Source organism: Pseudomonas sp. NPDC086112 (genome assembly GCF_044746425.1).
In the GTDB taxonomy this organism is placed as follows: domain Bacteria; phylum Pseudomonadota; class Gammaproteobacteria; order Pseudomonadales; family Pseudomonadaceae; genus Aquipseudomonas.
Map to the genome: position 1 here is coordinate 57,672 of NZ_JBIVCD010000002.1, position 115,343 is coordinate 173,014.

89 protein-coding genes, 1 tRNA gene and 6 pseudogenes (2 of these 96 cut by a window edge) are annotated in these 115,343 nt (G+C 58.3%); 59 read left to right on the forward strand and 37 right to left on the reverse strand.

Annotation, left to right across the window (positions count from 1 at the left end):
• The 16 genes and pseudogenes from ACIPLA_RS02250 to ACIPLA_RS02325 form a co-directional block, all read left to right on the forward strand.
• Positions 1–509: the 3' portion of a hydrolase gene (locus tag ACIPLA_RS02250; protein ID WP_008075462.1), read on the forward strand. The gene continues 145 nt to the left of window position 1, outside the view; 509 of the gene's 654 nt are visible here — the last part of the coding sequence; its start codon lies off the left edge, out of view; the stop codon is at positions 507–509.
• Between the two features lie 71 nt (positions 510–580).
• Positions 581–1,585, forward strand: coding sequence for an MBL fold metallo-hydrolase (locus ACIPLA_RS02255; RefSeq protein ID WP_401171066.1), 1,005 nt, complete (start codon positions 581–583; stop codon positions 1,583–1,585).
• Positions 1,586–1,720: 135 nt separating this feature from the next.
• A complete protein-coding gene (locus ACIPLA_RS02260; protein WP_401171069.1) occupies positions 1,721–3,010 on the forward strand; it encodes an OprD family porin in 1,290 nt (429 codons plus the stop codon).
• A 20-nt stretch (positions 3,011–3,030) separates the two neighbouring features.
• Positions 3,031–3,255 (forward strand): annotated as a pseudogene (locus ACIPLA_RS02265) (Rhs family protein); the annotation flags it as partial.
• Positions 3,256–3,289: 34 nt separating this feature from the next.
• On the forward strand, positions 3,290–3,634 hold the full coding sequence (locus ACIPLA_RS02270; protein ID WP_401171072.1) for a cupin domain-containing protein: 345 nt from the start codon (positions 3,290–3,292) through the stop codon (positions 3,632–3,634).
• Positions 3,635–3,922: 288 nt separating this feature from the next.
• A complete protein-coding gene (locus ACIPLA_RS02275; RefSeq protein WP_401171075.1) occupies positions 3,923–5,299 on the forward strand; it encodes a nodulation protein NfeD in 1,377 nt (458 codons plus the stop codon).
• A gap of 318 nt (positions 5,300–5,617) precedes the next feature.
• Positions 5,618–5,808: pseudogene (locus ACIPLA_RS02280) on the forward strand (hypothetical protein); the annotation flags it as partial.
• Positions 5,809–6,210: 402 nt separating this feature from the next.
• Entirely contained in the window at positions 6,211–7,200 is a 990-nt protein-coding gene (locus tag ACIPLA_RS02285) for a transporter (RefSeq protein ID WP_218395102.1), read from the forward strand.
• 59 nt (positions 7,201–7,259) lie between these two features.
• Entirely contained in the window at positions 7,260–8,486 is a 1,227-nt protein-coding gene (locus tag ACIPLA_RS02290; protein WP_401171078.1) for an MFS transporter, read from the forward strand.
• 31 nt (positions 8,487–8,517) lie between these two features.
• Complete coding sequence (locus ACIPLA_RS02295; RefSeq protein WP_401171374.1) at positions 8,518–9,978, forward strand: carotenoid oxygenase family protein; 1,461 nt, start codon at positions 8,518–8,520, stop codon at positions 9,976–9,978.
• Between the two features lie 316 nt (positions 9,979–10,294).
• The gene (locus tag ACIPLA_RS02300; RefSeq protein ID WP_401171081.1) at positions 10,295–11,146 is read left to right on the forward strand and encodes a fumarylacetoacetate hydrolase family protein; all 852 of its coding nucleotides are present in this window, start codon (positions 10,295–10,297) and stop codon (positions 11,144–11,146) included.
• 3 nt (positions 11,147–11,149) lie between these two features.
• On the forward strand, positions 11,150–11,971 hold the full coding sequence (locus ACIPLA_RS02305) for an IclR family transcriptional regulator (RefSeq protein WP_218395105.1): 822 nt from the start codon (positions 11,150–11,152) through the stop codon (positions 11,969–11,971).
• 21 nt (positions 11,972–11,992) lie between these two features.
• Complete coding sequence (locus tag ACIPLA_RS02310) at positions 11,993–13,645, forward strand: bifunctional 3-(3-hydroxy-phenyl)propionate/3-hydroxycinnamic acid hydroxylase (protein WP_218395106.1); 1,653 nt, start codon at positions 11,993–11,995, stop codon at positions 13,643–13,645.
• Positions 13,646–13,661: 16 nt separating this feature from the next.
• Entirely contained in the window at positions 13,662–14,510 is an 849-nt protein-coding gene (locus ACIPLA_RS02315) for a VOC family protein (RefSeq protein WP_218395107.1), read from the forward strand.
• A 76-nt stretch (positions 14,511–14,586) separates the two neighbouring features.
• Entirely contained in the window at positions 14,587–16,065 is a 1,479-nt protein-coding gene (locus ACIPLA_RS02320) for an aldehyde dehydrogenase family protein (RefSeq protein ID WP_218395108.1), read from the forward strand.
• A gap of 83 nt (positions 16,066–16,148) precedes the next feature.
• On the forward strand, positions 16,149–17,147 hold the full coding sequence (locus ACIPLA_RS02325; protein ID WP_401171086.1) for a helix-turn-helix domain-containing protein: 999 nt from the start codon (positions 16,149–16,151) through the stop codon (positions 17,145–17,147).
• A gap of 66 nt (positions 17,148–17,213) precedes the next feature.
• Here ACIPLA_RS02325 and ACIPLA_RS02330 read toward each other — a convergent pair whose 3' ends face one another.
• From ACIPLA_RS02330 to ACIPLA_RS02340, 3 genes are read right to left on the reverse strand one after another with little or no spacing between them, the layout of a single operon-like run.
• Complete coding sequence (locus tag ACIPLA_RS02330) at positions 17,214–18,611, reverse strand: efflux transporter outer membrane subunit (RefSeq protein ID WP_218395110.1); 1,398 nt, start codon at positions 18,609–18,611, stop codon at positions 17,214–17,216.
• Entirely contained in the window at positions 18,608–21,754 is a 3,147-nt protein-coding gene (locus tag ACIPLA_RS02335; RefSeq protein ID WP_401171090.1) for an efflux RND transporter permease subunit, read from the reverse strand. The genes ACIPLA_RS02330 and ACIPLA_RS02335 overlap by 4 nt, the downstream gene beginning before the upstream one ends.
• A gap of 2 nt (positions 21,755–21,756) precedes the next feature.
• The gene (locus ACIPLA_RS02340; protein ID WP_218395112.1) at positions 21,757–22,953 is read right to left on the reverse strand and encodes an efflux RND transporter periplasmic adaptor subunit; all 1,197 of its coding nucleotides are present in this window, start codon (positions 22,951–22,953) and stop codon (positions 21,757–21,759) included.
• 113 nt (positions 22,954–23,066) lie between these two features.
• On the opposite strand from ACIPLA_RS02340, the gene baeS reads away from it, so the two are divergent.
• On the forward strand, positions 23,067–24,485 hold the full coding sequence (baeS, locus tag ACIPLA_RS02345) for a sensor histidine kinase efflux regulator BaeS (RefSeq protein WP_401171095.1): 1,419 nt from the start codon (positions 23,067–23,069) through the stop codon (positions 24,483–24,485).
• Between the two features lie 3 nt (positions 24,486–24,488).
• Positions 24,489–25,172: a response regulator gene (locus ACIPLA_RS02350; RefSeq protein ID WP_218395114.1), complete on the forward strand. Its 684-nt coding sequence runs from the start codon at positions 24,489–24,491 to the stop codon at positions 25,170–25,172.
• 18 nt (positions 25,173–25,190) lie between these two features.
• Here the strand turns inward: ACIPLA_RS02350 and ACIPLA_RS02355 are convergent, their stop codons facing one another.
• From ACIPLA_RS02355 to ACIPLA_RS02365, 3 genes are all read right to left on the reverse strand, one after another.
• Positions 25,191–25,640, reverse strand: a complete 450-nt coding sequence (locus tag ACIPLA_RS02355) for a hypothetical protein (RefSeq protein ID WP_401171098.1) — start codon at positions 25,638–25,640, stop codon at positions 25,191–25,193.
• Positions 25,641–25,747: 107 nt separating this feature from the next.
• Positions 25,748–27,010 carry an ATP-binding protein gene (locus ACIPLA_RS02360; protein ID WP_401171100.1) on the reverse strand — a complete coding sequence of 421 codons (1,263 nt, stop codon included), beginning with the start codon at positions 27,008–27,010 and terminating at the stop codon, positions 25,748–25,750.
• Positions 27,007–27,690, reverse strand: coding sequence for a response regulator (locus ACIPLA_RS02365; RefSeq protein WP_401171103.1), 684 nt, complete (start codon positions 27,688–27,690; stop codon positions 27,007–27,009). The genes ACIPLA_RS02360 and ACIPLA_RS02365 overlap by 4 nt, the downstream gene beginning before the upstream one ends.
• A 222-nt stretch (positions 27,691–27,912) precedes the next feature.
• On the opposite strand from ACIPLA_RS02365, the gene bamA reads away from it, so the two are divergent.
• The 14 genes from bamA to ACIPLA_RS02435 all read left to right on the forward strand — a co-directional run bounded on the left by bamA (position 27,913) and on the right by ACIPLA_RS02435 (position 51,154).
• Positions 27,913–30,279: an outer membrane protein assembly factor BamA gene (gene bamA / locus ACIPLA_RS02370; protein ID WP_401171105.1), complete on the forward strand. Its 2,367-nt coding sequence runs from the start codon at positions 27,913–27,915 to the stop codon at positions 30,277–30,279.
• A 746-nt stretch (positions 30,280–31,025) separates the two neighbouring features.
• Positions 31,026–32,156: a cellulose biosynthesis protein BcsQ gene (gene bcsQ / locus ACIPLA_RS02375; protein ID WP_401171108.1), complete on the forward strand. Its 1,131-nt coding sequence runs from the start codon at positions 31,026–31,028 to the stop codon at positions 32,154–32,156.
• A complete protein-coding gene (gene bcsA / locus ACIPLA_RS02380; protein ID WP_401171111.1) occupies positions 32,153–34,384 on the forward strand; it encodes a UDP-forming cellulose synthase catalytic subunit in 2,232 nt (743 codons plus the stop codon). Before bcsQ ends, bcsA begins: the two co-directional genes overlap by 4 nt.
• Positions 34,381–36,684 carry a cellulose biosynthesis cyclic di-GMP-binding regulatory protein BcsB gene (gene bcsB, locus ACIPLA_RS02385; RefSeq protein ID WP_401171114.1) on the forward strand — a complete coding sequence of 768 codons (2,304 nt, stop codon included), beginning with the start codon at positions 34,381–34,383 and terminating at the stop codon, positions 36,682–36,684. The genes bcsA and bcsB overlap by 4 nt, the downstream gene beginning before the upstream one ends.
• A 7-nt stretch (positions 36,685–36,691) precedes the next feature.
• Positions 36,692–37,933 carry a cellulose synthase complex periplasmic endoglucanase BcsZ gene (gene bcsZ, locus ACIPLA_RS02390; RefSeq protein WP_401171116.1) on the forward strand — a complete coding sequence of 414 codons (1,242 nt, stop codon included), beginning with the start codon at positions 36,692–36,694 and terminating at the stop codon, positions 37,931–37,933.
• On the forward strand, positions 37,909–41,769 hold the full coding sequence (locus tag ACIPLA_RS02395; RefSeq protein WP_401171119.1) for a cellulose synthase subunit BcsC-related outer membrane protein: 3,861 nt from the start codon (positions 37,909–37,911) through the stop codon (positions 41,767–41,769). Before bcsZ ends, ACIPLA_RS02395 begins: the two co-directional genes overlap by 25 nt.
• A 17-nt stretch (positions 41,770–41,786) precedes the next feature.
• Positions 41,787–42,455, forward strand: a complete 669-nt coding sequence (locus ACIPLA_RS02400; RefSeq protein WP_401171122.1) for an SGNH/GDSL hydrolase family protein — start codon at positions 41,787–41,789, stop codon at positions 42,453–42,455.
• Positions 42,452–43,126: an alginate O-acetyltransferase AlgF gene (locus ACIPLA_RS02405; protein ID WP_401171125.1), complete on the forward strand. Its 675-nt coding sequence runs from the start codon at positions 42,452–42,454 to the stop codon at positions 43,124–43,126. The genes ACIPLA_RS02400 and ACIPLA_RS02405 overlap by 4 nt, the downstream gene beginning before the upstream one ends.
• 18 nt (positions 43,127–43,144) lie before the next feature.
• Positions 43,145–44,554: an MBOAT family O-acyltransferase gene (locus ACIPLA_RS02410; protein ID WP_401171128.1), complete on the forward strand. Its 1,410-nt coding sequence runs from the start codon at positions 43,145–43,147 to the stop codon at positions 44,552–44,554.
• Positions 44,554–45,714 carry a cell division protein FtsQ gene (locus ACIPLA_RS02415; RefSeq protein ID WP_401171131.1) on the forward strand — a complete coding sequence of 387 codons (1,161 nt, stop codon included), beginning with the start codon at positions 44,554–44,556 and terminating at the stop codon, positions 45,712–45,714. Before ACIPLA_RS02410 ends, ACIPLA_RS02415 begins: the two co-directional genes overlap by 1 nt.
• Before the next feature lie 138 nt (positions 45,715–45,852).
• Positions 45,853–46,869, forward strand: coding sequence for an AraC family transcriptional regulator (locus ACIPLA_RS02420; RefSeq protein WP_401171134.1), 1,017 nt, complete (start codon positions 45,853–45,855; stop codon positions 46,867–46,869).
• 365 nt (positions 46,870–47,234) lie between these two features.
• Positions 47,235–48,581, forward strand: coding sequence for an MFS transporter (locus ACIPLA_RS02425; RefSeq protein WP_401171137.1), 1,347 nt, complete (start codon positions 47,235–47,237; stop codon positions 48,579–48,581).
• A gap of 63 nt (positions 48,582–48,644) precedes the next feature.
• Complete coding sequence (locus ACIPLA_RS02430; RefSeq protein ID WP_401171140.1) at positions 48,645–49,385, forward strand: nitroreductase; 741 nt, start codon at positions 48,645–48,647, stop codon at positions 49,383–49,385.
• A complete protein-coding gene (locus ACIPLA_RS02435) occupies positions 49,382–51,154 on the forward strand; it encodes an AMP-binding protein (protein ID WP_401171143.1) in 1,773 nt (590 codons plus the stop codon). The genes ACIPLA_RS02430 and ACIPLA_RS02435 overlap by 4 nt, the downstream gene beginning before the upstream one ends.
• 185 nt (positions 51,155–51,339) lie before the next feature.
• Here ACIPLA_RS02435 and ACIPLA_RS02440 read toward each other — a convergent pair whose 3' ends face one another.
• The gene (locus ACIPLA_RS02440; RefSeq protein ID WP_401171146.1) at positions 51,340–52,317 is read right to left on the reverse strand and encodes a lipase family protein; all 978 of its coding nucleotides are present in this window, start codon (positions 52,315–52,317) and stop codon (positions 51,340–51,342) included.
• Positions 52,318–52,979: 662 nt separating this feature from the next.
• Complete coding sequence (locus tag ACIPLA_RS02445; protein WP_401171149.1) at positions 52,980–54,098, reverse strand: NADH:flavin oxidoreductase; 1,119 nt, start codon at positions 54,096–54,098, stop codon at positions 52,980–52,982.
• Positions 54,099–54,200: 102 nt separating this feature from the next.
• Here ACIPLA_RS02445 and ACIPLA_RS02450 point away from each other — a divergent pair, with 102 nt between their 5' ends.
• Positions 54,201–54,575, forward strand: a complete 375-nt coding sequence (locus ACIPLA_RS02450) for a helix-turn-helix domain-containing protein (protein WP_008074797.1) — start codon at positions 54,201–54,203, stop codon at positions 54,573–54,575.
• A 58-nt stretch (positions 54,576–54,633) separates the two neighbouring features.
• Here the strand turns inward: ACIPLA_RS02450 and ACIPLA_RS02455 are convergent.
• Positions 54,634–54,840: pseudogene (locus ACIPLA_RS02455) on the reverse strand (OprD family outer membrane porin); the annotation flags it as partial.
• A gap of 123 nt (positions 54,841–54,963) precedes the next feature.
• On the opposite strand from ACIPLA_RS02455, the pseudogene ACIPLA_RS02460 reads away from it, so the two are divergent.
• Positions 54,964–55,159: pseudogene (locus ACIPLA_RS02460) on the forward strand (beta-propeller fold lactonase family protein); the annotation flags it as partial.
• Between the two features lie 3 nt (positions 55,160–55,162).
• Here ACIPLA_RS02460 and ACIPLA_RS02465 read toward each other — a convergent pair.
• Entirely contained in the window at positions 55,163–56,200 is a 1,038-nt protein-coding gene (locus ACIPLA_RS02465; protein WP_401171153.1) for a polysaccharide deacetylase family protein, read from the reverse strand.
• Between the two features lie 13 nt (positions 56,201–56,213).
• A complete protein-coding gene (locus ACIPLA_RS02470) occupies positions 56,214–56,774 on the reverse strand; it encodes an ester cyclase (RefSeq protein ID WP_401171156.1) in 561 nt (186 codons plus the stop codon).
• Between the two features lie 271 nt (positions 56,775–57,045).
• On the opposite strand from ACIPLA_RS02470, the gene ACIPLA_RS02475 reads away from it, so the two are divergent.
• Positions 57,046–57,969 carry a LysR family transcriptional regulator gene (locus ACIPLA_RS02475; protein WP_123494966.1) on the forward strand — a complete coding sequence of 308 codons (924 nt, stop codon included), beginning with the start codon at positions 57,046–57,048 and terminating at the stop codon, positions 57,967–57,969.
• A 327-nt stretch (positions 57,970–58,296) separates the two neighbouring features.
• On the opposite strand, the gene ACIPLA_RS02480 is transcribed toward ACIPLA_RS02475, so the two are convergent.
• The 3 genes from ACIPLA_RS02480 to ACIPLA_RS02490 all read right to left on the reverse strand — a co-directional run bounded on the left by ACIPLA_RS02480 (position 58,297) and on the right by ACIPLA_RS02490 (position 62,843).
• Positions 58,297–59,523: a maltoporin gene (locus ACIPLA_RS02480; RefSeq protein ID WP_401171159.1), complete on the reverse strand. Its 1,227-nt coding sequence runs from the start codon at positions 59,521–59,523 to the stop codon at positions 58,297–58,299.
• Positions 59,524–59,753: 230 nt separating this feature from the next.
• Positions 59,754–61,418, reverse strand: a complete 1,665-nt coding sequence (gene pgi, locus ACIPLA_RS02485; protein WP_134104548.1) for a glucose-6-phosphate isomerase — start codon at positions 61,416–61,418, stop codon at positions 59,754–59,756.
• A gap of 414 nt (positions 61,419–61,832) precedes the next feature.
• On the reverse strand, positions 61,833–62,843 hold the full coding sequence (locus tag ACIPLA_RS02490; RefSeq protein WP_008073818.1) for a LacI family DNA-binding transcriptional regulator: 1,011 nt from the start codon (positions 62,841–62,843) through the stop codon (positions 61,833–61,835).
• Positions 62,844–63,360: 517 nt separating this feature from the next.
• Here ACIPLA_RS02490 and ACIPLA_RS02495 point away from each other — a divergent pair.
• From ACIPLA_RS02495 to ACIPLA_RS02515, 5 genes are all read left to right on the forward strand, one after another.
• Positions 63,361–64,920, forward strand: a complete 1,560-nt coding sequence (locus tag ACIPLA_RS02495) for a sugar ABC transporter ATP-binding protein (protein ID WP_401171164.1) — start codon at positions 63,361–63,363, stop codon at positions 64,918–64,920.
• Positions 64,917–65,939 (forward strand): ribose ABC transporter permease, encoded by a 1,023-nt coding sequence (locus ACIPLA_RS02500; protein WP_401171167.1) that lies wholly within the window; start codon positions 64,917–64,919, stop codon positions 65,937–65,939. Before ACIPLA_RS02495 ends, ACIPLA_RS02500 begins: the two co-directional genes overlap by 4 nt.
• 43 nt (positions 65,940–65,982) lie before the next feature.
• Positions 65,983–66,909, forward strand: a complete 927-nt coding sequence (locus ACIPLA_RS02505) for an ABC transporter substrate-binding protein (RefSeq protein WP_008073813.1) — start codon at positions 65,983–65,985, stop codon at positions 66,907–66,909.
• Between the two features lie 149 nt (positions 66,910–67,058).
• Positions 67,059–67,697 carry a nucleoside/nucleotide kinase family protein gene (locus ACIPLA_RS02510; protein ID WP_401171170.1) on the forward strand — a complete coding sequence of 213 codons (639 nt, stop codon included), beginning with the start codon at positions 67,059–67,061 and terminating at the stop codon, positions 67,695–67,697.
• 131 nt (positions 67,698–67,828) lie between these two features.
• Complete coding sequence (locus ACIPLA_RS02515; RefSeq protein WP_401171173.1) at positions 67,829–68,767, forward strand: carbohydrate kinase; 939 nt, start codon at positions 67,829–67,831, stop codon at positions 68,765–68,767.
• Positions 68,768–69,040: 273 nt separating this feature from the next.
• Here the strand turns inward: ACIPLA_RS02515 and ACIPLA_RS02520 are convergent, their stop codons facing one another.
• The gene (locus ACIPLA_RS02520) at positions 69,041–69,868 is read right to left on the reverse strand and encodes a helix-turn-helix domain-containing protein (protein WP_401171176.1); all 828 of its coding nucleotides are present in this window, start codon (positions 69,866–69,868) and stop codon (positions 69,041–69,043) included.
• 116 nt (positions 69,869–69,984) lie between these two features.
• Here ACIPLA_RS02520 and ACIPLA_RS02525 point away from each other — a divergent pair, with 116 nt between their 5' ends.
• The 4 genes and pseudogenes from ACIPLA_RS02525 to ACIPLA_RS02540 all read left to right on the forward strand — a co-directional run bounded on the left by ACIPLA_RS02525 (position 69,985) and on the right by ACIPLA_RS02540 (position 73,406).
• Entirely contained in the window at positions 69,985–70,866 is an 882-nt protein-coding gene (locus ACIPLA_RS02525) for an EamA family transporter (RefSeq protein ID WP_401171179.1), read from the forward strand.
• Positions 70,867–70,998: 132 nt separating this feature from the next.
• Positions 70,999–71,214, forward strand: coding sequence for a hypothetical protein (locus ACIPLA_RS02530; protein WP_123494975.1), 216 nt, complete (start codon positions 70,999–71,001; stop codon positions 71,212–71,214).
• Positions 71,215–71,222: 8 nt separating this feature from the next.
• A pseudogene (locus tag ACIPLA_RS02535) lies at positions 71,223–71,801 on the forward strand (TonB-dependent receptor domain-containing protein); the annotation flags it as partial.
• A gap of 222 nt (positions 71,802–72,023) precedes the next feature.
• On the forward strand, positions 72,024–73,406 hold the full coding sequence (locus ACIPLA_RS02540) for an LLM class flavin-dependent oxidoreductase (RefSeq protein WP_401171182.1): 1,383 nt from the start codon (positions 72,024–72,026) through the stop codon (positions 73,404–73,406).
• Between the two features lie 229 nt (positions 73,407–73,635).
• Here ACIPLA_RS02540 and ACIPLA_RS02545 read toward each other — a convergent pair.
• From ACIPLA_RS02545 to ACIPLA_RS02555, 3 genes and pseudogenes are all read right to left on the reverse strand, one after another.
• Positions 73,636–73,939: pseudogene (locus ACIPLA_RS02545) on the reverse strand (beta-ketoacyl synthase N-terminal-like domain-containing protein); the annotation flags it as partial.
• A gap of 54 nt (positions 73,940–73,993) precedes the next feature.
• Positions 73,994–77,074 (reverse strand): efflux RND transporter permease subunit, encoded by a 3,081-nt coding sequence (locus ACIPLA_RS02550; protein WP_401171185.1) that lies wholly within the window; start codon positions 77,072–77,074, stop codon positions 73,994–73,996.
• Entirely contained in the window at positions 77,071–78,180 is a 1,110-nt protein-coding gene (locus ACIPLA_RS02555; RefSeq protein WP_192343770.1) for an efflux RND transporter periplasmic adaptor subunit, read from the reverse strand. Before ACIPLA_RS02555 ends, ACIPLA_RS02550 begins: the two co-directional genes overlap by 4 nt.
• 219 nt (positions 78,181–78,399) lie before the next feature.
• Here ACIPLA_RS02555 and ACIPLA_RS02560 point away from each other — a divergent pair, with 219 nt between their 5' ends.
• Together ACIPLA_RS02560 and ACIPLA_RS02565 are read left to right on the forward strand one after the other, a co-directional pair.
• Positions 78,400–79,863, forward strand: a complete 1,464-nt coding sequence (locus tag ACIPLA_RS02560) for an efflux transporter outer membrane subunit (protein ID WP_401171377.1) — start codon at positions 78,400–78,402, stop codon at positions 79,861–79,863.
• A 74-nt stretch (positions 79,864–79,937) separates the two neighbouring features.
• Positions 79,938–80,723 carry an SDR family NAD(P)-dependent oxidoreductase gene (locus ACIPLA_RS02565; protein ID WP_401171189.1) on the forward strand — a complete coding sequence of 262 codons (786 nt, stop codon included), beginning with the start codon at positions 79,938–79,940 and terminating at the stop codon, positions 80,721–80,723.
• 57 nt (positions 80,724–80,780) lie between these two features.
• Here the strand turns inward: ACIPLA_RS02565 and ACIPLA_RS02570 are convergent, their stop codons facing one another.
• The 9 genes from ACIPLA_RS02570 to ACIPLA_RS02610 all read right to left on the reverse strand — a co-directional run bounded on the left by ACIPLA_RS02570 (position 80,781) and on the right by ACIPLA_RS02610 (position 88,740).
• Positions 80,781–82,052: an OmpP1/FadL family transporter gene (locus ACIPLA_RS02570; protein WP_401171192.1), complete on the reverse strand. Its 1,272-nt coding sequence runs from the start codon at positions 82,050–82,052 to the stop codon at positions 80,781–80,783.
• Positions 82,053–82,104: 52 nt separating this feature from the next.
• Positions 82,105–82,884 carry a thioesterase family protein gene (locus ACIPLA_RS02575; RefSeq protein ID WP_401171194.1) on the reverse strand — a complete coding sequence of 260 codons (780 nt, stop codon included), beginning with the start codon at positions 82,882–82,884 and terminating at the stop codon, positions 82,105–82,107.
• 244 nt (positions 82,885–83,128) lie between these two features.
• The gene (locus tag ACIPLA_RS02580; RefSeq protein WP_123494982.1) at positions 83,129–83,749 is read right to left on the reverse strand and encodes a TetR/AcrR family transcriptional regulator; all 621 of its coding nucleotides are present in this window, start codon (positions 83,747–83,749) and stop codon (positions 83,129–83,131) included.
• Positions 83,750–84,209: 460 nt separating this feature from the next.
• Positions 84,210–84,285 (reverse strand) — tRNA-Gly (locus ACIPLA_RS02585).
• Positions 84,286–84,348: 63 nt separating this feature from the next.
• Positions 84,349–84,909, reverse strand: coding sequence for a CDP-diacylglycerol--glycerol-3-phosphate 3-phosphatidyltransferase (pgsA, locus tag ACIPLA_RS02590; RefSeq protein ID WP_008066866.1), 561 nt, complete (start codon positions 84,907–84,909; stop codon positions 84,349–84,351).
• Between the two features lie 33 nt (positions 84,910–84,942).
• The gene (gene uvrC, locus ACIPLA_RS02595) at positions 84,943–86,766 is read right to left on the reverse strand and encodes an excinuclease ABC subunit UvrC (RefSeq protein WP_038982984.1); all 1,824 of its coding nucleotides are present in this window, start codon (positions 86,764–86,766) and stop codon (positions 84,943–84,945) included.
• 2 nt (positions 86,767–86,768) lie between these two features.
• Complete coding sequence (uvrY, locus tag ACIPLA_RS02600; protein ID WP_008015884.1) at positions 86,769–87,410, reverse strand: UvrY/SirA/GacA family response regulator transcription factor; 642 nt, start codon at positions 87,408–87,410, stop codon at positions 86,769–86,771.
• Positions 87,411–87,537: 127 nt separating this feature from the next.
• The gene (locus tag ACIPLA_RS02605; protein ID WP_218395913.1) at positions 87,538–87,981 is read right to left on the reverse strand and encodes an N-acetyltransferase; all 444 of its coding nucleotides are present in this window, start codon (positions 87,979–87,981) and stop codon (positions 87,538–87,540) included.
• A complete protein-coding gene (locus ACIPLA_RS02610) occupies positions 87,982–88,740 on the reverse strand; it encodes a carbon-nitrogen hydrolase family protein (protein WP_401171201.1) in 759 nt (252 codons plus the stop codon). It lies immediately after the preceding gene.
• A 629-nt stretch (positions 88,741–89,369) separates the two neighbouring features.
• On the opposite strand from ACIPLA_RS02610, the gene ACIPLA_RS02615 reads away from it, so the two are divergent.
• Positions 89,370–90,458 (forward strand): 3-deoxy-7-phosphoheptulonate synthase, encoded by a 1,089-nt coding sequence (locus ACIPLA_RS02615; RefSeq protein WP_218395917.1) that lies wholly within the window; start codon positions 89,370–89,372, stop codon positions 90,456–90,458.
• Between the two features lie 57 nt (positions 90,459–90,515).
• Here ACIPLA_RS02615 and ACIPLA_RS02620 read toward each other — a convergent pair whose 3' ends face one another.
• Positions 90,516–91,568 (reverse strand): hypothetical protein, encoded by a 1,053-nt coding sequence (locus ACIPLA_RS02620; RefSeq protein WP_401171205.1) that lies wholly within the window; start codon positions 91,566–91,568, stop codon positions 90,516–90,518.
• 340 nt (positions 91,569–91,908) lie between these two features.
• On the opposite strand from ACIPLA_RS02620, the gene ACIPLA_RS02625 reads away from it, so the two are divergent.
• From ACIPLA_RS02625 to ACIPLA_RS02670, 10 genes are all read left to right on the forward strand, one after another.
• Positions 91,909–92,790, forward strand: a complete 882-nt coding sequence (locus tag ACIPLA_RS02625) for an esterase/lipase family protein (protein ID WP_401171208.1) — start codon at positions 91,909–91,911, stop codon at positions 92,788–92,790.
• 97 nt (positions 92,791–92,887) lie between these two features.
• Entirely contained in the window at positions 92,888–93,169 is a 282-nt protein-coding gene (locus ACIPLA_RS02630; protein WP_007898306.1) for a peptidylprolyl isomerase, read from the forward strand.
• 136 nt (positions 93,170–93,305) lie between these two features.
• Entirely contained in the window at positions 93,306–95,174 is a 1,869-nt protein-coding gene (locus ACIPLA_RS02635) for an extracellular solute-binding protein (protein ID WP_401171211.1), read from the forward strand.
• The gene (locus ACIPLA_RS02640) at positions 95,174–96,235 is read left to right on the forward strand and encodes a microcin C ABC transporter permease YejB (protein WP_401171214.1); all 1,062 of its coding nucleotides are present in this window, start codon (positions 95,174–95,176) and stop codon (positions 96,233–96,235) included. The genes ACIPLA_RS02635 and ACIPLA_RS02640 overlap by 1 nt, the downstream gene beginning before the upstream one ends.
• The gene (locus ACIPLA_RS02645; RefSeq protein ID WP_401171217.1) at positions 96,235–97,257 is read left to right on the forward strand and encodes an ABC transporter permease; all 1,023 of its coding nucleotides are present in this window, start codon (positions 96,235–96,237) and stop codon (positions 97,255–97,257) included. The genes ACIPLA_RS02640 and ACIPLA_RS02645 overlap by 1 nt, the downstream gene beginning before the upstream one ends.
• A 14-nt stretch (positions 97,258–97,271) precedes the next feature.
• Positions 97,272–98,852 (forward strand): ABC transporter ATP-binding protein, encoded by a 1,581-nt coding sequence (locus ACIPLA_RS02650; protein WP_218395926.1) that lies wholly within the window; start codon positions 97,272–97,274, stop codon positions 98,850–98,852.
• Positions 98,853–98,989: 137 nt separating this feature from the next.
• Positions 98,990–100,405 (forward strand): sigma-54-dependent Fis family transcriptional regulator, encoded by a 1,416-nt coding sequence (locus ACIPLA_RS02655; RefSeq protein ID WP_218395927.1) that lies wholly within the window; start codon positions 98,990–98,992, stop codon positions 100,403–100,405.
• A gap of 285 nt (positions 100,406–100,690) precedes the next feature.
• Entirely contained in the window at positions 100,691–102,082 is a 1,392-nt protein-coding gene (locus tag ACIPLA_RS02660; protein ID WP_192343757.1) for a GntP family permease, read from the forward strand.
• A 7-nt stretch (positions 102,083–102,089) separates the two neighbouring features.
• Positions 102,090–102,875: a 3-hydroxybutyrate dehydrogenase gene (locus tag ACIPLA_RS02665; protein WP_218395929.1), complete on the forward strand. Its 786-nt coding sequence runs from the start codon at positions 102,090–102,092 to the stop codon at positions 102,873–102,875.
• 131 nt (positions 102,876–103,006) lie between these two features.
• Positions 103,007–104,962 carry an acetoacetate--CoA ligase gene (locus ACIPLA_RS02670; protein WP_401171222.1) on the forward strand — a complete coding sequence of 652 codons (1,956 nt, stop codon included), beginning with the start codon at positions 103,007–103,009 and terminating at the stop codon, positions 104,960–104,962.
• Between the two features lie 123 nt (positions 104,963–105,085).
• Here ACIPLA_RS02670 and ACIPLA_RS02675 read toward each other — a convergent pair whose 3' ends face one another.
• Positions 105,086–106,195, reverse strand: a complete 1,110-nt coding sequence (locus ACIPLA_RS02675; RefSeq protein ID WP_218396726.1) for a PilT/PilU family type 4a pilus ATPase — start codon at positions 106,193–106,195, stop codon at positions 105,086–105,088.
• Positions 106,196–106,312: 117 nt separating this feature from the next.
• On the opposite strand from ACIPLA_RS02675, the gene ACIPLA_RS02680 reads away from it, so the two are divergent.
• Together ACIPLA_RS02680 and ACIPLA_RS02685 are read left to right on the forward strand one after the other, a co-directional pair.
• Positions 106,313–108,850 carry a PAS domain S-box protein gene (locus ACIPLA_RS02680; protein ID WP_123495013.1) on the forward strand — a complete coding sequence of 846 codons (2,538 nt, stop codon included), beginning with the start codon at positions 106,313–106,315 and terminating at the stop codon, positions 108,848–108,850.
• Positions 108,851–108,916: 66 nt separating this feature from the next.
• Positions 108,917–109,192 (forward strand): peptidylprolyl isomerase, encoded by a 276-nt coding sequence (locus ACIPLA_RS02685; protein WP_007898282.1) that lies wholly within the window; start codon positions 108,917–108,919, stop codon positions 109,190–109,192.
• 143 nt (positions 109,193–109,335) lie between these two features.
• Here the strand turns inward: ACIPLA_RS02685 and ACIPLA_RS02690 are convergent, their stop codons facing one another.
• The 8 genes from ACIPLA_RS02690 to ACIPLA_RS02725 form a co-directional block, all read right to left on the reverse strand.
• Positions 109,336–110,268 carry a sugar kinase gene (locus tag ACIPLA_RS02690; protein ID WP_218395935.1) on the reverse strand — a complete coding sequence of 311 codons (933 nt, stop codon included), beginning with the start codon at positions 110,266–110,268 and terminating at the stop codon, positions 109,336–109,338.
• Between the two features lie 142 nt (positions 110,269–110,410).
• The gene (locus tag ACIPLA_RS02695; protein ID WP_401171227.1) at positions 110,411–111,628 is read right to left on the reverse strand and encodes an amino acid deaminase; all 1,218 of its coding nucleotides are present in this window, start codon (positions 111,626–111,628) and stop codon (positions 110,411–110,413) included.
• 39 nt (positions 111,629–111,667) lie between these two features.
• Positions 111,668–112,432 (reverse strand): IclR family transcriptional regulator, encoded by a 765-nt coding sequence (locus tag ACIPLA_RS02700; RefSeq protein WP_218395939.1) that lies wholly within the window; start codon positions 112,430–112,432, stop codon positions 111,668–111,670.
• Between the two features lie 141 nt (positions 112,433–112,573).
• The gene (locus ACIPLA_RS02705; protein WP_007898265.1) at positions 112,574–112,963 is read right to left on the reverse strand and encodes a RidA family protein; all 390 of its coding nucleotides are present in this window, start codon (positions 112,961–112,963) and stop codon (positions 112,574–112,576) included.
• 24 nt (positions 112,964–112,987) lie between these two features.
• The gene (locus tag ACIPLA_RS02710; RefSeq protein ID WP_063340152.1) at positions 112,988–113,779 is read right to left on the reverse strand and encodes an amino acid ABC transporter ATP-binding protein; all 792 of its coding nucleotides are present in this window, start codon (positions 113,777–113,779) and stop codon (positions 112,988–112,990) included.
• The gene (locus ACIPLA_RS02715; protein ID WP_218395941.1) at positions 113,776–114,438 is read right to left on the reverse strand and encodes an amino acid ABC transporter permease; all 663 of its coding nucleotides are present in this window, start codon (positions 114,436–114,438) and stop codon (positions 113,776–113,778) included. Before ACIPLA_RS02715 ends, ACIPLA_RS02710 begins: the two co-directional genes overlap by 4 nt.
• Positions 114,439–114,446: 8 nt before the next feature.
• Positions 114,447–115,109, reverse strand: coding sequence for an amino acid ABC transporter permease (locus ACIPLA_RS02720; protein WP_105341167.1), 663 nt, complete (start codon positions 115,107–115,109; stop codon positions 114,447–114,449).
• 52 nt (positions 115,110–115,161) lie between these two features.
• Positions 115,162–115,343, reverse strand: the 3' end of a protein-coding gene (locus ACIPLA_RS02725; RefSeq protein WP_218395943.1) for a transporter substrate-binding domain-containing protein. Its footprint extends 667 nt past the window's final position; the window shows 182 of its 849 coding nt (coding positions 668–849); its start codon lies beyond the right edge, outside the window — the gene reads right to left on this strand; it ends in the stop codon at positions 115,162–115,164.

The following is a 115,343-nucleotide window of genomic DNA, read 5'->3' on the forward strand; positions in this document are numbered from 1 at the left end:
CCAAGGCCGCCCGGGGCTTCGAAGTGTCGACCATCCTCACCACCGTTGCCGAAAAAAGCTTTTCCGGCCCGATCTTCGACGAGATCAAGTCAGTGTTTCCGGACCACAAAGTGATCGACCGCACCAGCATGAACACCTGGGAAGACGAACGCATCGCCGTTGAAGTCAACGCCTTCGGAAAACAGAAAATCGTCCTCGCCGGTCTGTGGACCTCCGTGTGCATCGTCGGCCCGGCGCTGTCAGCTATCGATCAAGGCTTTGAGGTGTACTTCATCGCCGATGCCTGTGGCGATGTCTCCATTGAAGCCCATGAAATGGCCGTGCAACGCATGATCCAAATCGGCGCCCGCCCAATGACAGCACTGCAATATCTGCTGGAGCTGCAACGTGACTGGGCTCGCAGCGAAACCTACGAGGAAACCGTCAAGACTTCGATCGCCAATGGCGGCGCCTACGGCCTGGGGCTGATCTACGCCAAAACCATGTTCCAGGCCTCTGAAGGCCATTGAGCAATGACAGCGGCTGCGCGCAGGCGTAGCCGCTTTTTCACGCCTTTCTCATTGCAACCAGGACGCAAGCCATGAGTCTTCTCAAGCACCTCCCCTCCTGCTTCAAGGGCTCACTGATGACCCTGGGTCTCACGATTGCAGGCAATCAAGCCCAGGCGGCGCCACCGCCGCCACTGCAAACCCAGGCCCCCGGCTATCAGCGCCTGGCGGTGGGTGAATACGAAGTTACCGCGTTGTTCGATGGCTACAGCGACCTTGGGCCGACGCTGCTCAAAGGCCTTTCGCAGAAAGACATTCGCGCCATGCTCGAACGCAAGTTCATTTTTACCCCCGGCATGCCGACCGCGTTCAACGCATTCCTGATCAACACCGGTAAAAACCTGGTGCTGGTGGATGCCGGTGCCGGTGCTTGTTTCGGCGGAACCGCGGGCTGGCTGCCCGACAACATCCGCGCTGCCGGTTACCAACCTGAGCAAGTGGATACCGTGTTGCTCACCCACATGCATGTCGATCATGTCTGCGGCCTGATCAATACCAAGGACGAACCGGTGTTCGCCAACGCCACCGTGTATGCAGCGAAACCGGAGGCCGATTACTGGCTCAGCCAGGAAAACCTGGACAAGGCCCCAAAAGACGCCCGTGGCTTCTTCGAGGTCGCCCGTAAATCGGTGGCCCCCTATGTCGCCGTCCACCGGTTCAAAACCTTCACCCCCGAGCAGTCGCTGATGCCCGGCGTGAGCGCGGTCAGCCTGCCCGGCCATACACCCGGCAGCAGTGGTTACACGTTCAGCTCCAACGGCCAGAGCATTCTGTTCATGGGTGACCTGGTCCACAGCTTCGCCGTGCAGTTCCAGCATCCAGAAGTGAGCATCGGCTTCGATGTCCAGGGTAAACAGGCCGTCGTGACGCGTGAAAAACTGTTCAAACAGGTCGCTCATGACCGTACCTGGGTTGCTGGTGCTCACTTGCCCTTCCCTGGTATCGGGCATATCAGCGGTCGCGAAAAAGCCTTCGCCTGGGTGCCCGTCGAATACGGTCCTTACCAGCGACCGAAAAATGTTCCGCTGATCCAGTGATCCCCCCTGGACATAATCCGACTTCACCGCGGGAGTTCCCACTCCCGCCCTGCATATAAAGGTCCGTGTGCAGTGCAGATATATGCATCCGAAAATCTCAACGCGACCGGCCCCTGGGCGCCCTTATGGTTGGGCATGTTGCTCACCAGTACAGCCGGAACCGCGATAGCCGCTGAGCCCGCACACACCGCACAAGGTTTGCTGGCAGGGTCGACGCTTGAGGTGCTCAGCCGAAACTTTTACCTCAACAATGACTATCGATCGCCCTCGCCGGCAGACAAGAGTTACAAACAGGAATGGGCTCAGGGTTTCATCACCTCGTTCGAATCCGGGTTCACCCCTGGCATGATTGGAGTGGGTATCGACGCCCATGGATTTCTCGGCTTGAAACTGGACGGCGGCAAGGGGCATTCCGGAACGGGATTGTTGCCTCTGGATCATGACGGACGCAGCGAAGACAACTACTCCAGTGGTGGTGGAGCCCTGAAGTTGCGAGTCTCTCGCACCATCCTGGCGTTCGGTGAAATGACTGTGGAAACTCCGGTGTTCGATACGGCAGACAAACGCTTGCAACCGGAATACGCCACGGGCTTGTTGATCGACAGCCGTGAAATCGATGATGTGCATCTGGTGGCCGGTCACTTCACTGCTTTCAAGAATCTGGATGCGTCCACCAGCAAGGGCGACTTTTCCGGCTACGGTGTGAGCACCGGTACGGGCGGCATCGATTTTATCGGGGCCAGCCTGTTCGAAGATCGCCCAGTGGGCGGTGCCTTTTATGCATCGCAACTGAGCGACACCTGGCGTCAGTACTACGCCAACCTGCACCTGAAACAGTCCGGTTTTTTCCTCGACGGCAATCTTTACCACACTCAGGACTATGGCGAGGCCGTGGCAGGAGCGATCGATAACAGCGCCTACAGCCTGTCGGGCAAATACACCACCGGAGCCCAAGCCTTCACCCTCGCCTATCAAAAAATCAACGGCGACACACCCTTCGACTTCGTCGGTGGTGATTCCATCTACCTGGCCAACTCGATCAAGTACGCTGATTTCAACGGCCCCCATGAATGCTCCTGGCAGGTGCGCTACGACTTCGACCTCGGTACTTTCGGCCTGCCCGGCTTGAAATTCATGGCCCGCTACGTGACCGGGCGTGGCATCGACGGTACCCAGGCACCCAAGGGCGGCGCTTATAACCCGTTCGACCCGCGCACCGGCGATTACCAACCTCAACAAGGGGATGGCGGCCGGCATTGGGAACGCGATATAGACCTGCGCTACATCGTGCAGTCAGGCCCGGCCAAGGACTTGTCCGTGCAGCTGTCCCATGTGACGCATCGAGCAAATAACGCTCAGGCCGGCGATGACATCGATCGGGTTTATGTGGTTATTGAGTACCCGCTCAAGCTGGGATCGCTTTGAGCCTTCAAGGTATTAGCCCCCAGCGCCGCTATACTTACGACGCCAACGGCAACCTTGCCGGTATCGACGACAGCCGCAAAGGCAACCGCAGCTATCAGTACGATCCGCTCGACCGCCTGATCAACGTCCGTGGCGCCCCCCCGGAAAGCTTCGTCCATGGCCCGGCAGGCAACCTCCTCGGCCAAGGCGAACAACCAACCGCGAACCTGGCCAACGTCAAAGGCAACCGATTACACCTTTTAGGATGTGTACTTCTAGTCAGGCAGAGAGGAGAGCACGATGAGCAACGAACAGGAGGCACCTGAGACCAAAGGTGTTGCGGTGAAGTTACTTGCAATGGTAGACCTCGGCCCTGAGATCGAGGGCATGGCAGGGCGCCAACTTAGAATGCGTATGGTGACCATCGAGCCTGGAGGCGTCTTCGGACCGATTCACAACCATAAAGACAGACCCGGCACCGTCTACATACTGCAAGGAACGATCACTGACCATCGAAATGGAGTCGCCACGGACTATGGGCCTGGCGTGGGCTGGCCCGAGGACAGGAACACCACACACTGGCTTGAGAACAGAGGCACGATTGCGGCGGTGGAGATCTCGGTCGATATTGTCAGGCAACCGTAAGCTCAGGCCCGACAACACGGTCGAGCCTGATACGCGGCTCAACGCCAAACTGATGCGCCAATGGGCCGGGATCACCGACATGACCCGGGATTCTGACGGTTCACCAGCAACCTGATCACTCTGATTGACCTGCCAACCAATGACGACAGGGCATGTCGTTCGAAATGTTCAGAATCGTCCCTATCTCCATAGGCAATGGACTAACCTCCGCGCCCGCATCACCCATGACTGACTCAACTACGCTTTGAGTGAGGGTTGTAGGCTGTCATATCCGCAACTGGAGGTCCCGTGAACAGTCACTGGTGGTGCCGCCTGCTCTTGCTAATCATACTGATCGGGTTACCGACGGGTTCGACGATGGCGGCAGGCAGTGTCGTAGTACTGACCGTCAACGATGCTATCGGTCCGGCCAGTGCCGACTACGTGGAGCGCGGCTTGGCGCGTGCGGTGACCGAGGGCGCGCAGTTGGTGGTCATCCGCCTCGACACCCCCGGCGGGCTGGATACCTCGATGCGCTTGATTATTAAGGCGATTCTGGCCAGCCCCTTGCCAGTGGCAAGTTTCGTCGCCCCCAGTGGCGCACGTGCGGCCAGCGCCGGCACCTATATTTTGTATGCCAGCCACATTGCCGCGATGACCCCCGGCACCAACCTGGGCGCTGCTACACCGGTGCAGATCGGCGGCCTGCCCGGGACCGCGCCCGAATCGCCGGGTTCACCCACCACCGACAAGGATTCTGCGCGTGAACCGCAAGATGCCTTGACTCGAAAACAGATCAACGATGCGGCGGCTTACATCCGTGGCCTTGCGCAACTACGCGGACGCAATGCCGACTGGGCCGAACAAGCGGTACGTGAGTCGCTCAGCCTGTCGGCCCACGAAGCGCTCAAACTCAAGGTGGTCGATTATGTGGCCAATGACGTGGCAGACCTGCTCAAGCAACTGGACGGCAAGAGCCTGAATGTCTCTGGTCAAATGTTGAAGCTGAACACCGCCGGGGCTGCACTCATCGACCATGCGCCTGATTGGCGCACACAACTGCTGGCGGTGATCACTAACCCCAGCGTAGCGTTGCTGCTGATCATGTTCGGGGTCTATGGCTTGATCTTCGAATTCATGAACCCAGGGTCGGGTGTTGGTGGGGTGCTCGGTGGCATCTGCCTGTTGCTGGGGCTGTATGCCCTGCAATTGCTGCCCGTGAATTACGCCGGGGTCGGACTGATCCTGCTAGGGATCGCCTTCATGATCGCCGAGGCGTTTCTACCGAGTTTCGGTGTAATCGGCTTCGGTGGGGTGGTTGCTTTTGTAGTGGGCGCAGTGATTTTGATGGACACCGATGTACCGGGCTTCGGCATTCCATTGACGCTGATCATCGGCATGGCACTGATCAGCGCCCTGTTGCTGATGACGCTGGTCGGCGTGGCGCTCAAGGCCAGACGCCGTGCCTTGGTCAGCGGCGATGCGGGCTTGGTCGGCAGCCAAGCCACGGTGACGGGACTGCTGCCGGGTCTGCCGATGAGCGGCTGGGTGCAATTGCAGGGCGAAAGATGGCAAGTACAGAGCAGCTCGCCCCTGCATCTGGGCCAGCAGGTCCGGGTGGTGGCGCGCACGGGCGTGATGCTGGAGGTCGTTGCGCTGGAGGAAACGCCATCGCGAGGAGATTGATGCGAGTTCGTGCTGCCAGTCCTGCCGTCCGAAGGCCCGCCTTATACGGGCTTTTACCCGCGTTTTCGTATCCGCCCTGTCATGCCTTCGTCACACCCACTATGCACAATGCGGTCAGCCAAAAGGATTTGGCCCCATCGACAGAGAGCCTGGCCAAGTGCCGGTTTTTTTCGTTCCAGCGACATGCTTTTCACGAAGTGCTCACATTACGGAGCGCAGATTGAACGGACAAAAGGATTTGACCCCATACAGAGAGCCCGCCATGCGCGGGCTTTTTGTTGTCAGCCATTCCTGCGGCTAAGTTCCCCACTCTCTCGAATGGAGTCGAAGCGATGCCCTCCCCTGAATACTCTCTCCCTGATGCAGTTCGGCGATCAAGCACACCAGCACTACCAGGCGCTGATCCTCGCGGCACTGCAAGCTATCGCCGGCATTCCCTATCGTATTGGCAGCCACGACCACGATGAGCTTGCACCGGCCTTCGCTGCTATCACCTCATTTACTCACGCCCAATTGAGGCCGGAGGTTCTGGGTCCGACCGGACTATCGAGACGCACGACCATAAACACGATGTTCAACTTTGCGTGCCACTTTCAATGCTGAACGACCGCTTCTTAGGCGTTTTCCGAGGCCAGGCGCCTGGCATTACGCTCCAACTGCCGATGGACGCGCGGATCGATGCCCCTAGCGTCAGCTCGCCGACGACTGATGCGTCGTCCGGGCTAAGGATGATCACCGCCCCCTCTGCCGTTCAGACGGACCCGAGCGATGAACCATGTCGCCCCTCCTGCATCATGGCGCGCTCAGTCAATTCTGGCCGTTGTGCTCAAGCATCACAAACACCTAAGAATTAAAGTCGAAGCGCCAGGGGTAGCTACCCCGCTCACAATTCCAAGAATAGAGCCACTCCGATGAGCCTGACAAAATCTCTGCCAGCATGCCTGGCACTCAGCTTCGCATCGTTTGCCACCTATGCAGCAGATGGTCCACCACCTTCGGTGAATGAGCCAAGCGGTATCAACCTGGGCGGCACCAGCTTTTACGACGGTTTCGCGGGGCCACCCGGCTTATCACATCTGACCTATCTAAAATTCAGCACCGCACGCAGCATCAAGGACAACGCTGGCAAGGATAATGGCGCCTTCGATAACCCCAAGATCAACATCATCACGCTGATCAATCAGTTGAGCTATTACTCACCTGACTCCATCGGAGGCGGTGCGCACCTGGGCTGGAGTCTGTTGGTGCCAATCGTATCCCTGGACGGTGACTTTGGTGACGACGGCCCCAAGCTCCAGGATAACGGCACCGGCCTTGGTGATATCGTGGTGGGGCCTCAGATCCAGTTCGATCCAATCGTAAACGCCCACGGCAGGCCCGTCTTTGTGCAGCGCCTGGCCTTCGATACCATCCTTCCAACCGGTAAATACGACAAACATAAAGACCTGAACCCAGGCTCCAACTTCTTCTCTCTGAACCCTTACTGGGCAGCGACCTGGATGCCAGCTCCTCGTTGGGAGGTGAGCTGGCGGCTGCACTACCTGTACAACTTCAAGAACAACGACCCCGCTAGTAGTTCAGCGCAATTCTTCGAAGGACAGCCTGTACGCGACACCCAGGCAGGACAGTCGGCGTGGGCCAACTTCACAGCCTCGTATGAAGTGGTCCCCAACGTATCGGTCGGCATCAACGGGTACTACTTCAGGCAACTATCAGATGACGATGTCAACGGGAGTCGGCTGAGCGACTCTCGGGAAAAGGTTTTGGGCGTCGGCCCGGGCCTGTTCTGGAAAATCAGCGATGGCCAAGGCTTTTGGCTGAACACCTATAAAGAAACCGGCGTCGAGAACCGCGCCCGAACGGATTATGCCGTCCAGATTCGTTACGCCCACAAGTTCTGACTGACGTGTGCGCCCGCCCATGCATGAGGAGCGGGCCCCTTTACCCGAGGTGATGCTTCATGAACGCGCTCGAATCCATCGACAGCAAAAAATCATTGGCCGCTGTTTGCCTGATGATGGTCATATCTCTAGGAACGCTACAGATCCAGCCTATCCTGGGCGGAGCTTTTATCGACCAACTCGACTTGCCTCTTAATGCAATAGGCGCCATTTTCGCAGCAGAACTTATTGCAATGGCGGTCGCTTGCGGCGTTTGCGCCATGTTGATGGTGAACGTCGACCGGCGCCGCTTCGCCTTGGTTGCCTTGCTGATCCTGGCATTAGGTAATCTAGCCAGCACTCAGCTCCACAGCCAGACTTCGTTACTCATTTCCAGAATGATCTGTGGCGCAAGCGGTGGCGCTGTTATGGCGGTTGTCTACGCCACAGCAGCCCTGCGCACATCTAAAGATGCCACTTTCGCGGTCATCAATATCGGCAACCTCCTCTGGGGCATGCTGCTCGTGACCTCCATGCCTATGATCCTGAAATCATACGGCGTGAATGGCGCGTTTTCCCTATTGGCTATCACCAGCGTGCTCGCGGCGCTGGGTTGCTTGAGAGTGCCCAAGCGGTACCCTGAAACACGTCGCTTGGCGATCGGTTCGGTCCAGCCATTTGGTCTCACATCCATCCTGTTAATCATGCTTTTTGTGCTTCTGTTTTTTGGGCATTCCGCTCTGTGGGTTTACCAAGAGCGCATCGGCAAAAGCATTGGCCTGGAACCGCAGCAGATTGGGGGGATTCTGGGGGGCAGCATCCTTGCCGGAGCCCTTGGGGCAGGTCTTGCCGGGCTGATCGGACGGCGCCTGGGTTTGCTGTTTCCGCAGCTATTAAGCTTCGGTACAGCATTGTTGGCGACGCTGGTCATGGTCTATGGCAATAGTCCCATTGCTTTTGTCGCCACTGCCTGCCTGATCCATATGGTGTGGTTTTTCAGCCTGCCTTACCTGCTTTCCATGGCGGCCGAACTGGACCCTTCCGGCCGATTGGCCGGACTAGGTAACGCCGCCATTTTTATCGGCCAAGGGCTCGGCCCATTTGGTGCAGCACTAGTCGTCGGTGAGGGACATTTCCGGGCAGTCGGATGGCTGGCTGCCTCAGCCTATTTGATAGCCCTGGTTATCTCGTGTCTGGTCGTTGCGCGCTTTCGTCGAGGCGTGAAGCCTTCCGGACCAGCAATCCCCTCTGTCAGCCTGAAATCCCCCAGGAGGATGGTGGCTGCTGATGACCCATCCCATCAATGAACAAAAATGCCCATCATTAGAGGTTGTCCTGATGACCAGCCAATTTCCCCAAACCCCTGAATTTTCCGGCGCTCTTTATACGCCCAGCCGCGTGGAAGCAGAGGTGTTCGACCTCGAGATTGAAGGCGCCCTTCCCGCCTCGATCCGAGGGACTTTTTATCAGGTCGCGCCAGACCCGCAGTACCCGCCCTTGCTGGGCAACGATATCTTTTTCAACGGTGACGGGATGGTCAGCGGCTTCTACTTCGCCGACGGCAGGGTCTCGATGCGACGCCGCTACGTGAAGACTGATCGTTTGATGGCTCAGCGCCGTGAAGGTCGTTCGCTCAATGGCATCTATCGAAACGTCTACACCAATGACCCGCTCGCGGCGAAGAACAACACGACTGCGAACACAACCGTGGTGCCGCACAATGGCGTCCTGCTTGCGCTCAAAGAAGATGCCATGCCCTGGGCAATGGATCTCGAAACGCTGGAGACCCTTGGCGAATGGAATTTTGACGACCAGGTCAAATCAGCGACATTCACAGCCCATCCCAAGCTCGACCCGGCAACAGGAAACCTCTTGGCATTCAGCTATGAAGCCAAAGGGGACGGCACGCCTGACCTGGCCTATTTCGAAATCTCGCCGGACGGGAAACTACTGCATGAGATCTGGTTCCAGGCACCTTATGCGGCCATGGTTCATGATTTTGCGGTGACCGAACGCTACGTAGTGTTCCCGCTGATTCCATTGACGGTGGACGTCGAACGCATGAGAAACGGCGGGCCGCATTTTCAATGGCAACCCCATCTACCTCAGCTTTTCGCCGTGGTGCCACGGAATGGACGCGCGGAAGATGTTCGTTGGTTTAAGGGCCCGAAGGACGGCTTCCAAGGCCATACGCTCAATGCGTTCGATGACAATGGCAAGGTTTATGTAGACATGCCGGTTACCGGCGGGAACATCTTCTACTTCTTTCCACAGGCGGACGGTCATGTCCCGCCACCCGAAACGCTGGCGGCCTGCCTGATGCGCTGGACCTTCGACCTGACCGGTACGCGGGATGACATTCAACCGCAGCCATTGACTGACTATCCCTGCGAGTTTCCAAGGTGTGATGACCGCTACATCGGTAGAAAGTACGAACACGGCTTCATACTCGCCTTTGATCCAGAGCGCCCATACAACCCTGCGAATGGACCGATGCCGTTTCAATTCTTCAACCTGCTGGCTCATGTGAACCTGAAAACAGGAACCACCGACGCCTGGTTCCCCGGTGACAGCGGATGCTTCCAGGAGCCCATTTTCATTCCGCGCTCCCCTGATGCGGGGGAAGCAGATGGCTATGTCGTTGCCCTTCTCAATCTCATCGCAGAAGGTCGTAGTGAGCTCGTGGTTCTGGATTCTCGCGACATGGAGAGCGGCCCCATTGCACGAATCAAAATCCCATTCCGGATGCGCATGTCGTTGCACGGTTGCTGGGCGCCAAGCAAAAAAATGAAGCAATGAACTGTCCGCTGAAATGACCAGAAGTCTGTGATGAACCCAGCCGGAATGCGGCTTCTATCCTTCTGAGTCCCACAGCATCGCCGACTGCATGACATTTCTAACGTCACTGTCCCGTATTGCCTGTTCCTGAGGGTCGGCAAAGAGCTGTCCACAACACACAAAAACGCACTATTTCTGTATTGCGGGATTTATTAAAATTCCCACTTTACAGGATTAAATCACACAACTAGATTAAACCTCAGCCGCCGCGCTTACCCACGGCCATGCCTTTTTGCACCCCGTGCGCATGCACTGATCCTCTATCAAGGAGCACTCAATGAAACTCGCGAGCTTTATTGTTCAAGGCCGTAGCACTTACGGTGTTGTCGACGGCGATCAGGTTATTGACCTGGAATCGCTCAAACTCACCTTCGGCACCGATCTCAAGCAAGCCATTGCCAACAACCGTCTGGCCGATCTGACCAGCGTCGTTCTGGCGAGCCTGCCGCGCATCCCGCTGGCTGAAGTGACCTTTCTGCCCGTTATCCCGAACCCGGGCAAAGTGCTGTGCATTGGCATCAACTACGCCACTCATGTGCGTGAAACCGGTCGTGAGATGCCGACCTACCCGATGATTTTTACACGCTTCGCCGACAGCCAGAACGCCCACCTGCAACCCATCGTTCGGCCCAAAGCCTCGCACAAGCTTGATTTTGAAGGCGAGTTGGCGGTGGTGATCGGTAAACCGGCGCGTCACGTCAAACAGGCCGACGCGCTGGACTATGTAGCCGGTTACGCCTGCTACAACGATGGCAGCGTCCGCGACTGGCAGAAGCACACCATTCAGTTCATACCGGGCAAGAACTTCCCGAACACCGGCGGCTTTGGCCCTTGGCTGATTACCAGCGACGAGATCGGTGATCCGCAGGACTTGGAGCTGACCACCCGCCTGAATGGCGAAGTGATGCAGCACACCAGCACCAGCGACATGATTTTCGATGTCCGCAAGCTGATCGAATACTGCTCCACCTTCACCGAACTGGCTCCCGGCGACGTGATAGTCAGTGGTACCACCGGTGGCGTCGGCGCTTTCCGTGAGCCGCCGGTATGGATGAAGCCGGGCGATGAAGTCGAGATCGAGATTTCACGAATCGGCATCCTGCGCAACAGCATCGTCGACGAGCACTAAGCAATGGACAGACTATCTGAATCACAACAACTGCCAGATCAGGATACCGACACCAAAGGATCGAGCCTGGAACGCATGCTGCGGGTACTCGATCTGTTCACCGAAAAGAGTCCGATCTGGGCTGTCGACGACATGGTCTGCGCATTGGGGTTTACCCGCTCTACCGTCTACCGCTATGTGCGTGAACTGGCCGAGGCGAACTTGTTGTTCCAGGTCGAAGCCGGGCGTTACGCGCTGGGTGCCCGGATCATTACCTGGGACCGCCAGTTGCGGCTGAGCGATCCGCTGGTGCGCGCGGCGCAATCGCTGGAGCCGGGCTTCCCACGCTGGAGCGAGCAGCAAGTCTGGCTGATCTGCCGACTGTTCAAAGACCAAGTGGTCTGTATTCACCAGCACGGTGATTTGTTCAGCGAGGTCAGCTATTCACGCGGTTCACCGAGGCCGTTGTTCCTGGGCGCGACCTCCAAGGCAATCCTCGCCAACATGAACGCGCGCCAGCACAGTCAGCTATTTCTTGAAAACCCCGATGAGGTGCGCGCCAGCAACCTTGGCCAGACCTGGGAACAGTTCCGCCGTTCGCTGCAGCAATTACGTCGTCAGGGATATGTTGCCAGCGCAGGCGAGGTCGACCCGGGCGTCTACGGGTTGGCCGCCCCCATATTCGATGGCGACGGCAAAGTCGTCGGCAGCATCAGCTGCGTTCGCCCGATTCAAGAACGCGACAGAGCTCAGGAAGAAGGACAGGGACAGCAAATCCTTGCCTTGGCGCAGAAGCTGTCGCAGCTCATGGTGGCACTCGCCAACCGTCCCAAGCAATTGGACTGAGCCATCCGTAAGGGAATAACAATGACAACCCTCAACAGTATCAACACCGACGTGCTGATCATCGGCGCCGGTCCTACAGGACTGACCCTGGCTAACCTGCTTGGCCAGGCAGGTGTGAACACATTGATCATCGATCGCAAGCCCGGGACCGTGACCGAACCTCGTGCCGTCTCGATCGATGATGAATCCCTGCGCACCATGCAGGCCGTCGGGCTGGATGAAGCCGTATTGCGTGATGTGGTGCCTGGCTACGGCGTGCACTATTTCACTCGGCCCGGTGGCCGCTGCTTCGGCAAAGTCGAGCCTACTGGCAAGTTGTATGGGTTCCCCAAGCGCAATGCCTTTCGCCAGCCACTGTTCGAGGGCACCCTGAAGAAAGGCCTCGAACGCTTTGCCAGCCTGACGGCGCGGTTCAGCCACGAGCTGCTGGAATTCAGTCAAGACCACCATGGCGTGCGCGCGCTGATTCGTGACGCCGATGGCGAGATGATGGAAGTCAACGCTGCCTATCTGGTCGCCTGCGACGGCGGCCGTAGCCCGGTGCGCAAGCAACTCGGAATCGAGATGGTTGGCTCGAGCTTCTCCTCGCGCTGGCTGGTGGTCGACACCGATCAAGATGACGATCCATTCTGGCAAACACGCGTGTACTGCGATGCACGCCGCCCTGTCGTAGAAGTGCCCGGTCCCCACCGTACCCGCCGCTTCGAGTTTCTGCTCAAGCCGCACGAAACGGATGAACAGGTGCTCAGCGACACTCGCCTGCAAGCGTTGCTTCAGCCCTTCAAGGGCAACACCCCGGCATCCATCGTGCGCAAAACCGTTTACACCTTCCACGCCCGGGTTGCCGAGCGGTGGCAAGTAGACCGTGTGTTTCTCGCCGGCGATGCCGCCCATCTGACCCCGCCTTATGCCGGACAAGGCATGAACAGCGGTGTTCGCGATGCCCATAACCTGGCCTGGAAACTGATTGGCGTGCTGAAGGGCAAAATGGCTGATACGGCTCTGCTGTCTTACGAAAGCGAGCGTCGCGATCACGCCTGGGCACTGATCAGACTGGCCTTGAACCTCGGCGTGGTCATGGCGCCGGCAACCGTCTTGCGCGCTCGCTTGATCAGCGGTGCATTCGCGTTGATCGGCCTGCTGCCACCGTTGCGGGACTATTTCCTGCAAATGCGCTTCAAGCCTAAACCCCGATTCACCAAAGGACTGGTACTGACCGAAGGTGAAGCCGGAAAACTCTCCTGCGGGCACATGTTCCCTCAACCGATGCTCACCGATGCCCAGGGCCAGGCATCTCTGCTCGATGACTCGATCGGCGCCGGCTTCGCCTTGATTCAGTACGGCGACCACACCCGCCAACGCATCGATGAACTCCAGCATGGCTTCTGGTTCCACCTTGAAGCCAAACGCATTCTGATCCTTCCCGAGCATGTCAAAACAATGCCTTCGATACCTGGCTGCACGGTGCTTCATGACCGCCAGGGGTTGCTCAAAGAAATACTGGGCGATTCAAACAAGTTTTTGCTGCTGCGCCCGGATCGCTATATCGCCGCCATCTTCGACAAGGCCGGCGAAACAAAGGCTGCCGAGTCGTTGCAGTCGTTGTTCGGCGTCGCCTCGGCGATACCCCGAAGCCGAGACCCGCATCACGCCAGTCTTTCATTGACCCCTTAAAGTCACGGAGGTGTTTATGCAAACCCTACAGACCTGCACCCCTGCGCGCCTGTGCTACCTGCACCTGGCGAGCAAAGAGCCGCAACGACAAATCGATTTCTATCGGCGGATGCTGGACATGGACGGCCTGGCGCAACCCGATGGCAGCTGGATACTCAGTGGCCCACAACGCGCCATGCTCGTGTCGCCCGCCGATCACAGTGGCCTGCTCGCGGCGGCCTATGACCTGGGCGATCAGGCTCGGCTGGGAGAACTGCGCGCTCGCCTGATCGAGCACGACTGTGCTGTCGAAGACATCGACTCACCGTTGCTCGAACCGGGTGCCTTTCTGATTCGTGACCCTCAGGGCCGGCAAACGATATTTGGCGTATCTCGCACTGATTCCGGTGTCGACCGACAAGGCATGCCGGGCCGCCTGCAGCACGTGGTATTCCAAACCACTGAGCTGGAAGCCATGATCGATTTCTACGTCAATACGGTCGGGTTTACCGTCTCGGACAATGTCGTCGATGAGCAGACCGGCCAGCTCATGGTGTGCTTCCTGCGCTCGGATGATGAGCATCACTCGCTGGCGTTTTTCCGCGGTTCGAACAACGAATGGGATCACCACTGTTACGAAACCAACGAATGGAATGACATCCGCGACTGGGGTGATCGCTTCGCCAAGGAACGTATCACCATCTTCTTCGGCCCCGGCCGACATGGGCCGGGCAACAATCTGTTTTTCATGGTGGTCGATGCCGATCGCAACCGCCTGGAGTTCTCGGCCGAACTGGAAATGACCGATGCCGCCCGCCAACCCGGTGTCTGGCCGCAAGGGGAATACACGCTCAACTCCTGGGGACGCGCCTGGATCAGGAGCTGAGCACTTTTTTACAGACAAGGTTTTGCATCATCAACTTCCTTAATCGACGCGGCCACCTGCCTCCAAAGGTAAGACTATGACGACTCGACATTTCACCCCCTACTCCATCAACGGCGACCAATACATCGACGGCACCTGGCGTGCCGGTCGCTCCTCACGACGCCTGGATGACCGCAATCCCTTCAATGGCGAACAACTGCTGGAGATGCCGCTGGCGTCGATTGCCGATCTCGATGATGCCTATCAGGCTGCACATCGTGCGCAAACGGCATGGGCACAGCTGCATCCAACACAGCGCAGCGCCCAACTGGAAAAACTGGCTCAGGTCATCCAGAGCCGCCGCGACGAAATCATCGACTGGCTGATTCGGGAGTCCGGCAGTACACGTATCAAAGCGAGCATGGAATGGCAATTCACCCTGAGCCTTGTTCGTGAGTGCGCAACGTTGCCGATGCAGGTTGAAGGACGGATTCTGACCAGCTACAAGCCTGGCGAACAGAGCTTTGTCTTTCGTGAACCACTGGGTGTGGTCGGTGTTATCAGTCCGTGGAATTTTCCTTTGTATCTGAGCATGCGTTCGGTGGTACCGGCTCTCGCGCTCGGCAATACCATAGTGCTCAAGCCCGCCAGCGACACGGCGGTGACCGGAGGCCTGCTGATTGCCCACCTGTTCGAAGAAGCAGGCTTCCCGAATGGATCGCTCAATGTCGTGGTAGGCGCAGGTTCGGAGATTGGCGATGCCTTCGTCGAACACCCGGTACCGAGCCTGATCTCTTTCACCGGCTCAACGGATGTGGGTCGCAATGTCGGCCGTATCGCAACCGGTGGCAAACACATCAAACGCGTTGCGCTGGAGCTGGGCGGCAACGCTCCGCTGGTGGTCCTGGATGATGCGGATATTGAAATCGCGGCGCACGCCGCGGTGGTTGGGCGCTTCCTGCATCAAGGCCAGATCTGCATGAGCGTCAACCGGGTGATCGTCGACCGCTCGCTGTATGCAGACTTCACGGCGCTGGTCGTGGAGCGAGTGCGCAATCTCAAGACCGGCGACCCGGCCAACGCAGACACGGTGATTGGACCCGTGGTCAATCAGAACCAGCTCGATGGCCTGCTCCGTAAAATCGATGCCGCCGAAAACGCGGGCCTCAAACGGCTCTGTGGAGGCCCGGCATCTGGGCTGGTGCTGCCTGCCCATGTCTTCGGTGAGGTGGGGGCCGATCAGGAACTGGCGCGCGATGAAACCTTCGGGCCCTTGCTGCCGCTGCTGATCGCCGAAAACGAAGCCCATGCCCTGGAACTGGCTAACGCCAGCGAGTATGGCCTGTCCAGCGCGGTGTTCACCCGGGACATGGCCCGCGGCTTGAACTTTGCCCGTGGCATCGTGGCGGGCATGACCCATATCAACGACATCACCGTCGATGATCAGCCCAATGCGCCCTTCGGTGGTGAAAAAAACTCAGGCCTCGGACGCTTCAATGGTCACTATGCCCTGGATGAGTTCACCCGTGCCCATTGGGTCACCTGGCAGCCCGGAGGCCATAACTACCCCTTCTGATTATTTGCCAATACTGACTCGGCCAGGATTGGGCAAGCTCCTTTGCCCAATCGACAAAAAACAATAAAAAATAGAGGCGAAAAATGAGCAATTTAGCCTGTGTGTCCACCGATCAAATCGTTCACTCCGACCGGCTGATGAAGTGGAAAGAGTTCATGAGTGATCACCTGGGCCGCACTCCGGACTATATCAAGCGCCTGGAATCTACGTTCATCGACCCGTTGCATAACAACAACTTTCAGGGGCGGCTGGAATATGGAGACCTGGGTCAGCTGCGTTTCTGTCGAATGACCGCCAGTGCCCATCGATACTCACGCCATCTGAGCAAAGCGGTCGACTCGCTCGACACCCCGCGCATGTTGATACTGCAGATTGCCGGTGTCAGTCATTTCGAGCAAGGTCGACACAGCAGCGCGTTAGCGCCTGACGAGATGCTACTGGTCGACAGCGGCCAGCCTTTCAGCGTCACCAGTACTCAAGGCTGCGAACATTTCATCCTGCTTTTCCAGGGGAGGAGCGAACTGCTCACGCAAGCGGGCGATGTTCATCTTAACGGTCGCAATGGGCTGGGCCGAATGCTGATGCATCTCGTCAGTGATGCTTACAACCAATATCCCTTGCTCAACAATAACTCGGCAGGGCTGATCGGCGACAGTATCGTGGGGCTTCTGGATAACGTTCTGAAGAATAAACAGGAAGAAAAGCAACTCGAACACGACTTCCGCTTCTTCAAGCAGAACCGCCTCAAGGCCTATATCGAGCGCCACCTGGCCGACCGCGACCTGACCATCGAGCGCATCGCCAACGCAGAGCAATGCTCGGTGCGCAGCTTGCACCGAGCGTTTCAGGAGGAGCTTGGCTGCAGCATCAGCGAATACATCTGGCAGCGGCGTTTGTCGCGTTGCGCCGAAGATCTGCGCAACCGGGAACATGCCCATCGCTCACTCACCGAGATTGCCTTTGCCTGGGGCTATGGCAGCAGTGCTCACTTCAGCAGACAGTTCAAATCGGCGTTCGGCATTTCGCCTCGGCTGTTCCGTGATACCGCGAGCGACATCAGAGTGGAATCGACCGCTGCATAAGTCTGTTTGCAAATTGGGTGCAGACTGGTGAAATGGACAAAACGACTGGCCCTCGACCTTCTGCCATTAATTCCAGCCGCCGCCCAACACCTTGTACAACGTCACCCGGTTGCTCTGTTCGGTCAGGCGCAGGGTGATCAGGTCCTGCTGTGCGCTGTACAGCGAGCGTTGGGCGTCCAAGGCTTCGAGATAGCTTTGCGAACCGCCACGGTATAAGGCGTCGGACAGTTCGAAGCTTTTGCGGCTGGCGTCAGTCAACGCTTGCTGAGCCGTAATGCGGCGATCCAGCGTGCTGCGTACCGCCAGGGCATCGGCCACTTCCTTGAACGCGCTCTGCACCGTCTGCTGATAGGTCTGCACCTGTATTTCGCGTTCGACCTTGGCCGAATCCAGCGTCGCGCGGTTACTACCGGCATCGAAGATCGGCAGGCTTATGCTTGGGGCAAACGTCCAGGCGCCACTGCCGGACTTGAACAGTCCGGACAAGGCCGAGCTTGAAGACCCCGCACTGGCCGTCAGGCTGATACTCGGAAAGAACGCCGCACGGGCCGCGCCGATGTCGATATTGGCCGACTTGAGCGTGTGTTCGGCAGCCAACACATCCGGGCGTCGTTGCAACAGGCTGGACGGAAGCTCCGCCGGCACTTGAACCAGCGCCGCAGCCGATTCCAGGTTCGCGCCTGGCAACAGCTCCTCGGGAATATCGCTGCCAACCAGCAGACGCAACGCATTGCGGTCCTGGAGAATCTGGCTTTCATAGACCGCCGCGTCGCCTCGAGCCGACTCCACAGTGGTTTGCGCCTGCGCCACAGACAGACCGGAAGAACCACCCAATGCGTGGCTACGCTGAGTCAATTCGTAGGTCGCCTGCTGACTGCGCAAGGTCTCCTGGGCCAAGTGCAACCGCTCGTTGTCCGCCGCCAGGGTCAACCAGGCCGTGGCCACTTCGGCCACCAGACTGATCTGCGTGCTGCGCCGGGTTTCGGTCAGCGCGAGATAGTCTTCCAGCGCTTCGTCCTGAAGGTTCTGTACCCGCCCGAACACGTCCACTTCATAACTGCTCAGGCCCAGTTGCGCACTGTAGTCATGAGTGGTGGCCGCCGAGCCACTGCTGGACAACGAACCGGGCGTGCGACTGTGAGTGCCACTGACGCCGGCATCGATCGAAGGCAAGGCCTCGGCTCGCTGGATGCGGTACTGAGCCTGCGCCTTTTCGATGTTCAGGCTGGCCAGGCGCAGGTCGCGATTGTTGACCAGGGCCAGGGACTGCAAGCGCGCCAGACGGCTGTCAGTGAAGAACTGCTGCCACTCGATATCGGCGCCTGCCTCCCCCTTGGGCGTGCTGGCGGGCGGCAGCCATTGTTCGGAGACAGGCGCTTCAGGGCGCTCGTACTGCGGCGCCAGATTGATACAGCCACCGAGCAGCACGAGGACGGCCAGCAGTGGCCAGCGAAACTTGATCATGTGTCACCTGTCTGGGCGGATTGGACGGAGGTCGAAGCCGTGGAAACGCGGCCAAAGCGACGGCGAATCTGCACGAAGAACAACGGTACGAAGAAGATCCCCAGCACCGTGGCGGTGAACATCCCGCCCAGCACGCCAGTGCCGATGGCTTGGCGCCCGGCGGAACCGGCGCCGGAACTCAAGGCCAGAGGCAGCACGCCGAACATGAACGCCAGGGACGTCATGAGAATGGGCCGCAGGCGTTGCCGCACGGCGATCAGCGTCGCCTCCCGCAAGCTGTTGCCCTGCTCTTGCAGATGCTTGGCGAATTCGACGATCAGAATCGCGTTCTTGGCCGCCAACCCCACGGTGGTCAACAGCCCGACCTGGAAGTACACGTCGTTGCTCAAACCACTGAAACGGGTGGCCAGCACCGCACCAACCACACCCAACGGGACCACCAGCATCACCGAGAATGGCACCGACCAACTCTCGTAAAGCGCGGCCAGGCAGAGGAACACGAACAGCACTGATATCCCGTAAAGCAAGGGTGCTTGCGAACCGGAAAGGCGCAGCTGATAGGACTGCCCGGTCCACTCATAACCGATGCCTTCCGGCAATTGCTTGATAATCGCTTCCACAGCATCCATGGCGACCCCGGAACTGACCCCCGGCGCAGGATCGCCGACCACCTCCAGCGAAGCGTTGCCGTTGTAGCGTTCCAGCAACGGTGAGCCATAGCTCCACGAACTGCTGGCGAACGAGGAAAAGGGCACCATCTCATTGTTGCTGTTGCGCACGAACCAATGCTCCAGGTCGACTGCCTGCATCCGCGACGAAGCCTCGCCCTGAACGTAGACCTTCTTCACACGGCCCTGGTTGAGGAAGTCATTGACGTAAGTGCCGCCCAACGCCGTGGATAAAGTGGTATTGATGTCGCTGGTGCTCAGGTTCAAGGCCCCGGCCTTGCGATCGTCGATGCTGACCTTGAGCTGCGGTGAGTCATCCAGGCCATTGCTGCGTACCCCCAGCAGGCGAGGGTCTTTGCTGGCCAGGTCGATAAACTTCTCCCGCGCCGCCACCAGAGCATCATGCCCCAGGCCACCAAGATCCTTGAGTTGCACATCAAAACCCGAACTCTGCCCCAGGCCCCGCACAGCCGGGGGTTGCATCACGAACACATTGGCATCACCAATGCTCGACAGTGTTATGGTCGCCCGCTGGGCGATGGACGCCGAATCCTGCCCTGCCCCCGACCGCTCGCTCCAGTCCTTGAGCCGGATAAAGGCGCGGGCGGCGTTCTGGCTGTTACCGTTCATGCCCAAGCCAGAGATGCTGATCAGCGCCTCGACTTCCGGTTGTTCGAGGATGTAGCTTTCGAATTGCTTCACCACGGCTTGAGTACGGCTGTCCGTGGCTCCCACCGGCAACTGCACCTGAGCCATGAGAATGCCCTGGTCTTCATCCGGCAGGAACGAAGTCGGCAAGCTGAAATAACCGGCCGCCATCGCCAGCACCACCAACCCATACACCAGCAGACTTGCACGTCCACGCTGAAAAATTGCCCCCACCCATCCTTTATAGGCCTCGGCGCCGCGTTCGAAGGTGCGGTTGAACCAGCCGAAGAACCCGCGTTGAGCACCATGGCCCTGGGCATCGGACGGCTTGAGCAGGGTAGCGCATAACGCCGGCGTCAGCGTCATGGCCACCAGCACCGAGAGCACCATGGCCGAAACGATGGTCACCGAAAACTGCCGGTAGATGATCCCCGTAGAGCCGCCAAAAAACGCCATCGGAATGAACACGGCGCTGAGGACCAGGGCAATGCCGACCAGGGCGCTGGTGATTTCATCCATCGACTGGCGCGTGGCGGCCAGGGCCGACAGCCCCTGTTCGCCCATCACCCGTTCGACGTTCTCCACCACCACAATCGCGTCGTCCACCAACAGGCCGATAGCCAGGACCATGGCGAACATGGTCAGGGTGTTGATCGAATAGCCGAACAGCGCCAGTACGCCGAACGTGCCGAGCAGAACCACCGGCACGGTGATCGCCGGGATCAGCGTGGCCCGCAGGTTTTGCAAGAAGAGGAACATGATCAGCACCACCAGGACGATGGCTTCGCCCAAGGACTTGACCACCTCCTCGATGGACAGGCTGACAAAGGGCGTGGTGTCGTAGGCAATCACATTTTTCAGCTGCATTTCCGTCGGATAGAACGGCTCCAACGCCTTGAGTTTGGCCTTCACCGCTTCGCCGACTTCAAGCGCATTGGCGCCAGCGGCCAACTGCACGCCCATGGCGGCGGCGGGCTTGCCGTTGAGGGCTGAACTGATGTCGTAGCTTTCACTGCCCAGCTCGACTCGCGCCACATCCCCCAGCAGCACCACGGCTCCATCGCTAGTGGACTTGACCACGACATTGCGAAACTCTTCGGCGGTTTGCAGTTTGCTGCGGGCACTGATGGTGGCATTCAGTTGCTGCCCGGCCACCGCTGGCAATGCACCGAGCTGGCCGGCGGAGACTTCGGTGTTCTGCGCCTCCAGGGCGCTACTGATGTCCGAGGGCATCAACGCGTACTTTTCCAGCAGGGCCGGGTCCAGCCAGATGCGCATGGCGTAGCCCGAACCGAGAGTCTGCACATCGCCGACGCCATCAATACGGCTGATCTGGTCCAGCAAGGTGCTGGAAATGTAATCGCCGATCTGGGTGCCGGTCACGCTTTCGTTGTCAGAAGCCAGGGCGGCAATCATCAGGAAGTCCGACCCGCCCTTGGTCACGGTCAGGCCTTCGCTCTGTACCGACTGCGGCAGTCTCGACTCAGCCTGTTGCAGCTTGTTCTGCACCTGCATCTGCGCCACATCCGGGTTCGTGCCCGCGGTGAACGTCAGGTTGATACTGGCACTGCCCGCCGAGCTGCTGGAGGCCGACATGTAGGTCAGGTTATCCAGGCCTTTCATCTGCTGTTCGATGACCTGGGTCACCGAGTCTTCCACGGTCTTGGCCGAGGCGCCGGTGTAGGTGGCGGAAATACGAACCGTCGGCGGCGCGATGTCCGGGTACTGTTCCAGGGGCAACTGACTGATCGACAAGGCCCCGGCAAGCATGATGACGATGGCGATGACCCAGGCAAAAATCGGCCGATCGATAAAGAAACGCGCCATGCTCAACCCTCCTGCGCAATGGCAACAGGCGCCGATTTCAACGTGCGGCTGCGAGTACCGGGGTTCTGTGCCACCACTGATTCACCGACTCGGACTTTCTGCCCGCCCTCGACAATCACCTGGTCACCCGCCTTCAGACCAGCCGTGACCCACCACTGATTGCCCACGGCGCGGTCGATGGTCAGCACGCGCTGTTCGACCTTGCCATTGACCACCACCAGCACCGAGGTCACGCCACTGGCACTGCGGTTCACCGCCTGTTGTGGAATCAATATCGCCTGGTCGTCCCGAGCCTGTTCCAGCACCGCCCGCACATACATACCCGGCAGCAATAGCCGGTCAGGATTGGCGATTTCTGCCCGCAAGGTCACCGTGCCAGTGCCCTCATTGACACTGACCCCACTGAACTTCAAGCGACCTTCATGGGCGTAGGTGCTGCCGTCGTCGAGCTTGAGGCTGATCCGCGCCTCGCCCTCGCCGTTGCTTTGCAGCGCGCCGCTGGCCAAGTCATGCTTGAGGCGCAACAACTCGGTGGTCGATTGGGTGACATCAACGTAGATCGGGTCCAACTGCTGCACCGTGGTCAGTGCGCTGTCCTGATTGGCCACCACCAGCGCGCCAGGGGTGACCGTCGAGGTTTCGATGCGTCCGCTGACGGGCGAGCTAATGCGGGTATAGGCCAGGTTGATGCGCGCGGTATCCACCCCGGCCTGCGCCACTTGCAGCTCAGCCTCGGCGGTCAGCAGACTGGCCTGGGCATCCTCGTTGTCCTGCTGGCTGATGGCATCGATCTTTGCCAACTGTGCGTCACGCCTGGCAGTGGCCTGGGCCGACTTCAACGTGGCGCGAGCCTTGGCCAGGGTCGCCTGTGCTTCAGCCAACGCGGCCTTGTAAGAGGACGCGTCCAGTTGATACAGCGCCTGCCCGGCCTTGACCTCGGCACCTTCGACAAACAACCGCTGCTGAACGATACCGCCAACCTGCGGCCGAATCTCGGCGACCATGAACGCTTGAGTGCGCCCGGCCAGTTCCGTGGTCAACGCCTGGCTTTTGGGCTGCACGGTGATCACTGAAACCTTGGGCGGTTCGATAACCGGCGCGGATTCGCCGGGGGAGCATCCGCTCAACACGAGCAGGACGATCAAGGAAAGTAGAATGGCGGCGGTCACCAAGGATTTGGCGAAAAGTTTGGTCGACATAAATGCCTCTGCAAGACGGGATGGCTGAAGCCAGGCGCCATACTGCGAGGCAAATGTGCAGGAAAATTGAAGATTGCCCCGCGAGCTTGAATCTTCGTCGCGCCGGGGCCTAAATGGGCGGGCCATTCACCGACCTGCCCGAGCCCATGAAACTGAGTATCTCCACCAAGCTGTTTGTTGCGGTACTGGCCAGCGTGCTGTTTGTCATCCTGAGCATGGGGGTGGCCAACGGCTGGAGCTTCGGCAAGGGCTTTCTTGATTACCTCAACGAACAGGCCTTGCTGCGCATGACCCCGGTACTGCCGCGCCTGGCCGGCGCCTATGAGCACGAAGGCAGCTGGGAATTCCTGCGCAACCAGCCGGATCGCTGGTTCGAACTCATGCGGCCGGAGCCGGGCGTAGATTTCACCGACCCGCACCGACCGAACCCGCCCACTTCCGACCTGACTGGCGCGGTATTTCGCATTGCCCTGCTGGACCAGCAAAAGCAACTCGTCATCGGCTACTCGGCGATTGCCGACGACGCCCTGATGCGCCCTATCGAGGTTGCCGGTAAAACCGTCGGCTGGCTGGCGGTAACGCCGTTTCAGAACGTGACCGAAGCCGGTGGCGAACGATTTCGCCTGTACCTGTTGCGCACCAGCCTGGGCATGGGCGTAATCTCGTTGCTGCTAGCAATGCTGATCGCCTGGTGGATTGCCCGCACCCTGCTTGACCCGGTCAAGCGAGTGGCCGCTGCCACGCACCGACTGGCCGCAGGGGAATACAGCAACCGGGTGGCAGTGTCTTCCAATGACGAAGTCGGTCAGCTGGCTCGCGACTTCAATCAGCTTGCGTATACGCTGGAGCGCAACGAAAAAATGCGCAGGGAGTTCATGGCCGATGTTTCCCATGAGCTGCGGACCCCACTGTCGGTGTTGCGTGGTGAACTGGAAGCCATTGAGGACGGTGTGCGCACCCTCGATCAATCCTCGATGAAATCGCTGCAAGGCGAAGTCGGCATGCTCAGCAAACTGGTGGATGACCTGTACGAACTGTCTCTGGCCGATGTGGGCGCACTGACTTACCGCAAGAGCGAATGTGATATCAACGAGTTGCTGGACAGTTGCGTGGCGATGTTCCAGGAACGTTGCAATGCCCGGCATTTACGCCTGGAGCTGGAGCTACCGACCTCGCCGCTGCGGTTGGAGGCCGACCCCAAGCGCTTGCAGCAACTGTTCGGCAATCTGCTGGAAAACACCGTCCGTTATACCGATGAGGGTGGTGTGCTGCGCATTCGCGCAGCCAGCGATGGCGACGTCGTACGCATCGATTTCCTTGATTCCGGCCCCGGAGTCGACGCGGATCAGTTGCCGCGGCTGTTTGAACGTTTTTACCGCGGCGAAGCCTCACGCAATCGCGCCAGTGGTGGCGCCGGTCTGGGGCTCGCTATTTGTCACAGCATCGCCCAGGCCCATGGCGGCAGCCTCAGTGCCGATCACTCTCCTTTGGGTGGCCTTTGGCTGACCCTGCGCCTGCCACGGAACGCCTGAACAATGGTCAACGACAACCCGATTCTCATCGTCGAAGACGAACCCAAACTGGCCGCGTTGATGCGCGACTATTTGATCGCCGCAGGCTATGCGACCCAGTGCCTGGACAACGGGCTGGAGGTGGTACCGGCGGTACGTGCCCGCGAGCCGCGGCTGATCCTGCTCGACCTGATGCTGCCTGGACGTGACGGTCTGCAAGTATGCAAGGAACTGCGCAACTTCAGTGCCGTGCCTATCATTATGATCACCGCCCGCGTCGAGGAAGTGGATCGCCTGCTCGGGCTGGACCTGGGCGCCGACGACTACATCTGCAAACCCTTCAGTCCTCGCGAAGTGGTCGCCAGGGTCAAAGCCATCCTGCGACGCAGCCCGCATCTTTTGACCTCAGCAGCACCGCGTCTACAGATTGACGAAGCACAGTACCAAGCCTCCCTCGACGGTGTGGCACTGGACCTGACGCCTCTGGAACTGCGCTTGCTCAATACCCTCGCCCGCTCTCCTGGACGAGTGTTTTCTCGGGATCAGTTGCTCGACAGGATCTACTCCGATCACCGGGTGGTCACCGACCGCACGATCGACAGCCATATCCGTAATCTGCGACGCAAGCTCGAACAGGCCTGCCCGGGAGAGCATCCGATCGAGTCGTTGTATGGGGTAGGTTATCGGTTTCAGCTCACCGACGCCTGAGCGTCGTCGAGATTGCCATTATTGATCCGCCGCATAGATGATGGTTTGCGCACTGTTGGATGTAGCAAGGCGGTGAGTGAAGTAGGTGTCGCCTTCATCTGTCTGGATCTCGTAGTCGACCTTGCTGGCGACACGGCCCGATGCACCGCAATGCTTGATGATTTTCAGCACCCGCTGAAACTTCACGCCCTGAGTACCGTTCTGGGCAGGGCCAGTGAGTACATTGACCGTTTGAAACCAGCCTTCATTCTTCTTGTTCGACACGAGGGTGCCGGTCAGTGCCTCAAAGCGCTCCAGACGGGTAAACCCCCAGAGTGTCTGTTCCTCGACCGCTTTGCCTTGGGCGGTGGAGCCAGTGAATACAAACAGATTAATGGCCGGATTGTCTTCGCAAAAGAAGTCATAGGGCACAAGTCCGTCGACCATTTTCTTACCGGGAACGAAACCTTTTTTATGAACCAGAAACATGACCACCTCCACTCTAAAACATCAGCAAACGCTGAGTAAGTTTGAGCGGGAAGTCTACTGAGGCGGGGCGTACAGAGCCGTCAAGCCAATGTAATATCGTGTAAAGATCACGCCCTATGGGGCAAGCTGATTTCCACGGTTAACCCACTGGACGACTCATTGCGCGCCATGATCGTGCCGCCGTGTATTTCTACAGCCCTTGAAGCGATCGCCAGGCCCAGCCCGAAACCGGCACTGGCCTCGTTCAGGCCGCGCTCGAACGGGTGGAAAATGTCCTGCAATCGCTCGCTTTCAACACCCGGCCCCCGATCGGTAATCTGCACCGTCAGGTAGTCTGCGTCGAGATTGATCTGAGCCACTACAACAACAGCCGTGTTCGGCTTGGTATAGCGCACCGCGTTTCGAATGACGTTCTCGAAACACCGATACAGCAGTTCGCCGCTGACACGACTGACAAAGGCCGGACACGCTTGCAGGCTTACCCGGCAACCTTTCATTTGCGCCTCGAATTGAGCGTCCTCGACGATCACCGACAGCATCTCGACGATATCAATTGGCTCGCGCTCGATACTCTCGGGCCGACCCTGCATACGCGCCAGGGTCAACAACGCCTCGATCAGCGTATCCATACGCACCGATTCGCGCTCGATGCGCTCCACCATTTCCAGGCGTGCAGGATCTTGCTGCAGCAGCCCGATAGCCGCTTGCATGCGTGTCAACGGTGAACGCAGTTCGTGAGAGATGTCGTGCAACAGATGTTGCTGAGCCTCCACCAGCAGTTTCAGCTGATTGGCCATTCGGTCGCAGTCCTCGGCCAGATCGACGATTTCATCGCGACGCCCACCCATCATCGGCTTGACCCGTGTTTCGAAGCGCCCCTGGGCCACGTCGCTCATTGCCCGCCGAAGATAGGCCAACGGCCATGCCAGGTAGTACGCCAGATACCCGCTGAACAGCGCACTCATCACCGTGCCGATGATCAACGGAGTCCAGTGACTAGGCCCTCTGTCACCTTTTTTACCAGGGGAATGTGTAGACCTGAGCGACAGCGCAACACCCTCCTTGCTGATGATTGACTGCTCATAGGCTGGTTGCGGAACCGGCGCCCCCGCCAGCAGTTGGCCGGCACTGTTATACACGCCAATGGCCTGGTCATCGGGATGATCCCACACTGTCAGTAGCTGACGACCCGGCTCGACACCAAACTGTCGCAGCAGCTGTTCTTCGCTGGCCAGGATCGTTTCCAGATGAGGATCTCCGGGTCTGGAACTGCCCAGCACCAGAAGGCCTAACCCGACCAAAAACGTCAGGCTAGTGGCCAGCCAAAACGCCAGGAACAGCTTCCAGAACAGCCGGCTGGGCTTCATCATTCGGCGATCAACAGGTAACCGAGGCCACGCACGCTCTGAATCCAGGCTTTGGTGTCGGGCCGCGGCCCCAGCTTCTGGCGAATGCTGCTGATATGCACGTCGATACGCCGGTCGTAGCGAGTCAAGGGACACCCCAAGGCATTGAGCGACAGATCCTGCTTGCTCACCACCTGCCCGGCACAACGGGCCAGCTCTTCGAGCAAGCTGAACTCGGTACTGGTCACCCCCAGCTCGCGCCCCTGCCAGAGGGCCTGGCGCTTGCCGGGCCACAAGACCAGAGGGCCAGTCCTGATCACTTCGGTGGTTGGCTGATCCACCGGCTGCACCCTGCGCATGATTGCCCGTAAACGTGCCACCAATTCCCCCGGAGAACTGGGCTTGGGCACATAATCATCGGCGCCCAGTTCCAGGCCGGTGATCTTGTCTATGTTGTCGCCTCGGGCGGTGAGCAACACTACCGGCACCTGGCTTGCAGCCCGAATGCGCCTGAGCACCTCGATACCCGACAGCCGCGGCAGCATCACGTCCAGCACCACGATGCTGTAGCGGCCAGACAGCGCTTGGACCTCACCCTCCTCGCCCGTGTGCACCGCGGTCACCTCAAAGCCTTCACGCTCCAGGTATTGGCTGAGCATTCCAGTCAGTTCCTGGTCATCGTCGACTAGCAATACGGAGATCATGGGGAGCTCTTGAGTGTGTGTCCGTGCATTATCGCCCTTGCACTGAACACCGTCATCGTCCCGGGCCAACCTTTACCTAACTTGACACTTGGTTAACCGCACCAAACGCACCGAGCTTTTATGCTTCACCTCCACCAGCCTGCTCGCTCCGCGGACTCGTCTTGCTGCGAGATATCCGCGCCCGCCTACGCTGCTTGTCGATGTGTTCTGGATAAGATCTTGATGAATTTTTCGCGCCTGCTCTGCTCGGCTGCACTGCTACTCAATGCCACACTTGTGCATGCTCAAGGCTTCAAAATTTCCGATATTCGCATCAACGGCCTTCAGCGGGTTTCCGCAGGGAGTGTGTTCGGTGCTTTGCCGCTGAACGTCGGTGATGACGCGGATGAGCGCCGCTTGGTGGAGTCCACCCGCGCGCTGTTCAAGACCGGTTTCTTTCAGGATATCCAACTGGGGCACGATGGTAACGTCCTGGTCATCACGGTGGTCGAGCGTCCTTCGGTCGCCAGTATCGAGATCGAAGGCAACAAGGCGATCTCCACTGAAGACCTGATGAAGGGCCTCAAGCAATCCGGTCTGGCCGAAGGCGAGATCTTCCAGCGCGCCACCCTCGAAGGTGTGCGTAACGAGCTGCAGCGTCAATACGTCGCTCAGGGCCGCTATTCGGCGTCAGTTGATGCCGAGGTGATCGCGCAACCGCGCAACCGCGTGGGCCTGAAAATCAAGATAGACGAAGGCACCGTTGCGGCCATCCAGCACATCAACGTGGTGGGCAATACCGTCTTCACCGAAGAGCAATTGACCGATCAATTCACCCTCAAGACCAGCAACTGGTTGTCGTTCTTCAAGAACGATGACAAGTACGCCCGTGAAAAACTCTCCGGTGACCTGGAGCGTCTGCGCTCCTACTATCTGGATCGCGGCTATATCAATATGGATATCGCTTCGACCCAGGTGTCCATCACCCCGGACAAGAAACACGTCTATATCACCGTCAACATCAACGAAGGCGAGAAGTACACCGTTCGTGACGTCAAGCTCAGCGGCGACCTGAAAGTGCCTGAAGACCAGGTCAAGTCCCTGCTGCTGATTCAGAAAGGCCAGGTGTTCTCGCGCAAGCTGATGACCACCACGTCCGAACTGATCACCCGTCGTCTGGGTAACGAAGGCTATACCTTCGCCAACGTCAACGGCGTGCCGACCCCGCACAATGACGACCACACCGTCGACATCACGTTCGCTGTCGATCCGGGCAAGCGTGCCTACGTGAACCGCATCAACTTCCGGGGCAACACCAAGACCGACGACAAAGTACTGCGCCGTGAGATGCGTCAGATGGAAGGTGGCTGGGCTTCGACTTACCTGATCGATCAATCCAAGACACGTCTGGAGCGTCTGGGCTTCTTCAAGGAAGTCAACGTCGAAACCCCAGCGGTAGCGGGTTTGGATGACCAGGTAGACGTGAACTACAGCGTTGAAGAGCAGGCGTCCGGCTCAATCACCGCCAGCGTCGGTTTCTCCCAGAGCTCCGGTCTGATCCTCGGTGGTTCAATCACCCAAAACAACTTTCTCGGCACCGGCAACTATGCCAGCCTGGGCCTGACTCGCTCGTCTTACCAAAGCAAGTACAACATCGGCTTCACCGACCCCTACTTCACGCCGGACGGCGTGAGCCTAGGCTACAACCTGTTCTACAACGCCACTGACTACAACGAATATTACGATGACGATTATTCGTACTATTCCATCAATAGCTATGGCGCCGGAACAACAGTCGGCTACCCGATCAATGAAACCTCACGGCTGAGCTTCGGCGTGACAGTGCAACATGACAGCATCGAACCAGGCACCTACAGCGCCGATGAGATCTATGACTTCATCGAACGTGAAGGCAAAGAATTCAACAACCTCAAGGCTAACCTCGGTTGGTCGGAGTCGACCCTGAACCGCAGCGTACTGGCCACCCGCGGCCATTCGCAAAACCTGAACCTGATGATGACAGTGCCCGGCAGCGACCTGAATTTCTACAAGCTCGACTACACCGGGCAAGCCTTCTTCTCGGTCACCGACGCCACCTCGCTGCGGTTCCATACCAAGCTCGGCTACGGCAACAGCTACGGCTCGACAGACGGCCTGCCGTTCTATGAAAACTACACCGCCGGAGGCGAAGGTTCGGTGCGCGGCTTCGAAAGCGGCACCCTCGGCCCACGCAACACTCCGGCCACTGGCACCTATGCCAGCGCCGGGCAGGCGTATTATTCGGACCGGGACACCGAATCGCTGGGCGGCAACATCCTCATCACCGGCGGCGTTGAATACCTGTTTCCGATGCCCTTCATCAAAGACAACAAATCCGTGCGCACTTCGGTGTTCTGGGACGTTGGCAGCGTCTACTCCAACAAATGCCACCTTAGTACCACCCAGGGGTGCGACGGGGTCGACCTCGACCAGATGGCCAGTTCGGTAGGGGTTGGGGTTACTTGGTATAGCCCGTTGGGGCCATTGAGCGCTAACGTGGCATTCCCGGTGCGCACACCCGAAAATGCTGATACACAGGTGTTTCAGTTTTCCTTGGGACAGACGTTTTGAGCTGAGCAATGCAGGCGTGGGTGGATGCATCTCAACGCATGCAGTTGAGGTATGGCTGTCGGGGTTCCATTTTGCGTAGGTGCGACGCTGGTCCTCCACTTCAAATGTGAAGTCACCATTTATTTGAACGAAAAATTGGAGCGTGGGGTGTGCCTCCACCAGCACCTCCAACAAGGCCGTTTACGCCTCGAAGCGCAGCTTAAGCTCTCGCGCTGCGTGCACTTGATCCAGTAACACATGGGGCACTTGATAAGGCGTGCTGATTTTCAGCTGCAGCCAGACGGAAAGTTTCTTTGCAACATTACGCCGTCTGACATCCGCGACTTCCGTCGCCTTATCCGAAATAAATACTTTTTTTGAACCGTCACTATTCCTTCAAACACACCAGTCAACTTACTTAATATATAACCCAGCATCAATCATCGAAGGCGATCAACACTCACACCCATCGCCTCGTAAATTATTTATTCCGATAAACACGCCCATTACCCATCACCACATCACACAGCCACCGAACCGTCATTATCAGACGCACTTTAACACTCCACACTTTCCACGAATAACATAACATCTTAATAACACTCAAATTAACACTAACAAGCCTCGCTGACTTTTTATAACAATCATTGACACCCAGACACAGGCACCCTAGATTAATGGCACTCTGCCAACGCCAAGACGACACATAACTTTGTTAAGTTAATGGAATGCTGAGTTTCTGAGTTATTTCATTCCTGGTACAACGCATGAAATATGTTGACGATATTACGAAACTCTTTACACGTTTTGGCGCCAATGCGCAGAGTTACCAGGAAATACAACCGAACTATAAAGATTTCAAAGACGACCCGATTACACCTGTACTGGCTGAGCCAGAACCGTCGGTAGCCTTGCCTCCCCCAACATCAACGCCAACGCCCCCTGTGTTTTTACTGGACAAGCCACAGCCTTCTTTATTAATTGGCACGCCCAAATCCCATCCCCTGACCGAGCCACCTGCGAGTTCTGCTACGGGTGACCGTCAGCGATTGAGCGACCTGTTGCGTGAACTCAATCAGGTTCGTCGAGACGGTCTGCCAGAAACGACTCGCAAGCGGACCAAGGCGAAGGTCATTGCTATCGTTTCGGCGAATGGCGGGGTGGGTAAAAGCACCGTGGCCGCAGGCCTGGCAAAAACACTTCGGCGCCCTGGCGGGCGCACCATCGCGATTGATCTGGACCCTCAGAACGCGCTGTCCAGCCACTTGGGTATCACCAGGCAGGTTCCCGGGCTGATCCAGCTCAAAGAGCAAGGCGCAAACTGGGGCGCTCATCGCCTGCCGGGCTTTAGCGACAGTGAGTGCCTGCCCTTCGGCACTGGCGAGATGAACGATCGGCGCTTGCTCAGGCAGTTGATGCTTGAAGATTCTGACTGGTTGAATCAGCACCTTGCGTCAATGGACCTCAGCGAAAACGATACCGTGATCCTGGACACGCCTTCGGGTGCGACCGTCTATTCGCAACAGGCGCTCGACGCCGCCGATCTGGTGCTGGTGATGACGGTGGCCGACGCGGCCTCCTACCTGGCGCTGGACACCATGACCCAGTGGCTGGAAACCACCCGACGACGCGCGCAACGGCACCGGTATGTGCTCAACCAACGGGATGACTCGCGTTCGTTCAGCAGGGACATGGGTGTGCTGTTTGTGCGGCGGCTCGGCGCTGACCTGATCGGGACGATTCGTCTCGATCACCAGTTCAACGAGTCGCTGGCCTATGGTCGGGACCTCCTCCAGTACGCGCCTTTGAGCATTGGCTGTCAGGACATTCTTTCGCTGTCAGGCGCGGTCCATGCCCTGCTTTTCGCGGATGCTACCAACCAGCAGGGCACGCCATGACCGCCCAGCTGAATCAGCTACCTCCAAAGACGTGGCGGTTGCAGGGGCTACTGGATACTTTCCAGGATCGCGTCAGTCGATGGCCCGTGCGTTGGCGCCAAAGCCTGAAGATCTCAGCCGGGCTGATCGCGGCATTGTTGGTGCTGGGCATCCTCACTGCGCCGCTGAATCTGTATTCCCAGGCAGCGTTTGCCGCCGTCTGTTTTGCCGCCAGCCTGGTCATCCGCAAGCAAGCCGGGCGTCTGGCGATCCTGACCCTGATCACTCTCTCGCTGATCGCTTCGTTGCGTTACATGTACTGGCGCCTGTCCGACACCCTGAACTTCGACAACTGGCAGGATGCCGTATTTGGCTACGGGCTGGTGCTGGCCGAACTGTATGCCTTGCTCGTCTTGGTCTTCGGCTATGTACAGACCGCCTGGCCGCTGCACCGCAAACCGCAGTTTCTGCAACAGCCGCCCGCGGAATGGCCGACGGTAGACGTCTTCATTCCCACCTATAACGAATCATTGGGTATCGTCAAACTGGTGGTGCTCGCCGCTCAAGCCATTGACTGGCCCGAGGGCAAACTGCGGGTGCACATGCTTGATGACGGACGCCGCGAGGAATTCAAGGTTTTCTGTCAGCAGATTGGTGTCAACTACATCACCCGCGACAACAATCAACATGCCAAGGCCGGCAACCTCAATGAGGCACTCAAAGTCACCGATGGCGAGTTCATTGCCATATTCGACGCCGACCATGTGCCCACCCGCTCCTTCCTGCAGATCACCATGGGCTGGTTTTTAAAGGACCCGAACCTGGCGTTACTGCAAACGCCGCACTTTTTCTATTCACCCGATCCGTTCGAAAAAAACCTCGATACCTTTCGCTCGGTACCCAACGAAGGTGAGCTGTTTTACGGCCTGGTGCAGGACGGCAACGACCTGTGGAACGCGGCCTTCTTCTGTGGCTCCTGCGCGGTCATCCGGCGGACTCATTTGCTGGAAGTCGGCGGCATCGCCACCGAAACCGTGACCGAGGATGCGCACACGGCACTCAAGCTCAATCGCCGTGGTTTCAATACCGCTTACCTCGCCGTTCCACAAGCGGCGGGACTGGCCACCGAAAGCCTTTCCCGACACATCAGCCAACGCATACGCTGGGCGCGGGGCATGGCGCAGATTTTTCGGACCGACAATCCGTTGTTTGGCAAAGGACTGAACCTGGGGCAGCGCATCTGCTACCTCAACGCCATGATGCACTTTTTCTACAGCCTGCCCCGCCTGGTGTTCTTGACCGCACCCTTGGCCTACCTGCTTTTCGACGCGCAGATTTTCCATGCCTCGGCATTGATGGTCACGGTCTATGTACTGCCGCATATTTTCCATTCCAGCCTGACCAACTCCAGCATCCAGGGGCGCTTCCGCCATTCCTTCTGGAACGAAGTGTATGAGTCGGTATTGGCCTGGTACATCATGCGACCGGTGCTGTTGGCCCTGATCAGCCCTTCGCTGGGCAAATTCAACGTGACCGACAAGGGCGGCACCCTCGATAAGGACTATTTCAACTGGAAGCTCGCGCGGCCTTACATCGTCCTGCTGACCTTGAACATGATCGGTCTGGCGATCGGCGTGGTGAAACTGATCGGAAGTGATTCGGCCGAGGCCACTACCCTGCTGATCAACCTGGCCTGGACCGTGTACAACATCGTCATCGTCAGCACCGCCGTGGCGGTAGCCACTGAATCCTCTCAGGTACGCAACGAACCCAGAGTGCCCGCGGATCTGCCCGTGCGCATCTATCGCGAAGACGGCACCTGGTTCGATTGCGTAACCCGGGACTTCTCACAAAACGGCGTGGGTCTGGCACTGCCACCGCAGGTTCTGCTCAGCGTCAATGAGAAGCTGCGGCTGTGCATTCTGCGCACACCGCCCTCAAGCCTCTTTCCCGCAAAAACGGTCTTCAGCAACGACAACGTGGCGGGCGTGCAATTCGAGGCTTTGACCCTGCGCCAGCAAAGTGAGCTGGTGCGACTGACCTTTTCACGGGCCGACACCTGGGCCAATACGTGGGGTAACGGCCGCCTCGACGCGCCCATGTCGGCGTTGCGCGAGGTCAGCAGCATTGGCTTGCGCGCCATCCTGCGCCTGTTCATTGCAACCCTAAAGGACAGCCAGGCGCTGCTACGCAAACGCCCGGACACTCCATCACCTATCGACTCCACCGCGGACACGCAACGATCTTGAAGCCTTCCACTCGCCGGACCTTTCTTCCTCGTCGCTCACTCATGCTGATCACCTGCTCGCTAGTGGGCTGGAGCGGCTGGGCATTGAGTGCTACCGCCCAAATCAACGCCACAGAGCCGGCGATGATGCCGGTTACAGCGTTGCCCGGGACCGATGCCCCGAGCAACAGCTATACCCGCACCCTCAAGGAGCTGGGCAAAAGCTATTCGATGACCCTTAAAGGCGTGGAGGCTACCGACAGTGTGAACTTCGATGTGCGCGCCGATGAGGTCGTCACGGCGGCGCAGGTCACGCTGCAGTACAGCTACTCACCGGCGCTGCTGGCCGACCTTTCGCAGATCAATGTGCTGGTCAACGATCAAGTGGCCGCCAGCCTGCCCCTGCCCAGGGAAGAGGCCGGTAAGTTGCAGACCCGGACCGTGCAGATTCCGCCGCAGACCATCACCGAATTCAACCGGCTCAGCCTGCAGTTCATCGGTCACTACACAATGCAATGTGAAGACCCTTTGCACTCCAGCCTGTGGGCCAGGATCGGCAACGAGAGTCAGCTGAGCCTCCAGGTGTCCTCGATTAAACAGCCCAACGACCTGGCCGCCCTGCCGCTGCCCTTGTTCGATCGTCGAGACGCCTCGCCCCTGAAGTTGCCCTTCGTGTTCGCCGCGCGCCCGGGCGGCCCTGAGCTTGAGGCCGCCGGTATCCTGTCGTCCTGGTTTGGCGCCCTGGCCAGCTACCGCGGCGCCACCTTCCCCGCCAGCCTCACCAGCCTGCCGGCCAACGGCAACGCCGTGGTGTTTGTCAGCGGCAGCGAATCAACGGCCTTGAGTGGCTTACCGATCAAAGAGGCCACGGGGCCGACATTGACACTCGTGAGCAACCCGAATGATGCTCAGGGCAAACTGCTGATTGTCTCCGGGCGCGATGGCGCCGATCTCAAGGTCGCCGCGACAGCGCTGGCCCTCGGTGGCTCGGCCTTTTCCGGGCAGAGCGTAGTGATCGACCGGATCGACTCGCTCAAGCCACGCCGACCGTATGACGCGCCTAACTGGCTGCCCTCCGATCGCCCGGTTCGCCTGGGTGAACTGGCCAAGCCCGCAGAGCTCAATGTGTCGGGTTATAACCCGGGACAAATGACGGTTGCGCTGCGCTTGCCGCCCGACCTGTTCAACTGGCGTGAGCCCGGTGCGCAACTTGACCTGAAATACCGCTATACGCCGCAACCGGTCTCCACCAATTCCTCGTTGCTGGTCAACTTCAACGACACCTTCATCAAGTCGATCGATCTGCCCTCGATAGAGAAACTCGGCAACAGCGACAGCCTGCTGGCGATGCTCAAAACCGATGACAGTCTGGCCCGTACGTCACGCATGCTGTTGCCGCTCAATTCCGTAGCGCTGCAATCACGCCTGCAATTTCGCTTCATGTATGACTACATCAAACAGGGCGAATGCCGCGACATCATCATCGACAACATGCGCGGTGTGATCGACCCGGACTCGACCCTGGACCTCAGCCAATACGAACATTTCATGGCCATGCCCAACCTCGGGGTGTTCAAGGACAGTGGCTTCCCGTTCACTCGCATGGCCGACCTTTCTGAAACCTCGGTAATCCTGCCCAACGAGCCAGGCCCGGCCGATCTGAGCGCCTATCTGACCCTGCTGGGCCGCTTCGGCGACTCCACCGGTTATCCGGCCACCGGCGTGAAGGTGGTCCACGCCGACCAGGTGGCCGAGCAAAGCGACCGGGATTTGCTGGTACTCGCCTCGGGCAACAATCAGCCGCTGCTTGCGCAATGGCAAAGCCTTCTGCCGGCCAAGGGCGAAGAGGCTGCGCAGTACTTTGAACTGTCTGACCTGCCCTTGCGTGTGCGCAACTGGATCAGCCCGGATACGAAAACCAATCTGCGTGAAGCGCGCAGCAGCTTCAGGTTTACCGCTGACGACGGCAGTGCTTATTTGACCGGATTCGAATCGCCGCTCAAGAGTGGGCGCAGTGTGGTGTTTATCGCCAGCGCAAGGCCCAACGGCTTGGCCGACGTGACCAACGCCCTGCTCAGCAGCGAAGAAAACGCCCGCGAGTTGCAAGGCAGTCTGGTGGTGGTCAGGGGCAAGCATGTCGAATCGCTGGTCGCCGAGCAGGATTACTACGTCGGGAGCCTGGGCCCATTGCGTTATCTGCAGTGGTACCTCTCGCAAAACGTAGTGGCGCTCATGCTGTTCACCCTCCTCGGGATCCTGTTGCTTGCTTCGATGGCCTACCTGGCCTTGCGCTTACGGGCCAAACGTCGTCTTGGTCAGTGAGCCGCGCATGCCTGTGTCGTCCATGAGCCGCCGAGGTGTTTCACTTCGCCAGTGCCTGCGCGGCAACACGCGCAGGTTGAGCGCCGTGCTTGCGCTTGCCCTGCTGGCGCCTGCGATAGCGGCCGGGAAATCCTGTGAGTCGCCAGCCTGGCCACTGTGGCAAACCTATGCAACGCGCTTCGTCCAGGCCGACGGCCGGGTTCTTGAATCGAGCCAGGAAAACAATCACAGCACCTCTGAAGGGCAGTCATACGGCATGCTCTTCGCACTGATCGGCAACGATCAGCCAAGCTTTGACAAACTCTGGCGCTGGACCTCAGCCAACCTCGCAGGCTCCGCCACCGCCACACGCCTGCCGGGCTGGTTATGGGGGCAAGGCACGGACGGTCAGTGGCGCCTGCAAGACGCCAATTCGGCCGCCGACGCCGACCTGTGGATCGCCTACGCCTTGCTCGAAGCCGCACGCCTGTGGCATCGGCCGGACTATCACCAGGACGCCCTGCACCTGATGGCGACGATTGAAGCGCAATTGGTCGTCAAACTCCCCGGGCTGGGCCTGATGGTGTTGCCTGGACCACAGGGCTTCGTCCAGCCGGACGCTCTCTGGCGCCTGAACCCCAGCTACCTGCCACTGCCACTGTTACGACGGCTGGCCAAGGAAGCACCCTCCGGGCCCTGGCAAGCGATTGCCAACAACACCGCGACGATGATTGCCCAATCAAGCCGCCACGGTTTCGTCGCTGACTGGGTTGGTTATCAAGGCACTTCAGCGCAATCGGGTGCCTTCACAAGCGACCCGATCCACGGCGACACGGGCAGCTACGATGCCATTCGCGTGTACCTCTGGCTGGGCATGAGTGATACCTCCGAACTGCTGGCAGCGAGACTGCTCAAACGGCTGGACGGCATGGCCCGCAGCACTGTCGCAACGGGTTCTCCCCCAGAAACAGTCCAGGTTCTCCACGGCACTGTTCAGGGTCAGAGCCCGTTCGGATTCTGGGCTGCACTGATTCCCTACCTTGAGGCCAAGGGCCAACCCGGGTTGGCCGATCAGCAACGACTCCGGGTGGAGCTCGCCTTGCACGAGGCACTGGCCAGGCCTGATGGCGAAGCCGGTCCGCCGCGTTACTACAACTTCATGCTCAGCCTGTTCGCCCTCGGATGGGCAGATAAACATTACCGATTCCGGGAAGACGGAACGCTGAAACTCTCCTGGGAGACCGCATGCACGCGCACCACCGCACGCTAGCCATCGCCGTCATGAGCGCATGGACGGCTGCTGCACACGCTCAAAGTCCGACACCACAGGCATTACTCGTCGAGCAAGGGCAGTACTGGCAGTTGCACAACAACCCTCAACGCGCTGCGGAAGTCTGGCTCAAAGTCCTGCTGTTGGACCCGGCCCAGGTTGACGCACTGTATGGCCTGGGCTTGATTGGCGTGCAACAGGGCAAGCCACAACAGGCGCAGCAATACCTCGCCCGCTTGCAGGCCATCCAGCCACCGCCTCGGCAGGCACTGCAATTGGCGCAGGACATCAGCGTGGCCCAACCGCAGAACCAGCAGCGTCTGGACGAGGCTCGGCGCCTCGTCGATGCCGGTGAGCGTGACAAGGCGACTGCAGTGTTTCGCTCGCTGTTCGATGGCCGTCCACCTCAAGGTACGATCGGCCGCGAGTATTACAACAACCTTGCCTTCAATCAGGCTGACTGGGCTGAGGCACGCAGCGGATTTGAGCGCCTGCAACGTGAGATGCCCCACGACTCGATCGTCGCGCTGTTTTACGCCAAGCATCTGGTGCGCCGTGAAGACAGCCGTGCCGAGGGTATTCGCGCCCTGGCCGCGCTGACCCAGCGTGCCGACATTGCCGGTGATGCCGACGAAAGCTGGCGCCTGGCGCTGACCTGGATCGGTCCGCCCAATCCGGCACAAGTGCCGTTGTTCGAGGCGTACCTCAAGACGCATCCGGATGACGTGGAAATCCGGGCGCAGATGAACAAGGGCAAGCAACAGGTGGCAACGACGGCCAGCAAGGAATGGCAACCGCCTGCCGAAGTCGCGCGCGGCCTGAAGGCGCTCAAAGAAGGCGATCAGGCCACCGCCGAACAGGCTTTTCAAGCACGCTTGAAAAGCCGGCCCGACGATGCTGACGCGCTGGGCGGCCTTGGGGTTATTCGCCAGCAGCAACACCGACTGGCCGAAGCGGAAAAGCTCTTGAGTCAGGCCACACGACAAAACGACGGCAGCCGCTGGCAAGTTGCGCTGAACGAAGTGCGCTACTGGTCAGCATTGCAGCAGGCCCGCGACGCCCAGGCCAAAGGCCAGACAGCCCAGGCGCAGGTCTTGGTCAACCAGGCGCTGCGGCTGAACCCAAACGGGGTGGATGCTCGCCTTGCCTTGGCGGATATTCAGGCCAGCGCTGGCCAGTTCGATGACGCTCAGCGCAACTATCGGCAGATTTTGAACCAGCGCCGCGACGACCCTCAAGCACAGGAAGGGCTGGTCAATGTGCTGCTCAAGAGCGGCAAGAACGATGAAGCCCTGCAACTGATCAACAGCCTGCCCGCCACCGGACAGGCAAAGATCGGCCAGTCCGCACGCCTGCAAGCCTTGCGCGCGACGCAACTGGCCGCCCTCGCCGAACAACGCAACGACCTGCCCGCTGCGCGCAACGCCTTGCAAGACGCACTGCGCGTTGAGCCGGACAACATCTGGACACGTTTCGCCCTGGCCCGCCTGAACCTGGCGATGGGCGAACCGCAAAAGGCTCGGGACCTGATCAACGCCATGCTCCAGGCCCGCCCCGACAATGCCGATGCGCTTTACGTCAGCGCCTTGCTGTCGGTGCAGATGGGTGAGTGGAAAGCCGCCCAGACAACATTGGGACGCTTGCGCCCCGACCAGCGCACCCCGGACATGGACGCGCTGGCCGCTGATGTCAGCCTCAACCTGCAACTGCGCCAGGCGATCGAGTTGGGCAAGCGCGGACAGCGCCAGGAAGCCCTGACCTTGCTCGATCGTATTCAGCCGACGGCCAACAACAGTCCAGATCGCACGGCGAACCTGGCCTCGGCCTATGTCGACATCGGCGAACCAACCCGTGCGCTGGCCCTCATGCGCGGTCAGTTGCAAAACACCACGGCGCCCTCGGCAGACTTCATCCTGCAATACGCCGCGATCCTGCTTAAAACCGGAGAAGACGCACAGGTCAACGAGATTCTGCGCGACCTTCAGAACAGGCCCTTGAACGCGCCGGCTCGCAAGCGTTTCGACGACCTGCTCTATCGCTATCGCATCCGCCAGGCTGACCAGTTGCGTGAACGAGGCAATCTGGCCAGCGCTTATGACACGCTAGCGCCCGCCCTGGCACAACGTCCCGGTGACAGCGCTGCCGTCGCGGCCCTGGCGCGGATGTACTCGGCCAACGGCGACACGGCAAAAGCCCTCGAACTCTACAAACCGCTGTTACAACGTCAGCCAAACGACCCACAACTGCTGTTGGGTGCCGCCGACGCGGCGGTGTTGGCACAGGACACGGCCTTTGCCGAACAGGCACTGCAACAGCTGCTCAAGACTGAATCCGGCAACCCTCAAACGCTGACAGAGGCCGCCCGCCGCTACCAGAACATGGGCCAGACCGGCACGGCGACCGATCTGCTGCGCAAAGCGGTGGCCATTGAACAGAGCGAGAAACGCAGAAACCAGAGCGGCCAACTGGCCGGTTCGACGGTGGCGCCCAACCCTTTTGCCGGAGTGTCGGGTCCACGTAGCGAGGTCAGTCGCGACACCTTGCTGGCAGCGATCCCGCCACCGGTTCAGGAGATGCCGGGCAGCGTGAGGTCTGACACCCCTTTTGGCATCGATGCCCCGTCAAGGTCGCAACAGGCGAGCAATCGATTCGAGTCGCAGTTGCCGCGCGCAGCACTGGTGAGCGAGGACATCAGCCCCGCGCAACTGGCGCTGAATAAAATCCTTCAGGAGCGCAGCGCCTACGTCACCCAGGGCGTGAGCATTCGCAGCAACAACAGTGAGTCGGGGTTGAGCAAACTGACCGATGTTGAAACACCGTTTGAAATCAATATCCCGCTGGATGAAAGCCGCGTCGCCCTGCGCGTGACGCCCGTCTCGCTGAACGCTGGCAGTGTCAGCGGCGATGCACTGTCGCGCTTTGGTAGCGGTGCGCAGAGCGACGGTGTCGGCTCGCAAAAAGCCGAGGGTGTCGGCCTTTCCGTCGCTATTCAACGGCCTGCGGATGGGTTCAAAGCTGATCTGGGCACCACCCCGCTCGGTTTCAAATACACCACCGCCACTGGCGGCATCAGCATTGATCGCCCCGTGAGCGACTCCTCTAATGTCCGTTACGGCGTGAGCGTTTCCCGGCGTCCGGTGACTGACAGCGTCACCTCGTTTGCCGGCACCACGGACAAACGCAGCGGGCAGTCCTGGGGCGGCGTGACCGCCAATGGCGGGCGTGGCCAGTTGAGCTTTGACGACAACGAAGTCGGCGCCTATGGCTACGCCTCCTGGCACCAGCTATTGGGCAACCATGTCGAGTCCAACAGCCGCAGTGAGCTGGGCAGCGGTGTCTACTGGTACCTGCAAAATGCAACGGACAGCAAGCTGACCGTCGGCCTGAGCATGACCGGCATCAGCTACGCCAACAATCAGGACTATTTCACCTATGGCCACGGTGGCTATTTCAGCCCGCAGACGTTCTTCGCCCTGGGCGTGCCAGTGACCTGGGCACAACGCACCGGGCGCTTGACGTATCAAGTCAAAGGCTCGGTCGGCGTGCAGCATTTCGAGCAGGACAGCGCCGACTATTTCCCCAACGACAAAGCCCTGCAAGCGGCCTCGGGGCTGCGCTACGAAGGGCAAAACAAAACCGGGATCGGCTACAGCGTCGCTGCGGCGGCTGAATACAAGGTCGCTTCGAACTTCCTGCTGGGCGCCAATCTGGGCCTGGACAACGCCCACGACTACCAACAACTCAGCGGTGCCCTGTCTTTGCGCTACCAGTTCGAAGACATCAGCGGCCCCATGAGCCTGCCGGTCAGCCCGTACACCTCGCCTTATTCCAACTGATCATTCTGGAGCTTTCGATGCCCACTTCTGCCCTTGCCGGCCTGACTCTCCTTGTTCTTGGGGAGAGCCATATGAGCCTCGCGGACCATTTACTGGAGCCGCTGCACGACAACCTGACTCGCCAAGGCGCCCTGGTTCATTCCATCGGTGCCTGCGGTGCCAGCGCCAGCGATTGGCTGATCAGCAAAAAGGTCGACTGCGGCGCTGAGCGCAAAGGCAACGACAAGATCGTGATCAAAGGACGCGAGGCAACCACCACACCGATCCAGGACCTGATCGCCGCCGACAAACCCGACCTGGTGGTACTGGTCATCGGCGACACCATGGCGTCCTATGACAAGCCGGTGTTTCCGAAGGCCTGGGCATGGCAAAGCGTCACCGGCCTGGCCAAGGCCATTGCAGCCACCGGGACCCGTTGCGCCTGGGTGGGACCGGCCTGGGGCAAAGCCGGTGGCATGTACCAAAAGAATGATGCCCGCACCCAGTTGATGTCGCAGTTTTTGGCCGCGAACGTGGCGCCTTGCACCTACATTGATTCGCTGACGCTCTCCAAACCCGGGCAGTGGATCACCACCGATGGGCAACACTTCACCGTCGCCGGTTATCAAGCATGGGGTACTGCGATTGGCGGTGCGTTGGCCAAACTGCCCGCTAACACCGTCAGCAGCACAGGAGCCGGTAAATGAGCCGATCCGCATGTGGCTGGGCGCTGTTCGCGCCCTTGATGCTGAGCCTGCACGCCCAGGCCGCCGACATTGCCCTGTACCCGACGGGCCCGGATCAGGACTCGGCCTTCCTGCGCTTTATCAACGCTGCCGACCGCCCCTTGCAGCTGCTGGCCGAAGGCTCTCGAGCCAGCCTCAGACTCGAAGGTTCGAATGCCGTGTCCGACTACCTGCCCGTGCCCGCCAACCAACCGATCAAGGGCACCCTGGAACGCAACGGCAAAAGCCAGCCGCTGGACATCCAGGTGGCAGCAGGCGAATTCGCCAGCGTGATCGCTTTGCCAGACAGCGCCCAAGGTATCCGCCAAGTCGTCATCCGTGAGCAACCCGACGACTTCAATAGCCTGAGAGCCTCGCTGGCGTTTATCAGCGCCGACCCGGCGTGCGCCCAGGCTGGTTTGCGCGCGGCGGGGAAGAACGCCGACCTGTTCAAAGAGGTGGCCGACGGCAGCGTGCAACGTCGTGCGATCAACCCGGTCAGCCTGTCGGTTCAATTGGTCTGCGCCCAAACCAACGTCGGTGCCCCGCTTGACCTGGGCCAGCTCAAGGCCGGCGAGCGCTACAGCGTTGTGCTGCTACCTGGCGCAAAGGGTCCGCACCTGTTGCTCGCGACTGACGTCCTGGCCCACTGATCGGATCGCGCCACCACCATGGTTTTTGCCTCTCTCGAGTTTCTGACGTTGTTCCTGCCGCTGTTCTTGTCCACTTATGCAGTGTGCCCAGCCGCCTGGCGCAACGTCACGCTACTGATCGGCAGCTGGCTGTTCTATGGCTGGTTGAGCCCCCGGTTCCTCGCCGTGCATGTGGTGCTGACGATCACGGCGTGGGCCGGCGGTTTGCTGATTGACGCCTCGCGGGGAAAAGGCAAGGGCCGCGTGCGGCTACTGGTGATGCTGATCGTGCTCAACACGGCGGTGCTGTGCTGGTACAAATACGCCAACATCGTTGCCGGCACGTTGATCGATGCCGTCACCTGGTATGGCGCCATGCCGCTGGACTGGCAGCGGGTCATCATGCCGGCCGGTCTATCGTTTATCGTATTGCAGGCGATTTCCTATCTGGTGGATGTACACCGCCGCACCGTGCCGGTCGAACGCAGCTTTATTGATTACGCCACCTATATTTCGATGTTCGGCCATTCGGTCGCCGGCCCTATCATTCGCTATGACTGGGTTCGGCGTGAGCTGAATCAGCGTCACTTCAACCTGCAGAATTTCTCGCTGGGCGCACGCCGGTTCATGGTCGGGATGAGCATGAAGGTGCTGGTGGCCGACACCCTGTCGCCGGTGGTCGATGTGGCGTTCAGTTTGCCAAACCCCAGCTTCTCCGACGCCTGGGTTGGCTGCCTTGCCTACTCCCTGCAACTGTTCTTCGACTTCGCCGGCTACAGTGCCATGGCGATTGGGCTGGGACTGATGCTGGGTTTTCACTTTCCCGAGAACTTCGACCGTCCGTATCTGGCCAACAGCATCCAGGACTTCTGGCGTCGTTGGCACCTGTCGCTGTCCAGCTGGTTACGTGACTATTTGTATATTTCGCTGGGTGGCAATCGCAACGGCGCCTGGAAAACTTATCGCAACCTGTTCCTGATCATGGCCATCGCCGGCCTCTGGCACGGTGGTGATAGCTGGAATTATCTGCTGTGGGGCAGCGCCCATGGCATTGCGTTGTGTGTGAATCGTGCCTGGAACAGCTCTACCCTGCCCCCGTTACCGCCGGTGCTTTCCCATGGGCTGACACTGCTGTTCGTCTGCCTTGCCTGGACACTGTTCCGCGCCCCCGACTTTCACAGCGCGCTACGCCTGTATGCCGGGCAGTTCGGCCTGCAGGGCATCGCCCTCGGTGATGAACTGTCCGCGACCCTGCGCCCGGTACACGGCCTTGCTGGCTTGCTGGGTGTGTTCGGAATCGTCGCACCGCTGCTGCGCCCTTACTGTGAGAAACAACTGGGCGGCATTGCGTTTTACACTGCCGCCCTTTGGCCCATCGCCGGTTTAATGCTGTCGTTCGCACTGATCGCCAGTCGCGAAACCGTACCCTTCCTGTACTTCCAATTCTGATGACGAACCTAAAGCACACCCCGCCCACTCCGCCAGATGATCTGGCGACACGCAGCAGTCGGTTGGCAGGCGTGGCGCTGCTGATATTCCTGTTCGTCGGGCTGCTGTCCTCTGGCCGCCTGATCGTTTCAGGGCAGATCTCGCTGTTACCCGATAAAGTGCTGACCCCGCAGATTCTTGACGGCGATATCACTCATCGGATCGCCAAGGAACTGTCGAACGCTCAACTCCCCACGACCTTCGCCGAGCTGGAGCGCGGTGCCAGTTGGCTGCTCCTCGGGGACACCGGGCCGAGGGTTCGCTCGGGTTGTCCTGACTGGTTGTTTTTGGCCGATGAGCTCAAGGTCAATGATCAAGCGCAGCGCAATGCCGATGCCAAAGTCCAGGCAGTGATTGATCTGAAGCAGCAGCTCTCCCAACGTGACATCAGCCTGCTGGTGGTCATCGTTCCAGACAAGAGCCGCATCGCTTCTGAGCAGCGTTGCGCACTGCACCGTCCAGCCGTTCTCGAAGGGCGCATACAGACCTGGGCCTCGAAATTAGATGTGGGTGGCGTGCCGAATCTGGACCTCACCGGTGCGCTGATGCCACTGGGGGCCAGTGCCTGGTTGCGCACCGATACGCACTGGAGCGAATCCGGCGCGAAGGCGGCGGCCGATGCCATCACCCAGCGCCTGAAGACCCTGGGCATCAGCGCAACGCCACGCAGGTCGTTCAACGAAAGTCATGCCCCGCTCGCGGTGCGACCCGGCGATCTGGTCCATCTGGCGGGCATCGACTGGCTGCCGCTCAAATGGCAACCCGCACCCGAAATGGTCGCCCAAACCAGCACCCACGAACGTCCCGTTGCGTCAGCCGACAGCCATGATACTGAGGCAGACCTCTTTGGCGATGCCGATCTCCCCAACACCGCGCTCATCGGCACCTCATTCTCGCGCAACTCCAACTTCGCAGGGTTTCTGCAGCAGGCACTGGGCGCCCCCGTGGGTAACTTCGCCAAAGACGGCGGAGCGTTCTCTGGCTCGGCAAACAGCTACCTCAATAACCCGGCCTACAAAGAAACGCCGCCCAGGCAAATCATTTGGGAGATCCCGGAGCGGGACTTGCAGTCGGCTTACATCGACCCCATTGCCTCTGATTTTAAAGTCACCAGCGAGTAGTTGACGCTTTCTGGTACGTGACGAGCAATGGTCAAAGCCATCAGCCTGCATGATCGTTCGGGCCAAAAAATCGTCTCGCTGGCGAGATAACTGCGCAAGCAATACAGTGAGTAACGGTCACACATCCACGGAGAACTTATGACGAACATCCTGGACAAAGGAACAACGTCAATCTCACTGGTGCATGAAGCTCTATATAGCGCTAAGCAACGAGGCATGGATCTGGCCCTTGCGCTAGCAAATGCGGACATTGACCCTCAATTGCTTGATGCCCCAAGAGCTAGAATTTCAGCTGTTTCTTTTGCTCGTCTGTGGGTGGAACTGGCAGACCTGCTGGATGACGAGTTTTTTGGCATTGATAGTCATCCAATGCGTCGAGGCAGCTTCAAACTGATGTGTCACGCGCTACTCGATTGCTCAACCTTGGGACAGGCTTTACCTCGGATGCTCTCGTTCTTGCGGTTGGTACTCGATGACATTCATGGCGAGCTATACGTCAAGGAAGACCAAGCGTTTATCGTCCTGCAGGATCAGGGGATATTGCGACGACTGTTTGCTTACGGCACCTGGTTTATCTTGGTACATGGCCTGTCATGCTGGCTTGTAAACCAACGGATTCCATTGCAGAAGCTCAGTTTCAGTGCTCCAAAGCCCGACGATGAAAGCGACTACCGAATGCGTTTTTGCGAGAACATTCAATACGATGCGTCAACGACCGCTGTGAGCTTTGACAAAAAATTCCTGGACATGAAAATTGCGCAGTCGACCGCAACCCTTCGCGGGTTTCTAAAAGAATCTCCTGCCAGTCTTTTGGTGAAGTATCGCAACGACGACAGTATCAGTGCACAGATAAGACGACACTTGCGAGGGCTGAGCCCAGACCAATGGCCCGAACGGGACGACCTGGCACTTGTGCTGCGCATGTCCAACTCGACACTTCAGCGCCGGCTGCAGTCAGAGGGCACCCATTATCAGAATCTCAAGGACGATCTGCGTCGCGACATGGCCATTGATCTGCTTTCGCGTGGAGATATGACGGTTACGGAAGTCGCGGCAGAAACCGGCTTCCAGGAAACCAGCGCCTTTCATCGAGCGTTCAAGAAATGGACAGGCGTCAATCCAGGTGCTTATCGACGCCATCATTTAGATGAGTGAAGTCCACCAAGTGGCAAACTCGCTCTACTCCCACGCGTATTAGCCGCTAGCCAGGAGCTCGTCCCTGGCATTCGCTATTACCACCCTGTCCTCACACTGCAGCGGGTTCACTCGGCGCTTTTGCGGCATGCCCAAACAGCTCACATAAGTTGGTGCGGCCAGGCATGGGCGGCGCCAAATCGGCTACCTAGAATGACCGCAAATGGCTTCCCTACGAACGCCAGTCGCTAGAGGTCAACCATTCCAGAATCGAGGTTTCGGCGGTCAGTGAATACCCCAATGGCTAACCGCTTGGGGGAACGCAACCCTGATGAACCTAAACAAGTGCACTTCACCAACAAAAATAAAATTGAAGGAGACACGATATGCAATCAGTGAACGTCTACACGCTCGCGGGCGAATCAAAACTCAACGGATTTCATCGCCTGATTCTTTTCTGGTGCGTGCTAATTCTGATCATCGATGGTTATGACCTCGCCGTAGTCGGCGCTGCACTGCCCGCCATCATGCAGGACATGGGAATTGACGCTACGAGCGCTGGTGTCATGGCCGGGTCCGCCCTGCTCGGGACAATGCTGGGCGCTATCTTTCTGGGCACCTTAGCCGATCGTATCGGGCGTCCTAAAATGATCGCCATCTGCGTAGCGTTGTTCAGCCTGTTCACAGCGGCTGCGGGGCTTACCAGCGACCCGATCAGCTTCAGCATCGCCCGCTTCATCGCCGGGCTGGGGATCGGTGGCGTCCTTCCGATCGTCACCGCACAGATGGGCGAGTTCTCGCCAGCGAAACTTCGTACCCGGCTGGTGACCTTAGTGTTTGCGGGTTACTCCGTGGGCGGCATTCTGGTCGCGCTCACGGGCAAACAACTGATCGAAAGTCATGGTTGGCAGTCCGTCTTTTACGTCGCAGGCCTACCCGTCCTGTTAATCCCGCTGATTCTGAAGACCTTGCCAGAGTCCATGGCGTACTTGCTCAAACAAGGCCGCCAAACGGAACTGCGCTCCATCGTCAAAAGAATCAATCCCGTTTATCCGCTGAGTAGTGACGCTGTACTCGCGGGCAATCCTGCCGAGACAAAAGCTTCGCTCGACAGTCCGATCAAAGGGCTATTCAGCGAGGGTCGCGGGTTCAGCACGGTCATGATCTGGGCTGCATTCATGACGGGTCTGTTCATGGTCTACGCGCTCAATTCCTGGTTGACCAAATTGATGGCAATGTCAGGTCATAGTCTTGGCTCGGCTCTGAACTTCGTCATCGTGTTCAACGTGGGAGCGATTGTCGGTGCGATTGGAGGCGGATGGCTCAGCGATAAGTTCAACATCAAGTATGTGCTGATTACATTTTACCTCGTGGGAGCAGTGGCGCTCACCGTGATGGGCTTTACACGTTCAACCGAACTGTTGTTCGTGGTCGTATTCATTGTTGGCGCCTCAACACTCGGAACTCAACTGATTGCCTACGCCTACGCAGGGGATTTCTATCCCACTCCAATCCGTTCGACAGGCGTGGGCTTCGCGTCTGGAGTTGGCCGAATTGGCGCAATTATCGCGCCGGTACTAATCGGCTGGCTCGTTTCATTGGCCTTGCCACTTGAACAAAACTTCATGGTGATCGCCCTCGCAGGCCTCATAGGCGCCTTGGCGGTCACGTTCGTAAACCAGGCACATGCGGACTCCACCCAGGTCAGCAAAGCGCCAGCCTTATCACGCTGACAGACTGCTAGCCGTCTTCATGTTCCTGACCATCTGGCTTGAACACGTTAAAGGATATGTACCTTGAATCGCTTGTCACTACCGCCACTGTCAGCGCAAGAGCTTAAGCGCACGGTCGACTGGGCAATCGCCTCACGCCGCAGCGTCAGAGCCTTTCTCCCGACAGCTGTGCCCCATGAAGAAATTGAAGCGATTCTAGACATCGCTCGCTTCAGTGCCTCGGGTGTGAACATGCAGCCATGGCGCGTTCACGTCGTAACCGGTGACGCCAAAGATCGGCTGTCGACGGCAATCGCCGCTATCGACAACGATCCGCAGCTCAGTAGCGACCTGCAAGATCCTTACGAATACTACCCACGCGAGTGGGTCACGCCCTATGTTGATCGCAGGCGTAAGGTGGGTTGGGATCTCTATGGACTGCTGGGGATTGCCAAAGGTGAAAAGCAACGCATGCACCAACAGCACGGGCGTAACTACCGATTCTTCGATGCCCCGGTTGGCCTGCTGTTTACGTTGGACAACGTGCTTGAGCAAGGCAGCCTCCTGGATTACGGCATGTTCCTGCAAAGCGTCATGCTGGCTGCACGTGGCCGAGGCTTGCACACGTGTCCGCAGGCCGCATTTCTCAAATACCACAATGTCATTTCAGACGTTCTGAACATCCCGGCCGAGCAGATGCTGGTATGTGGCATGAGCCTTGGTTACGCCGATCCCGTGGCTATTGAGAACACGCTGGTAACGGCGCGGGAGCCAGTCAGTGCTTTCGCAGTTTTTCACCATAATAATAAGGAGACCTGCCCATGATTAGTGGCGCATACGCAAGTGGACTCGATCAAAGCCCGGCCAACCATGTCCCGCTCACCCCACTTGGATTCCTGGACCGAGCCGCACTGGTACATCCTGAGCGGGTGGCCATTATCCACGGAGAATTGCAACGCACCTGGGCACACACACGCGAGCGTTGTTACCGACTTGCATCATCGCTGGTAGGCCGAGGCATCCAGCTCGGCGATACCGTGTCCATCCTCTCACCCAACACGCCAGCGATGGTCGAAGCGCATTTCGGGATTCCGTTATCCGGTGCCACCCTCAATACAATTAACCATCGCCTGGATGCCGATGGCATTGCATTTATTTTGCGTCACAGTGAATGCAAATTGCTGCTGGTCGATTGCGAATACATGGCCGTTGCGTCTGCGGCACTGGAGCAGCTCGAACTTCGTCCGGCACTCATCATGATTCGCGATCATCTAGCCACGGTATGTGTCGATGCAGATGCCCCAGATTATGAAGCACTACTCGCCGAAGGTGACCCGAATTTCAAAGGCGTATGGCCCACCACTGAGTGGCTGCCTATTGCCCTCAACTACACCTCGGGCACTACGGGAGACCCAAAAGGTGTGGTGGTCAGTCACCGAGGCACTTACCTGATGAGCCTGCTGCAAATGACCAATTGGTCGCTTCCACAGGCACCTCGGTACCTATGGACGCTGCCAATGTTTCACGCTAACGGATGGTGCTTCACCTGGGCAATTGCGGCGGCAGCAGGGACACATATTTGCTTGCGTAAGGTATCTGCAGAAAACGTCTTCGATGCCATTTCCAGGCACAAGGCTGACCATTTTTGTGCCGCACCAACCGTGATGGCCATGATTGCCAATGCGCCGAAACCACCCGCGCTTTCGCACTCGGTTCGCGTACTGACAGCTGGGTCTCCACCACCTGCGACAGTGCTGGACGCAGTGGTATCCATGGGTTTCCAGGTTGACCACGTGTACGGCATCACTGAAGTGGCAGGTACGCCTATCAGCTGCGTTTGGCAGGACGGCTGGGATGAACTCAGCCCACCAGAAAAAGCCAGAATGCGTGTTCGACAAGGTTCGCGTGCTGCGGCGTTCGAAGGTTTGATGGTTGCCGACTCGGAAACACTGGAGCCCGTACCCCATGATGGCCAGACCACAGGTGAACTGCTGCTGCGTGGCAATACCGTGATGATGGGCTACCTGAAAAACGAGGCAGCGACGCAGAAGGCATTCGAAGGCGGTTGGTTCCATACCGGCGATGTAGCGGTGGTTCATCCCAACGGCTACATGCAGATCACCGACCGCTGCAAGGACGTGATCATCTCCGGTGGCGAAAACATATCCTCCGTAGAAATTGAGGACATCCTCCATGGTCATACGTCAGTACTTCATGCAGCCGTGGTGGCACAGCCGGATGACAAATGGGGCGAAGTGCCCTGCGCATTCATCGAGCTGAAAAGCGAATCTCAGCAGCCTACGGAGGCTGAGCTTATCGCGTACTGCCAAGCACGTTTAGCCCGCTATAAGTGCCCAAGCCGCGTGATATTCATGGAGCTTCCAAAAACGGCGACTGGAAAAATCCAGAAATTCATTCTTCGCCAACAAGCGGGTAGCCGGGAAGCCATCGTGCGACTGGCTTCAAGCGGCTACCCCCCCCTGCAGCCAAACGTTGGAACCTATCCCCCTATAATTAAAGGTTATGGTGAGGTAATAGCAGCCGATGTAAGTCTTCACGGCATTCGGCTCGGTCATAGGGGCTCCCTGGGATGAATAGCCGATTGATGAGCGCGAAAAACTGCGGTTCCTGGCAAAGATGAACTCACCGACCACATCGCGTCTGCCTAAGTACTATTGCGGGCAAAATGCTTCCGGATAAGCGAATTGCAGTTGCGTCGACTTCCCCAAGGAAACCTCGGCAACCGCAATTCAAACATCTGGACGGCGAGACTGCCCCACTAGCTGCCGAACGGCGGCATCGGTATATCGCCGGGCTGCAGGCCCAACAGTGTCATGTACTCATAGACGTGCTGATAGCCGGATTGAGACTCGTAGCTTGTGCAGTCGGATTGAAGTTTCCCACAGAGCCGCAGCTCCATGTTCGCGCTGCCCATTCCCCATTGCGTATAGTTCAGGTTGTTATTCACAACCTTGTCTATGCAGGAACAAACCATGTTCCTCGTGTTTTCCTTGGGATCGTCCTCATAAAGGGTCAGGGAGTCATCGAGAGAAGTTGCACACCACGCCATCGGAACAACATCCAGCGTGTTGTAGATGCGTAGCGCATTGCCGGCCATTTGCTTATTGAAATAGCTCGCGAACAAACCATCGCCAGCCGTGGGTGCAGCAAACGTTTCACAAAATAAGTTAAAGCCCGGAAATTTGTCTTTCAGATAAAGCGCGACCACCGACATGAGCGCACCGCCGAGGCTATGACCGACCAATCGGATCGTCGCCCCACTTTGCTGCTTCCCTAGAAAATCGCACAGCGTGCCCTGAGAACCGACAGTCGATGCTGTAGTCAGTATCGCGTTCACACCCTTTGAAGTTCCCTCCGCGATGTTCGCCGGTACCTGGCAGCCCGGGATAACGCTTTTCAATGGCACCATTGGAAAAATATCAAGATCGTCCACCTGATCCTTTAAGGAGTCCTTGAGTGTCCCACTCGTCACCACGACGATGTCGTTCTCGCCGGCCAGCACCACGGTGATGTGCGCCGCGTGTTCGCCATCCATCACCAGCGCAGGGCCCCAGACCACGTCATAACCGCCGCCTACCTTGGAGGCATTCAGACGCGAAAGGATATTGTCCGTAACCTGACTCGGCGTAGGATTCTTCATGTTTTTCCAGGACTGAGAATGCAACGCCGCATTGTTGACCACGAAAGCGTGTGTAAGACTGATTTGCCTTTGCTGAAGTGAGTCTAGCGAAGTCATGACTGCTCCTTGTCTCGAAGATAAATAATTCAACGGGACCAACGAAAACTCACGGCTGCCGTCGATCCTTCTGGGCCAGCAAGACCGAGTGTAGTCGCAGTTTTGGAAGCATCAACTTGATGTGCAGCCATTTGAGCAGCAGGTCGAACGGTCCTTGATTCCGTCAATCCCGAAGCTGCTGGTAGACCGCTGACCAGGACCCGAAGCGTTTGGGCCCGAGCTTCGTGCAAGCCTCGACGAGCAATATGAATGCAGAGGAAAGCCACGAGTTTTATACAGTCCAACTCGGCTTGCCTGCTCCGCTAGCCAGTCGCCGATGCATTTTTCGCCGCAGCCTTGCAGCTCCAATTGGTGGATGCCCCGCGACGCACAAATATGGACGCCATGACACGGTGCCCACTCGCGCCATGAAGTATCTAGCGCTACATTAATTAGCGACGCTGTGTAGCCTGCGCATAAACTCCCAGGCCACACTGCACCCCAATCCTGTTTGCGCGGGTGTTGAGTGGCCTTAACATGTTCGGTCATTGAAACAGTCAGGGCGCACTCAACAATAACAACAACAGATTACGACTCGACCTCGCAAAATCCGAGGCGAGACCTCTGATTTCTTCAGGCTAAAACCTTTGTAACATTACACTTTCCATACTCCGTAATAAGGCTCAAACCAATTCGGCTAAAGATGCCGGATTGAAGCCCTTCAGATCTGCGTAATCGCCATTTTCCACCTTGGTTGCCCAATCCTTGTCACTTAGCAGAACACGCCCTACAGCGATCAGATCAAACTCTTCGCGCTCCATGCGCTCGACAAGCCGATCCAAACTCGCAGGGGTTGACCCCTTGCCGGCGAAGGCGTTAGTAACATCATTATCTAGCCCAACCGAACCGACGCTAATGGTTGTGGCTCCAGTGACTTTCTTCGCCCAACCCGCGCAGTTCAGCCCGTTCTCACCGTCAATTTCGGGAAACTCAGGTTCCCAGAAACGTCGCTGCGAGCAGTGCAGGACGTCGACACCGGCCTCGACCAATGGCAGCAGCCAGTCTTCCATCACAGCTGGTGTTTCAGCGACGCGTACGCCGTAGTCCTGTTGCTTCCACTGGCTGACGCGCATGATGATCGGGAATTCAGGGCCAACAGCATGACGAACAGCAGATACGATCTCGCTGGCAAAGCGCGAGCGTTCCTTGATTGTCGGGCCGCCGTAGCGGTCGGTGCGCAGATTGGTACCAGACCAGAAAAACTGATCGATCAGATAACCATGGGCTCCGTGGATCTCAACGGTATCGAAGCCCAGTCGTTTCGCATCCGCTGCGGCCTTGGCGAACGCTGCTACCGTGTCGGCAATGTCCTCTTCACTCATCGCCACACCACGCAGGTCACCTGGCGAATCAAGGCCCGACGGGCTTTCCACTGGCGCATCTGGCTCCCAGTCGTTGATGTAACGCGTGGCACCGGTGTGCCAGATCTGCGGTGCCATGCGCCCGCCAGCGTTGTGGACCGCATCGATCACGTTTTTCCACCCCGCCAGCGCCGCTTCGCCGTGAAAAAAAGGGATGCCGGAATCATTGCGTGATGCTGGGCGATCAATCACGGTGCCTTCCGACAAAATCAGCCCGACACCTCCCTCTGCCCGCCGCCGGTAATAGGCAGCGCTCGCTTCACCCGGGATGCCTTCGGGTGAGAACAGACGCGTCATCGGCGCCATGACAATCCGGTTTTTCAGTTCAAGCGAGCGGATGGAAAGAGGACGAAATAAAACGCTGGTATCAAGCTTTGACATTGGATGGACTCCATTTGCTTTTGGAAGTCACATAAGTATATTTTGTAGACCTAATGTCAATTAGGCACCTAGAGTCGCCTAGGTATACATGAGGAAACTTCGATGCTGGAATTAAAGCCGCAATGTTTTTCGTCAGACTGCCCAAGCCGGGCGCTGTTCGACCAAATCGCAGATAAGTGGTCGATGATGGTTCTGGCGGTGCTTGATGATGGGCCGCATCGCTTCAATGCCATCAGGCGTCGCCTAGAGGGCGTCACTCAGAAGGCACTTACACAGTCCCTGCGGCGGTTGGAACGAAATGGTCTCGTCTCGCGCCAGATCATCTCGTTCTCGCCCGTGGCAGTGCAGTATGAGATCACCCCACTTGGTCTAACACTGCAGCAGCCATTTCGCGAATTGCATAAATGGACGCTCGACAAATTGCCTGAGGTTGAAGCTGCCCGGTTGAAGTTTGATGAGGCCGCGGAGGGAAGCTGACGATGCGAGTCTTTTTATTGACTCGCCGCCGCTGCCACCCTGCAACGCAGAATATTCGTCACAATAGCGATATAGGATAATTAATAAAAATCCGGTTTTCATCAAACTCATTGGTACTGAAATCCCTGCGAACACTCGAATTTCGCCATTTAAAGCTGAGATTTTTCAGCGCGCCGGACTGCACGACGTAGGCCAATTCCGATTCTCGGCCCCATTCTTTGCCATCTATGATCAAACCGCTGGTGTCGACCCGATCCTGGGACAACGCGCTCCACAACTTGCCTCTGTCGTACATTTGGTAGCGGCAGAATGGGGGTTTCGCTTGTACCGGCTTCGATGCAGCAAGTGCCTGCGGCCCTACCCAGCCCTTTTGGCGCATGACATACGGATGCACAACGGCGCGCTGAGCCTGATTGAACAGGTCAACGCCGGTGATCAGGTCAACCCCATGGCCATCCCCCCCTGACGGCAAAGTGTTGTTTGCCGCCTTGCGGGTCAAGCCGTTTCAGGTGCTGGGCTACCGTATAGATCCCAAGAGCGGACATTTGACTCCGCTGTCCAAAGCGCCGCTGGCAGAAAGCATGTTTTTATAGTGTTTCAGCTTCGCGCGGAGTCAACGGGCTGTTCTGGATGTAGCGTGCAATCTCGTCCTTGCGCATGAATGCGACCCCCGGCCGGCTCTTGGCGTAACGCAGAAACTCGTCCCAGACCCTCACCATCTGCGGCGAGCCGCTGATGCGGTCATGAGCGCTGACCGACATCATGCGGCGGCGTGTGCCGGCTTCTTCGTAGAGTTGATCGAAATCCAGCTTTATCTGCTCCAGGAACTGGGTCGGCGAATAGTTGCGGCCTTCGATCAGCAGGATGTCGTTGTTGCGCAGTGTATATGGCACCACGACGAAGTCCTTGCCGTTGACCTGTTCGATGAAAGGCTCATCGCGACTCAGATCGTCGATGTGGTAGACGTAGCCCAACTCTTGTAGCAGCGACAACGTGTTCGGACCACGCCGCAGCCAGTTGCAGTTGTAACCTATCGGTCGCTGGCCTGTGACTTCTTCGACCATGCTGGCTGCCTGGATGAGGAACTGCCTCTCCTCCTCGCGGCTCATCGCATACTGGGAACTCCAGCGAGGACCGTGTCCGGCCGCTTCATGGCCGCGCGCAACGATCTCTCTTGCGATTTCGGGATGCCGCCCAGCGGCCTCGCCGATCATGTGCGAGGTCACCTTGACATGGTGGCGATCCCACAGATCGAGCATGCGTGGAATTCCCTCGCGATAACCGTAGGCGAACCAGGTATTGGCTGCTAGATCCGATGGAATGTCTGGCGGAAAATCTACCTTGGGGAAAGGACTGTCCGTACCTTTGGACGGCTGTCCACCCGCCTCAAATTGCATGGAAATGGAAATGACCAGCCGAATGCCGTCAGGCCAGAACTGACCATGGCGTGGCGTAGCCACGAGCTTTGACGTGGAGGGTACAGCTTGCGCGGCTGCGGTGGCAGGGAACACCGCACTCGCAGCAAGGACGCCCGCTGCCGCCCCGGCTCGATTGAGAAACGTCCGGCGGCTGACTTGCTCCGATGTATTCGGGCCGTCAGCAATGGGTTCATGGTCAATGTTCATTAGTGCAATCTCCTTACTTGGCAATCAAGCCGAGCTGTTGCAGCAGGGTCAGATTGTCTTCGAGATGCCAGTTCTCAGCGATGCGACCTTCGACGACGCGATAAATATCGGTCGCGATGAAGTCGATCGGCTGCCCTTTGCCCTGGACGCTCTTGAACTGGCCGGTAAAGTGGCCGGTGAAATGCAAATGAGCGATGACTCGGTCGCCAACCACCATCATCTGCTCCACTTCACACTGGATATCGGGAATAGCCGCATGCATCGTTTTCGATGCCGCGATCGGCCCGGTGATGCCTTGGGGGCGACCTGGCGGCAGTGTTGAATCCTTGAAGTCGGGTGCCAGGGCGGCGCGCGCGAGCGCTTCGTCGCCGGTGGTCCAGAACGTGCCATAGCGGCGTGCGGCCAGGATCTGCGCCTCAACCTGTGCCTTCGCAAGACTATGGTCGACGATCACAGTGCGGGGCTGGACGAGCGAATCGGTCGCGGCGAAGACGGGGGTCAGCGCGACGGTGACCAGGGAAGTGAGTAACCAACAACTTGCGCGGGTCAGGCGCGCAACAGGTAAAAGCGACATGAGGATTCTCCAATCGATAGGTAATGAGGGATACACGGTCGAACCGCAGTTTGATAAAGGCTCGGCTGCTCAGGGGATGACTGATTGCTGATTGGTGACCAGTTCGATGACGACGCCGGATGCGCCTTCGAGGTCTCCGGTGACGATCGTTGCATGGTCAAGCTTCATGACGAGACTCTGGCTGTTTGTTCATGCCGCCATTTTGCGTAGCTCTCTTCAATTTGATAATTGGCGTATTATTTGAATAACTTTCAAAAAACTTCGAAATATCATGGACTACCTAGGCGACATCAGGCTGTTTGTCGAAGCAGCAAATCTCGGTGGATTGTCGGCTGCAGGCCGCAAGCTCGGGCTATCCCCCGCTGCCGCGAGTGCGCGCCTGGTTAAGCTCGAATCTGTGTTGCATACGCGCCTGTTCGAGCGCACGACACGCCACCTGCGCTTGACGGATGAAGGGCGGACGTATTTGTCCTATTGCCAGCAGGCACTCCAGGCACTCGACGATGGCAATGCCTTTCTACAAGCTGGGAAAAGCGTTGTGGGTGGCAAGATGCGAATTTCCGCAACCTCGGATTTCGGTCGCAACGTGCTAAAGAGCTGGCTTGACCAGTTCAACACGCAATACCCTGAGGTAAGGTTCGCGCTGGTGCTGTCGGATTCGCTGTCGAATTTGTTGCAAGACGATATTGATCTTGCCATCCGATTTGGCGTGCCGCCGGACAGTTCCTTCGTTGCCCGCCCCCTGGCACCCAATCGGCGCGTGCTGTGTGCATCGCCTCGATATCTGGCAAAACACGGCGCCCCCGAACATCCACGGGATTTGGAACGTTTCGACTGCATTGTCCTTAACTCTGTCGCCGGGCCTGCAAACGACTGGCGCTTCACCCGAAATGACAAAGTCGAAAGTTATAGGGTCCCGCTTGCAAACGCTCGCGAGACGAATGATGGCGCGGTCGCTCGAGAGTGGGCGGTTCACGGTTACGGCATTGCAATGAAATCGATGTGGGATATTGGCGCAGACCTACGAGCAGGACGCTTGAAGATTCTATTGCCGCAGTGGCGGTCTGAGGACGCGCCGGTACATGCCCTATATCAACGTAACCGGTATATGGCACCTCGCGTACGCGCCCTTCTCGAATTTCTGATCGAGCGCTTTGCAGAAGAATCCAGCAACCTGGACGAATATTTGAGCTGATACATTCGAATGCAGCTGCAAGAAGCGACGAAACGGCGGCCTAGGTGACTTTCGCGCCGATGCATCAGTGCGCAATTACAAACTCGATCACCGGATAAAAGGATGGTGACGTTGTCTCTCACTCTGAGTGACTCGCCTGAAAAAGCTTCAACAATGTTCGATCGACTATGGTGCTGAACGTCACAACGTTCAGCACCATCTGACTCGCTCACTTCCTCTCGCGGTTCACCACTCCCTTCCTGTTTGAGAGGAAGTGTTGGATTGCCCTCGCTATCCGCAGTTGTTGAAGCAGATCCGGGCTGATTGTCAGCCCTGTCATTTCAGGATTTATTTCCACCAATACTCGACCTGAAACCCTACGTTGGAGCCTTGCAGGTCTGTACCAAACGCACCGGTATCAGACAACGCCGATCCCGGAGATTGCAAGCTGGCGGCGCGTTGCGCAGCCTTGTTCCAGGTTGCGTAGGTGTAATACAGACGAAATTCCGGCCTGTCCCAGAATCCCGGGCCCTTCGGTGACCAGGTAGGCGCGATGGTGTACTTAGTGAGTTTTCGGGTACCGTCTGCGGCTTCAACCTGGTCGCGCCCAACTTCTGTGATCAACTTGAACTGATCCGTGAACGCATAAATTGGCCGAACACCAATGGATAACCAGTTCTGATCATCACCATCAGGGCGCGTGTCTTTTTGATAGACCAATTCAACTTGACCACTAAAAGCATGGGTCATTTGCCAGTCGAAAAACTCCACAAGCCGCCAGCTCTTGTTGCTCTCATCCAACGTGGTATCACCGGTGTAGCCCAATGCGGTGCCCGGCCCTCGGCCGTATTGAACAGCGAACTTGTTGACTCCGCCAAGAAACGCGACCTGCTTGTGCTGGGCAACCACCGACCAGCCCTGATGAGCATTCTCGCGGCTCGGCTTGTCCAGATAACTGACGCCCAGTTGAACCTCGCCACCGGGATTTGTGTTGAATCCGCTGACGGTCACATCATGACGGGTAACAAAATCCTTTTGGAAGACGTTGTCCTTGCGTGAGAACACGTAGCTGTATTTCAGATCTCCCAATGCGACCTGGTCGAACCCAAAGCCTGTTGAGCTTTGGTTCCAGTAGAAGTAGTCGGAAATATTGATGTCGTTTCGGTTGTAGTAACGACGGCCCGCCCAGAAAGAACCGCCATTCAATGCCGGCATCTTGCTCCACTCAGCGTAGAGCTGACTCATCCGCGTATAGCCGTGCTCCCCGTCAAATTTTGGTTCATGGCCATACTCGTTATAAAACTGTGCCATGCCTTCCACGCTGACCACCGAGCCGTCGTCCAGTGAAAGCAGATCCTGGCGCAAATCCAGCTCCAGATATTGCTCACATTCGTTGCCAAGACGGTATTTGGATTGCGCGCCCGGTAGCTGAAAACACGACTGTTTCCCTCCTTGAGTCGAATCTCCAACTCCGGTTCTGAAATAACCACTGAAGTCTGTTGAATACGCGTCAACGGGTAAAAAGCCGACAGCAAAGGACGCACCCAGAACTGCGCTGAGAGTTTTAACGTTCATTCATAACACCTTTTGTTTGTTATATTTATTGGATAAGGCCGACGCGAACAACACGCTTTTAATCAAAGTACGCGGTAACTCCCACGCACCTGTTTCAGAAAGGGAAATGCCAAGTTAAATCGAATAGAAAAGGCACCGCTGAACCAATGAGAAAAATCCAGGCATTGCCGGCGCAAAGTGACCAGACGAGCTAACGACAAGGCATTAGTCCCGTCCAATCTTATGAGGCTCTACCCCCGATGACGTCCTCGGAAGAAATCTATAAGACCCTGCGTCGAGGAATCATCAGCCGGTTGCGCGTCATAGCGAGTCAGGAGGCTATGCACGCTGTTACTTAGCTCCTTGCCCAGTTCCACGCCCCATTGATCAAACGAATTGACTCCCCAAATTACGCCCTGGACAAAGACCTTGTGCTCATAAAGGGCGATCAGCGCACCAAGGCTATGTGGATTGATGATCTCAAGAGCAACTGTATTGCTTGGCCGGTTACCGGGGATCACTTTATGCGGTGCCAGTCGTTCAATCTCACTGGATGAAAGGCCTTTGGCTTTTAGCTCTGCCTCAGCTTCACTGCGGGTTTTGCCCCACATCAGCGCTTGGCTTTGAGACAAGCAATTGGCATACAGCCATTCCTGATGATCAGCCACTGGATTGTGGCTGACCACAGGCACAATGAAGTCAGCTGGAATCAGAGGCGTTCCCTGATGCAGCAACTGGTGGTAAGCGTGCTGTCCGTTACACCCCACGCCGCCCCAGATTACCGGGCCCGTGGTGCAGGACACTGACGTGCCATCATGACGAACACTTTTGCCATTTGACTCCATGTCCATCTGCTGCAGATGCTTAACGAAGTTGCGCAGGTAATGGTCATAGGGCAAGAAAGCATAGCTTTGCGCCCCCCAAAAATTGTGATACCAAACGCCGAGTACCGCTAAAAGAACAGGAAGGTTCTGTTCCAATGGTTCGTTCAGGAAATGCTGATCCATAGCGTACGCGCCGGATAGCAGTTCCTTGAAGTTAGCGATGCCAATGGCCAGCGCAATCGGCAGGCCAATTGCAGACCATAGTGAGTAACGGCCACCGACCCAGTCCCACATAGGAAAAATGTTTGCTTCACGGATACCGAAATCCAGCGCTGCCTGGCGATTACTGGTCACAGCAATGAAATGGCGATATAGCTTCTCTTCCGTCCCGCCCTTAGCCAAGTACCAGCTACGAGAAGCTTGTGCATTCTTCAAGGTTTCAAGAGTACCGAAGGTTTTGCTGGAGATGATGAACAGCGTTGTTTCTACGTTCAGTTCGGCTGTAACCTCTCGGAACTCACTGCCGTCGATATTAGCTAGATAATGGCACCGCACCCCATGCCGAGCAAAAGGCGCCAGCGCCTCAGAGACAAGCTCCGGGCCCAGAAATGAGCCACCAATACCAATGTTTACGACATCGGTGATGACCTTGTCGTTGTAACCACGCCACAGATGGTTATGGATACGACTCACAACGTCAGTCATCTGCGCCAGGGCTCCATGCACATCGCGCATCAAGTTGCGACCATCGACCATCAAAGCGTCCCCCACTGGTCGCCGCAGCGCCGTATGCAGCACTGGGCGCCCTTCGGAGCAGTTGATTTTCTCTCCACTGAACATGGCACGCGCGGCCTGTTCCACGCCTGCCTCGCGAGCAAGGTTTACAAGCAATGAACGCGTTTCATGAGTGATGAGGTTTTTAGAGTAATCCAAAAAAAGCCCGCAGCCCGCCAAGGAAAAGTCTTGAAAGCGTTTACTGTTATCTCGAAAGGCATCGCGCATACTAAAATTTTTCATGCTCTCCCGATGGTCGAGCAGATTGCGCCATGCCGGCAGTGCAGTCACATCATTCGTTTTGTTGTAGTTATTCATGCTCAGCCCTTCTTCGCCAATACGGCTTGTGCCGTCTCAATCAACTCTTTTCTTGCCATTCAAATGTGGGCGTTTTGTAATTCTGCAAACGCAGAAGCGCCATCACAGGAATAAGCCCTGCATTGTTCAGTTACGACCCATTATCGGATTTACTCCCGCGAGGGCCAGCGTTCTCCATCGCGATTCAAATAAATGTCTATCTCTATAACGAAATCATTGAAACCTGAAGAAAACAAAACCGAACGTGGGGGCACTCAAGCAGAAAACACTGCAAACATACATATCCGTGCACGACAAGTGGAAACCAGGTGCCAGTCATTTAGTTTCAAAATTATCCAGACGGCGAGACGTGGACAAACATCAAATAATTCACGTCTGCACCGCTAGATCCTCAGGACGAAACCCTGAGTACAGTCATTTTGGAGCGCCGCAAGAATCTCGCTGGATTAAAGAGGGTTTCAATCTAATAGTCTGACGTCTACCCTCAGGTTGCTTGATACGCTTCAATAAAAGCTTCACAGCCTGGGCTCCGAGCTCCTCGAGAGGTTGCGCTACAACTGTCAGTCTTGGGCTAAAAGCATCCGCCCAATCGAAATCGTCAAAGCCAACCAGCGCGATATCCTTTGGCACCTCAAGCCCCGCTTCACGAAGAGCCTGCATTGCACCAATGGTCATCAAGTTGTTTGCAGTCATTATTGCGGTGGGCGGGTGCTCTAGCGATAGCAAACGGCGCGTGGCTTCCATTGCCGGCGCAATCGCCGATTCACCACAGCAAACCAATTGATCTTCGTACTCAATTCCAGCGTCAGCTAAAGCCGCACGGTAGCCGTCAATTCGCTCATGAGAAGAAGACTGAGTCAATCGTCCGGATACCATCCCGATACGCCGATGACCCAGCTTAATCAAATGTGCAATCAACTCTTGAGAGGAGTGCTTATTCTCTACCCCCACCTGATCAAAAGACGTCGAGAGAAGTCGATCGATGAGAACCGTGGGTATCTTGTTGGCTTTTAAGTAATTAAATACTCGATTTTCTGGATCATATTCCGAAGCGAGTACAATCCCGTCAACACGTCGCTCATGCAGTGCCTTGACCGCTTTAAGTTCCTGTTCCGGATCTCTTTGCGTATTGACCAGTATCATCATCAATCCGCTTTTCGCGCATGCCGCTTCGATGGCACGTACTGTTTCACTGAAGTAATAGTTTGAAAGCGTAGCAATCGCCACGCCGATAGCACCCGAACCCGAAGAGGAGCGAGCCAGAGACCGAGCGAGTGAGTTTCGAATATAGCCTACGGACTCTACAGCCTGATTCACACTACGGACGGTGTCAGGATGTACTTTACGAGTACCGTTGAGAACATGAGATACCGTAGACATTGATACGTTCGCGGCTCTCGCGACATCGCTCATCTTTGCACCCACTGTGCATCACTCCTTTCTCACGTGATTTGATGGATAGCGCTGAACTCATGTCCAGTTGCTACCTATTGTAAAGCTCACGGCGAGAAAATGCGTCGATGGCTCTCGGAATTGATGCCGGGGCGAGCCCGCAATTTCGTGAAAGACCCAGCGAGATGCGCAGCGCATCTGAAGTCTGTGAATCGAGATGGTGGAATCCGCTATGCAGCATAGCCGGGCACTCCTTTTTATTATCGTAGCGATCATCCTGCGAACCAATTGATGGACGCAGCAGCGCTTGTTGAAAAAAGCATAGCCGAGACGAAAGCGCTTGCGCAAGCGCTTTTCTAACATCCTTTTCATGTGCTCTTTGATCGGGGCTTCCCTAGGGGATGGACGTTGAAGTGCTTTTTGGAGAATTCCTCGAACGAAAAGGAAAGCGCTTGCGCAAGCGCTTTCCTTTCGACTATGTTGCTCAAACAAGAACACCGATGGGAGGTTTCAACTGCCTCTCAAATCGGTAGATAAGGAGTTAACAGTTATGCTGAGCACTGGATCTGAAAGCCCCCCTCCTGCCCTATTGGAAATGCATTCCATCTCGAAGTCATTCAATGGGGTGCGCGTCCTGCATGACATTGACCTCAGTATTTTCCCTGGACAAATCCACGCGCTAATGGGCGAAAACGGCGCCGGAAAATCCACCCTGATGAAAATACTATCGGGGGCCTATGTCGCCGACAGTGGCACTATACGAATCGACGGATGTGATATTCGAAACTATGGCGTGAACGATGCGAAGCGCCATGGCATATCCGTCATCTATCAAGAGCTCAGCTTGTGCGCAAATATGAGCGTGGTGGAGAACATCTACCTGGGTAGAGAGATTCGTCGATGTGGAGTTATAAACCGCAAGGCAATGACCGAAGGCGCGCTCGTAGTACTAAAGCGACTTGGCGTCACATTTGATCCGCACGCACTGGTCGGCACCTTGTCGATTGCGGACCAACAACTTGTTGAAATCGCGCGTGCAATTCATGCCGATACGCGAATCCTGGTGATGGACGAGCCTACAACGCCGCTATCCACAAAAGAGACCGAAAGTCTTTTTACATTGATTCGCCAGCTACGTGATGATGGCGTCGCGATCATCTATATCAGCCATCGAATGGCCGAGATATACGCATTGTCCGATTGTGTTTCGGTGCTCCGGGACGGTCGTTACGTTGGTTCGCTGGATCGCGTCACGCTGTCAGCTGAAACCCTGGTCCGGATGATGGTTGGCCGCGATGTTTCCGGCTTCTACGCCCATGAGCGTTCTTTGTGCTCTTACGAGCAACCGATACTACGTGTTCACAATCTTACAGATGACTTCAAAATTCAGGATTGCAGTTTCGATCTGTACGCCGGCGAAATTCTCGGGATTGCAGGACTGGTGGGTTCTGGAAGAACCGAACTTGCCCGATTAATCGCAGGCGTCGATGCGTACTCAGGCGGAAAGATTGAGATGGACGGCGAAGTTGTAGTCATACGCTCTCCTCGCGATGCAGGTAACGCAGGCATCGTCTATCTGACAGAAGACCGCAAAGCACTGGGCCTTTTTCTCGACATGAGTGTCCACGACAATATCAATGTATGTGTTGTGGGAAGTGATGCTCGATTTGCGGGGTTTGTGGACCGAACGGCCGGAACTGGACGTACCGAACAAGCAATCCAGGCACTCAATATCAAAGCGTCTTCAGATATCAATGTTGGAGCACTGTCCGGAGGTAACCAGCAAAAAGTTTTGTTGGCTCGTCTGCTGGAGATGAAGCCCAGAGTATTGTTCCTCGACGAGCCTACATCGGGTGTCGACATTGGGGCTAAATCAGAAATATATAAAATCATCAATGCATTAGCAGCATCCGGCGTTTGCGTAGTGATAATTTCAAGTGAACTACCAGAGATCGTTGGAATTGCCGACCGTGTATTGGTCATGTGTGAAGGTAAACTTGTCACCGAACTCGGTGGCCACAGCGGTCTTGATATCACACCTGAAGCCATTATCGCGTCTGCCACAGGCAGCGACAGGTTGACTCTAGCCAACGGAGACTTAGTCCAATGACTTCCCCACTGCAAAGCAAAGTAGCAAGTGACCTCACCACGCCTGGTGTACGAAGCATCGCCGGAGCTTCCACCCAGGATAAAATGCGCCAACTAATGAGAGTGGCGGGCATGCTGCCCGTACTGTTACTCCTTTGTGTGGGCTTTGGCCTGTTGAGCGAGAGCTTTTTCTCAGTTCAGAATTTCTCGATCATCAGTCAGCAAGCCTCTATCAATGTGGTATTGGCGTCAGGTCTGACTTTCGTGATTTTGACAGGAGGAATCGACCTTTCGGTGGGTTCGATTCTGTCTGTTTCCGCAGTAGTGGCGCTATTGGTATCGCAAGTTCCGGGGTTTGCTCCCCTGGCCATCGCTGCGGGGCTTGGAGTCGGACTGCTACTAGGGCTCGTCAATGGTGTATTGGTCGCTTTCGGAAAGCTACCGGCATTTATCGTCACGCTAGGCGGATTGACTGCGATGCGTGGAATCGCACGCCTCATCGGCGAAGACAAAACGGTTTTCAATCCCGACCTGTCCTTTGCTTACATTGGAAACGATACGTTGTTCGGGGTGCCATGGCTGGTTGTAATCGCGGTAGTCGTGGTTACTCTTTCGTGGCTTATTCTTCGACGTACGGTGTTAGGCGTACAGATTTACGCAGTGGGCGGCAATCCTGAGGCCGCACGGTTGTCGGGAATCAAAGTCTGGAAAGTCCTGTTATTTGCTTATGCCCTATCCGGTTTGTTGGCGGGTGTGGGGGCTATCATGACTTCCGCTCGACTGATGGCTGCTAACGGACTGCAAATGGGACAGTCTTATGAACTCGACGCTATCGCCGCCGTTATTCTGGGAGGCACGCGCTTTACAGGAGGCGTCGGCACTATCGTCGGTACGCTAATTGGCGCCCTGATTATCGCTACACTTTCCAATGGCCTGATATTGCTGGGAGTTTCGGATATCTGGCAATACATTATCAAAGGTGTTGTCATCATCGGCGCGGTAGCCCTCGATCGCTTTCGGCAGTCAGGTGCACGAACCTGAATCATATATAACCCCCACACTCCAATAACAAGAGACAGTGCTCATGAAAAAAATAATATTTACCGCTGTTTGTACACTACTGGCATTTAGCAGCGCTCAAGCGCGAGAGTTGAAATCCGTCGGGATAACTGTTGGCTCGCTGGGTAATCCTTACTTTGTAGCGATGGTAGATGGCGCCAAAGCCGAGGCACTGCATATCAATCCCGCCGCAAAATTTATCTCAGTGTCGGCAGATTACGATTTGAATAAGCAGTTCACTCAAATCGATAACTTCATTTCTTCGGGCGTAGACTTGATTCTTGTCAACGCCGTCGACCCTGTAGCAATCGCGCCTGCGATTGCTAAAGCAAGGAAGGCAGGCATAGTGGTTGTGGGCGTAGATGTCATGGTGCAAGGTGCCAACGCCACGGTACAGACCGATAACGTCGAAGCCGGCAGGATTGTATGTCAGTACATCTCTGAGAAGCTGGGTGGCAAGGGTAACGTTATTATCCAGAATGGTACGCAGACCTCAGCAGTCTTGGACCGAGTCAATGGCTGTAAGAGTGTATTCGCGCAGGCACCCGATATCAAAGTACTGTCTGATAATCAGGATGCCAAAGGCTCGCGCGAAGGTGGCTACAGCGTGATGCAAGGCGACTTGACTCGCTTTGCAAAAGTCGACGCGGTGTTCGCGATCAATGACCCCCAGGCCATAGGTGCAGACCTGGCAGCAAAACAACTCAAGCGCAAAGGCATCATTATCGCATCGGTGGATGGAGCTCCCGATATAGAGACTGCGCTCAAAAGCGATACACAGATCCAGGCATCCGCCTCTCAATCCCCTTGGGGCCAGGCACAACAGGCCGTAACGATGGGTTATGACCTGTTGAATGGCAAATCTTTGGAAAGCACAACGGTACTGCTTCAACCCTCACTGGTAACACGAGCCAACGTCATGGAGTACAAAGGCTGGCAAGCTGACCACTGAGCGATTGAGTCAAATGACATAGGGGTCCCACCTCTTTAATGCGGGGAATGGCTGCTGCGAGTTGCTCGCAGCGGCCGAACGGCATGAAAACCCCTAGAGGGGCGAACCTACGGGAAACCTGAGCGACGGCTGCTGAGGAGAGATTTGGCATGTTTACCAAAACAAACACAATAGTAAGTACAGAGCTACTTAACTACGTTAAGGCCCTGTCTGGGAATCGAATTGTCGTTGCGCTAGCGGGGCCGCCTGGTGCCGGTAAGTCCACCGTCTCTCAGGCCTTGGTAGAGGCTCTTAATAGCGTTATGCCGGGGAGCGCAGTTGTCGTTCCCGGGGATGGCTTTCATTACGATGATGCGGTTCTTGGATCCTTGAACCTTTTAGATCGTAAGGGCTCACCTGATACATTCGATGTGGGTGGCTTCAGGAGTCTGCTGCTACGGCTTCGTGCGAACAACGAACCAGCGGTTGCCGTTCCGGTATTCGATCGAATCCTGGAGATATCCCGTGCTGCAGGACAATTGATTTCCTCTGACGTGAAATATCTCATCGTGGAAGGAAACTACCTTCTATTAGACCTCGCCCCATGGTCGTCCTTAAGAGACTGTTTTGACGCCACCATAATGCTGCAGGCTGACCGCAAAACCCTGGAAGCGCGCCTGCTTGATCGATGGCGATCATTGGGTTTCGATGAGGCCACTTCCTATGAAAAAGTTCATCGCAACGACCTTCCGAATGCCGACATTGTGATTTCGGCCAGCAATATCGCTGACTTCACGATCACAAATTAAGATCCCACTTCTTCTCTTTTGAGAAAGAATCACGCCGTTAACCAAGCGCTTTGCTTGGCTAGCTTTTTAACGCTAACAGGCCTACGAACGCTATTAACAACTTGTAGCGAACCTTTAAAGAGCGAATGACTATGTATCTGGTATGTGGTGAAGCGCTGTTCGATTTCTTCAGTGAAAACGACGTCAACGTTCAAGCTTCAAAAGTGAACTACAAAGCGATTGCCGGTGGTTCGCCGTTCAACGTCGCCGTCGGCTTGCGCCGTCTGGGCATCGACGTCGCGCTGTTCGCCGGGCTGTCCAGCGACTACCTCGGCCGGCGTTTACAGCAAGTGCTGCAGGAGGAAGGCGTGCGCCCAGACTACCTGCAGGACTTCGACGCACCGACCACCCTGGCGATGGTCGCCGTCGGTGCCGACGGCTCGCCGCATTACAGCTTCCGAGGCGAAGGCTGTGCCGATCGCCAGCTGTTGCCGGGGCATTTACCTGAGTTAGGCGCTGAGGTGCGTGGGTTGCATATCGGCTCGTTCTCGGTGGTGGTGCAGCCGATTGCCGACACCCTGCTGGCCCTGGTCCGCCGGGAAAGCGGCAAACGCCTGATCAGCCTAGACCCCAACGTGCGACTAAACCCGCAACCGAATATCGAACTGTGGCGCGAACGCATCAACACTCTGGTCGAGCATGCCGACCTTATCAAGGTCAGCGACGAGGACCTGAACCTGCTCTACCCCGAGCGTGATCCGCAAAGCGTGATCCATGGCTGGCTGGAACACCGCTGCCAGCTGGTATTCCTCACCCGTGGCGGCCAGGGAGCAACGGTATTCAGCCGCCGCCATGGCAGTTGGTCGGCGCCGGCCTGCGCGGTGGTGATGGCTGATACCGTGGGCGCCGGCGACACTTTCCAAGCGGCGTTGATCGCCTGGCTGACCGAACAGCAGCTGGATTCGGTGGAGGGTTTGCAGCGCTTGAGTCGCGAACAGATCGACGCGATGCTCACCTTCGCCGTCAGCGCCGCCGCCCTGACCTGCGGCAAGACCGGGCCGGACTTGCCTTATCGGCATCAGTTGGATTGATATCTGGTCAGAATCTGTATCGCGGGCATTGCAGTTTTCGCGAGCAAGTGGGGTCCCCCACCCCCACTTGACTTGGGCTGTGGCGAAGGCTGGCTATCGGGCGCTGGCTGAACGGACTATCCGCCCTGAGCAACCAAAGCACGCGCCTCATCACGGCGACAGTGCTTGTCCGAATTCAAGACTCTCATTCGAGACTCAATTCAGGACTTAAAAGCACTGGATGGCGCTGGATTTCAGTAAGCGTCCGGCCAATACACCTTCCAGATTCCAGCACTAAGGTGATGGCGGTGCGCTGTATTTCTGGTCGAATTTGGACACCGACACCTTTTGTTCTGAGACATATCGACTGGGCACTTCACCCAGTACACGCTTGAATACCGTTGCGAATGCACTTGAGCTGCTATACCCCAACTCTATTGCGACCTGCGTAACAGACTGGCCGCTTCCAAGTCGAACAACTGCCGCAAGCAGACAAGCTTGTTGTCTCCATTCGATATAGCTGATGCCAGCTTGCAGTCGAAAGTGGCGGGTAAAGGTGCGGCGGCTCATTCCGGTGCGCTGCGCCATGTCGTCGATGCCGATCTCCAGCGAAGGGTGGGCCAAAAAATCGCGGCATACCCGAGCAAGACGAGGTTCAGTCGGTAATGGCGCATTGAGCGATAGCGCAGGCATCCCGGCAATCTCGTGCAGCAACAAACCCATCAGATAGCCATCGCGTCCATTTTTGTCATAGCGCGCGGGAATATCGATGGCCTTCTCCAACAGTTGCCGCAGTAGCGGCGATACATCGAAAACCTGGCAATGAGCCGGTAGCCCCAGACGCTGCACAGCCTGTTTGCGGATATAGGTGTTGAGCATCGTGACAGGGCCACGCATTTGCATAGCGTGAGGTCGCTGGGACGGTACCCATATGCCGCGCAGGGGCGGAACGACCCAGTTGCCTTCGTCGGTGAATATAGTGATGACACCGCGTGCGGCATAAGCGAATTGTCCACGCTGATGGATGTGCGACGGGAACAGCTCACCGTCTGCATAGTCGCTTACGGTCACGACAGCATCGCGCGGTATGTTTTGGTAGGGATCTAGCGCTGTTGTTTGCATGGCCTGATTTTAATGATATTTGGCCCCCGGCTGAAAGCGGGCCATTCCGATTTCTTGCATATTCCCAGAGGTACAGAGCATTTAAAACTCACTATTCAGGGAAAGACACGCGAACCATGCAGAAAAAACACTTGTTGCTTGCCGTCTTGGTGACGGCCGTTTGGGGATTGAACTTCCCCATTACAAAACTCGGTCTTACCGATATTGACCCCCTGCTGTTGACTGCGATTCGCTTCACGCTGGCCGCCTTACCCTGGGTGTTTTTCGTGAAGCGTCCGCAAGTTGCCTTCCGCTGGCTTGCGGTCTATGGATTGATTTTCGGCGTAGCGATGTGGGCCTTGATCAACCTGGGTATCGCATTGGGTGTGCCACCCGGTAGTGCCTCGCTGCTAATCCAGTTCAGCGCATTCTTCACGCTCGGCTGGGGTGTGCTGTTGTTCCGTGAAAGCCTATCAATGCCTCAATTATTCGGCATCGTGCTGGCTGCGATAGGGCTGATTGGCATCCTGCTGGGCAGTCCCGGTGAGGCCACAATGATCGGTTTCGCATTAGTGATCGTTAGCGCTGTGGCATGGAGCATTGGCAATGTCGTGATCAAAGTATCGAAGGTGCACCAGATTTTCGCCTTCGTGGTATGGGCCAGTTTATTTCCACCCATTCCGCTATTTCTGATGACTTGGCTGTTGCATGGCGCGGCTCCATTTATAGCCTTGCCTTCGCATTTGAATGCGGTTACGACATTTTCACTAGCTTTCCAGGTCTACGGCGCCACGCTCTTCTGCTACTGGGGATGGAACCTGCTATTGCGTGAGTACCCTGCATCGCGGGTGGCGCCGCTGTCGCTGCTGATTCCCGTGTTCGGCATCGTCAGCTCCATTCTCATTCTAGGCCAACGCCCCAGCGCCTCAGGCTGGGCCTCCATCGCATTGATTCTGTTTGCGCTTGCCGTTGGTTCAAGGCCAGGACGTGTCCTGCTGGTACGCCATCGTGGCCTCTGATACGCGATACTTGCGACGAAGTTGATGTGGTACGACCGGAGCCGGTGATTCAAAACCAAGTTCGTGAACTGAAACACTAACGAAACATTTCGGCCATATGATTCGCGTCACCGAAACCTAGGAGGGTTGGAGATGAATCGGCCATCAAGAAGCATGCGCAAACTACTCGACGCTGTTGCCACCAACAATGAGGCAGCGGCGCTTGATGTGATGCGTGCTACTGAGCAGCTCCAAGACGAGGTGTTGCGCCAACGATTGCTCAACCTCATTCATCGGCTCAACCAAGACGCCAATGACTTGCGAATGGCGCGGGACGATATCCAAGGCGGAGCCATCAAGCTCGCATGACCCGCGTCCATGTGCCGGCCACGGCCGGCGCGCAGTACTTCACCAACGGCGCCAACACCCGGACGTCCGGGGTCGATGTGGTCGGCAATTACCGGCAGAACCTGAACCAGTTCGGCTCGGTGAGATGGACTGCGGCACTGAACTACAACCACACGAAAATCCTCAGCGTCAACGACACACCGTCACAACTGACCGCCCTGGGCGACTTCCAGCTGCTCGGACGCCAATCGCGAGCACTGATTACCAAAACCTCCCCCAGCAGCAAGATGATCTTCTCCGCCGACTGGGCGATCAGCGACTTCGACGTCAATCTGCGGCTGACCCGTTATGGCACCTACACCGAGGTCAACAGCTCAAGCGATCCAAGCCTGGATCGCGAGTATTCGGCCAAATGGATCACCGACCTCGACGTGGCCTATGCGATCAACAAACAACTGACCGTGGCCGTCGGCGCGCAGAACCTGTTCGACAAGTACCCCGACCATATCGGCTTAAGCAACTCTTCGTTCAGAGATAACTGGGGCAGTTATTCACCCTTCGGCTTCACCGGCGGTTACTACTACACCCGCCTGCAATACGCGTTCTGACTCCTAGCGCGTAGAGCAAGAACAAAAGATCGCAGGTATTTCGAACATTCATTCTGAGCGATGCCGAGCCCGGTAAGGATGGCGCCCGAGGCTTAAGTTCCATATAGCCTGATACAAGGCTCTTATTCCATTAAATAATTACATTTTGTTTTTATAGTGCGTTTCAATCTATGAGCTGAAGTTGATACAGAAACGCCCCTTCAAATTTGTTCAGGAGCCATGATGTCCGATCCAAAACCTCTGTTGTTTGCACTCTACGAACAAGCCAGTGTGGGCTGTGGAGGTGCGCCGAGCCTCTGGACGCATCCGGCTGACGAGCGCCTGGCAATCAACTCGTTGGGCTACTGGTCGAACCTGGCGCGCATTGCCGACCAGGCCAACCTCGACATGCTGTTCTTCGGCGACGTGCTGGGTTTCTACGACGTCTTTGGTGGCAATGCCGATGCCGCGATGAAATGGGCTGTGGAAGCTCCGGCCAATGATCCGTTGATGATCATTCCCGCCCTGGCCGCGGTCACCGAAAACCTTGCGTTTGGCGTCACGGTTACCACCAGCTATGAACACCCCTTTTCCCACGCTCGGCGTTTCAGCACCCTGGACCACCTCACCAATGGCCGGGTGGGCTGGAACATCGTGACCTCTTATCTGTCCAGCGCCGCGCGTAACTTCGGCCTTGAACAGATGATCAAACACGATGACCGCTACGAACGCGCCGAAGAATTTCTCGATGTGGTGTACAAGCTGTGGGAAGGCAGTTGGGCCGACGATGCGGTGGTCGCGGACAAAGCTCATCAGCTGTATGCCCGGGGTGATCGGGTACGGCCGATTAACCACGTGGGCGAGCACTATCGAGTCGCCGGGCCGCACCTCACCTCACCGTCGCCACAGCGCACACCGCTACTGATCCAGGCCGGCTGGTCGGGTCGCGGTCGCGAGTTCGCCGCCAAGCACGCCGAGCTGATCTTCATTGCCAAATCCAACCCTCAGGAAATCCGTCAGGGCCTGGAGGACATATGGGCCAAGGCCCAGACTCTCGGTCGCCAGCGTGAGGATGTGAAGTCCCTGACTGTATTGCGCATCGTCACCGCCAAAACCGAAATTGAAGCCCAGCGCAAATATGACGCGTTGCAAAGCAACTACCATCTTCAAGCGCAACTGGTCAGTTATGCGGGCGACACCGGCATCGATATCAGTCGCTATGCCGACAGCGATGCATTGTCGACCCACACCGAAGGGCTGACGTCCTATGTCATGCACCCCGATGGCAGTGGTAAGCCGTTGACCGCCGGGGATGTGAAGCAACGTTTTGCCAAAGTCACCCGCGGCAGCGACCTGATCCTGGTGGGCACCCCACAACAGGTAGCCGACCGGATCGAAGAACACGCACGCATTAGCGGCACCAGCGGCTACATGATCAATCCGTTGATCAGCCCTGGCACACTCGAAGATTTCGTGGAGTTGATCATTCCCGAATTACAAAAGCGCGGCCTCTACAGGACCCAGCCGCAAAGCGGTACCTTCAGGTCCAGGTTAAGGGAAGATGGCAGCAGCCATTTACCCGACTCGGCTTATGGCGCTTCATTCCGCTTCGGCAAGGCGCTTTAGCCCGAAGGCGACTGCTCAAGCGTTATCAAGCAGTCGCCGAACGTTCGAGGAAAACGTCGCGGGGCATCAGCGTTTACAACGTAAGAAACAGCGCCGAGGTCCAGACTCGGGATTGATCGCGCTGCCGGGCGCAGATAAACAATGGATGCTCACGGCCCGGCTGCAAATTCAGCTGCGCCAACTCGATCTTCCCTTGCAGCTCACGGGGCCAAAAGGATTTGACCTCAGTCGGATGCCAGCCTGCCTGATCCAGGGCCTCTTGCGCCGCCACCAAGGCGAACTCGATGAAGCGATCCAATTTCTTGCGGTCCTTGGGGGCGATGAAGCGCTCCGGCAACGGCATCGTCTTCCAGCGTCGGCACCTGGCCGCCGACCGCGACGCCGGTGCCCTCGGCGAATACTTCGGGCAGGCGACGAATGCCGGAACGTCCGGCCAGCAGCCGTTTCCAGACTTCCTCTACGCCACAACCCAGGGGACCGACGACGCCGACGCCCGTGACTACGATGCGCGTTTGACCTGCTGGAGTACTCATGGAAAACCTCTTCATTTCTGTAGACGCTCACTGGAGCGGCAAGTGATCGATCGCTTATGCCAGCTTTACTGTTTCAGTTTGCACGGCCTTGACCGGACGGATCTTGAACCAGATGGAATACATCGCCGGCAGGAACCCCAGCGTCATGATGGTTCCGACAAACGTGCCGCCGATCAGGGTGTAGGCCAGCGTTCCCCAGAAAACCGAATGGGTCAGCGGGATAAACGCCAGGATCGCCGCCAGGGCCGTCAGCAGCACCGGACGCGCCCGTTGCACGGTGGCTTCGATGACAGCGTGGAACGGGTCCAGCCCCTCCGCTGCGTTCTGATGGATCTGCCCAATCAGGATCAGCGTGTTGCGCATCAGAATCCCCGACAGCGCGATCAGCCCCACCAGGGCATTGATACCGAACGGCTGATGGAAAATCAGCAGCGTCGGCACCACGCCGATCAACCCCAGCGGCGCGGTGAAGAACACCATGATCATGGCCGAGATCGAACGCACCTGGACGATGATGATCAGCAGCGTCAGGGCCACCATGATCGGCACCAGTGGCACGATGGCCTGGCCGGCTTTGCCGGATTCCTCGATGGCCCCCGCCTGCTCGATCCGATAGCCATCGGGCAACGTGTCGATGATCGGTTGCAGCTGCTTGATGACGGCTGTCGATACATCCGGCGGTTGCAGGCCTTCGGCGATGTCGCCGCGCACCGTTATGGTCGCAGTCCGGTCACGCCGGCGAAGGATCGGATCCTCCATGCGCACGTCCACCTCGCCGACCTGGGACAGGGGGATACGCTGCCCCGCCGCACCCACCAGGGTAAAACCTTCGATCCGGCCCGGATCAAGGCGGATATCGCCGGCGGCGCGTCCCACCACCTGCACCGAACGGATGTCCTCGCGAACCGCCGTGATCGGCACCCCGGCCAGCAGGAATTGCAGTTGCTGGGCAACGGCACTGGAGGTCAGCCCTACCGCCTGCAAGCGGTCCTGATCCAGATTGAAATGCAGCGTCGGCGTCAGTGAGCCCCAGTCGGTGTTGACGGTCCTCATCATCGGGCTGGCTTGCATGACGTCCTGTACGCGAGCTGCGATCTCCCGCAGTTTCGACGGGTCAGGCCCCATCACTCGGTAAGCCACCGGGAATGGTGAATACGGACCGAAGACAATCTGCGTTGCCCTGACCCGGGCCTCCGGAGCGAGTCCTTCGGCGACCGCTTCGCGCAGACGGAACTTGAGGGTTTCCCGTGCTTCCTGGTTATCTGTCAGCACAACGATCTTGGCGAACGATGGATCCGGCAGTTCCGGCGCGATTGCCAGGAAAAAGCGCGGCGCGCCCTGCCCGATGTAAGCCGTGATGATTTTGGCTTCCGCCTGTTTTTGCAGCCACGCCTCGACCTTGGCGGTGGTGGCGCTGGTCTGTTCGATGGAGGTGCCATAGGGCATCTGCACTTCAATCATCACCTCGGGGCGATCCGAGGTGGGGAAGAACTGTTTCTTCACCAGGCCCATGCCCAGGATGGCCACGACAAACAACGTGATAACCGTGCCGGCCACCAGCCATTTGCGCGCGATCACCCGCGTCAGGATCCGACGGAAGCGGTTGTAGCGCGGAGTGTCGTAGATGGCCGCATGCCCGCCTTCGACCTTCTTGATGTTCGGCAACATTTTCACCCCCAGGTAAGGGGTGAATGCCACCGCGACCACCCAAGAGGCGATCAGGGCGATGCCGACGATCCAGAACATGTTGCTGGTGTACTCGCCGGCGGTGGACTGGGCGAAGCCGTTGGGCATGAAGCCGATCGCGGTCACCAGCGTACCGGACAGCATCGGTGCGGCCGTGTGGCTCCAGGCATACGCGGAGGCCTTGATCCGGTCGTAGCCCTCCTCCATTTTCACCACCATCATTTCAATGGCGATGATGGCGTCGTCCACCAGCAGCCCGAGGGCCAGGATCAACGAACCCAGGGTGATCCGGTCAAAGTTTTTCCCGGTGGCTGCCATTACCACAAACACGATGGCCAGGGTCAACGGCACAGCCGCCGCGACCACGATCCCGACATGCCAGCCCATGCTGATAAAGCAGACGACCATCACCACCAGCAAGGCGACGAAGAACTTGATCATGAACTCGTCAACCGCCGAATTGATGTTCACCGCTTGGTCAGTCACTTTGGTCAGTGTCATGCCCAGCGGCATGCCTTCATTGATCTTGCTTGTTTCTGCATCGAGCGCCTTGCCCAGGTCAAGGCCGTTCCAGCCTTCGCGCATGATCACGCCCAGCAACAACGCCTCTTCGCCGTTGTTGCGCACCAGGAAGGTGGCCGGATCCTCATAGCCGCGCTCAACCGTCGCCACGTCCGAGAGCTTCAAGGTGCGGCCCTGGATGGCCAGCGGCGTGTCTCGGATTTTCTCCAGCTTGTCGAAGGCGCCGTCCACCCGCAGGAAGACCTGTGGTCCATTGGTTTCGATGGAACCGGCGGGTGTGAGCACGTTCTGGCTGTTCAGTGCGGCGAAAATGTCCTGAGGGGAAACGCCCAGGGTCGCCAGCCGGTCGTGGGAAAAAGAGATGAAAATGCGCTCGGCCTGCTCGCCGATGATGTTGACCTTTTTCACCCCTGCCACGTGCAACAGGCGCTGGCGCAAGACCTCGGCATCACGCACCAACAATCGCTGCGGCTCGCCCTTGGCCTTGAGGGCGAAAAGCGCGAATGTCACGTCCGAGTACTCGTCGTTGACCAATGGCCCGATCACACCCGCCGGCAACTTAGTGGCTTCGTCGTCAAGCTTCTTGCGCGCCTGATAAAACTCTTCCTGCACCTGGGAAGGCGGCGTGCGGTCCAGCAGCGAGACCATGGTGAAAGCCAGACCGGGACGGGTGTAGGTTTCCGTGCGGTCATACCATTTCAATTCTTGCAGGCGTTTCTCCAGGGGCTCGGCCACCTGGTCCTGCATCTCCTGCGCCGTCGCGCCCGGCCAGGCCGTGATGACGGTCAGTTGTTTGACCGTGAACGGCGGATCCTCCGCGCGGCCCAGCTTGAAGAAGGCCAAGGTCCCGGCGACAGCAATCAGAAAAATCAGAAACACCGTGATGGAGCGCTCGCGTACAGCGAGGGCCGAAAGATTGAGGCTCATTGGCGGCTCCCGGCGACCTTCACATCGTTTTGTGGAAGCAGCCTGACTGACTCGCCTTCACGCAGCAGATGTGCGCCCAGGCCGATGATCTGTTCGCCGACGTTGAGGCGACCTGTGACGCGCGCAGCGTCGTCGCTCAAGCCCAGGACCTGCACCGCACGCCAGGTGACTTTTGCCGGTTCGCCGTCGATGGCCCACACGCCGGTGCCATTGCCCGGGTCGTACAACGCAGCAATCGGCACCTGCACCACCTGCCCCTGGGTCGCGCCTTCGGCGATACGCAGTGTGACGGTCGAGCCCAGCGGTGCGTTGGCCAGGGCGCCTTCCAGCACATAGCGCGCTTCAAAGGTGCGGGTCACCCGGTCAGCCGAATCGGAAAGCAACCTCAGTTTCGCGGTGACGGCCCCGCTGGTGCTGCCGTACAGCGTCGCCTGCGCGCTGGACCCGACGGCTGGCCGCAGGGTCTCGGGCAGTTGCACGACGGCTTCGCGCTGCCCGGCTCGCGCCAGTCGAACCACGGGTTGCCCGGGGCTGACGACCTGCCCCGGCTCGGCCAGCGTGTCCATTACCACGCCGTCGGCGTCGGCGAGGAGCACCGCGTAGCCGGATGCATTGCGGGCCACATCAGCTTGCGCCTCGGCAGCGCTGAGTTGGGCCTTGGCGGTATCGGCTGCGGCTTTGATCTGGTCGTAGCCCGACGCCGAAATCGCCCCGGCGGCCACCAGCTCGCGATACCGCGCCTCGTCATCCGCAGTCTGCTTGGCCCGGGCGCGGGCGGCCGTGACGGCTTCTTGCTGGGCTCGCGCCTGCAATCCCAGGTCGATCGGGTCCAGGCGCATCAAAGGCTGGCCCTTTTTAACGGTCTGGCCGGCATCCACCACCCGCTCCAGCACCTTGCCGGAAACGCGAAAGCCCAGGTCGCTCTGGACCCGCGCCGCCACAACACCGGTGAAAGAGCGAGCGCTGGCGGACGCCCCCTGCACTTGCGCGACCCTCACCAAAGGGGCAAGCGTGCGCGGATCGATGGCAGTGGATGAGTCGCCACACGCCGTAAGGACGAGAGGCAACAAGCAAGCGGCCAGGGTGAAAGGTCGGAGCCGGAGCATAGGTTCCCTTTATTGAGCAGAGGACTGGGAGCCCATTCTTACGCTCGTGACCAATACTGTCAACGGTCACCAATCTAATTTTGTTTTCAGTCAGCTTGATGTCCGGATAATCTTCAGTAAACAGGAGGCCTGAGATCCATACAGTAGTATTCATCACCAATTGACAGCTTGTGACCATGCGATAGTATGGTCACCAATGTCGATCCCGAGGAAACCTTGATGTCACCCCTCCGCCCCATTGTTTTATTAGTAGGCGCCAGTTTGATGGCCGGCTGCGCGGTCGGTCCGGACTACCAGCGCCCGGACGCTGCGCTTTCGGATCGTTTCCTGGGCCAGTCTTCTATCGAGCAAAGGAGCGGCGCATCACAGGCCAGCCTCACAACCTGGTGGGAGGGTTTTGGCGACCCGGTGTTGAGCGATTTCATCGCCAAGGCCCTGGAACAGAACCTCGACCTTGTCCAGGCATCAGCGCGCGTTGCCCAGGCCCGAGCCGGCCTTGGCGCGGCCAATGCCGCCCTGCTGCCCTCGGGAAATATCAGTGGCCAGGCCGCACGCGCCTATCAATCCGTCGAGACGCCGCTGGGCCAGGTGCTCGATTCGACGCCCGGCTTTGATCGGTACGGAAACGCCTACGAGCTGGACCTAGGCGCGAGCTGGGAACTGGATGTCTTTGGTGGCCTGCGACGCGGACGCGAAGCCGCACTAGCTGAGTACCAAGCCTCCGAGGCCGGTGCCGCCGCCACGAGACTGGCCGTCGCCGCGCAGACTGCTGACATCTACATCACCCTGCGCGGCTTGCAGGCGCGGCTGGACATTGCGAACCGCCAGGTCAAGACCCAGCAGGACTTGCTGGAGAAAGTCCAGCTGCTCTACAGCAAAGGCCTCGCCGCCAGCTATCAGGTCCGCCAGACCGAGGGCGCGCTTGCTCAGGTCCAGGCAACGGTGCCAGTCCTGCAGACCGGCCTGGATGCCGCCATGAATGCATTGGATGTCATGCTCGGCACACCGCCGGGCACCCATCGCCAGCAACTGGCCGAGACCGGCAGCATTCCGCTGCCTCCACAAATTACCGGGATGGGGACGCCGGCTGACCTATTGCGCCGCCGGCCGGACCTCATCGTCGCCGAGCGCCGCCTCGCTTCCTCCAATGCCCGCATCGGCGAGGCCATCGCCGAGTACTACCCGAAATTTTCCCTCAGCGCGTTGCTCGGCAGTGCCACCGCCGTGTCGGCCGGGCACCTGTTCTCAGGCGGCGCCAGCCAGGCGTCGGGCGCGCTGGGTCTGCGCTGGAGGCTGTTCGACTTTGGCCGGATCAACGCCCAGATCGACCAGGCCAAGGGACAGGAAGCTGAAGCGCTGGCCGCCTATCGTCAGTCTGCGCTACGGGCCACCGAGGATGTCGAGAACGCGTTCTCCGCCCTAGTGAACCGAGAATCCCAGGCCACCACGCTCACCGCAGGCGAAGCGTCATTGAGCGAGGCGCGCCAGTCGTCCTTTATTGCCTATCAGAAAGGTACGGCCAGCCTGATCGACGTCCTCAACTCCGACGAGACGCTGCTCCAGGCATCCGATGCCCGGGCACAAGCACGGACTGAATCGGCGCGCGCAGCGGTCGCGGCATTCAAGGCCCTCGGTGGCGGCTGGCAAGCGCCGCAGCCACCACAGCCTGTAGCGAGCCGATGACCGGACATGAACACCAGCCGTTCACTTGGCCCCGTCACTGTTGTTTTCAATCTTTAAAACCGGAGTCCAGCAACATGAAAATCAACGAGAATTCCTGGGTGCTCATCACGGGCGCTTCCAGCGGCTTTGGCGAGGAGTTCGCCCGGCAATACGCAGCACAGGGAAAGTCCCTCGTTCTAGTAGCCCGCAGGCTGGACAGGCTTGAAGCGCTGTCGGCCCAGCTGCGCGAGCGCTTCGGCATTGAGGTCATCGTCGAGCAGGTAGACCTGTCTTCGATCCCGGCGATTATCGAGCTACACGAACGGCTGACCCGGCGCCGCATTGCGATTGATGTGCTCATCAACAACGCCGGCCATGGATTGCAGGGCCCTTTCCTGGATCATTCCCTTGACCAGTCCCTGGCAATGATCGATCTAGACATCGCTGGCCTGACCACCATGACTCGTCTCTTCGCCGCAGACATGCGCGCCCGGCATCGCGGGCACATCCTGCACATCGCAAGCCTGCTGTCTTACCAAGGCGTGAAGAATTTCGCGGTCTATTCAGCGGCTAAGGCCTACGTGCTTCGCTTCTCCGAGGCGCTGCATCAGGAACTCAAGGGCGATGGTGTCGTCGTGACCGCACTGTGCCCGGGCCTGTCCGACACCGGGTTTGTCCAAAGCGCCAGTCAGAAACTTACCCCAGCGCTGAAAATGGTGATGATGCAACCTCAACCGGTGGTTCGCGCCGGCATCCGCGCGCTGCAAGCCGGACGCATGAGTGTAGTACCCGGTTTCGGCAACAAGGCGCTCACGGTGTTGACCTGGGCCACGCCACGCTGGCTGCACCAACGTCTGATGGCGAATGTCATGGGTGCATGAGCGGGATATTGCAAGGGACCGGGAGCCGCACAAGCTCCCGGCACACGGCATGTCGCGTTAGAAGCGATAGCTGATTGAGGTACCGAAACCGCTGGCACTGTTGCGGTATTTGGAACTGTACGCACCACGGGTCGCAGAGGTTTCGTTGACCCGCACGCTCTCTTCCTGCAAGTAGGAATAAGCCAGGTCGATCGTTACATCCTGTACCGGCGTCCAGCCGGCACCGAAGCTGAGCACTGTGCGGTCACCAGTTGGAATCCGAGGCCCACGGTTGGTGTTGTTGGCCGGCGACTGATCGACCGACAAGCCTGCGCGCAGCACCCACTGATCATTCAGCTTATACGCCGCGCCGATTGCATGGCCCCAGGTGTCATGCCAGTTCTGTTCTTCTCTGACAGTACCCAGCGCGCCGCTCAGCAGCGCAGGCAAGCCTGAGTTCTCAATGGTCAGCTCCTTGAAGCGACTCCAGCGTGTCCAGGTGCTTCCCAGATAAAGGGTCCAGTCATCATTGAGCTGATGGGTGAGCGAGAGATCAACCGACTCCGGGAGGTCCACATCCAGCGACGCGTCATAGCTACGCCCGCTGACCCCCACTACACTGAAAATCCCGCCAGTGAGCTTGGACTTGGCGTCCAGGTGATAACTGACCTTGGAGTGATAAGTCAGCCCCAGGCGGGTCTGGTCTGTGGCCTGCACCAGGATGCCGGCATTGAAGCCGAGCGCCGTGTCATCGCCGTTGCTTTTCAGCTTCCCATCGTTGCTGCCGGGGCTCAGAGGATTGGGCACCATCCCGGAGATCTCACCGCTGATCCGGTTGATGGTCGGACCGAACCCAATCGACACCTTGTCGTTGAAGGCATAGCTGACGGTGGGCTGGAAGGTCAGCGTCGTCACTTCGCTTTTGTTGCCGTAGTAACGCCCGGCAAAGTCGCTGCCGTAATCGGTGATCAGACCAAACGGCACATAAAAGCCAACGCCGACGGCCCAGTGCTCATCCACCGGCTTGACGTAGTAACCCATCGGCACCGTGGTGGTCGGCACCATGTCACCGTCTTCCTGGCCGCCGAAAGTGCTGCGTGTCTGGCTGATATCGCTCTTGGCAAACAGCGTCGCAGCGCCGAGGCTGACCTGCTCTTTCTTCAAGCGAGACATGCCCGCCGGATTGCCGAAGACGGTGCTCGCATCTTCAGCCGAGGAAGAGCGGCCGGCGAATCCCGACCCCATCCCGCTGATGCTTTGTTCGTTCAGCGCAAAGCCGCTGGCAAACACTTGGGATGATGCAAGCGCAACGGCGAGACTCACGGGGGTCTTGAGCAAGATTCTTTTCATTATTAGGACTCGAGGAACAATTGCAGAGGTGGTGGAACAGTTTGTTTTTGTACTAGGCAAAAATCGCCACGGTCTGGCGCGCCCAAAGCACCCGCCGACCGCTTTCGTCCCAGATCTCCATATCCTGTAACGAGTAGCCCTCCAAGGCCTGTTGGCTGAAGGAACTGATGAGAAACCATTCGCCGGCCACGGCGGGCTGCGGCAGATCGATTGTCCAGGAAGCCGAGCTGATGGCGGCAGGCTCTATAAAGCACGTCATAGCGGCAGGCGGCAGACTGTCAGCGAGGGCGATCAGGGCCACCGCCGGGTCAACCCCCTGGGCATCGAGGTGACGGACCCACATCAGCAACTCGGGATTTTCCGCACCGGATACCGGCAGTGAGCCGCCCGCGGGACGCATCTCGAAGTTGAACGCGCAGGCAGGCGCAAAGCTGTTGTCCAGCTCCAGCGTGCTGTACCGCGACGGCCCCTCTACCAACGGGCATCCCCACGCCTCATGGGTAATTTTGCTGGCTCGTGGTTGAGCGAACAGCAAGGTCGTGCGCAACGCCAGTTCATCGCCCGACTTGCAGTCGACCGATACCGAAGTCACGGATCGCCCTTGGCGCAACACGCTTGTATTGAACACCTGGGGCTGCGTGACCGGACCTATGAATGACACTTGCGCCGACTTGAATGGAGGAAAGCCCAGCGGGCGCTCGCGCAGAACCGCCTCCAACGACAACGCCGCCGACAGGCCGCCAAAAATCGTCCGGCCCTGCTGCCAATTGGGCGGAGAAACAAACGGCACGCCCGGATCAAATTGCGCCAGCACCTGAGCAAAGCTCGTCATATCAACGCCCACCCTGTGCACTGAACGCGTACTCGAAGACGGAATCGGAATGGAATGGAATCGGAAAAATGTCGATGCCGACGCATGTTCATGGCAATCCCTCAAAAGCCGATGCGCCATATTTATTCATGTGACCTTTTGTGTCAATAGTCACAATTTGAGCAAATGGAAACTAGAAGGTCAGATGCAAACCAAATGCAAAAAAGTTATTTAGATTGGTGTGGCTGCATCACTGCAGCCACACTCAGGGCATAAGGCTACGCAGGATGAGGTTCGAGGTAAGCGTCGGCGCGACCTCGACGTGATCAAGGCTATGCTGGAGCAACAGAGGATTGACGAAAGGCCGAAGGGTCAGGTGTATCGCTTCTACGGTTTCATCCAGGGGAGTCTTGCGCTCAAACTCTCCACTTTCGCGCCCTTCGCGCACAACCTGCACTACAAACTGCTTGATCCGTGCGTCATACACCAGCGAGCTGGGCCAACGCTCCGAGGCGGCGAATGCAGCGATATCATAGAGCTTGCGGTCGTTGAAAAACAGGTCCAAGCCCGTAGTGATAAGGGTCTTGACCAAGCGACGAAAGCGTTCTGTCGAAGAAATCCCCTCTTCGCTGATAGCCTGCTCCACGGCTGCGACGATTTGTGCCAGGCAGCTTGAGCAAATGGCCTCACCAATCGCTTGCTTGGAATCGAAGAACTTGTAGATGTAAGCCTTGGAAAACCCGATGGCTTTGGCCAAGTCGGAAACCGTGGTTTTGCTGTAACCGTATTGGCTGAAGTGCTCATTGGCCGCCGCGACAATCTGGTCTCGAATGTCGTGATCAGCTGGGCCCCGGGCGCCGGGCGAAGAAATTGGTGGATGGTTCATTCCTGTAGCTTACGCACCCCAAAGGTGGTTGACAACTTGTGACTTATTTATAGCATAGTCACACGCCACCATGCCAGACGTAAGCATGCCCCCCCCTTACCATGGTCTTGCTGTGTGGGCATATGGATAGGGTACCACCGCTGGCCGTCACATTGAGCGTGAGGCCGTCACTGCCACAGAGCATGTAGTCAATACTAGTGATTTGGGCGTGCCGAATCGACATTTCTGAGAGCGCCATCGCGAGCTCCTGAACAGAGTCAGGGCCGGACACTCATCTCGCTACACAAACTGCTCCAGCAGCAAACCAACTCCGTACGCATCAGAATCCCGGACTTAATCCTGGACTTAAACGCACTGGATGGTGCTGGATTTCAGTGGTTCCCGCCGGAACGAAAAAAGGACCCGAAGGTCCTGATTTCAATCGCTTACAGAATTCAGTGGAACTCTGTAGCGCAATATTTGGAGCGGGAAACGAGACTCGAACTCGCGACCCCGACCTTGGCAAGGTCGTGCTCTACCAACTGAGCTATTCCCGCGTCTTGGTGAGGCGCATTCTATAGAATCCACATCCCCCGTCAACCCCTTGATTCAAAAAAAGTTTATTTCTTTTCCACGTCCGTCTTCAGATGCGGCCAGGCAGCCCGCAAGTATTGGACCATGGACCACAACGTCAGGCCAGCGGACACCAGCAACAAGGCATACCCCATCAGAACCCAGAAGCTGAAGTCCGAAGGATTGGCCAGCAGGATCACCAGCGCCAGCATCTGGGCGGCGGTTTTCCATTTGCCCAGGTTCGACACTGCTACATGGGCGCGGGCACCGAGTTCGGCCATCCACTCGCGCAGTGCCGAGACAACAATTTCGCGACCGATGATAACGGCGGCCGGCAGCGTGAGCCACAGGTTGCCATGCTCTTGCACCAGCAGAACCAGCGCAACGGCGACCATCAGCTTGTCTGCAACAGGATCGAGGAAGGCCCCGAAAGGAGTGCTTTGTTCCAGACGACGGGCAAGATACCCGTCGAGCCAGTCGGTCGCGGCGGCAAAGGCGAAGACCGAGGCAGACGCCAGATAACTCCAGTGGTAAGGCAAGTAAAACAGCAAAATGAAGATCGGGATGAGCAGGACGCGTAGAACGGTAATCAGATTAGGGATATTCATCGGCACAACTGGCTACGAGGTGAGTTGGGCATTCTACTCGCTGTGCAGATTTGCATAAATCAACTCTGCGAGCTTTTTGCTGATTCCGGGTGCTTTGGCGATCTCTTCGATGCTGGCACGAGACAGCTCCTGCAATCCACCAAAATGTTTTAACAAATCGCGCCGACGTGTCGGTCCGACACCTGCAACGCCCTCAAGTGTAGACGTGCGGCGAGTTTTGCCACGACGTGCGCGATGCCCCGTAATGGCAAAACGGTGCGCTTCGTCGCGTATCTGCTGGATCAAATGCAGCGCGGGGGAATCGCCGCGCAAGGTGAATTCATGGGCCGCGTCGTTGAGGTACAGGGTTTCGAAGCCCGCCTTGCGCGTCGCGCCCTTGGCCACACCCAAGAGAATCAGGTCTGGCACGGCCAATTCGTTAAGCACGTCACGGGCCATGGATAGCTGGCCTTTGCCACCGTCGACCAGCAGGATGTCCGGCAACTTGCCCTCGCCTTCCTTCAATTTACTGAAGCGCCGAGTCAAGGCCTGGTGCATCGCGGCATAGTCATCGCCCGGGGTAACGCCTTCAATGTTATAGCGGCGGTAGTCGGACTTGATCGGGCCTTCCGGGCCGAACACCACGCAGGACGCCACAGTGGCCTCGCCGCTGGAATGGCTGATGTCGTAGCACTCAAGACGTTGCGGTGGCTCGTCCAGTTTCAGCACTTCGGCCAAGGCATCGAAACGGGCCGCAACGTGTTGCCGGTTAGCCAAACGTGCGCCTAGCGCTTGCTCGGCATTGGTGACCGCCAATTGCTGCCAGCGCGCCCGGGTGCCGCGTACTCGATGGCTGATGGTCAATTCACGACCGCGCAACTCTTCGATGGCTGCGATCAGGGTCGGAAAATCTTCGTGAACCACGTTGACGATCAGCTCGCTCGGCAAGTCCCGTTCTGGACTGCTGATGAAGTATTGGCCAAGAAACGCTGCCATGACTTCAGAAACGTCTTCCTCAATACCCACCTGCGGAAAGAAGTTCTTGCTCCCCAACACCCGACCACCGCGCACGCTGATCAAGTGCACGCAGGCGCCACCTGGGTTGACGAACGCCGCAATCACATCGACATCGCCTGTCCCGCCTTCCATGCTCTGCTGGTCCTGGACCCGACGCAGCAATGAGATCTGGTCACGCAGCTCGGCGGCGCGCTCGAATTCGAGGTTGACCGCCGCCTCCTCCATGGCCGCAGACAACTCGTCCGCCAGAGCGTTGCTGCGCCCTTCAAGAAACATCACCGAGTGGCGTACATCTTCGGCATACACCTCGGGCTCCACCAGCCCCACACACGGCGCCTTGCAGCGTTTGATCTGGTATTGCAGACAAGGTCGAGCACGGTTCTTGTAAAAGCTGTCCTCACACTGACGAACGAAAAACGCCTTTTGCAGCAGGCTCAGGCTTTCGCGAATCGCCCCGGCGCTGGGATAAGGGCCGAAATATTTGCCCTTGGCCTTTTTCGCCCCGCGATGAATGCTCAAGCGTGGGAACTGGCCATCCGAGAGAAAGACATAAGGGTAGGATTTGTCGTCGCGCAGCAGGATGTTGTACGGCGGACGCCATTCCTTGATGAGCGTCTGCTCAAGCAGCAAGGCCTCGGTTTCGTTGGCCGTGATGGTGGTTTCGACTTGGGCAATACGGCCTACCAGCGCAGCGGTCTTGGGGGCAAGACCGGCTTTGCGAAAGTAACTCGCCAAACGCTTCTTGAGATTTTTCGCTTTGCCTACATAGAGCAGGCGCGCATCGCTGTCGAACATGCGATAGACGCCCGGCCGACCACTGACTGTCGACAGAAAAGCACTTGGATCGAAGATTTCAGTCATTTTCAGAGGCTGGCATCAACCATGCCGTGACGAACCGCCAGCAGCGTCAATTCGACATCGCTGCTGATCGAAAGCTTCTCGAAAATACGGTAACGGTAGGTATTCACTGTTTTTGGTGATAGACACAGTTTGTCGGAAATGATCTGCACCTTCTGACAGCCGACAATCATCAACGCAATCTGGATTTCCCGTTCCGACAAGGCATCGAAGGGCGAATCATTGGTTGGCTGGAACGACTTGATCGCCAGTTGCTGGGCAATCTGCGGGCTGATATAGCGTTGCCCGGCAAACACCAGGCGGATGGCCTGAACCATTTCCGGCAATCCGGCGCCCTTGGTCAGGTAACCTGCGGCACCTGCCTGTAACAGCCGGGTAGGAAACGGATCTTCTTCGCACACGGTGACCGCGACGACTTTGATGTCCGGATGACTGCGCAGTAATTTGCGCGTGGCTTCGAGACCGCCGATCCCGGGCATCTTGACGTCCATCAGCACCACATCGGGTTTCAACTCACGCGCTTTGAGCAGGGATTCCTCCCCTGACTCGGCCTGACCGACTACTTGCAGGCCATCGATGTCAGCCAGCATTCGTGTAATGCCTGTACGAACGAGATCATGGTCATCGACTACTAGCACCCTAATCAAGCAGACACCTCGCGAATTGGTCTTATTGGGTTGTCGGACACCTTAGCAAAAAGCAACTGGCAGACCTAGCGGAAAGCAGCATATAAAAAGTGTCAAATCTTCTTGCGAGGCTTGCCGCCAGTGTGTTTCAGCGATGCAGTCCATTGATATCACGCTGCATTCTCAGGAAACACTGGTCTTTGCCGACCACCTTCAGGCCTTTTCTTTCGTAAAGCTTTTTTGCCGGATTATTTTCAAAGACGGTCAGACGCAATGCCGGACGTCGCTCCTTGCATGCCATGGCGAATACCTGATCGATCGCCCAGGAACCGGCGCCCTGCCCCTGGTACGCTGCTGACACATGCAATTCGCGGATATACAAGGCTCTGGCGTCACGGCTCAGGCTGACGTAACCCATCACCGTGTCCTCCCGCACAATCAGCCAGTTTTCCCGCCCCTCCCAGGCGACATCGAAGGCCTCGTCCAGCCACAACAGCTCATGTTCAATGTAGTAGCGAAGCATATTTCGACAAGTCAGGTCACGGGCAAAGTCCAGGTCCCGCGGGGTTGCCGGACGCAATTCGAAACCCATTCAAGCCTCCGCCACAGCCACGATTTGCCCTTTCCAGCCGTCAGCATTGCGGCGAGCAACAACCATAAGGTTCCCCGTACCCGGGGCCGCCACAATCAACGTCCCGTCCGCCGCCCAGATTGCACTGCGCCCTGCCGACTCCCAGCCACCCGTTGCGCCACCATGATTGGCCATCAGAACCGCCATCGAGTGAGTGCAAGCATAGCCTTGCAATAGTGCGGTATCCGGAGCGTAACCGTTTTCTGTGATCAACACGCCCGCGGCATAAAGATCAGCACCCTGCCGTGCCGCGGCTGCCGCGTGACTGGCGTGAGAAAAATCGGAGCAGACCGCCAGCGCGACGGTGTCGGTACCGATCTTTAATGTCGAACCGCCCGTTCCCGGAGCAAACGCCACCTCCTCGCCCGGGTGCAGATGCTGCTTGCTGTAAACCCCAAGCGAACCATCGGCGCCCAATACCAGAGCTCCGATCAATACCGGCGAATCGCCCGACAGACGAATCGGCATCCCAACGACACTGGTCACACCGACTTCCCGCGCGAAATCGCGCAGCGGTTGCAGCACCCCGGCGTCTGGCGCTATGGCCAGCTCCGCCGCCAGGCCGCGTTCGTATCCGGTCAGCGACAGTTCCGGAAACACCAGCAATTGCACGCCTTGCTCTGCAGCAACCTGCATGAAGCGCCGATGCCTAGCCATATTGGCGGCAAGATCACCGGCGATGGAGATCGATTGAGCGGCGGCAATGGTCAGTGTCGTCATGGTTCGTCCTTGTGACATTGTGGTTGTTGGGCGCAGCGCAAAGTGTGTCACAACCCCCGACGTACTCAAGCGATAGACAAGCCCATGATCATCGATAGCATTTTCTGATTGAATCCGCGTACCGGCCTCTAGTAAGCTCGGCGCATTCATCGGAGACAGACCATGCTCAACGCCCTCTCACAGCTTCGTACCGCCAGCGCCCCGCGCTCGGTTGTGGCTGCCCGGGCGAATGACGTTTGTGCTTCGGTCAGCTTTTATTTTGGGTATTGGTTTAGCCACTGGCGCGCCTGATACCCACACGGCGCCCACTTTAAACGGGTCGCCACCAGAGAATTCTCAACCCCCGGTCGGCCTCCCGACCGGGGGTTTTGTTTTTTTCAGCCCTGAACATTTTTTGCGTCACACCAGACAATTTGAGGATTCACGACATGAACTACGCCACTTATTACCGTCACGACAGTTTTACCGCCTGGCGATTTACCAGCCTCCGCTCGGGACAGCCTGCCGCCTCCGATCGGTCACCCACAGGTGGCAAGCACACACACGCAGCCAATCCGGCCAATTGTCGAACACCCCAGTAGGGCCGAGCGCGCGGGAACGAACCCGCCGCCAGCCCAGGAAGCCCGAATATGAACTCGTCCGTCTCTGCTCTGCCGCTGTCCACCTTGAACCCTGCCAATGAAGCGCTGACCTTGCGTCTGCCCAGCTCATTGCAACTCAAACAGCAGTTACCCCTCAGCAACGCCCTGACCCAACAAGTCGCCGCCCACCGTCAAGCGGTTCGCGCGATCCTCAACGGTGAAGACTCCCGTCTGCTAGTCATCGTCGGTCCGTGCTCGATTCACGATCCCCGTTCCGCCCTCGAATACGCCACCCACCTTGCCCGCCTGGCTGCCAAAGTCAGCGATGAGATGCTGCTGGTGATGCGCGCCTACGTCGAAAAACCGCGCACCACGGTGGGATGGAAAGGCTTGGCCTACGACCCGCACCTGGATGGCAGCGACGACATGGCCGGCGGTTTGACGCTGTCCCGCGAATTAATGCGCGAAATGCTCCAGCTGGGCTTACCCGTTGCCACCGAGCTGCTGCAACCGATGGCCGCCGGCTACTTCGACGACCTGCTGAGCTGGGTCGCGATTGGCGCCCGTACCACCGAATCACAGATCCACCGGGAAATGGCCAGCGGCCTGAGCATGCCGGTAGGGTTCAAGAATGGCACCGACGGCGGTGTGGCTGTCGCCAGCGACGCCATGCGCTCGGCCGCCCATCCGCATCGCCATTTCGGTGTCGATAGCCAGGGACATCCTGCGATTATCCAGACACCAGGCAACGCCGATACCCATCTGGTATTGCGTGGCGGCCATCGCGGGCCGAACTACGACCGTGACAGCATCGCTCAAGTGCACAGCGATTTGACCCGGCTCAAGATTCCGGCGCGGATCATGGTCGATTGCAGCCACGCCAACAGCGGTAAAGACCCATTGCGTCAGCCAGCGGTGTTCAACGACGTGCTTGAACAGCGCCTGCAGGGTGATCGATCGTTGATTGGCATGATGATCGAAAGCCATCTGTTCGAAGGTTGCCAAGCGCTGAGCCCGTCGCTGCGTTACGGAGTGTCAGTAACGGATGGCTGCCTTGGCTGGACCGGGACAGAACAGTTGTTGCAGCAGGCAGCCGAGCAACTTCGTGCTCAGCGTTGCACCCAACAGCCGAAGTGACCGGTGCCCGCCTTCCAGTTCTCCAAGCGAAACTGGAAGGCGGTTGCCTTAAACCGGTTACGACTGCACTTGCACCAACGTGACTTCGGACTGTTGGCTCACATCGTCGAGACGTTCGACCGAATAGGCTACCCGGACCGTCAAATCCCGATGTTCGCGCCAAAACCTGTAGGGAACGATAAATACCAGCGGTTGACCGGCCATTTCCCTTGAGATCTCACGATCATCGCGATGATTGAAATGCTCCCCGTCACATTTCAGATAAACCAGCTCACCCTCTTCTGCCTGGGCATTGTCGATCACGACGGTGACACCATCGATCGCATCTTGCAGATCCAGCCAACCCTCATCGGCCTCCAGCACAGAGGGAGGCAATAGCGGTCCTCGCTCCAGAGGGCCGATCAACAACTGTGCAGGCTCCGAGAAGCGAGGCTCTTGGCCTTCTTTCTCGACGCAATAGCTGATCGTAATGGTTGCACCAAGGTTGGGAGCAATAGACTCGGGACTTACCCAGAACGACAGTTCGCCACCCACTGCAAAGGATTCGATTTTCAATGTGTCATTGAAGCTTGATTGTGGTGTACCGCCGGCCCAGGACAGCAAGACCCGATCTCCAGCCGCCATCCGGGGATACGGCCTGATCGTAACGCGGGCGCCCTCGGCGACCCTGTCGGGATCAAGTGTGCCGCCCACCGCATCGTTCACAATCACAGGCAACAGATCCGGCCGGACATCACCGACGCTCAACTGTAAACGCCCGGACTCCAAAGGCTCACAATGAAGCGCACTGTACAGCGTGTAGTAAACCTCGAGCGACCCGCCGTCCAGTGCGGCGATGTGTACGTCCGACACAGCAAAGACAATCACCCTGTCCACCTGGGCTTCGCTGACGAACCGCGACACTTCATGCCGATACGCCGCACCCTCTGCATCGATACCTGACCAGGACAAGACCAGCTTGTCTCCGCAGGCCATGGCCTGATAAGGCGCAACAGTGACAATGGCCTTTCTTTCGGACGGATCCAACATGGCGTTCTCCGCCTGGTCCAGCCGAGGTGCCGCCATGTATTGCTCTACAACATTCAGGTTTGCCGCTTCATAAATAGTCATTCATACGCTCCAGTCCTTGGAATAAATGCCGCCTTGAAAGTCGGCATCGAACGAAGCCTATTGAACCCCACGATGCTGATTCGTGATGCAGGGCAAAGGCGTCGGCTTGCACGGAAAAATGACGTTTCACAAGTAGGTCATTGCGAGAAAGCGTTCAACCATCGTTAAAAAGATGTCCAGATATTCCGACCAAGACCTCATGTTCATCCGAACTTTCGTACTATTTCTATTCCGTTTTCATCGGGTTATAGCGGCTTTTTCATACATCGCCGAGCAGCTGGTGTGCTTTAGAGTGCCCCCCTTGAACACACACCTGACCTACTGCGAAAAAGGAATCTACATGCTACGGAATGCAACCACTCACTATCCGATCCTGCTGGTCCACGGGCTCTTCGGCTTCGATCGCATCGGCAACCTGGAATTGTTCCATGACGTCAAACTGGCCCTCAGAAGCGCCGGCGCCAGGGTCTTCATCCCGCATCTGTCGGCTACCCACAGCAATGAAACCCGCGGCGAGCAACTGTTGGCGCAGATCGATCGGGTACTGCTGGGAACCGGTGCAAGCAAAGTCAATCTGATCGGTCACAGTCAGGGGGCGCTTGCGGCACGGTATGCAGGAGCGCTGGCACCCGAGGTGGTCGCCTCGGTGACATCGGTCAGCGGGCCGAATCATGGCTCGGAACTGGCCGACTTCCTGCGTAAGGCGCTGATCCCCGGACGCCTGCCGGAACACGTTGCCGGAGCGGTGGCCACGCTGTTCGCCGATTTCCTGTCATTGCTCAGTGGCAACCGGCATCTGCCGCAAAACGCCATTGCCGCGCTCAATGCACTGACCACCGAAGGCGTTGGCGCCTTTAACGACAAGTACCCGCAAGGGTTGCCAAAAACCTGGGGCGGCAAGGGGCGCGATCAGGTCAATGGCGTGCGCTACTATTCCTGGAGCGGCATTTTGCAGGGGGACATCCTCGATGAGGGACTCCATGCACTCAATCCGCTGCACGGGTTTCTGCGGGCCTTCTCCCACTACTTCACCACCGAAGCCGAGCAGAATGACGGCATGGTCGGTCGATTCAGTTCCCATCTGGGCAAAGTGATCCGTTCGGATTATTCGCTGGATCATCTGGATAGCCTCGGCCAGACGACCGGTCAGGTCCGCCGGGGTACCGACCCGATTGCCCTGTATGTGCAACATGCCGAACGCTTGCGAAATGCCGGCCTTTAAAAACGCTGCATGAAAGAGACGGAACTTTGAGGAAGAAATAGCCCACTGAATCCGGTAGGCTCCGCATTTTATTGAACATTGAATGGAGTATTTTCCCATGGCCAAAGCCACTGCCCGTCACATCCTGGTTTCCAGCGAAGAAAAGTGCAACGAACTCAAGGCCCAGATCGAGGCTGGCGCCGATTTCGCCGAAGTCGCCAAAGCCAACTCCTCCTGCCCTTCCAGCCGTCAGGGCGGTGACCTGGGTTCGTTCGGCCCGGGCCAGATGGTCAAGGAATTCGACACCGTGGTCTTCAGCGCGCCGATTAACGTGGTGCAAGGCCCGGTCAAGACCCAGTTCGGTTACCACCTGCTGGAAGTGACCAGTCGTCAGGACTGATCAGCGCTTTGAGTTTGCTACACAACGGCCCGCCTTTTGGTGGGCCGTTGTGTTTTCGTTACGTGATACGGCTGGCGAGGGACGCGCCGCTAGCGTACAAATTGTGGTTATCCACCACCCGGCTCTAAGGCTGACAATGCGACTGGCTTTCCCCACATTGTTGTTCACTGCCGTGGCGCTGCTATTAAGTGCCGCTGGTGTGAATGCTGCACCGCAACATGCGTTGACCGTGTACGGTGAACCGGCGAAGTATCCCGCGGGCTTCAGCCATTTCGCCTACACCAACCCGCGCGCGCCCAAGGGCGGCACGATGCGTCGCTCGGCGATGGAAATCGGTCATTTCGACCATATGCTGCCGTACATCGACAAGGGCACGGGTGTCACGCAGATCGACGGCTTGATCTACTCGCCCCTGGCCCAGCGTTCGCTGGATGAGCCCTATACCGTTTACGGCCTGGTCGCCCAACAGATGGAGCGTTCCGACGACGGACTGTCGCTGCGTTTCTACCTGAATCCGAAGGCCCGTTTCGCCGACGGCAAGCCGATCACCGCCGAAGACGTGCGCTATACCTTCGACCTGCTGATGACCCAGGGCAGCCTGCGCTATCGCACGCAATTCGCCGACGTCAAAGGCGTCGAAGTAGAGTCACCACTCACCATTCGGTTCGACTTCAAGAGCAACGAAAACCGGACCCTGCCCCTGGACATCGCGACCTTGCCGGTGTTTCCCGAGCACTGGTGGAAAACCCGCGACTTTGCCAACGGCGGTGGTTACGAGCCGCCACTGGGCAGCGGGCCGTACCGCGTGAGCAAGGTCGACTCCGGGCGCAGCATCACCTTCGAGCGTAACGCCGACTGGTGGGGCAAGGATTTACCGGTCAGCCGTGGCCTCTACAACTTCGATCATTTCAGCATCGAGTATTTCGGCGATACCGATGTCGCCCGCCAGGTCCTGCGAGGTGGCGCCTACGACTACAACCGCGAATTCTCCGCTACCGCCTACTCCATCGGCTACGAAAGCCCGGCCCTGAGCGACGGTCGCCTGCAAAAGGCCCACCTGGCCAAAGAGGCACCGCAATCGGCTCAGGGCTTTGTGTTCAACCTGCAAAACCCGATGTTCCAGGACCGTCGCGTGCGCCAGGCGCTGGCCATGCTCTGGGATTTCGAGTGGAGCAACCGGCAGATGATGCGCGAGATGTACATCCGCCAGCAGAGCTACTTTTCCAACACCGACCTCGCTGCCCGAGAACTGCCCGACGCAGGCGAACGGGCGATTCTCGAACCGCTGCGCGGGCAGATCCCCGACGAAGTCTTCACCCAGGTCTTCGAAGCACCGAAAACCGACGGCAGCGGCGTGATTCGCGACAAACAGTTGCAAGCCCTGGGTTTGCTCGAACAAGCCGGGTGGAAACCCGATGGCGATCAATTGGTCAACACCCAAGGCCAACCGCTGAGCTTCACTTTCCTGGTCAGCCAGAACGGCATGGACCGACTGCTGTTGCCTTATAAGCGCACCCTGAAACAAATCGGCATCGACCTGAATATTCGGCGCATCGACGCGTCCCAGTACGTCAACCGCCTGATGTCCCGGGATTACGACATGATCGTCACCGGCTACCCGGTCACCACCTCGCCGGGCAACGAGCTGTACAACTATTTCGGCTCGGCGGCGGCCAACGATCCCGGTTCCAACAACTACATGGTGCTGAAGAACCCGGCGGTCGATACGCTGGTCAACGGCCTGGTTCGCGCCACCACCCAGGCTGACATGCTGCGCTACGCCCATGCCCTGGACCGCGTCCTGCAATGGAACTTCTATTGGATTCCCAATTATTACCCGCCGGGCAGCTCGACCGTGTGGTGGAACCGCTTCGGCATTCCCTCTGTGCAAGCGAGCAATGACGCAGCCATCGAGAGTTGGTGGGAAGTGAGCTCCACCCCGCTGACCAATCAACAAATGACCGCCGAGCTCATCAAACGCGGCAAGCCCGGAGGACCGCACTGATGTGGGCTTACATACTGCGGCGCCTGCTGCTGATCATTCCGACACTGGTGATCATTCTTCTGGTCAATTTCGTCATCGTCCAGGCCGCGCCCGGTGGCCCGGTGGAACAGGCCATCGCGCAATTGCAGGGCATTGGCGGTGCGAGTGTCGGTGGCGATTCCAGCGAAACCATGCATGGCAGCTCACGGGCCAGTCGAGGGCTCGACCCGCAGCTGATCAAGGAGATTGAAAAGCAATATGGCTTCGACAAACCGGCCCCGGAACGTCTGTGGCTGATGCTCAAGAGCTACGCCCGCCTCGACTTCGGCAAGAGCTTTTTCCGTGGTGCCACGGTCACCGACCTGATCCTGGAAAAAATGCCGGTAACCATTTCTCTCGGGCTCTGGGCCACGTTGATCACTTATCTGGTGTCGATTCCCTTGGGCATCCGCAAGGCCGTGCATCATGGCAGCCATTTCGATATCTGGAGCAGCACCGCGATCATCATCGGTTATGCCATGCCGGCGTTCCTGTTCGCGATGTTCCTGATTGTGGTCTTCGCCGGCGGCACCTCATTGAACTGGTTCCCGGTGCGCGGCCTGGTCTCGGACAACTTCGAGTCGCTGTCGACCCTGGGCAAAGTCGCCGATTACTTCTGGCATCTGGTACTGCCGGTGACGGCGCTGGTGGTTGGCGGTTTCGCCACCCTGACCATCCTCACCAAGAACTCCTTCCTCAATGAAATCACTCGCCAATACGTGGTCACCGCCCGAGCCAAGGGCTTGAGCGAGCGCCGGGTGCTTTACGGCCATGTGTTTCGCAACGCCATGCTGCTGGTGGTGTCAGGAATTCCGCAGGCCTTCATCAGCGTATTTTTTGCCGGCTCACTGCTGATCGAAGTGATTTTCTCCCTCGATGGCCTGGGTCGCTTGAGTTACGAAGCCGCGGTTTCACGGGACTATCCGGTGGTATTCGGTTCGCTGTTCATCTTCACCTTGTTCGGCCTGCTGATAAAACTCATCGGCGACCTCTGCTACACCCTGGTCGACCCACGCATCGACTTCGCCGCGAGGAACGCCTGATGTTCAAGCTCTCGCCGCTGGGCCGTCGCCGTTTCGAGCGTTTCAAGAAAAACCGCCGTGGCTGGTGGTCGCTGTGGTTGTTTGTCGGCCTGTTCCTGCTGACCCTGGGCGGAGAACTCATCGCCAACGACCAACCGCTGGTGGTCAGTTATCAGGGCTCGCTGTACTTCCCGGCGTTCAAACGCCACACCGAACAGGAGTTTGGTGGGCAACTGCCGTTCCAGGCCGATTACCGCAGCGATTACGTGCAGAAGCTGATTCATAAGGACGGTGGCTGGATGCTGTTTCCTCCGATCCCGTTCAGCGACGACACGCCCAATTACGACCTCAATCAACCGGCGCCGAGCCCGCCGTCGAAGGTCAACTGGCTGGGCACTGACGATCAGGCCCGAGACGTGCTGGCCCGGGTGATTTTCGGGGCGCGGGTGTCGATTCTGTTCGCACTGGCGCTGACCTTCATCAGCGCGTTGATCGGCATCGCCGCCGGTGCCCTGCAAGGCTATTACGGCGGTTGGGTCGACCTGCTCGGCCAGCGCTTGCAGGAAGTCTGGTCGGGGCTTCCGGTGCTGTACCTGCTGATCATTCTGTCGGGCTTCGTTGAGCCGAATTTCTGGTGGCTGCTGGGGATCATGGCGCTGTTTTCCTGGCTGGCCCTGGTGGACGTGGTGCGCGCCGAATTCCTGCGCGGGCGCAACCTGGAATACGTCAAAGCCGCCCGTGCGCTGGGCCTGACCGACCGCAAGGTGATCGTGCGGCACATCCTGCCCAACGCGATGAACGCCACCCTGAGTTATTTGCCGTTCATTTTGACCGGGGCGATTTCCACCCTCACGGCACTGGACTTCCTGGGCTTCGGCATGCCGGCCGGCAGTGCATCGCTGGGTGAGTTGATTGGTCAAGGCAAGCAGAACCTGCAAGCGCCGTGGCTGGGGCTGACGGCGTTTTTCACCCTGGCGCTGATTCTTTCTTTATTGGTGTTTATCGGGGAGGCATTACGCGATGCCTTTGATCCTCGGTCTTGAAGCGGACTGTTGATATGAGTGACAACCTGATCGAAATCCGTGACCTCAACGTGGCCTTCAGCGGCCAGACCGTGGTGCGCAACCTGTGCCTGGACATCCGCCCCGGCGAATGCCTGGCGCTGGTCGGCGAGTCGGGCTGCGGCAAGTCGGTGACTGCCCACTCGATCCTGCAACTGCTGTCCGAGACCGGCACTCAAACCACCGGCAGCATTCGCTATCGCGGCCAGGAATTGATCGGCACCGACATCAAGACCTTGCGCGAGCTGCGCGGCAACCGGATCGCGATGATCTTTCAAGAGCCGATGACCTCCCTCAATCCGCTGCACAGCGTTGAAAAGCAGATCGGCGAAACCTTGCTGCTGCATAAAGGGCTGGGCGGCAAAGCAGCACAAGCGCGGATTCTTGAGTTGCTGCAACTGGTAGGCATCCAGAAACCCGAAGAACGGCTCAAGTCTTATCCCCATCAACTGTCGGGCGGCCAACGGCAACGGGTGATGATCGCCATGGCCCTGGCTTGCGAGCCGGAATTACTCATCGCCGACGAGCCGACCACCGCGCTGGATGTGACGGTACAACGCAAGATCCTGCTGCTGCTCAAATCCCTGCAACAGCGGCTCGGCATGTCGCTGCTGTTGATCAGCCACGACCTCAATCTGGTGCGCAGCATGGCCCAGCGGGTGTGCGTGATGCACGCCGGGGAAATCGTCGAGCAGGCACCTTGCGAAACGCTGTTCACCGAGCCGAAACACCCTTACAGCTGCATGTTGCTGAACGCCGAGCCGGAAGGGGAAGCGCTGCCCCGGGACGAGCGTGAAAAAGTGCTGGAAGTGGATAATTTACAGGTCCGGTTTGTCATCGGTGGCGGCCTGTTCCAGCGTAAAACCTATCTGCGTGCGGTGGACGACATCAGTCTGAATGTTCAGCGTGGCAAGACGCTGGGCATCGTCGGTGAGTCCGGTTCGGGCAAGTCCACCCTCGGTCAGGCGATCCTGCGTTTGCTCGATTCGCAAGGCAGCATTCGCTTTCAGGGCGAGGCCCTGGATGGCTTGACACAGAAGCAGCTGCGACCGTGGCGCAAGAAGATGCAGGTGGTGTTCCAGGACCCCTTCGGTAGTCTCAGCCCGCGAATGTCCGTGGCGCAGATCATCAGTGAAGGCCTTGAGGTTCACAGCCAATCCACCCCCGACGAATGCGAAGCCCAGGTGATCCGGGTGCTGGAAGAAGTTGGGCTCGACCCGCAAAGCCGTCATCGCTACCCGCACGAATTCTCGGGTGGCCAACGCCAACGCATCGCCATTGCCCGCGCACTGGTGCTGAAACCGGCGCTGATCCTGCTCGACGAACCGACCTCGGCGCTGGATCGCACGGTGCAAAAACAAGTGGTCGCCCTGCTCCGTCAGCTTCAGGAAAAATACGGCCTGACCTACCTGTTCATCAGTCACGACCTGGCGGTGATACGCGCCCTGGCCCACGACATGATCGTGATCAAGGACGGCAAAGTGGTGGAAAGCGGCGCGAGCCACACGGTGTTCGACTCGCCGCAGCATCCGTATACCAAAGAGCTGTTGGCGGCGGCGCGTCCGGGGTGGGCATAATCTGCGTCATGTCGTTGGACCGCGTCGCGGCCTTCGCGGGCAAGCCTCGCTCCTACAGGTCGAGGTGATCCGTAGGAGCGAGGCTTGCCCGCGAAGGCACCCGAACAAACACCACACATCCTGGACAATGAAGCCCGATGAACACCACCGAAAGCCTCAAGGACTACCAGCGCGTTCGCACCCTGGCGATCCGTTCGCTGTTCGAAATCATCGAGCAATCGAGCGAAGGCACGGTGATTGTCGACCGCGACGCGAACATCGTCTGGATGAATGAGCGTTATGCCCGGCGCTTCGGTCTCGAATCGGCCGCAGGTGCGATCGGCCGGGCCTGTGAAAGTGTGATTCCTGGCAGCCTGTTGCGTGAGGTGGTGCGCACCGGACGCCCCATCCTGCTGGACATGCAGGACACTCCCAAGGAACCGCTGGTGGTGATGCGTCTGCCGATTCACGACGATGCCGGCGCAGTGATTGGCGCTATCGGCTTTGCCCTGTTCGATGAATTGCGCAGCCTGTCGCCGATGCTCAAGCGCTACCTGAGCATGCAGGAAGAACTCGCCTCCACCCGCTCGCTGTTGCGGGCACGGCAGACCAAGTACAACTTCGCCCATTTCATCGGCACCAGCGCCGCCAGCCTGGAAGTCAAACGTCGCGCCCGGCGCAGCGCCAGTGCCGAGTCTCCGGTGTTGCTGCTGGGCGAAACCGGTACCGGCAAAGAGTTGCTGGCCCAGGCGATTCACGGCGCCTCGCCCCGGGCGCACAAAGCGTTCGTCAGCATCAACAGCGCGGCGATCCCCGAGTCGCTGCTGGAAGCCGAGTTCTTTGGCACCGCCCCCGGCGCGTTCACCGGCGCCGATCGCAAGGGCCGCACCGGCAAGTTGCAGATCGCTCAGGGCGGCACGCTGTTTCTCGATGAGATCGGCGACATGCCGCTGCCGCTGCAAAGCAAATTGCTGCGGGTGTTGCAGGAAAAGGAATTCGAGCCGGTGGGTTCCAACGAAGTGATTCAGAGCGATGTGCGGGTGATCGCTGCCACCTCCACCGACCTGGAAGCGGCGATCAAACGCGGCGAGTTTCGCGCCGATTTATATTACCGCCTCAATGTGCTGCCGATTCAGGTCCCGCCCCTGCGTGATCGCCTTGACGACCTGCCGGCCCTCAGTGAAGCGATCCTCGAAGAGCTGCGCAGTCAGCACGAACTGAACCCCGAAGCCCTGGATTTGTTGGGTCAACACGCTTGGCCAGGGAACATCCGCGAACTGCGCAATGTTCTGGAACGCGCGGCGTTGCTCAGTGATGATTTGATGCTGAACGCGACGGATATCCGCGCGGCGATTGGCAGTTTTATCCCGGTGCAGCGTGTGGCGCCCTTGGCCATCGAGCCGGTTGCCCATGAAACCTTCAGCGAAGCTCGTGAACGGTTTGATCGGCAGTTGATTGAAGCCGCCCTCGCGCAATGCGACGGGAAGGTTATCGAAGCGGCGGCGCGTTTGGGGTTGGGGCGGTCGACGTTGTACAAGAAGATGGTGGCGTTGGGGATTGCCGAGTCTCCATAAAGAGACATTGATCTCTATTGATAGACGCGGCCTCTTCGCGGGCAAGCCTCGCTCCTACAGGTAACGCAATGGCGCAAATAACCACAATCCCGTAGGAGCGAGGCTTGCCCGCGAAAGCGTCAGCCCCGGCATCAAAAATCTCAATACAGAGACAAAAAATCGTACAACCCTCTCATCAATAAATAATTTCTTTAAGTTTCAACAACTTAGCTTCTGGCACGAAACTCGCTATAGCCCTTCCCACAAAGCTTCACCCTACAAAAATAACAATTCAGGAGACACACCATGAGTGTGATCATTGCCTTGGCAGCTCTCACGCTGCTGATGGTGGCTGCTTACCGTGGCTACAGCGTTATCCTCTTTGCCCCGATCGCCGCCCTCGGCGCCGTCCTGCTCACCGACCCTTCTGCCGTTGCCCCCGTCTTCACCGGGGTGTTCATGGAAAAAATGGTCGGCTTCGTCAAACTGTATTTCCCGGTGTTCCTGCTCGGTGCCGTGTTCGGCAAGCTGATCGAGTTGTCGGGCTTCTCCCGCTCCATCGTCGCAGCGGCCATTCGTTTGCTCGGCACTCGCCAGGCGATGCTGGTGATCGTGTTGGTCTGCGCCCTGCTCACTTACGGCGGCGTGTCGCTGTTTGTGGTGGTGTTTGCGGTCTACCCGTTTGCCGCCGAGATGTTCCGCCAGAGCAATATCCCCAAGCGCCTGATCCCGGCGACCATCGCCCTCGGCGCATTCTCGTTCACCATGGACGCCCTGCCCGGCACGCCGCAGATCCAGAACATCATCCCTAGCACCTTCTTCAACACCACCGCCTGGGCCGCGCCGTGGCTGGGTGTGATCGGCACGATTTTCGTGTTCTGCGCCGGCATGCTGTTCCTTCAAAGCCAGCGCAACAAGGCCCAGCGCAGTGGTGAAGGGTATGGTTCAGAGCTGCGCAACGAGCCGGAAACCGCACCGGACATCAAGCTGCCCAACCCCTGGATCGCGCTGTCGCCGCTGTTGATGGTGGGCCTGATGAACCTGCTGTTCACCCGCTGGATTCCGCTGTGGTACGGCAAGACTCACAGCCTCTCGTTGCCAGGCATGGCAGCACCGGTGACCACCGACATCGCCAAACTGACCGCGATCTGGGCGGTCCAGGCAGCCTTGCTGGTGGGCATCGTCATGGTGCTGGTGTTCGCCTTTCAGACGATTCGCGGCAAGTTGGCCGAAGGCAGTAAAAGTGCGGTCAGCGGCGCGCTGCTGGCGGCGATGAACACCGCGTCGGAATACGGTTTCGGTGCAGTGATCGCGTCGCTACCGGGTTTTCTGGTGCTGTCCGGCTGGCTCAAAAGCATTCCCAACCCGCTGGTCAACGAAGCGATTACCGTGACCCTGCTGGCCGGCATCACCGGTTCGGCGTCGGGCGGCATGAGCATCGCCCTGGCGGCGATGTCCGAGACGTTCATCAGCGCCGCCCATGCCGCCAACATTCCATTGGAAGTGCTGCACCGGGTCGCCGCGATGGCCAGTGGCGGTATGGACACCCTGCCGCACAACGGCGCGGTGATTACGTTGCTGGCGGTCACCGGTTTGACCCACCGCGAGGCCTACAAAGACATTTTCTGTATTACGCTGATCAAGACACTCGCTGTTTTTGTGGTGATCGGTACTTTCTACGCCACTGGCATTGTGTGAGGTATTCATGACGACTCTTTCGGGCAAGACCGCACTGGTCACCGGTTCCACCAGCGGCATCGGTCTGGGAATCGCCCTGAGCCTGGCCAAGGCTGGCGCCAACCTCATCCTCAACGGTTTCGGCGATGCGTCCAGGGTGATTGCCGAGGTGGAACAGCTCAATAATAAAAGCGGCGGCAAGGTCGGCCATCACCCCGCCGACGTCAGCGACCCGGCGCAGATCGCCGACATGATCGAGTACGCCGAGCGTGAGTTTGGCGGCGTGGATATCCTGGTCAACAACGCGGGCATCCAGCACGTGGCGTCGGTGGAAGATTTTCCGGTGGAGCGCTGGGACTCGATCATTGCGATCAATCTGTCGTCGGTGTTTCACAGTACCCGTTTGAGCTTGCCGGGGATGCGTACCAAGGGCTGGGGACGGATCATCAATATCGCTTCGGTGCATGGCCAGGTCGGTTCGGTGGGCAAGGCGGCGTACGTTGCGGCCAAGCATGGTGTGATCGGCCTGACCAAGGTGGTCGGCCTGGAAACCGCCACGACGAACGTCACCTGCAATGCCATTTGCCCAGGTTGGGTGCTGACGCCGCTGGTGCAGAAGCAGATCGATGATCGCGCCGCGACCGGGATCGACCCGCAGCAGGCGCAACATGATTTGCTGGCCGAGAAGCAGCCGTCGCTGGAATTCGTGACGCCGCCGCAGCTGGGTGAGTTGGTGCTGTTTTTATGCAGCGAAGCCGGTAGCCAGGTGCGTGGCGCTGCGTGGAATATTGATGGTGGGTGGTTGGCGCAGTAATCCGCCGCCAAACCGCGTTATCGTTCTTCGCGGGCAAGCCTCGCTCCTACAGGTTTTGTGTCGAACCCCATACCCTGTAGGAGCGAGGCTTGCCCGCGAACAGATCTGAAGACAGAAAAAGAGGCCAAGCCATGTCCGACATCCTCTGGCAACCCGGCACCGAGCGCATCGGCAAATCCCGCATGGAGGCCTTCCGGCGCTTCGTCAATCAGCGACATGCCCTTGAAATCGCCGACTACCCTGCCCTGCACCAGTGGAGCATCGATCAACGCGAAGCTTTCTGGCAGGCCATCGTCGATTTCTTCGACATCCGTTTTCACGATCAGCCAGACGCGGTGCTGATTGAGGGCGCACAAATGCCCAGCGCCCAGTGGTTCCCCGGCGCCACGCTGAACTTCGCCGAGCACTTGCTGCGCCGTCGCGACGATGCCGTGGCGGTGGTGGCCATCGGCGAAAACGGCCAACGGGAACAACTGACCTGGGCCGAACTGGCGAGCCATGTCGCCGGTTTTCAAAACGGCCTGAAAGCCGCCGGTGTCGGCCTCGGCGACCGCGTGGCCGCGTGCATGCCGAACACCTGGCAAACCCTGGTAGCCATGCTCGCCACCACCAGTCTGGGTGCGATCTGGTCTTGTTCCTCGCCAGACTTCGGCACCCACGGGGTGATCGACCGTTTCGGCCAGATCGAGCCGAAAGTGCTGATCACCTGCGCCGGTTACCGTTACGCCGGCAAAGAGATCGACCAGACCGCCAAGGTCAACGAAATCCTCGGGCAACTGCCGTCCTTGCAGCAGTTGATCGTTGTGCCTTACGCACGACCCCAGGCACACATCGAAGACTTCCGCAGCCAGGCCAACGTGACGCTCTGGGACGATTTCTACGACCCGGGCGGTGAGCCGCAATTCATTCCCGTGCCCTTCGCTCATCCGCTGTACATCCTCTATTCCAGCGGCACCACCGGCGTGCCGAAATGCATTGTTCACAGCACCGGCGGCGTACTGCTGCAACACGTCAAGGAACATGGGCTGCATACCGATCTTGGCCCCGGCGACCGTTTGTTCTACTACACCACGTGCGGCTGGATGATGTGGAACTGGCTGGTCTCGGCGCTGGCAGTCGACAGCGCCGTGGTGCTGTACGACGGCTCGCCGTTTCATCCAGGCCCGGAGCGTTTGATCGACCTGATCGACGACGAACGCATCAACGTCTTCGGCACAAGCCCCAAGTTCCTCACCGCGCTGGAAAGCAATGGCCTGAAGCCGTGCGACAGTCATGACCTGAGCAGCCTGAAAACCGTGCTGTCCACCGGTTCCGCGCTGTCCCCGCAAAGCTTCGACTACGTCTACCGCGCGTTCAAGTCCGACCTGTGCCTGTCCTCGATGTCCGGCGGCACTGACATCATTTCGTGCTTTGTGATTGGCAACCCGGTCCTGCCGGTGCGCCGTGGCGAAATGCAGTGCAAGGGCCTGGGCATGGCGGTCGAAGTGTGGAACGACGCCGGTACGCCTGTGATCGGGGAAAAAGGCGAACTGGTGTGCACCCGGCATTTTCCGGCCATGCCCATCGGTTTGTGGCATGACCCTGATGGGGAGAAGCTGCGAAAGTCCTATTTCAGCCTGTTCCCCGGTGTCTGGGCCCAAGGCGATTACGCCGAACAACTGCCCCACGGTGGCCTATTGATCCACGGGCGTTCCGATGCCGTGCTCAACCCCGGCGGCGTGCGCATCGGCACGGCGGAAATCTATCGTCAGGTGGAGAAAATCCCGCAGGTGCTGGACAGCGTCGCCATCGGCCAGCAATGGCAGGATGACGTGCGGGTGGTGCTGTTTGTGAGGTTGCGTGACGGTGTCGAGCTGGACGAAGCACTGCAACAACAGATTCGCCAAGTCATCCGCGCCAACACCACACCACGGCATGTGCCGGCGAAGATAGTTGCGGTGACCGATATTCCGCGGACCATCAGCGGCAAGGTGGTCGAGCTGGCGGTAAGGAATGTGGTACATGGCCAGAAGGTGAAGAACACCGACGCACTGGCCAATCCCGAGGCATTGGAGCAGTTTCGCAACCGCCCCGAACTGAGCGACTGAAACGTAGATCCATTGTGGGAGCGGGCTTGCTCGCGAAGACGATTTCACATTCAACATTGATGTTGGCTGATAGACCGCTTTCGCGAGCAAGCCCGCTCCCACATTTGATCGTCGTTGCCGGCGCTAGTCCACCAATCCCCACTCACCCGGCGGTGTATGGGGCCCGGGCGTGGCCTCGGCGTGCATTTTCAGGCGCAAACGCAAGTTGTTCACCGAATCTGCATGTTTCAACGCCTCTGCCTCATCAATCGCGCCCTCGGCAAACAGCCCGAACAGCGCCCCATCAAAGGTCTGCATTCCTGCGTCTGACGACTTCTCCATAATCCCCTTGAGCTCGCCAAGCTCATTGCGCCGGATCAGGTCGCCGATGGTTGGCGTTCCCAACATCACTTCCACCGCTGCCCGGCGCTGCCCATCCCGGGTACGCACCAAACGCTGGGAAACAAAGGCCTTGAGGTTATTGCCCAAGTCATGGAGCAGTTGCGCCCGGCGTTCTTCGGGAAAGAAGTTGATCACGCGGTCCAGCGCCTGATTGGCGTTGTGGGCATGCAAAGTGGAAATGACCAGATGACCGGTATCGGCAAACGCCAACGCGTGCTCCATAGTCTCGCGATCGCGGATCTCGCCGATCAGCACCACGTCCGGTGCCTGGCGCAGGGTGTTTTTCAACGCCGCATGAAAACTGCGGGTATCGACGCCGACCTCACGCTGGTTAATGATCGACTTCTTGTGCCGATGGATAAACTCGACCGGGTCTTCGATGGTGATGATATGGCCGCTGCTGTGACGGTTGCGGTAATCGATCAGCGCCGCCAGCGAGGTCGACTTGCCGGAACCGGTCGAACCGACGAACAATATCAGCCCCTGTTTGAGCATCACGGTTTCGAGCAGCACCGGAGGCAGCTTGAGGTCTTCGAAACGTGGAATGTCGAGTTTGATATTGCGCGCCACGATCGACACATCATTGCGCTGCTTGAAGATATTGAGCCGAAAGCGCCCGACCCCGGCCAGGGAAAGCGCCAGGTTCATTTCCAGTTCGCGATCGAACTCCAGGCGCTGTTCGGCGTCCATGATGGACGCGGCAATGGCTGCGATTTCTCCGGGCTTGAACGGTTGCTCAGCCAGGGCTTTGAGCACACCGTCAAATTTCGCGCTGGGTGGCGCGCCCGTGGACAAATAAAGATCGGAGCCATTGCGGCTGGACAGAATCTGCAACAGTGCATCGATTTCCATGGCAAAAAACACCCGCGAAGCATTCAATTGAAAAAATGACCCCATCTGGGTCATCCAGCGTCTACCGCCATGCAAGGATAGTAGACGCCGCCACACCGACTGACGCAGGACATTGCAATGAACGCACCACCGACCGCCAGCGACGCCCAGGCCTTGATTGCCCGACTGGACTGGACAAACAACCCGCTGGGCGCCGCTGATCACTGGCCGCAGAGCCTGCGCACCGCCGTGGACATTGTGATTCACTCGCCGATGCCGATGCTGTTGCTGTGGGGCCCGCAGCTCACCCAGATCTACAACGACGGCTTCGCCCTCCTCGCCGGCAGCAAACACCCTCACGCTTTCGGACAACCGACGCACCTGATCTGGCCAGAACTGAAAGACTTTACCGACCCGATTTACAGCGCCGTCCTACAGGGTCAGGTGCGGACCTACAGCGAACAGCGCTTTACCTTGCAGCGCGACGGACGAGATTCCGACTTCTGGCTGGATTTGACCTACAGTCCCATTCGCAATGAAAGCGCTGAGGTCGCCGGGATTCTGGTCACGGCCATCGAAACCAACGAACGCCGCCGCATCGCCCTGGAACTCGAACAACGCTCCGCCGCCAGCCTCAAGGCCCAGCACGAAACCGAGCAGCGCCTGCAACTGGCGCTGGCCGCCACCGATGCCGTCGGCACCTGGGACTGGGACATCGGCGAAGACCGTTTCATCGCCGATGCCCACTTCGCTCAATTGCATGGCGTCGATCCGACCATGGCCAGCCAGTTGCCCATCAGCGAATACCTCCACGGCGTGCATCCGGAAGACCGCGCGATGATTGCCCGCAGCATCAAGCACTGCATCACCCATGGCAGCGAGTACGCCGAGGAATATCGCTTGCTGCAGCCCGACGGCCAATTGCGCTGGGTGTTTGCCCGAGGCCGCTGCTACAAGGACCATCATGGTCGGCCGATTCGTTTCCTTGGCGCGGCACTCGACCTGACCGAACGCAAACACATCGAACAGGCCTTGCGCCAGAGCCAGACCGAGCTGCAACTGATCATCAACGCCATGCCGATCCTGATCAGTTACGTCGACAGCGAGGAGCGTTTTCGCCTCAACAATGCCGCCTACCTGGAGTGGTACGGCCTGACGCCCCAGGAGCTTTACGGCCGCACCGTCCGTGAAGTGCTGGGCGACGAAGCCTATGCCCTGCGCGCCGAATACATTGCCGATGCGCTGAAAGGCAAGGCCTGCAGTTTCAGCATCAGCGCCGCGCACCGCGATGGCAGCACCCGCCAGGCCCTGATGAACTACCTGCCGCGTCATGGCGCGGACGGCGCGGTAAACGGTTTTTACATCTTCGTGATCGACGAAACTGAGCGCAAACAGACCGAAGAAGCACTGCGCAACCTCAACGAAACCCTTGAAGAACGCGTCAGCGCCCGCACTCAGCAATTGGCCGAAGCCAACCAGCGGCTGCAGAACGAGATGTTCGAACGCGAGCGCGCTGAAGATGCCTTGCGGCATGCGCAGAAAATGGAAGCGGTGGGACAGCTCACCGGCGGCATCGCCCATGACTTCAACAACATGCTCACCGGGATCATCGGCAGCCTTGATTTGATGCAGCGCTACATCGCCGACGGGCGCGCCGCGGAGATCGGTCGTTTTACCGAAGCCGCGGTGTCCTCGGCTCACCGCGCGGCTGCCCTGACCCATCGCCTGCTGGCGTTCTCCCGGCGTCAGTCACTGGATCGCAAGCCGCTGAATGCCAATCAGCTGGTGCATTCTCTGGAAGATTTGTTCCGCCGCACCAAGGGCGACCCTATCGAGCTCAAAATAAAGCTGGCCGATGAAGTCTGGCCCGTCAGCACTGACGTCAGCCAACTGGAAAACGCCTTGCTCAACCTCGTGATCAATGCCCGGGATGCGATGCCCGAAGGTGGCGAGCTGCTGATCGAAACCGCCAACGTTCATCTTGACGGTAGCGACATCACCCCCCTGGAACCGGTCACGGCCGGGGATTATCTGATGATTGCCGTCAGCGACAACGGCGCCGGCATGACCCCGTCAGTGTTGGCCAAGGCCTTCGATCCGTTCTTCACCACCAAACCCATCGGTCAGGGCACCGGCCTTGGGCTGTCGATGATCTATGGTTTCGCCCAGCAGTCGGGCGGGCACGTCAGCCTTCACAGCCTGCCGGGCCAGGGCACCTGCGTTCGCCTGTATTTGCCACGCCTGCACGTCGCGGTGCCGGAGCACACTCTGGAGCCGCTCACCGGCGAAACTCCGGCAGCGGTGGCCGGTGAAACGGTGGTGTTGGTGGAAGACGATCCGGCGGTGCGCATGCTGGTGCTCGACCTGCTCAATGAACTGGGTTATCACGCTCATGAAGCCGAAGACGCGAAGGCCGCCCTGCCCTTGCTGGAATCCGACCTGCGGGTCGATCTGCTGGTGACCGATGTCGGGCTGCCGGGCATGAACGGTCGGCAACTGGCGGAAATCGCGCGTCAGCATCGCCCGGACCTGAAGGTGCTGTTCATGACCGGTTATGCGGAGAAAGCCGCCGAACGCCAGGGGTTCCTGGAGGAAGGGATGGACATGGTGGCCAAACCTTTTTCCATTGACCTGTTGGCCAACAAGATTCGCACGATGATCGGCCAAGCGGACTGAGTTAAGGCATAATCGCGCGCCCCACGCTGGCACCAACATAGCCACCACCGTTGCAAGGTACTGCCAATGAAAGCCCAAGCCCGCCATATCCTGGTGAAAACCTCGGAAGAAGCCGAGCAGCTCAAACAACGCATCGCCAAGGGCGAAGCCTTCGATGTGCTGGCCAAGAAATACTCCACGTGCCCGTCCGGCAAACGCGGCGGTGACCTGGGCGAAGTACGGCCCGGGCAGATGGTCGGCGTGATCGATGCGGTGATCTTCAAAAAACCACTGCGTGTGGTGCACGGGCCGATCAAGAGCAAGTTTGGTTATCACCTGGTGCAGGTGTTTTATCGGGATTGATGGGTTGCCTTTAGGACCCCTTCGCGAGCAAGCCCGCTCCCACATTTGATCGGTGGTGGTCACCCATTGTGTGTTCACTGAAGATCTAGAGTGGGAGCGGGCTTGCTCGCGAACCGATTGCGCAGCAAACGGCCATCCACCGCTTATCTCGGGATCAACGCCCCGGGCACTTGAATCACCCGACTCGCCAACCGATGCCCCGCCTCGGCAGCCTCAACCGGGCTACCACCCTTGAGCCGACACGCCAAATACGCCGCACTGAACGAATCCCCCGCCGCCGTGGTATCCACCACCCGCTCGACCACCTGTGCCGGCACTTCGAACGACTCTCCATCGCAACGAATCAGACACGCCTCGGCCCCGCGCTTGAGCACCACTTCCGGCGTACCCATCTGCTCGTACGCGGCAAACACCGCCGCGCAGTCGGAAAAATGGAACAGCGCCTGCTCATCGTCAACCGTCAGCAACGCCAGGTCGATATAGGGCAGAACACTGCGATAAGCCGCCCGTGCCTCTTCAATCGAAGCCCACAAGCGTGGTCGATAATTGTTGTCGAACACGATCCGCGCATCCCGCTGCCGGGCTTCGATCAGGGTTTCCAGGAGTTTTTCCCGGCCCTGCAAACCGAGCACCGCCAGGGTGATGCCGCTGAAATACAACACGTCGTAATCCGGCAGCGCCGCCAGAATCGGCGCGGCGGCCGGTGTGGTAAAGCAATCGCGCACTGCCGCTTCGTTGCGCCAGTAGAGAAAACGCCGCTCGCCGGCCGCGTCGGTCTGGATGCAATACAGGCCAGGCAGGCGACCGGGCAAACGCTGGACCATGTCCAACCCGATCTTCTCGCTGGCCCAGCTCTGGCACATCGCGTCGCTGAAACTGTCATCGCCCAGGGCGGTGACGTAATCCACCGTGCCGCCATCGCCCAGCTCACGGGCCAGGTAGACCGCCGTGTTCAGGGTATCGCCGCCGAAGCTTTGTTGCAGCGTACCGTCGGCGCGCTGCTGCAATTCGATCATGCATTCGCCGATCAGGGCGATGCGCGGGGTGTTGGGGCCCAGGGGGCTGATGCTGTTCATTGACGTGGTGTCTCTGGTGTTTCGGTGGCGTCTGGATGGGCGCCTTCGCGGGCAAGCCTCGCTCCTACAGGGGTCTTGTGAACACTGAAGATCCACTGTGGGAGCGGGCTTGCTCGCGAAGGCCGCGACGCGGTCTCAAACCTTAGAAACAGGTTTCCATGGTTTCGATGACATTCAGGTGCTCATCCACCAGACACCCGATGCGCCATTTGTCGAACGTCAGGCACGGGTGCGAAGTACCGAACGAAATGATATCGCCCACCCGCAATTCAACTCCTGGCGCAACGGTCATGAATGCATGCTGGTCCATCACCGCTGTCACCTTGCAGGCACTCATATCCTCGCCGATCGCCGGCACCACACCGGCCTTGTAACGCAGCAACGGCACCGGCAAACCGGCGTCATAGGCGACGTCGCGTTTGCCCAGGGCGATCACCGCAAAACCCGGCTCCGGCAATGACTGCACATGCGCCCAGACTTCCAGCGCCGGGCGCAAACCTTCGTGCAGGTCGCTGCGACGGTCGAGCACGCAGCATTGCGCTTCCTTGTAGATGCCATGGTCGTGAGCGACGTAGCTGCCAGGACGCAGCACGCTTAGGAAGCGCCCGCCGGCGTTCTGCGCTTCGAAGGATTCAGCAATCAAGTCGTACCAGGCCGAACCCGACGCCGTGATGATCGGCTTGGCAATGGCGAACGCGCCGCTGTCCTGCAATTGCACCGCCAGGCGCACCAAAGAATCAGCGAACGCACGGATGCCACTCACCGCGTGATCGCCGTGAATCACCCCTTCGTAACCCTCGATGCCGGTCAGCGCCAATGCCGGTTGCGCCGCAATCGCCTTGGCCAGCGCCAGCACTTCGGCTTCGGTGCGGCAACCGCAACGCCCGCCGACCACGCCGTACTCGATCATCACGTTCAAGCGCACCCCGCGCGAGGCGAAATACGCGCCGAGGTCCGCGACGTTATCCGGGTGATCGACCATGCAATAGAAATCGAAGGTCGGGTCTGCCAACAGATCGGCGATCAGCGCCATGTTCGGCGTGCCGACCAATTGGTTGGCCATCAGCACCCGATGCACACCATGGGCGTAAGCCGCGCGGGTTTGCGTGGCGCTGGCCAGGGTGATGCCCCAGGCACCGGCGTCCAGTTGGCGGCGAAACAGCGCCGGGGTCATGCTGGTTTTGCCGTGGGGCGCCAGTTCCGCGCCGCTGTTGCTGACGAAGTCCTGCATCCAGCGAATGTTGTGCTCCAGCGCGTCGCGGTGCAGCACCAGCGCAGGCAGGCTGACGTCGCGCACAAGATTGGCGCCTGTATGGGCAAAGCCCTTTTCCACGGCGGCAGTATTTTTGGCGGAATACATGGTCGATCTCCTCACACTCGCGGCCGCAGGCAGCCGCTGTTATTCGTTGATACGCCGGGCGAGGCTGTTGGCGCTGTCGATCAGCACCCGACGATAGTCGTTGTAATTGTTCTTCGCATCGGCCCTTGGGGCGACGATGCACAGGGTTGCGATGGCCACGCCGTTCGGGTCTTTGACCGGGGCGGCGAAGCAATGGGTAAACGTGTCAGCGACGCTATCGAAGGAAAAGAACCCATCGATACCGGCCTGGCGAATTTCCTCGAGAAACCGCTCCAGCGGTAAACGTTCGCCGTCGGGCAGGACGAAGTCGTCCGGGTCGATCAAGTCGACAATCTGCTGATCGCTCAGGTGCGCCAGCAGCAAGCGTCCGGAAGCGGTCCAAGGGATCGGCGCGTTCTCGCCGATGTCCGAGGAAATGCGGAAATGCCGCTCGCCTTCTTTCATCAACGCCACGGTGTATTTGCGCCCGTTGAGCAGGCACATCTGCGCGGTTTCACGTGTCTGGCTGACGATCTCTTGCAAGGCAAGATCGGCCTCACGGGTCAGGTCGAAATGGCGCAAATGCGCCTGCCCGAGGAAGTACAGCTGACGACCGAGGTAAACGTGACCGTCCTTACCCACAGGTTCGAGAATACGCCGCTCCAACAAGGAGGCGACCAGTTCGTAGACCGTGGATTTCGGGCTGCCGATGCCGCTGGCAATTTCATTCGGGCGCAGGGGCTGGCCGATTTCCTTGAGGAAATCGAGAATGTCGAATGCCCGGTCCAGACCGCGAGCCCGGCGCTTGATGGTGTCTTCGGTCATGCTTCAGGTTCCCATTAAAGTGCCGGGAGTTTACCCAGAGTGCAGTGGCGACTGTTAGGCCGCCTTCGCGGGCAAGCCTCGCTCCTACAGGATCGCATCGTTTGTAGGAGCGAGGCTTGCCCGCGAAGAATTCACCGCCGTTCAGGCCTTTTTCTTGTACGCGATGCAATCAATCTCGACCTTGCAATCGACCATCATGTTCGCCTGTACGCAGGCCCTTGCCGGGGCGTGTTCGCTTTTGAAGTACTCGGAGAACACCTTGTTGAAACTCCAGAAATCCCGCGGGTCTTCCAGCCACACGCCCGTACGGACCACATCTTCGAGCCCGTACCCGGCCTCCTCCAGAATCGCGATCAGGTTTTTCATGGTCTGGTGAGTCTGCTCGACAATGCCGCCCACAATGATTTCGCCATCCAGTGCTGGCACCTGGCCAGACACGTGCAGCCAGCCATCGGCTTCGACGGCGCGGGCGAAAGGACGGGGCTGGCCGCCACCGGCGGTGCTGCCGGTGCCGTAACGAGTAATGCTCATGGGTGTTTCTCCTGATTGAAAACGTTAAAAACGGGTGTTCTTGAGAAATTCCGCCAGACGCGGCGACTGTGGGCGTTCGAACAGTTCCTTGGGCGGCCCCTGCTCTTCGATCCGCCCTTGATTCATGAACACGATCTTGTCCGAGACCTCGAAGGCAAAGCGCATTTCGTGGGTCACCAGCAGCATGGTCATGCCATCTTCGGCCAAGCCCTTGATCACGTTCAGCACTTCGCCCACCAGTTCCGGGTCGAGGGCCGAGGTGACTTCATCGAACAGCATCAGGCTCGGGTTCATCGCAATCGCCCGCGCAATCGCCACGCGCTGTTGCTGGCCGCCGGACAACTGGCCGGGGTAATGATCGCGACGTTCCAGCAGGCCAACCCGCTCCAGCCATTTTTCCGCCAGCGCCACGGCTTCATCCTTGTGCAGCTTTTTGACCTTGAGCAAACCGAGGGTAACGTTCTGCAACGCGGTGAGGTGCGGGAACAGATTGAATTGCTGGAACGCCATGCCGGTCATGGCGCGATGGCGGGCGATGACTTTTTCCGGGTGCCGCACGCGCTTGCCGTTGACCTCGTGATAGCCGATGGATTCGCCATCGAGCAGAATCTGCCCGCCCTGGAACTCTTCGAGCATGTTCACGCAGCGCAGCAGCGTGGTCTTGCCCGAGCCGCTGGAGCCGATCAGCGTGACCACGTTGCCGCGCTGCATCGTCAGGTCGACGCCCTTGAGCACTTCGAGCTGGCCGTATTGTTTGTGCAGGCCGCGGATGTCCAGCAGCGCTTGATTCTGTGTCGAAACTTGAGCTTGTGTCATGGCAAAGCCACCCGCTTTTCAATGTGCCGGCCGAGTAATTCGATGGCGTAGTTGATGACGAAAAACAGCAAACCGGCGAACAGGTAAAACTCCAGGGTCATGAACGTCCGGGCGATGATCTGTTGGGTGCTGAGCAGCAATTCGGCGACGCCGATCACCGACAACAGCGTCGAGGCCTTGACGATCTCGGTGGACGAGTTGACCCAGGTCGGCAAGATCTGCCGCAACGCCTGAGGCAACAACACGTAGCCCAGCGCCTGGTAAAACGTCAGGCCGATGGCCTTGCTCGCTTCCATCTGGCCACTGGGCAGCGCTTGCAATGCACCGCGCACAATCTCGGCAACGTGGGAGCCGCAAAACAGCGTCAGCCCCAAGGTGCCGGCACCGAATGCGCTGATATGCCAGCCCAAGGCCGGTGCCATGTAGAAGCAGGCCAACACCAATACAAACACCGGCGTGCCGCGAATGATGTCGACGTAAAACCGGAACGGCGCGCGCATCCAGAACGTGCCGTAGGTGAGCACCAGACCTGCAACGATGCCGACCAGCGTGCCCAGTAAAATCGCCAGCGCCGAGCACTGCACACTGGTCAGAAAGCCTTGCCACAGGACTTCCCGCGCCACCCATAACTCATGCATCCAACTGGGAGATTCGTACATGGGGGCTCCTATCGGCGAATCGCCAGACGCTGCTCGAGGTAACGCAGCATCATGGCAATGAGGTAACAGGCCGCAACATAGAGCGCTGTGGTCACCAGCCAGGTTTCGATCACCCGGTAGCTCTCGACATTGATCTTGCGCGCGTAATAGGTCAGCTCCGGCACGGCAATCGCCGCCGCCAGCGAGGTGTCCTTGAACAGCGAAATGAAGTTGTTCGACAGGGCCGGCAGCACATTGCGCAGCATCACCGGCACGGTGATGTACGCCTTGACCTGCCACTCACCGAGCCCGATCGCCAGGCCGGCTTCACGGAGCCCCTTGGGAATGCTCAACAACCCGCCGCGGAACACTTCGGTCAGGTACGCCCCGGCATATAGCGACAGGGTGATGATGAACGACGGGATCTTGTCTAGACGAATCCCTAAGCTCGGCAACGCGAAGTAGATCAACAGGATCAATACCAGGATCGGCGTATTACGGATCACCGTCACATACACCGACGCCAGCACCCGCAATGCGCGGTGCTTTGACAGCAATGCAAACGCCATCAGCAGGCCGATCACGCAGCCGATGGCGATCGACACCAGCGCCAGCTCAAGGCCCAGACCGAGCCCCGCCAACAAGGTGTCGAAGTCGCGCCAGACGGCGGCAAAATTCAACTGATAGTTCATGGTCAGCAGTACCTTGAGCGGGGCGATTTAGAACCGCCCCGCTCTCACGGGATCATTTGAATTCAGCGGGGAAACCGATCGCTGGGGTCGGCAGATCGACACCGAACCACTGCTTGAACGACGCCGCATACGTCGGGAACTCAACACCGGTCATGCCTTCATGCAGGACGGTGTTGACGAAGTTCAACCAGTCCTGATCGCCACGCTTGACTGCACAGGAGTAGGTTTGCGGGC

Bases quoted from the DNA above. Each gene is read 5' to 3' on its own strand.
- ACIPLA_RS02255 (WP_401171066.1), top strand. From the start codon at position 581: ATGAGTCTTCTCAAGCACCTCCCCTCCTGCTTCAAGGGCTCACTGATG.
- ACIPLA_RS02260 (WP_401171069.1), top strand. From the start codon at position 1,721: ATGTTGCTCACCAGTACAGCCGGAACCGCGATAGCCGCTGAGCCCGCA.
- ACIPLA_RS02270 (WP_401171072.1), top strand. From the start codon at position 3,290: ATGAGCAACGAACAGGAGGCACCTGAGACCAAAGGTGTTGCGGTGAAG.
- ACIPLA_RS02285 (WP_218395102.1), top strand. From the start codon at position 6,211: ATGAGCCTGACAAAATCTCTGCCAGCATGCCTGGCACTCAGCTTCGCA.
- ACIPLA_RS02290 (WP_401171078.1), top strand. From the start codon at position 7,260: ATGAACGCGCTCGAATCCATCGACAGCAAAAAATCATTGGCCGCTGTT.
- ACIPLA_RS02295 (WP_401171374.1), top strand. From the start codon at position 8,518: ATGACCAGCCAATTTCCCCAAACCCCTGAATTTTCCGGCGCTCTTTAT.
- ACIPLA_RS02300 (WP_401171081.1), top strand. From the start codon at position 10,295: ATGAAACTCGCGAGCTTTATTGTTCAAGGCCGTAGCACTTACGGTGTT.
- ACIPLA_RS02305 (WP_218395105.1), top strand. From the start codon at position 11,150: ATGGACAGACTATCTGAATCACAACAACTGCCAGATCAGGATACCGAC.
- ACIPLA_RS02310 (WP_218395106.1), top strand. From the start codon at position 11,993: ATGACAACCCTCAACAGTATCAACACCGACGTGCTGATCATCGGCGCC.
- ACIPLA_RS02315 (WP_218395107.1), top strand. From the start codon at position 13,662: ATGCAAACCCTACAGACCTGCACCCCTGCGCGCCTGTGCTACCTGCAC.
- ACIPLA_RS02320 (WP_218395108.1), top strand. From the start codon at position 14,587: ATGACGACTCGACATTTCACCCCCTACTCCATCAACGGCGACCAATAC.
- ACIPLA_RS02325 (WP_401171086.1), top strand. From the start codon at position 16,149: ATGAGCAATTTAGCCTGTGTGTCCACCGATCAAATCGTTCACTCCGAC.
- ACIPLA_RS02330 (WP_218395110.1), bottom strand. From the start codon at position 18,611: ATGATCAAGTTTCGCTGGCCACTGCTGGCCGTCCTCGTGCTGCTCGGT.
- ACIPLA_RS02335 (WP_401171090.1), bottom strand. From the start codon at position 21,754: ATGGCGCGTTTCTTTATCGATCGGCCGATTTTTGCCTGGGTCATCGCC.
- ACIPLA_RS02340 (WP_218395112.1), bottom strand. From the start codon at position 22,953: ATGTCGACCAAACTTTTCGCCAAATCCTTGGTGACCGCCGCCATTCTA.
- baeS (WP_401171095.1), top strand. From the start codon at position 23,067: ATGGGCGGGCCATTCACCGACCTGCCCGAGCCCATGAAACTGAGTATC.
- ACIPLA_RS02350 (WP_218395114.1), top strand. From the start codon at position 24,489: ATGGTCAACGACAACCCGATTCTCATCGTCGAAGACGAACCCAAACTG.
- ACIPLA_RS02355 (WP_401171098.1), bottom strand. From the start codon at position 25,640: ATGTTTCTGGTTCATAAAAAAGGTTTCGTTCCCGGTAAGAAAATGGTC.
- ACIPLA_RS02360 (WP_401171100.1), bottom strand. From the start codon at position 27,010: ATGATGAAGCCCAGCCGGCTGTTCTGGAAGCTGTTCCTGGCGTTTTGG.
- ACIPLA_RS02365 (WP_401171103.1), bottom strand. From the start codon at position 27,690: ATGATCTCCGTATTGCTAGTCGACGATGACCAGGAACTGACTGGAATG.
- bamA (WP_401171105.1), top strand. From the start codon at position 27,913: ATGAATTTTTCGCGCCTGCTCTGCTCGGCTGCACTGCTACTCAATGCC.
- bcsQ (WP_401171108.1), top strand. From the start codon at position 31,026: ATGAAATATGTTGACGATATTACGAAACTCTTTACACGTTTTGGCGCC.
- bcsA (WP_401171111.1), top strand. From the start codon at position 32,153: ATGACCGCCCAGCTGAATCAGCTACCTCCAAAGACGTGGCGGTTGCAG.
- bcsZ (WP_401171116.1), top strand. From the start codon at position 36,692: ATGCCTGTGTCGTCCATGAGCCGCCGAGGTGTTTCACTTCGCCAGTGC.
- ACIPLA_RS02395 (WP_401171119.1), top strand. From the start codon at position 37,909: ATGCACGCGCACCACCGCACGCTAGCCATCGCCGTCATGAGCGCATGG.
- ACIPLA_RS02400 (WP_401171122.1), top strand. From the start codon at position 41,787: ATGCCCACTTCTGCCCTTGCCGGCCTGACTCTCCTTGTTCTTGGGGAG.
- ACIPLA_RS02405 (WP_401171125.1), top strand. From the start codon at position 42,452: ATGAGCCGATCCGCATGTGGCTGGGCGCTGTTCGCGCCCTTGATGCTG.
- ACIPLA_RS02410 (WP_401171128.1), top strand. From the start codon at position 43,145: ATGGTTTTTGCCTCTCTCGAGTTTCTGACGTTGTTCCTGCCGCTGTTC.
- ACIPLA_RS02415 (WP_401171131.1), top strand. From the start codon at position 44,554: ATGACGAACCTAAAGCACACCCCGCCCACTCCGCCAGATGATCTGGCG.
- ACIPLA_RS02420 (WP_401171134.1), top strand. From the start codon at position 45,853: ATGACGAACATCCTGGACAAAGGAACAACGTCAATCTCACTGGTGCAT.
- ACIPLA_RS02425 (WP_401171137.1), top strand. From the start codon at position 47,235: ATGCAATCAGTGAACGTCTACACGCTCGCGGGCGAATCAAAACTCAAC.
- ACIPLA_RS02435 (WP_401171143.1), top strand. From the start codon at position 49,382: ATGATTAGTGGCGCATACGCAAGTGGACTCGATCAAAGCCCGGCCAAC.
- ACIPLA_RS02440 (WP_401171146.1), bottom strand. From the start codon at position 52,317: ATGACTTCGCTAGACTCACTTCAGCAAAGGCAAATCAGTCTTACACAC.
- ACIPLA_RS02445 (WP_401171149.1), bottom strand. From the start codon at position 54,098: ATGTCAAAGCTTGATACCAGCGTTTTATTTCGTCCTCTTTCCATCCGC.
- ACIPLA_RS02450 (WP_008074797.1), top strand. From the start codon at position 54,201: ATGCTGGAATTAAAGCCGCAATGTTTTTCGTCAGACTGCCCAAGCCGG.
- ACIPLA_RS02465 (WP_401171153.1), bottom strand. From the start codon at position 56,200: ATGAACATTGACCATGAACCCATTGCTGACGGCCCGAATACATCGGAG.
- ACIPLA_RS02470 (WP_401171156.1), bottom strand. From the start codon at position 56,774: ATGTCGCTTTTACCTGTTGCGCGCCTGACCCGCGCAAGTTGTTGGTTA.
- ACIPLA_RS02475 (WP_123494966.1), top strand. From the start codon at position 57,046: ATGGACTACCTAGGCGACATCAGGCTGTTTGTCGAAGCAGCAAATCTC.
- ACIPLA_RS02480 (WP_401171159.1), bottom strand. From the start codon at position 59,523: ATGAACGTTAAAACTCTCAGCGCAGTTCTGGGTGCGTCCTTTGCTGTC.
- pgi (WP_134104548.1), bottom strand. From the start codon at position 61,418: ATGAATAACTACAACAAAACGAATGATGTGACTGCACTGCCGGCATGG.
- ACIPLA_RS02495 (WP_401171164.1), top strand. From the start codon at position 63,361: ATGCTGAGCACTGGATCTGAAAGCCCCCCTCCTGCCCTATTGGAAATG.
- ACIPLA_RS02500 (WP_401171167.1), top strand. From the start codon at position 64,917: ATGACTTCCCCACTGCAAAGCAAAGTAGCAAGTGACCTCACCACGCCT.
- ACIPLA_RS02505 (WP_008073813.1), top strand. From the start codon at position 65,983: ATGAAAAAAATAATATTTACCGCTGTTTGTACACTACTGGCATTTAGC.
- ACIPLA_RS02510 (WP_401171170.1), top strand. From the start codon at position 67,059: ATGTTTACCAAAACAAACACAATAGTAAGTACAGAGCTACTTAACTAC.
- ACIPLA_RS02515 (WP_401171173.1), top strand. From the start codon at position 67,829: ATGTATCTGGTATGTGGTGAAGCGCTGTTCGATTTCTTCAGTGAAAAC.
- ACIPLA_RS02520 (WP_401171176.1), bottom strand. From the start codon at position 69,868: ATGCAAACAACAGCGCTAGATCCCTACCAAAACATACCGCGCGATGCT.
- ACIPLA_RS02525 (WP_401171179.1), top strand. From the start codon at position 69,985: ATGCAGAAAAAACACTTGTTGCTTGCCGTCTTGGTGACGGCCGTTTGG.
- ACIPLA_RS02530 (WP_123494975.1), top strand. From the start codon at position 70,999: ATGAATCGGCCATCAAGAAGCATGCGCAAACTACTCGACGCTGTTGCC.
- ACIPLA_RS02540 (WP_401171182.1), top strand. From the start codon at position 72,024: ATGTCCGATCCAAAACCTCTGTTGTTTGCACTCTACGAACAAGCCAGT.
- ACIPLA_RS02550 (WP_401171185.1), bottom strand. From the start codon at position 77,074: ATGAGCCTCAATCTTTCGGCCCTCGCTGTACGCGAGCGCTCCATCACG.
- ACIPLA_RS02555 (WP_192343770.1), bottom strand. From the start codon at position 78,180: ATGCTCCGGCTCCGACCTTTCACCCTGGCCGCTTGCTTGTTGCCTCTC.
- ACIPLA_RS02560 (WP_401171377.1), top strand. From the start codon at position 78,400: ATGTCACCCCTCCGCCCCATTGTTTTATTAGTAGGCGCCAGTTTGATG.
- ACIPLA_RS02565 (WP_401171189.1), top strand. From the start codon at position 79,938: ATGAAAATCAACGAGAATTCCTGGGTGCTCATCACGGGCGCTTCCAGC.
- ACIPLA_RS02570 (WP_401171192.1), bottom strand. From the start codon at position 82,052: ATGAAAAGAATCTTGCTCAAGACCCCCGTGAGTCTCGCCGTTGCGCTT.
- ACIPLA_RS02575 (WP_401171194.1), bottom strand. From the start codon at position 82,884: ATGACGAGCTTTGCTCAGGTGCTGGCGCAATTTGATCCGGGCGTGCCG.
- ACIPLA_RS02580 (WP_123494982.1), bottom strand. From the start codon at position 83,749: ATGAACCATCCACCAATTTCTTCGCCCGGCGCCCGGGGCCCAGCTGAT.
- pgsA (WP_008066866.1), bottom strand. From the start codon at position 84,909: ATGAATATCCCTAATCTGATTACCGTTCTACGCGTCCTGCTCATCCCG.
- uvrC (WP_038982984.1), bottom strand. From the start codon at position 86,766: ATGACTGAAATCTTCGATCCAAGTGCTTTTCTGTCGACAGTCAGTGGT.
- ACIPLA_RS02605 (WP_218395913.1), bottom strand. From the start codon at position 87,981: ATGGGTTTCGAATTGCGTCCGGCAACCCCGCGGGACCTGGACTTTGCC.
- ACIPLA_RS02610 (WP_401171201.1), bottom strand. From the start codon at position 88,740: ATGACGACACTGACCATTGCCGCCGCTCAATCGATCTCCATCGCCGGT.
- ACIPLA_RS02615 (WP_218395917.1), top strand. From the start codon at position 89,370: ATGAACTCGTCCGTCTCTGCTCTGCCGCTGTCCACCTTGAACCCTGCC.
- ACIPLA_RS02620 (WP_401171205.1), bottom strand. From the start codon at position 91,568: ATGACTATTTATGAAGCGGCAAACCTGAATGTTGTAGAGCAATACATG.
- ACIPLA_RS02625 (WP_401171208.1), top strand. From the start codon at position 91,909: ATGCTACGGAATGCAACCACTCACTATCCGATCCTGCTGGTCCACGGG.
- ACIPLA_RS02630 (WP_007898306.1), top strand. From the start codon at position 92,888: ATGGCCAAAGCCACTGCCCGTCACATCCTGGTTTCCAGCGAAGAAAAG.
- ACIPLA_RS02635 (WP_401171211.1), top strand. From the start codon at position 93,306: ATGCGACTGGCTTTCCCCACATTGTTGTTCACTGCCGTGGCGCTGCTA.
- ACIPLA_RS02640 (WP_401171214.1), top strand. From the start codon at position 95,174: ATGTGGGCTTACATACTGCGGCGCCTGCTGCTGATCATTCCGACACTG.
- ACIPLA_RS02645 (WP_401171217.1), top strand. From the start codon at position 96,235: ATGTTCAAGCTCTCGCCGCTGGGCCGTCGCCGTTTCGAGCGTTTCAAG.
- ACIPLA_RS02650 (WP_218395926.1), top strand. From the start codon at position 97,272: ATGAGTGACAACCTGATCGAAATCCGTGACCTCAACGTGGCCTTCAGC.
- ACIPLA_RS02655 (WP_218395927.1), top strand. From the start codon at position 98,990: ATGAACACCACCGAAAGCCTCAAGGACTACCAGCGCGTTCGCACCCTG.
- ACIPLA_RS02660 (WP_192343757.1), top strand. From the start codon at position 100,691: ATGAGTGTGATCATTGCCTTGGCAGCTCTCACGCTGCTGATGGTGGCT.
- ACIPLA_RS02665 (WP_218395929.1), top strand. From the start codon at position 102,090: ATGACGACTCTTTCGGGCAAGACCGCACTGGTCACCGGTTCCACCAGC.
- ACIPLA_RS02670 (WP_401171222.1), top strand. From the start codon at position 103,007: ATGTCCGACATCCTCTGGCAACCCGGCACCGAGCGCATCGGCAAATCC.
- ACIPLA_RS02675 (WP_218396726.1), bottom strand. From the start codon at position 106,195: ATGGAAATCGATGCACTGTTGCAGATTCTGTCCAGCCGCAATGGCTCC.
- ACIPLA_RS02680 (WP_123495013.1), top strand. From the start codon at position 106,313: ATGAACGCACCACCGACCGCCAGCGACGCCCAGGCCTTGATTGCCCGA.
- ACIPLA_RS02685 (WP_007898282.1), top strand. From the start codon at position 108,917: ATGAAAGCCCAAGCCCGCCATATCCTGGTGAAAACCTCGGAAGAAGCC.
- ACIPLA_RS02690 (WP_218395935.1), bottom strand. From the start codon at position 110,268: ATGAACAGCATCAGCCCCCTGGGCCCCAACACCCCGCGCATCGCCCTG.
- ACIPLA_RS02695 (WP_401171227.1), bottom strand. From the start codon at position 111,628: ATGTATTCCGCCAAAAATACTGCCGCCGTGGAAAAGGGCTTTGCCCAT.
- ACIPLA_RS02700 (WP_218395939.1), bottom strand. From the start codon at position 112,432: ATGACCGAAGACACCATCAAGCGCCGGGCTCGCGGTCTGGACCGGGCA.
- ACIPLA_RS02705 (WP_007898265.1), bottom strand. From the start codon at position 112,963: ATGAGCATTACTCGTTACGGCACCGGCAGCACCGCCGGTGGCGGCCAG.
- ACIPLA_RS02710 (WP_063340152.1), bottom strand. From the start codon at position 113,779: ATGACACAAGCTCAAGTTTCGACACAGAATCAAGCGCTGCTGGACATC.
- ACIPLA_RS02715 (WP_218395941.1), bottom strand. From the start codon at position 114,438: ATGTACGAATCTCCCAGTTGGATGCATGAGTTATGGGTGGCGCGGGAA.
- ACIPLA_RS02720 (WP_105341167.1), bottom strand. From the start codon at position 115,109: ATGAACTATCAGTTGAATTTTGCCGCCGTCTGGCGCGACTTCGACACC.